Consider the following 93,489-nt stretch of genomic DNA (forward strand, 5'->3'; position numbering starts at 1 on the left):
AGACGTGTGCTCTCCCGGGCGGCCGGCACCCGCCGGATCTCCGGCTGCGGGAACGGCAGGGCGGCGTGCGGGACCTGCAGGATGAGGCCGTCCGAGCCGGCCCCGTGCCGCCCCGTCGCGCTGTCGCGCGGATCGCTCCTCGTCCACACCGGGATCCGAACTCCGGATCCTGCTCATGCTCCGGTGCGCCTCGAAACCGGCGCACCTGACCCGGGACATCTGCACCGAGCGGAGGCCGATCGTCGTCATCTCGGCCCAGATGTCGGCTGCCCGATCGCTGGCGGCGCTGACCGAGACCACCGACCTGGCCACGGCCTGCCACCAGTAGTCGAACCGTTCGCCGACCGGCACGTCGTCGAGTCTCACCATCGAAGTGATCACCGTCGTTCCCCATTCCGAACGGTCGCCGCCGGGTCTGCCGCGCTACCCCTTGGCACGTACGAAACACGGATATCCGGCGATGTCCACCGCCGTGGGTGTCAGGTGAGGGCCGCGCCGTAGCGGTCGACGAGACCGGCCAGCCGGGCGACCTGGCCCGCCTCGGGCGACCAGCAGTAGAGGATGACCTCGTCCGCCCCGAGTTCCTCGAAGCCGCGCAGCGCCGTGCGGATCTGGTCCTCGGTGGTGAGCATGCCCTCGACCATCCAGTGGGAGGCCCCCACGATCGCGTAGCACTCGCTGATCGCCGCCTTGGCCGTGGCCACGGTCTCCGCCGAGCCGAAGGCCACGTTGAGCTGGCCGACGTTGCGCGGGCGCCCGGCCCGGCCGGCCTGGGACCACTCCTTGTCCACGGCGCGGAAGAGGTCGCCGGCCCACGGCGGAGGAGCGGCGCACAGCAGCCCGTGGCCGAACCGGGCCACCCGGGCCAGCGCGGCCGGCGCGAACGCGCCGAACAGGATCTCCGGGCCTCCGGGGGTCAGCGGCGCGGGCCCCACCGGCCCGAGCCCGCCCGCCGTGCGCTCGCCGGCCCACAACTGGCGCATCTCGGACAGTTGGTCGTCGAGCCGTCGTCCTCGCCCCTTGAGCGGCATTCCGGCCGCGGCGAAGTCATCGGTCCGGCTGCCGACCCCCATTCCCAGCGTGAACCTGCCCTGTGCGAGCCGATCGAGGGTGGCCACCTGCTTGGCCAGCAGGGCGGTGTCACGCAGCGGGCCGATCAGCACTTCGGTCTGGACGCGGATCCGGCGGGTGACGGCGGCGATGGCCGCCAGCATCACCAGCGGCTCGGGGTTGCGCCAGATGAAGCGGTCGAGCAGTCCCAGCGTGCTGAACGGTCCCGCGTCCGCCTGCCGGGCCCAGTCGAGCAGGAGGTCCGGTTCGTCACCCGGCAACCCTATTCCGATCTTCATCGGTGTCTCCTTCGCAAGTGCGCCTTCTTATCTGCGGCGATAGACTCGCTCTGGTTCTTCAGTCGCTGATCGAGAGCTGACACACATGACGGACGACCCCCGCGCGATCAGGCTGGACGAGTTCGTGCCCTACCCTCCCGACCGCGTGTGGCGGGCGTTCGTGGAGCCCCGGCTGGTGACGAAATGGCTGGGGCCGGAGGATTTCCAGCCGGTCGTCGGCCACCGGTTCACCATCGTGACGCAGGCCGTGCCGACGACGAAGTTCGACGGCGTGATCCACTGCCAGGTGCTGGCCATCGAGCCCGAGCGGATGCTGCGCATCAGCTGGGACGACCACGGCCCGAGCGGAGCGCGGTGCACGGCGACCTGGCGGCTGGTCGCCGAGGGCCACGGCACCCGCCTGTTCTTCGACCATGAGGGCTTCGACCCGGACGACGAGCTGCAGCAGCGAGCGCGCCGGATCATGGGCGGCGGCTGGCGCTCGTGGTTGTTCAGCCGGTTGGAGACGGTCCTCGCCGGCGACACCGCCGGGCAGGACGCGACCGGCGAAGGGCTCCCCTACCGCCCCCGCTGATCGGCTTCCTCCTCCACCACCGTGTCGCGCAGGAGCCTCAGCCGGTCCTGCCAGTAGACCTCGTACGGGTGGAGCCAGTTGGAGATCTCCTCCAGAGGCGCCCGGCACAGCGAGTAGTGGCGTTCCCTGCCCACTCTCCGCTCGGTCACCAGGCCGGCGTCGCGCAGCACCTTCAGGTGCTCCGACACACTCGGGCGGGCCATGTCGAAGTGCGCCGCCAGGTTGTTGACCGAATGCGGCCCGGCGAGCAGGAGCTGGAGTATGCGGCGCCTGACCGGGTTGGCCAGCGCCGGGAACACGTCGTCGAGCAGGGTGGGGACGCCGTCTGGCGTCGTCGTCTTCCCGCTCCGCGGCATGATGAGCAACCCTTGATCGCACTGTCGCCGGCGGCCCGGTATGCGCCGACCCGCCTACATTATCAGTAGGCGCTATCCTACCTGTCAATGCGGCCGGCGGGAGCGAGGACAGGACGGGCGCGCCGGGCCAGGCGAATCCTCCCGCCGGACCGCTCACCACGTCACCGGGAGCGCCTCGGGCCCTCGCACCAGCCGGTCGGCTTTCCAGACGATCTCCTCGGGCTCGACGGCGAGCCGCAGGCCGGGGACCCTGCGCAGCAGACCGCCGACGGCCGCCTCGATCTCCATCTTCGCCAGCGCCGCGCCCATGCACCGGTGCGGGCCGAACCCGAACGTCAGGTGCGGCTCCCGCTCGGCCTCGGCGTCGATCTCGTCCGGCTCGGTGAAGACCTCCGGGTCGCGGTTGGCCGCCGACAGCTGGGTGTACACGGCCTCGCCCTTGGCGATGAGGGTTCCGCCGACGACGACGTCCTCGGTGGCGACGCGGGCGAATCCGCCGGGGCTCTCCAGCGGGACGAAGCGCAGCAGCTCCTCGACGAGGCGGGGCAGCGGCGGACCATCGCCCCGCGCCAGCTCGGCGTAGAGGCCGTCGCGGAGCATGACGAACATCATGTCGGCGATCTCGTTGACGGTCGTCTCGTGACCGACCACGAGCAGGGTGACGCCGAACGTGATCAGCTCCTCCTCGCTCATCACCGCCTCGACGTCCCGCGCCCGTACCATGGCGCTGAACAGGTCGGCCGCCGGCGCGACGCGGCGCTGCCCGACCAGCCACCGCAGATATTCGGTGAGGCTCAGGAACGCCGCCTGGATCTCGTCCGGGGTGAACGCCGTGACCGACATGACGATGTCCGACCAGTCGCGGAACTTCTCCCGGTCGGCGAACGGAACGCCCAGGATCTCGCAGATCACCGAAACGGGCAGCGGCAGCGCGAGATCCCGTACGAGGTCCGCTGGCGGCCCCTGCCCGGTCATCCGGTCGAGCAGGCCGTCGACCTGCTCGTCGATCCACGGCCGCAGCTTCTCCACCCTGCGGGGCGTGAACGCGCGGGCGGCCACCTGGCGGACCCGCGTGTGGTCGGGCGGGTCCATGCTCATGATCATGCCGGGGTTCTGGACGATGTGCGGCTGCAGCCGGGGCAGATCCATCGTCAGGGTGACCGCACGGCTGAACCTCGGGTCGGAGAGCACGAACTTGGTGTCCTCGTACCCGGTGACCAGCCACGCGTCCCCGCCGAAGGGCATGCGGACGCGGGCGACGCGCTCGGATTCCTGCAGCTTGCGGTACTTCCCGTCGAGTTCCAGCCCGATGGTGGGGCCGAACGGGAATGGGTGCACGGTGCGCTCGTCCATCACGCGCTCCCGGCGGGTGTCGTCCCGGCCGGGGCCAGTTCCAGGATGGCCAGGCCGAAGGAGGTCGGGTGCGAACCGGTGATGGTCAGCCCGGCCCGCGCGGCGAGCTCGTCGTACTGCGGGCGGCTGCGTTCCTTTCCTCCGCAGAACAGCAGCATCATCATGTCCAGCCGGGCCAGGCTCCGCTGGTCGCCCGCGCCGCCGACGACCGTCTCGACGACCAGGAGGCGGCCGGTGGGCCCGAGGGCTTCGGCGCCGCGCCGCAGCAGCCGCACCACCTGGTCGTCGGGCCAGTTGTGCAGCACGTTCATCAGGACGTAGGTGTCGGCGCCGGCGGGCCACCGGCCGAAGAAGTCCCCCTCGGCGAAGGCGATGCGGCCGGCGACCGGCGAACCGGCCAGGTGGGCCCGTGCCGTGGCGACGCCCGCCGGCGTGTCGAACACCGTTCCGCGGGCCTGCGGGGAGATCTTCAGGATGGCCTGCAGCAGCAGCCCGTGGCCGCCGCCCACGTCCACCACGTCTCCGCGGGCCCGCCAGTCGACGGCCGCGATGACGCTGTCCAGGGATATGCGGGTCTTGTGGGCCATCGCCTGCTCGAACGACGCCGCCAGCGGCGGGTGCTGGGCGAGGTCCGCCCAGACGTCCCGGCCGAAGATCCGCTCGTACACCGGCTCGCCGGTCCTGATCGCCTCCATCATGAGGGTGGGCGTCTGGTCGAGCCGGCACATCGCGCTGTCCATGCGCCACCAGTCGCGCATGCTGACGGGGCTGTCCTCCGTCATCAGCTCCGACAGCCGCGTCGGGCGGTACAGCTCGGAAGCCGCGTCGTACTCGAAGACACCCAGGGACGCGAGGTAGCGCAGCAGGCGGCGCACCGCTTCCTGATCCACCCTCTCGCCCGCGGCCTCGAGTCCTTTGAGTATCGCGTCAGCAGGGGCGCCGCCGGGCGCGACCAGGTCGGCCAGGCGCAGCGTCGCCGCCACGCGGACGGCCCAGGGCGCGACCGTGTCGGTCAGGGCCAGCATGGTGCCGAACGCGTCGTCGGCCTGGATGTCGGGCATGGCATCGGACACCTTTACTCCGTTCGGGAGCGCGCGGCGGTCAGTTGAGGAACTCGCGTGCCGGATTGGCACGGGGATAGGTGCGCATGTAGTCCAGGAACATCGCCAGGGTCTTGTCACGGGCGGTGAGCAGGCCCGGCTGGAAGTGGATGGTGTCGAAGATGTCGGAGTCATCGGAGTAGAACTGCATCTGCGCCTTGAACACCCGCTGCAGCGCTTCTTCCGCGGCCTCCTCGGTCTCCGACCCGTCCTTGCGGATCCCGTACACGAAGAACGAGTCCGTCCGGCCGGGAGCGGGCAGGCTGGGCGAGGTCATCCAGAAGTACCAGCGCCCGTTGAGCAGCCCTGTCTGCAGGAACAGGTTGGGGCCGTGGATGTCGATCCGGACGTCGTACGCGGTGCCGTCGGGCAGCGAGCCCACGAGGTCGTAGCCGTGGCTGTGCTCGGTGCGCCGTACGGTGTCGGCGGGCGGCACCTTCAGGTCGAACCCGTGCGGCAGGGACAGGTGCTGCAGGTCGAGGGTGTGGGCCGAGACCATCCAGGGCTCCATGGCCAGGTGCCCGAAGCGTCCGCGCCGGGCCCTGATCTCCTCCTCTGGGCAGGGCAGCCCGGGGATCCGGAAGATCGGTTCGGTGCCGTTGAAGGCCCACACGACGCCGAACCTCTCCTCGGTGGGGAACCTGAACAGCCGCGCGCCCTCGGGCACCGCGTCGCCGCTGCCGGTCCGGCGGCACACCCCCTGCTCGTCGTAGGTCCAGCCGTGGAAGCGGCATCTCAGCAGCCCGCCGGCGGCCGTCCCCACGCTGAGGTCGGCCCCGAGGTGCATGCAGTACGCGGACAGCACCGACGGCCGCCCTGACCGGTCGCGGAACGCCACCACGCGCCCGCCCAGGAACTCCGCGCCGACGACCGCGCCCGGCGTCAGATCCTCGGCCATGCAGATGGGATACCAGCTCTGTGTGTAGAGTCCGTCGTCGCCTTCGTGGGGAAGGTGCGGGCTCGTCGGCCGGGGCACCGGGGCGTCGAGACTGGTCACGGTCACCTCCGCTGGGGGAATAACGCGGTGGCCCAAACGCTAGGTCAGGCCGATCGCCGGTACTTCTTCGAGCCTGCGCAACGGCCGTCAGGTGCCGACCGTCGAGTCCAGCAGGCTTTCCTGCGCCGCCAGCAGCGGGGAGACGAAGACGATGGGGGGATCGCTCGGCCGGCGCGGGCGCAGGTCGATGACGATGCTGCTCTGGGTGACGTGCCCGCCTCTGACCTGTATGTGCCCGTACGAGCCGACCAGGCAGAGGCCGGGCACGTCGCTGGTCATCAGGTCCTCGACGTCGACGTCCGGCGGGAAGCTCATGGCCAGGGCCATGTAGGAGCCGTCGGGTCCGACCGCCAGATCGGCCTCGCTGGTGCCCCGCGCCATGGCGCAGGCCGCCGGCCAGCCCTGGGGGATGCCGGACTCGAAGAGACCGATCAGCGCGAAGTCGCCCGGCCGCAGGTTGTTGAGCCGCACCCGGAGCGTCCGGGCCGGCTCCGGCTCCGGTGGCGGGGGCGCCGCGGCGTCGAGCACCGCTTCCCAGGACTGGTCGGCCATCTCGCTGATCAGCCGCCGGAACTTGCGCGGGGACACCCCGACGTGCCGCGCGAACTGGTGGGAGAACGTGCCGAGGCTCGTGTACCCCACCTGCATGCAGATCGTGGTGATGTCCAGGTTCGTGACGGCGAGCAGCCGTTTCGCCTCGGCGATCCGCAGCGCCGCCAGGAACCGCGCGGGGGTGGTGGCGGTGATGCCGCGGAACACGCGCAGGAAGTGGAACGGGCTGAAGCACGCGGTCTGCGCCAGGTCGTCGAGCGAGTGGGTGCGTGACAGGTCACGCCGGATCTTGCTGAGGACCTGTTCGACGGCCCGGAGCCGATGATCGTCTGACATGCCGGGCTTGTCCGTTGCGCTGCTTCCGCGGATCCGCACGCTTACCTCCAGCTCCCAGTAGCATCCGCTGACGGGGTCGGGGTTGTCCACGCCGCCCGGCCGTCGTTCAGGCCGGCCTGGAGGGCTCCGGCCACATCGACGCCCAGCCGCCCTGGGCGCCGTGCGTCTCCCGCAGCAGATCCGGGATCTTGGCGACGTCGAAGACCCCCCAGTGCTCCACGATCTGCCTGCCGTCGAAGCGGAACGTGTTCGATCCGCCGATCGCGAAGGACCGGCCCGTGGCCGGGATGCCCATGAACTCGCCGGTGTGCGCGAAATGCAGCTCGATGGCCTGGGACAGGAACTCCCCCTCGCACACCGAGACCAGGACCTCCACCTTGGTCGTGGTCAGGGCGTCGGCGGCCTGGCCGAACCGGTGCGCGACGCCGTCGCGGCCGGGCGGATCCCACGGAGGCGCGAAGTGGTCCACGAACTCCGGGGCCAGCACCTCCTCTATCGCCGACAGATCCCTGGAGAAGAGGACGGCCCCGCGGAAACGCCGGACGACCTCTTCCCGTTCGGCCTTGACTGTCGCCAGTTCGTCGTTCACACGCCCTCCCAGGTCATGCGGTCGCCTCCAGCAGCTCGCCGTCGATGAGCCCGAGCTGCTCCAGGAGATGGACGGTGTCGGCGACCCCCCAGTGCTCGACCACCTTGCCGCCGACGATGCGCAGCTGGCCCATCAGGGCGCAGCGGACGGACCGGCCGGTGGGTTCGATGTTCAGATAGGGGCCGGAATGGGTGGCCGAGACCGTGAGCCGGGTGCTGACGAGGTCACGCTCGGCGATCATCTCCTCGACGTGGATGTGGATGTCCGGGAACGCGGCGATGAAGCGCTGCATCTCGCCGCCCACCTCACTGGCGGGCATGGCCCCGTCCCGGCCGTGGTGCACCATGTCGGGCGACCAGTACTGCATCATCTGCGAGACGTCGCGGACGTTCCACGCGTCGACGAGCTTGCCCACGACGGCCTTGTTCGCGGCGAGCTGGTCCGTATCGACGTGCACGGTTCCTCCCAGTCGGATGACACCTCCTTAGGCAAACACATCGACGTATGCCGGGTTTCTTCGAGATTGTCGTTCTGACGGGCTCGATTGACCCCGCCGTCAGGCGGCGGTGAGACTGAACGCGATTCAGCTCCCCCCGCCAGGAAGGTCGGAACCCGTCATGACGATCACGGACGACGTACGACACCGGCCCCGCTCCGAGCCGATCCCCTCCGAGGGCGAGGACGGGTTGTTCACCCAGACCTGGCACCCGGTGTGCCTGAGCGACGCCCTGCCCGAGACCGGCGGCATCGTGGGCGCCGACCTGCTGGGCGGCAGGGTGGTGGCCGTGCGCTGGCCCTCCGGTGAGGTGGCGGTGTTCAGCTCCTACTGCGTCCACCTGGGCGCCGACCTCGCGGTGGGCAGCCTTGAGAGCGACGCCATCCGCTGCGCCTTCCACGGCTGGCGGTACGGGATGGACGGGCGGTGCGTCTCCGCCGGCGGCACCCCGGTCGATCCGCGGGCGCGGCTGTTCCGCTTCCCCACCGTCGAGGCCCACGGCATCGTCTGGGCGTTCAACGGCTCCGCGCCGCTGTTCGAGCTGCCCCGTGCGGACCCGCCCGTGCCCGGGGCGCGCGTCGCGACCCGGGCCATGGCCTTCGACCAGCAGCTCGCGGTGGATCCGTGGGTGGTCGCGGCCCAGACCATGGATCTGCAGCACTTCGCGCTCCCGCACGAGGGGAAGTTCGTCGAGGACCCCAACGAGTCGGTCACCTGGGACGAGTTCTCCGTCGGCTACCGCTACCACGCGCTGATGCCGGGCGGAGAGGAGTACCGGGTGTGGGCGTCGATCCACGGCAGCAACATCTTCTGGCAGCAGGGCACGCTCGACGGCCGCTGGTTCTACTGGATCACCGGCATGGCGGCGCCCCGGGCGCGGACGACCGCCTCGTTCTTCAGCTGGGGCACCCACGTGCTGCCCGGCGAGCCCGCGGAGAAGGCCGAGGAGTTCCTCACCAAGGCGCAGGCCTTCATGTTCAACCTGCTGGCCGAGGACGCGCCGGTGCTGATGACGATTCACTACACGCCCGGGTTGCTGACCCGCGGCGACGCCGCGCTCGCCGACTTCTTCGCGTACCTGCGCCGGTATCCGCGGGCCAACCCGGCGCGGCACTATCTGCGGTGACCCCGCAATCAGGCGTTCTGCTCGTACGCCTGCCGCAGCAGCGCCCTGACCTCGTCGTCGACCTGTTCGACGGCGGTCAGGCCGAGCTTGTGGGTGGACTGGCCCGGCGCCGTGGCCTGCTTGAGCCGCTTGTCCGCCGGCGGATCGGTGAAGCGCAGGCCGAGATCCATCCGGCTGGCGGTGGCCGGCTGGATGGCGGCGAACTGCCGCTTGCGGTTCACCGCGACGAAGTTCGCGCGCACCTCCAGGGTCACGTCGCCGCCCAGCCCGGTGGCCGCTTCCACCAGCGCTTCGTAGATCGGCTTCAGGCCCTGCCTGGACCCGTCGTACTGCGCGGCGAGGTGGTCGTCGGCCGTGGGCTCGGACCAGCCGGCTTCCTTGGCCGCGGCTATGGCGACCGCCTCCTGCTGCGGTTTGGTCAGCCCGTGCTCCGACTTCAGCCACTGCCGCACGGCGCGCTGGTCGAGCGGGTCGAGTCCGGACTCGCCTACCGAGGCCACCCACTCCTCAAGCGACTTGCCGGTCTTGTCGGGTAGAGAGGCCGCCACGCGGACCAGCATCTCCGCTCCTGAGAGCGCCATGGCCAGGTTTCCTTTCGATGGATTGCGGAAGTCAGCCCCAGGCTCCGCCCGGGTCCTGCTCGGGCGCCCGCACGCGGCTCGCGATCACGGCGGCCACCACCATCAGGGCGGCGCCCACGATCAGCGCGGTGTTCAGGCCGCTGGTGAAGCTCTGCCCCACCGCCATCTCGATCCGGGCGCCGACCTCGGGTGTCACCCCGCCGACCTGCGGCAGAACGCCCTGGGCCGCCACCGAGGTCTGCTCCACCGCCTTGCCTGCGGCGTCCTGCGGGACCCCGGCCGCCGTGAGGCGCCCGGGAAGGTCGGCGGCGACGCGCAGGCTGATGACGGTGCCGATGATGGCCGTGCCGAGAACCGCGCCCAGCATGAGCGCGGTCTGCTGCATGCCCGACGCCGTCCCCGCGAGATTGGCGGGGCTGTGGCCGAGGATCACCCCGACGGCCACCGGCACGATCGCGCCGATCCCGACGCCCATGAGCCCCAGCGACGGGCCGAGCAGCGCGTACGAGGAATCGGCCTGCAGCAGCGCGATACCCACCGAGCCGAGGGCGACCAGGACGGCGCCGAGCATCATCGGCACGCGCGGGCCCCGGTCACTGCTCAGTTTGCCGCCGACCGCGGCGCCGACGCCGAACAGGACCGTCTGCGGAAGCAGCAGCAGCCCGGCGGTCAACGGCGCGTGGCCCTGCACCTGTTCCAGGTAGAGGCCGAAGTAGAAGTAGCTGCCGAAGGCGACGAACGCGGCCATCGCGATGACCACGACGGCGGCCGAGAGCGACGTGGAGTGGAACAGGCGCAACGGGAGCACCGCGTTCGCCGAGGTCCGCTGCCGCCACAGGAACAGCCCGCCGAACAGCGCGAAGGCCACGAAGAGCAGCCCGGTGAACAGGTCGAAGCCGTCCACGGGGATGCGGACGATCCCCCACACCAGCGCCAGCAGCGCGCCCGACAGCAGGATCACGCCCGGGATGTCGATCGGTGCGACGAGCCGCCGCTCGCGCCCCTTGTCGATCAGCAGCAGGCCGGCGATCACCACGACCACGCAGATCGGCACGTTGAGGAAGAAGATCCCCCGCCAGCCGAACTGACCGACCACCAGGCCTCCGACGAAGGGGCCCGCCGCCATGGCCAGCGCGCCGAACCCGGCCCAGATCCCGATGGCGGTCTTCATGCGATCGTACGGGAACAGGTTCCGGATGATCGCCAGGGAGTTGGGCGCGAGCACCGCGCCGAACAGGCCCTGCGCGACGCGGGCGGCGATGAGCACTTCCACGGAACCGGCGAGTCCGGCCGCGACGGAGCTGGCGGCGAAGCCGACCATGCCGACGAGGAAGGTGTTGCGGTGGCCGAACCGGTCACCGATCTTCCCGGCCGTGATCAGGAAGACGACCACCGCGAACATGTAGCCGTTGCTGACCCATTGGAGCTGGGTGAGCCGGGTGCCGAGTTCGACGGCGATCATCGGGTTCCCGATCGCCATCACGGTGGAGTCCAGCGCCTCCATCATGGCTCCGAGAGAGACCAGCACCAGGGTGATCCACATCCGGGTCGAGACGGTGCCTGCGGGCGCGTGGTCGTCCGCATCGGATGGTGACCACGTTTCGTCGCGGGGTGGTTGCGTCATGGTTTCTCCCACCTCAGTACGGGGCGCCCTTCGGGCGAGGCGCGTACCGGGCGCTAGACGATGGGCGGGCCACCACGCGGGCCGGGCCGCGCGGTGGTGACGGTCGGGTCAGGCGCCGCCGCCGTCGGTGATGATGAACGTGTTGCCGTCAGGGTCGGTGATCGTCGCCTGCTTGCCCCAGGGCGTCGGGGTCGGGTCGTCGATGGAGAGACCGGCCCCGCGGAGGGCGGCCACGGCCTCGTCGGTGTTCTTGGTCTCGAGCATGGCGTTCTGGACCTGCGGCGTGTTCGGGATCCAGTTGCACAGCACCAGCGTGGTCTGCCCGCCCTTGGGCGCCACCTCGATCCAGCGCAGGTTGTCGCCCATCGGCATGGGCTGCTCGGTGCGGACCTCGAAGCCGAGTTTGTCGACGTAGAAGGCCTTGGCGGCGTCCTGGTCGGTGACGGGAACGGTGAGTTTCTGAAGATGCGTGATTTCCATGCGGCAATCGTAGGTAGGGAAGATCCTACCCGTCAAGGGTCGGCTGCTTCCTACGCGTCGGCGTCGCGCGCCCGGTACGAGGGGCCGCAATGTGGGAGAAAAGTCGCGCCCTCCTGTCGGGCATGCTCGGAGGATGGACGCGACGAGACGAGGCCGGATCCTCGTGGCGGGCGGCGGCATCGCCGGGCTGGCCCTGGGCATCGCGCTGCGCCACCGCGGGCTGGACGCGGTCGTCCTGGAGCGTTCGGCCGAACCCGAGCGGGCCGGCGGCGGGCTGGTGCTGGCCCCCAACGCCGTCAAGGCGCTGGCCGCGATCGCGCCCGATCTCGCCCGTCGCGTCCGGGAGGCGGGCCACCCCGCGGGCGCCCGCGGTTCGGCCCCGCACCGCAGCGCGTTCCTCGACCATCGCGGACGGGTGCTCGGGTGGGTGTCGTTCGACGGGTACGAGGACCGCTGGGGCATGCCCTCGGTCACCGTCCTGCGCGCCGACCTGCACCGGCTGCTCCGGGACGAGGCTCAGGCGGCCGGGGCGGAACTCGTCGAGGGCCGCGCCGCCACCCGTTACCTCCACGGTGACTCGGGCGTCGGACTGGTCACCGGCACCGAGGAGGTCCTGAGCGGGGACGTCCTGGTCGGCGCGGACGGCATCCACTCGGCCGTCCGCGCCCAGTTGCTGGGCGACGGCCCACCGCGCTACCGGGGGTTCACCGCGGTCAGAGGCATCGGCCCGGCGCCCGCCGCGTACCCGGACGGCTTCATCGCCTACGGGCGGGGCCTGGTCCTGTTCACCGCCGCCATCGGCGGCGGCGAGCTCTACTGGGTCGCGTCCATGACCGCCCCGCGCGGCGTCATGCCGTCCCTGCCGGTCGCCGAGGCCCTGTCCCGGGTGCACGAGCGCGTCGGCGGCTGGCACCCGGACCTGCGGAAGGTGACGACCTCGGCGGACCCGGCCGGGTGCGTGGCGCACGACGTCTTCGACCGCCCGCCGCCGCGCACGTGGGCCCGGGGCCGCGTCGTGCTCGCCGGCGACGCCGCGCATCCCATGGTCTACACCCTCGGTCAGGGGGCCGGAATGGCCCTGGAGGACGCCGTCGTGCTGGCCGGCGTGCTGGCCGGCGGCGTCGCGACGACCGCGGCGGTGGAGGCGGCGCTGCGTCGCTACGCGGCGGAACGAGGGCCGCGGGTGCGCAAGGTCGTGCGCCAGTCGCGGATGCTGGGCCGCGTCGCGCACGTGCGCTCGCCGCTGCTGGCCGTCATCCGCGACGCGATGCTGAGGGCGATGACCCGGGGAGGCGATGGCGGCGGGCAGAGCTCCGACCTGTTCGGGTGGGCGCCCCCGTGACCTATCGCCGCCGGTCCGCCAGGTAGGCCGCGCCGCGCGGAGAGATCCGGTAGCCGGTGCCCAGGCTGACGGTGAGCCCCAGGTTCTTGAGCTTCCGCACGTCCAGCTTGAACTGGGCGGCATCGCGGCCCAGCTCTTCGGCCAGGTCGCCGGCCCGTACGGCGGGACGGCGGCTGATGATCTCCAGGGTCGCCGCCGTCCACGGACCGGTCTTGCTCGCCCGGTCCAGCCGGGCCAGCCTGGCCTCGACGTCCTCCAGGTCCGCCGCGGTGAGCTCGCCGGAGGCGGCGAGCTCGTCACGGGGATCCGGCTCGTCCACGAACCGGATGCGGAGCCGGTACACGGGGTCACCGGGGCGGCCGCGAAGGTCGCCGACCACGGCGGCGGCGGACGGGTAGCCGGCCGCCGCCGCGTCGGCGTCCGTGATCTGCTCGGGGGTCACGACGTCGACCGCGTCGACCGCCACCTGTCCCAGCGCCGTGCGGTACACGTTGCCCGCGGTCGCCTGCCGCTGCCGCCAGCGGCGGAACAGGACGGTGATGGCGCCGCGCCGGATGCCGTCGTGCCGTTCCTTCTCGATCAGCATGAGAGGAAGGCTACTTCCCGGCGCCGGTCAGCCCCGGCCGGACGCGGCCGGTTCCAGGAGCCGGTCCGGGTTGGGGCAGACGTGGTCGGGGCCCGGCGTGCTCCCCGTCAGCAGGAAGTCGCAGACCAGCTCGTTCAGGCCGGTGTTGCCGTAGAACGGGAAGACCCGGTGGTGTGCCGTGTCCGCCACGGTCACGAAGGCCGAGCGCTCCCCCAGCACCTCGTGCATCCGCCGGGCGGCCGCCCAGGGAGTGGACATGTCCTCGTCGGCCGCCACCAGCAGGTAGCTGCCGCCGCCGGACTCCGTGCCGAGCCGGGTGGCGGGCTCCGCCGGCGGGACGGGCCAGAACGCCGGCGCCTTGATCCCGTTGAGCGCCGCGCCGGTCCAGGGGAACTCCCCGGCCGCCTTCAGCATGTCCTGCTCGTAGAGCGCCGGGCTGCGGGGCCAGAGCGCGTCGCCGGCCAGGATCGCCAGCTGGGCGACCGTGCCGCTCTCCTCCTTCGGCTCGCCGAACATCCGGGCGAGGAACTCCATGCTGCCCGCGTCCAGGTCCGCCTGGGTGAGCAGGTGGCGGAGGATGTCGGCGAGCACGGGATAGGCCTTCTCGCTGTTGAGTATCCCGACGGGGATCAGCCTGGCCAGGGTGCGGTCGAGGGGGAACCCCATCAGCGTGACGGGCTCCCCCCGGTCCACCGCGGCGAGGACGGCGTCGTAGGCGGCCCGGACCTCGGGGCCGGCGGTGCCGAGCCGGTAGGTGGCGTGCTGGGTGGCGGCCCACCTGCACCACCGGTTCAGCGCGCGTTCGCCGTTCGCCGGGAAGTCGGTGAACAGCCCGCGCCACACCCAGTCGGGGCTGCAGATCGCGTCCAGCACCGCGCGGTTCAGGTGCGCGCCGAACATCTCGCCGTAGACGGCGCCGAGATAGGTCCCGTACGAGTACCCCAGGTAGTCGATCCGGTCCGCGCCCAGCACGCCGCGGATGACGTCCATGTCACGGCAGATGTTGCGGGAGTTGGCGTGGGCGAGCAGGTCGAGCGTCCCGGCCGAGCACTTGGCGGCCACCGTGGCCTGGTAGCGCATCTCGGCGTCGAAGGACTCGGGCTGGTGGAAGACCCAGAAGCGTTCCTCGGGTTCGAGGTCGCAGAAGACGGGGGTGCTGGCGCCCATGAACCGGTGGTCGAACCCCACGACGTCGAACGCCTCGGTCAGCCGTTCGGGAAGGCTGCCGAGCAGCGCCGCCAGGAGGGCCAGGCCGCTGTTGCCCAGGTCGTCGCCCGGGCCGACGAGAAGCACCCCCTGGCGGCGGCCCGTCGCGGTGTGCCTGGCGATGCCGATCTCGATGTCGCGCTCCCCCGGCCGCCGGTAGTCGAGGGGCACCCGCAGCACCGCCCGGCGGGCGCCGCCCAGCGCGGGGTCCGGCTCGCCCCATGCGACCTGCTGCCGGTAATAGGACGCCGGCTGGTTCATCGACGGACCTCCCCATCCTCGTAGGAGTCGTCGCCCACGACGACGTCGGCCTCCGGCAGCCGCCCGGTCATCAGGAACTCCTGCGCCACCGCGTCCACCCGGGGGTCGCCGGCGAAGGGGAAGATCCGGTGTTCGATCACGTCCCGCAGCATGACCAGCCGGGAGCGGTCGCCCAGCAGGCCGCGCAGCCGTCTCGCCCCGGCGTCGGAGGTGAACATGTCGCGCTCCGCCTGGATCAGGAGCACGCCGCCCGTCTCGCGGGGGCCGAACACGGTCGGCGGCTCCAGCGGCTGGACCGGCCAGAAGGCGCCGGCCTTGACGCCGAGCAGGGCCCGGTCCATGAACCCGGACGCGTCCTGAACGGCCGCCTCGTACTCCTCCAGCGCCCGCGGCCAGGCCGCGTCCCCGCACAGGATCGCCAGCTGCGCGGCGGCGGTGCTCGCGTCGCGGGGCACCGCGAACATCGAGCCGATGAGCTGCTGGGTGCCCGGCTGGAGTGGCGCGCCGGACCTCGCCGACCGGATGACGTCCTCCAGGGCCGGATGTGAGCGCCGCGAGCTGAGCAGCATCATGGTCAGCACCCGCAGGAACTGTTCGTTCAGCGGCACCGGCACCCCAGGCAGCGTGACCCCCGCCGCCCCCGCCTTGCGGAGGACCTCGTCGAAGGCGTCGCGCACCTGCTGGGGGGTGTCACCGAGGGGACCCTGCGGGCGCGCGGTCGCCGCGCACCAGTGCCGCAGCGTGGCCTCGCAGTTGCGCGCGAAGTTCGTGAACAGGCCCTGCCACACCCAGTCGGGGCTGAGGACGCTGTCGAGGATCACCCGGTCGGCGCGGTCGCCGAACAGCTCGCAGTAGACGGCGGCGACGTAGGAGCCGTAGTTGTGCCCGAGCAGGCAGACGCGCTCCTCGCCGAGGGCACGCCGGACGACGTCGAGATCCCGGGCGATGGCGCGGGTGGTGATGTGCGGCAGCACGTCGACGGAGTGGCCGGCGGCCTTGGCGGCGAGCTCGGCCTGGAACCGGACCTCTTCGGCGAACGACTCCGACTCGTGGAACACCCAGAAGATCTCGCGCTGGTCCAGCCCCCACCGCAGCGGCGCGCTCTCGCCGCTGAAGCGGTGGTCGAACCCGATCACGTCGAAGACGGCGGCGACGGACGGCGCCAGCGCCGCCCTCACCTGCGTGGCCATCGCGATGCCGGAGCTGCCCGGGTCGTCGGGGGTGACGACCAGGACGCCCCGCCGAGCCCCGGGCCCGGCGGCGGGGTAGCGGACCAGGGCCAGGTCGATCGCCGGCCCATCCGGGTCGCGGTGGTCGACGGGTACGGGCACGCGGGCCCGCTGTGAGCCGTCGCCCGCCTCGGACCAGCGGATCGGCGCGGGCGGTGCGGGGACGTCGCCGGCCGTACGGGCTCCGCTCATGATGCCTTCCTGATCTCGTAGAGGACGTTGAAGGGGGTGGGGGCGGCGATCCGCCGGGGAGCCGTCAGACCGGCGTCGGCGCACAGGCGGGTGAGCACCGGCTGCGGGAGCCCCAGCATGCCCGCCACCACCGGCCCCGTCCGGGAGAGCGGCACGGAGTACAGGGTGCTGGTGCCGTAGAGGAAGGCGGCGACGTCCCCCACGTTCTCGTGCGGGTCGGTCGAGCAGTCCGTCTCCAAGAGCAGGAAGACGCCGGTCTCCGTCAGCGCGCGGGCCACGTCGCGCAGGACGTCGCCGGGGTCGGCCGCGAGGTGCAGCGAGTCGAAGGCCATGATCAGCTCGTACGGTCCGGACAGGCCGTCCGCGAACCCCGTCACCTGGGTGAGCGTCACCCGGTCCGCGACGCCGTACTCGGCGATCTCGCCGCGGGCCCGCTCGACGTTGAGTTCGTGCCGGTCGACCCCCGTGCAGCGCGAGGCCGGGAAGCGCCGGGCGAGCAGGGCGAGCGCGGTGCCCGACCCGCAGGCCAGGTGGGCGACCTCGGCGCCGGCCGCCAGTTTCTCCTCCAGGCCGGGGACGAGCGGCAGCCACTGGTCGAGCAGCATCGCTTCGAGCCACTTGGCGCTCATCCGCCAGGTGGCCTGGTACATCGCCGGCGGATAGTCGCCCGGCGTCAGTCCCTCGCCGCTGCGGAAGCAGCCCGCCACCCGCTCGACCATCGCGGCCAGAGGAGGGACCAGGCGGGCGATCCCGCCGACGTAGAAGGGAGAGCCGGGGTCGGCCAGGAGCGCCGTGTACGCGGGCGGGAGGCGGAACTCCTCGCCGGAGCGGTCCAGCTCCAGATAGCCGGCCGCGGCCAGCGTACGCGCCCATTCGCGCACGTAACGGGCGTCGGCGCCGGCCTGCTTCGCGATGTCGTCCGCGCTGTGGCCTCCGCCGTCGGCCAGCGCCGCGAACAGGCCCAGCTGGTCCCCGACGGCGCACGACAGCACCACCATGGCGCGGCTCAGATCCGTCATGAACCGCGCGCCGGCCGCCATGGCCTCTTCGATGTCGGATGTACGGTCGAAAACGCCGGGATCGCCCATGTGCGCCACCTGTCGTCGTTTCCTGTCCAGTTCCGTCAGCGTAGGCATCGGCTCAGCCGGGCGGCTTCTTCCAGATTGCGGCCGCGTGCCGAGGCGACGAACGGGCGGAAAGGGAAACCGGCACGCCGGGATCGGCGTGCCGGTTCGGGCCCGGACCGTCGGGAGGCTAGGCGGTCTCGCGCCGGGTGAACCAGACTGGCAGCTCGGCGAGGCCGCGGAGCACACCGGTCTCGCGGTACTCCAGCTTCTCGACCGGAACGGCGAGGGTGATGTCGGAGAACTCGTTCAGCAACGACGTGAACGCGATCTCGGTCTCCAGCCGGGACAGCGGCGCCCCGATGCAGTAGTGGATGCCGTAGCCGAACCCCAGGTGGTTGCGGTCGCCGCGGCTCACGTCGAGCCGCTCGCCGTCCTCGAACCTGCTCTCGTCGCGGTTGGCCGCGGCGTTGGCGATCGTCACCAGCCCGCCGGCCGGGATCGTGACGTCGCCGATCGTGACGGGCTCGGTGGCCACGCGCAGCATCGCGCGCTCCACGGGGCCGTCGTAGCGGGCCAGCTCCTCGACCGCCGACGTCATCAGGGACGGGTCCCGGCGCAGTCGCTCGATCTCGCCCGGGTGCTGCAGCAACGCCAGCATGCCGTTGCCGATCAGGTTCACGGTGGTCTTGTAGCCCGCGATCAGGAGCAGGCCCGCCGTGGACACGACCTCCTTCTCGCTGAACGTGTTGCCCGAGTCCGACGCCACGACCAGCGCGCTGAGCAGGTCGGGCTGCTCCTCCTCGCGCCCGGAGCCGGGCTTGAGCTCGGCGCGCTTGCGGGCGACCAGGTCGACGAAGTAGTCGCGCAGCAGCCGGTTGGCCTCGTACGGGCGGATCCGCTCGCCCGTGACGTAGGTGGGGGTGAGGGCCGCGAGCACCCAGTTGGTGAAGCTCACGGCGTCCTGGTACGGCACGCCCAGCAGCGTGCAGATGACCTTGATCGGCATCGGCGCCGCGAACTCGCGCATGAAGTCGACCTGCTTGGAGGTGTCGATCCCGGCGAGCAGCTCATCGGTGATCTGCTGGATGCCCGGGCGGAGCCGCTCCACCCGCTCGGCGGTGAACGCCTTGTTGGCCAGCTGGCGGAGCCGGGTGTGCTCGGGCGGGTCGGCGTTGAGCATGTGCGGCTCGGAGTCCTCTTCGCCCTCGTCGTAGAGTTCCGTCTGCCGCATGACCTCCCACATGTTCCGGGGATCGCGGGAGAGCCGCCGGTCCGCGAGCGCGGAGCGCGCCTCCTCGTACCGGGTGATCACCCAGTGCTCGATGCCGCGCGGCTCCTTGACGAGCTGGACGGGTCCCTCCTCCCGCATGCTCGCGTAGATCGGGAAGGGGTTGTTGCGAAGATGCGGCTGGTACAGCGGGTGAACCTCGTCCTCGGCGTGTCCCATGTCGCCGGTCCTTCCGTTGGGTGTTCGTGCGATGACTTGCGCGGGCTCACGTCATCCGGGGATGCCGTCCGGCATGTCCGGTGGCGCGGACGCGCGCCGGATGAGAGTGCCGAGACGGTCGAAGGCCGAAGCCCAGAACCGCGTGAGCAGGGTGCGGTCGTGCGGGGCGGTCTCCGTCGAGCCGAACATCTCCCAGCCGTAGTGGAAGACCTGCAGCAGGCTGCCGCCCAGGTGCGCCGGCTCGATCCACAGATGGCCGGAGAGGTGATCCGGCCATCCGCCGCGGTCGAGCCTGAAGTTCAGGCTCGGCAGGTAGGACGGGAACCGCTGCCCGGCCTCCAGGTGCTCGGTGACCGTCAGCACGCAGCTTCCGCTGGCGTCGCCGATCACGAACGCCATCGGGTCGTCGACGTTCAGCGAGCCGGAGGTGCGTCCCGTCCAGTACTGCAGCGCCGGGACGGCGGTGAGCGCCGCCCACGCCTCGTAGGCCGGCAGGGGCAGCTCGGTCTGGACGTACGGCCCCATGCGCCGCCAGGTCCAGCGCACGTCCCGTCCGGTCTGCACGTGGTCGGAGAGCTGGTCGAGGATGCCCGGCCAGCCGGTGCCGTTCCAGCTCCGCCAGTCCGACGGCCCGTTCGAGCTGATCTCCGTGACGGTCACGGTGGTGGCCGCGCCCATGGCGGTGAGCTGCCACGTCACGCGGGTGGCCGGGCCCACGCCGACCCAGCGCCAGCGATAGCTCAGCGTGGCCGTGTGACCGTCCGGGCCGGGCGGCCGCACCTCGTCGGTGTGGCACCAGAAGAACTCGCCGTCGCGGAAGTCGAGCATGCTCCGCTCGCCCTCGCGCGCCCAGGACTCACCCGTGCGCGCCAGCCAGAGCCCGATCCGCCCGGGATCGGCCAGCGCCGTCCACACCGCGTCCAGATCTGCCGGTACGGTCACCGTCGTGATCAGCCTTTCCCACCGGTCGTGGGCGACCGGCTGGGCCGTCGCGCGGAAGGGAGGGAAGGGTGACGGCTCGGTCAGCGGAACGGTGAGCTCGTCGGGCAGTGGTGAGACAGTGGTCATGGCGTCCTCGGCTCGTTCAGAGGTGCTGGGAAACCGTTCAGGCGATCTTCTCCGGGGCCAGGTAGCCGCCCATGTTGAAGCGCAGGCTGGTCAGGTAGCCGACCGGCTCGGCGTCGGGGTTCTTGAGGTCGTGCAGCGGCAGCATCCGGTAGATCTGGCCCTTGCCCGGGGCGCCCGCCGGCGGGATCGAGCGGACGTCGTCGATCGTCAGGATGACGGGTTCCTTGTTGAACAGCGTCTTGCCCAGCTTGGGGATGTCGAACAGGCATCCGACGGCCATCCGGCACGCCTTGGCCGAAGGGCCCTCTCCCGCGTAGGGGTCGAAGGGGTTGCGGATCTGGCCGGCGGACAGGCAGGTCGGGTTGAGGGTGACGGTGATGGTCCCCAGTTCCTCCGACGTGCCGGTCATCTTCATCTCGATGAGGTTGGTGTACACCTCGGCGTCGGCCCACTCGTTCTCCGTGGGCTCGGACCGGACCACCCGCACGTAACCGTCGAACTCGACGTCGAACTCGCCGACTCCGGGGATGGCGAAGGTGTCCCAGGAGTGGATGCCGAGGTTGTCGATGCCGGCCTCGGGCGTGGCCCAGCGGACGACCTGCGTGCCCTCGTACAGGTTGGGCACCCCGTCCGTCTGGACCGGCCGGCCGTAGACGGTGGTCTTCTCGGGATTGGTGATCATGGCTCTTCCTTTCAGGGGGTGTGTGATCGGCCTGTGGCCGGGATCAGAGGCCCACGGCGCGGTAGTCGCAGCAGGTGCGCCCGGGCTCGTCGGCGATGCCGTCCTGGTTGCTGTCGATCTCGCCGTCGACGGTGCTGTAGACGTCCCTGGAGTTGAGGTCGATGCGGCCGTCGCCGTCCCAGTCGTTCAGCTTCCCCTTGAAGGTGCCGAGGATGAACACGTTGGTCAGGTCCCTGACCTCGGGGTCGTGCATGGTCGACAGGATGCCGTTGCCCGGCTGCAGGATCTCCTCGAGTGACTTGCCGGCGACGCTCTCGACGTTCGTGTAGCCCCAGCCCTGGAACCGGCCGCGGACGTACCTGATGGCGTCCTCGCCGCGGACCTTCAGCGTGGGGTCGAGGTGCCAGGTGCCGTAGCGGGCGAAGCCGATGCGGGTGTCGTGGGTGCCCTGCGAGGGGTCGTCCGCGCGGCCGGACTTGAAGAACGTCCGCGGGACCTGCGACTCGAAGAAGAAGTTGCCGCGGTCGCGCCTGCTGCGCTCGGTGAAGCCGCGGAACAGGTAGTTGTCCATGTGCGGCGAGCCGTCGACGTGCAGGCCGCTGATCGTCTTGGCCATCAGCAGCTGCTTCTCGCGGGTCGCGACGTTCGGGCACGCGTGCGCCTGGCCGTAGACGCGCGCCAGGCCGAGCGGGCCCAGCGAGACCTTGCCCCAGTGCTGGTTGGTGCCGTCGAGGCGGACGTAGAGGTCGCAGTGGATGAGCAGGTAGATCGTCTCGTCGAAGGTCCTGCCCTCGGTGAAGACGCCGCCGCGGCCGTCGAACGCGGGGTCGCCGGTGGTGAGCTCGCTGGCGAACAGCTTCGACCACTCGGCGATCTCCGGGTCGGAGTCCTTCGCGAAGCGGCGCAGCGCGGCGATGGCGTGCGGGCCGCCGAGCTTCTCCATGGCCCAGAGGGTGTCCCAGCGGACCTCGCGGTTCTTGTCGTGCCGGATGACCTCGGCGAGCAGCTCGAACGCGTCGGGCAGGTCCCGGTCGGCGTACTCGAAGACGGCCTGCTCGCGCATGACCGGGTCGGGGTGGTGCAGCGCGTCGTGCTGGAGCTCCTCGTCGGTCCGGTTGTCGACCCGGACGGCGGCCCTGTTCAGGGCGTAGCCGAAATCGCTGCACCAGGCGGCCGGGTCGCCGGCCACGAAGCGCGGGTCCATGCTGAGCGTCGTGCGGTAGGCGAAGTTGAGCGCGTCCCGCTGCTCGTCGCGGAGCGACTCGAGCGGCGGAGCCTCGACCGGAAGCGATGACTCAGGACCGGGGTTACCCACTGATTCCGGGGACTTATTGCATAGATCGATTGCCATCTGTTGCCTCCGAAGGGCGAAGTTGTGGCTACAGCAGTCACGCTAGGAGGGAGCGGATGACAAAACTTCTCCCACGTTGCCTACCGAGGCCGGGCACGTGTTCGCGCCTGGCAGGAGAAAAAGTGATCGGATACTGTCGGCGTGACCTCAGAAAGCCGATCAGCCGGTCGAGGTGATCCATGGAAGGGTCGCGATGGGCAATCTGATCGCACCGAACACGGATTTGACGTTCGTCCCCGGCCCCTGCCCGCCGCGGCCGTGCGCGCTCCCGGAAAGGCGGCATTCCGGATCACATGTGCACGCGGACGACGACGGGATGCTCGTCGAACTCGGCGCTCGCTGGCGCCCGGGTGACGCCGCTCTGCTCCTCGGCGGGATCAGGCGAGCCGCGGAGCGCGGCCTGCCGCTCACGCTCGCCCACCGCGGCGCCGGCGGCGGCAGCCTGCTCCGGGCGGCGTCGCGCGAGTGGCCGCACCTGCGTCACCGCGAGATCGTGCGCGACGGCCGGGAGTCCTTCCGTACGCGTCCGCCACGGTGGATGCGGTACCGCCTGCCCGCGCCCACCGGTGCCGGCGGCGAGCCCGCGGGGGTGGCGATCAGCGGCGGGCTCGGCGGGATCGGCCTGGCCCTGGCGGCGCGGCTCGCCGCCGCGGGGCACCCGCTGTGGCTGCTCGACAGACGCCCGGCGGGCGGCCTGCCGGCGGCCGACCGGAGGCGGCTCGCCGCCACGATCGCGCGCACCCGCGTGGTCGTCGATCAGGCGGACGTCACCGCGGCCGTTCCCGCGGCCCCCTTCCCGATCACGCACCTGGTGCACGCCGCGGGCGAGCTGGATCTGGCGCCGCTGGCCGACCTGGCCGCCGACGACCTGGAACGGCTGGCGGGCGGCAAGGCCACGGCACTGCGCACCCTGGTGGAGGCCCTGGTGCCCGCCGGGCTGCGGTCGGTGGTGGCGTTCGGCTCGACCGAGTCCCGCCACCCGCACCGGCTGTTCGGCGGGTACGCGCTGGCCAACGAGCTGCTGCGGCGGGAGGCGGCCCGGCTGCGGGAGGAACGCCCGGAGGTGCGCGTCGTCACGGCCGAGTGGTCGCTCTGGTCGGCGGTGGGGATGGGGGCGGCCAGCGCCGGGATGGCGGGCCGGGCGGGATTCGCGGTCGTGCCGCCGGAGTGGGGCGTCCAGGTCACCGAGAGACTGCTGGACCGGCGGCGGCCGATGCCGGAGGAGATCGTGCTCGGCGGGCCCCAGCCCACGCCCGAGCGTCCGGTGGCGGCGATCTCCGGGATCGGCGGCAGCTCCCTCGTGGTGGACGACGCGTCGGTGCGGCGTCTGGTGAGGCTCTGCCTCCCGGGCGGGACCGCGCGGCATCGGGAGGTCGGTCCGCGGGATCGGATCGTCCGCGCCCAGGTCGCGGACGACACCGTCTACACCTGGGGTTCGGGCCACCGTGACTGGAACACCCGCGCGCCGGGGAGGCAGAGGTGAACGGTTCCGTCGTCGAGCACTCCGTCCGGCTGCCGTGCGACGCCGCGGCCGCGTGGCGGATGATCGTGGACGCCCGGCGCGCCCAGGCCTGGTGGGGGCGGCTGGAGGCGGACATCACCCACGTCGCCCAGGAGCTGACCGTCGCGACGGGCACGTCCTCGGTGTACCGCCTCTGGGTCGAGACGATCCTCCCGGAGCGGGTCCTCGCGTTCACCAGCGCGTATCTCGGGGTCAGCCCCGTCACCGCCGTCCGGTTCGACGTCCTCGGGTCCGGGCCGGTGCTGCTGCGCGTCAGTGAGACGCTGGAGTCGGCGGACCCGGCGACCATCCACCAGGCCAGGCGGCTGTGGCAGCACCGGCTCGATCGCCTGGCGGCGTCGCTGCCGGGCGCTCCCCCGGCCCCCGGCGAGACGGACGACGGCCTCGCCGACATCACCGAGCGCCGGACGCTCGACAGGCCGGGCTGGCGCCCGCTGCACCGGGCCGTCCTGAGCGAGTGGCTGCCGCTCTCCGGTCCCGCGTGGCCGCCGCGCTGGTTCTACGTGATCGACTCCGAGGGGCCCAGGCCGTTTCCCGTCGTCCGCTGGCGCACGCACTTCGACGACCTGGTCGCGCTCGGGATCGAAGCCGTGCCCGGGTGCCCGCCCACCGAGGCCGAGGTGGCCGTCACGGCCACCGCGACCGCGCTGGAGCTGCGGGTGCGGCACACGGGATGGGCGGCGCTGGACCTGGACGCCGAGACGCGGGAGGTGCTGCGGGACCGGTTCCTGGCCACCTGGCGGCACACCCTCCAGCGGGCGGTCCACGCCTGAGCCCGCCCCGGACTCACCGGACTCCGGTGGCCGCGGGGATCTGCAGGCCGGGCCACCAGCGCCGGAGCGTCCCCTCCACGATCATCAGGGACATCAGGGGGAACGCGAAGTCGGCCGGCGGGTGGACGCCGTACCTGTTCTGGTGCTCGAAGACGCGGGGCCCGAAGTCGGTCATGTCGAACCGCCCTCCCGGCTCCGTCGTCGCCCGTACGAGCCCGGCGATCTCGCGGGCGAACGCGCGCCTGCGAGCCGGGGTGTGCCCGGCGGGCGGCCCCGAGGGGAACGCCGAGTCGTACATGATCTCCCCGCACCGCTGCCCGTTGCGGAGCGCCAGGTTGATGAAGAAGTCCCGGAGTGCGTCCCGGACCCTCCCGGGCATCTCCACGCAGTAGCCGGCGTCCAGGATCACGACGGTGCCGTCCGGCCGGATGTAGATGTTGCCCGGATGGAGGTCGCAGTGGACGAATCCGTCCTTGAAGATCATCGAGCCGACGGCTTCGAGCACCCGCGACGCGACGCGGTCGCGCCCGGCCAGGTCCGCGGCCGGACCGTCGTCGGCGAGCCCCGGGACGAGGTCGGTCACCAGGGCCACGGGGCAGGTGTAGTCCTCGTGCACCCGCGGCACGATGATCTCCTCGTACCGGGCCAGGTTCGCGGCGAGCCGGCGCAGGTGGCCGGCCTCGCGGAAGAAGTCGATCTGGCCGTAGAGCGCCCGGGACATGTAGCCGACGAGGTCGGCCATGGGCGCGCCGCCCGCCGCCGGCAGCTTCTCGGCCACCCGGGTGAGCGCGGTCAGCAGGGTGAGGTCGGTCGACATCGACTCCGCGACGCCCTCCCGCTGCAGCTTGACGGCCAGCAGGCGGCCGTCCGGGTCGATGGCCTCGTACACGCAGGCGATGCTGCCGCTGCCGACGCAGCGATCCGTCACGTTGAGCCGGCTCAGCCGCGGCTCCTGACGCGTGGCGAGGGCCAGTTGACGGCCGAACTCCGCGGCGCCCATCGGCGTGACGTCGTCGTGCAGGGCTGCCAGCTGCTCGGTGACGTGGGCGGGGAACAGGTCGGCGCGGCTGGCCAGCATCTGCCCGAACTTGACGTAGGTGGGGCCCATGCGTTCGACATGCCGCACGAGCCGCCTGGTGCCGCGCGTCTGCGCCCGTGTCCTGCCGCGGAGCAGCCGGTCGACCAGCCACGCCGACACCACGTGCGGCGCCGCGGCGCCCACCCGGCCGGTCAGCCGCGCCGCGCGGCCGGCCAGGCGGAGCCCGCGCACGCGTGGCAGGTGGTCCGGGCCCGCCGCGCTCTCCCGCGCGGGCTCGCCCGGTCCGGCATCGCCGGGCCCCCGCTCGGCCGTCCTGCCGAACGCGTGCGCCGCCACCATGGGGTGCACGGCGGGCAGCGTCGTGACCGGCGACAGCCCGGCCTCGGCGGCGGCGGCGACCAGGGTCTCGGGCGTCAGCCCCAGGGTGCCCAGCGGCCGGCCGCCCCGCGCGGCGGTGGCCGGGACGCAGTACAGCACGCTGGTCGCCAGCAGCATCGCCGCCGCCGGTCCGGTCAGCGGCGGAGATTCCACGACCAGCAGGGTGCCGCCGGGGCGCAGGGCGGAGGCCGCGGCGCGCAGCATGCCGGACAGGTCGCTCACGTCGTGGAGCACGCTGAGCGCGAGAATCAGGTCGTATCCGCCGCTCAGCGCCGTCGTGGCGTCCAGGTGGCACAGCGAGACACGTCCGGTCAGGCCGCGCGCCGCCAGCCGGGCGTTGCCCGCGCTGGTCAGCCGTTCGTCGAGGTCGAAGCCCTGAGCCGTGATCCGGGGGAAGTCCGTCGCCAGGGTCTCCAGCGTCTCACCGGACGCGCAGCCGATCTCCGCCACCCTGCCGCCGGCCCGCAGGGTGTCGGTGAGCCCGGGGACGGCGGGCAACCAGATGTCCGGAAGGATGACCCCGGTCCACTGGGCGCTCATCCGCTGCATCGCCTCGGCGAGCTCCTGCGGATAGCTCGCGTCGTCGAGGGCTCCCCCGGTGTGATAGGCCTCGGCGATCGCGGGGACGCACCGGGTCAGCGCGCCGAACAACGCCACCCCCGGCTGCACGTCCATCATCCCGCCGATGAACGGCCGGACCTCGGGCGACCACGCGTAGCCCGCCTCGTCGTGGGAGACCAGCCCGGCGGCGGCCAGGCCGCGCAGCCACTCCTCGGCGAGGCGCGCGTCGCCGCCGGTGGCCCGGGCGAGCCCGGCCGCCTGAGCGGGGCCGGCGGCCAGCGCGGCGCTCAGCCCGGTCCGCGAGCCGAATTCCAGCATCGTGGCGACCATCGCGGTGGCCACGACGGCCATCGGCCGCGGCAGCTCCGGCCCGTCGCCGATCTCGTGTCGGGTCGTCCCGGCAATTCTCTCACCCATGGAAAGACACCCTTTTGGCACGACAGCAAATGTACGAATTATAGTCAGGCGTTTCCGGGGCGGCTTCTTCGAAATTGCGGTGTGCTTTCCTGCGGAATTCGGCGACCGGCCCGTTCCGCCGATGATTTGCGCATGCTAACGTGACGCCATGTCCGTGGACAGAGATTCGTCCGCCGTTTCCATCCACCGGCATTTCGACTGCGCTTTCCCCGAGTTATGGCTGTCGGTGACCGCGCCCGAGTCGATCTCCGCCTGGTTCACGCCGTGCGCCCGGGGCTCCGGCGGACGCTACCGGCTGCGGTTCACGGAGGACTCCGGCGAGTCCTATGTCAAACACGCGACGGTGCTCCGCTACCGCCTCCGGGAGGACGCGGGCGACTATCGGTTCCTGCTGGAGGACCCGGGTCATCACGACAGCGTGGTGGAGGTGAGCGTCAGCGGGGCGCCGGGCGGCGCCGTCCTGACGCTGCGGCACCTCGATCCACCCGCGGAGCTGGCCGACGGGTACGCCCGCGGCTGGGCCGACTACCTGGACTCCCTGGAGCGGCACCTGGAGGCCTCCCGCCAGGACGCGATCCGGCGTCCGGAGGGCGGGAGATGAGCTCCGCGGCCCGGTCGGCCGTGCGGATCGCGCAGGTCGCCGTCGTGGTGTGCGCCACGGCGGCTTCGCTGGCCTGGGCCGTGGTGCGGCACGGCCGGCGGGACGGGACGCTCAGGAGGGCGGGCGCCGTGGTGAGCGCGGCCCTGTGGCGGCTGGGCCCGGCGTTCATCAAGGTCGGGCAGATGCTGTCGAGCCGCAGGGACATCCTCCCCGCCGCGTTCTGCGAGGAGCTGGAGGAGGGCCTGGCGCGCGGGCGGGCCGGCGCCGGCGGGGCCGACGTGGAGATCGGATCCGTGGCCACCGTGGAGCGGCGCCAGGTGAACGGCGCCGACGTGGCGGTCAAGACGGTCCACCCCACGGCCGCCGAACAGCTGCGGATCGACCTCGGCCTCATCACGGCCATGGCCCGGGTCGCGGGCGTGCTGCTCCGGCGCTCGGGACCCACGCTGGAACGGGTCGTGCACGAGATGTGCGAGTCGGTCCGCGGGCAGACCGACCTGGTGGCGGAGGCGGCCACCCTCCGCCGGCTCGAAGACCTCGAACTCGTCCTGCCGGTGGTCTTCCCCCGGGTGCTGCCCGCGCAGAGCGGCCCGGACGTGCTGACGATGACGTGGATACCGGGACAGGCCGGCGGCCGGCGGTTCCGCGATCCCCGGCGCACCGCCAAGCGGCTCGTCCTGACGGTGTACGAGATGCTCTTCATCACCGGCGTCGTCCACTGCGATCTGCATCCGGGCAACTGGTGGGAGCTGCCCGACGGCCGGCTGGCGATCGTCGACGCCGGGTTCACCTACGAGCTGGACGAGGAGATGCGGACGCATTTCACCGAGTTCTTCCTCGGGATGTCCAGCGGGAACGCCGAGATCTGCGCCACGCACGCGCTGGCCGCCGCGGCCCGGCCGGTGCCGCCCGAGGCCGAGAAGGCGTTCCGCCGCGACATGGAGAGCCTCATCGGCTCCGTCACGGGGCTGACGGCGGGGGCCTTCTCCCTGGCGGGGTTCGCCGCCCGCTTCTTCGCCGTGCAGCGGCGGCACCAGGCGTTCTCACGGGCCGAGTTCATCTTTCCTCTCATGGCCCTCCTGGCCATAGAAGGGCAGGTCAAGCAGCTGGATCCGGGAATCAACTTCCAATCTCTGGCGGGCCCCGTCGTGTTGCGCTCCATCGTCGCGCGGGCCCGCGCCGAGCGCGTCCGCTGAGCCCTGCCACGCGCTCACCTCGCCGGCGACGGCTTCCCGAGGCATCGCCGGAGCATCGCTATACACTTTCTTAGTATGGTGAACGAGTCGGTGGCCCGCGCCGGCGAACGCAGACGTTACGGGCAATACTGCGGTCTGGCCGCGTGCCTCGACGTGATCGGCGAGCGATGGACCCTGCTGATCATCCGAGAGCTCCTCGTCGGCCCTCAGCGATACAACGAGCTGCTTCACAATCTTCCAGGCATCGGCACCAACCTCCTCGCCGAGCGGCTCCGCTGGCTGACCCGCCAGGGCGTCGTCCGGCAGCACCCGCGGCTGAGCGGCAGGGGGCACACCTACGAGCTGACGGCCTTCGGTGAGGAGCTCCGCGAGCCGGTGCTCGGCCTGGCCCGGTGGGGGCTGAACGTCCCCCACTCCTTCAGCGCGGAAGACGAGGTGCGGCCGCAGTGGGGGGTGCTGGCCGTCGAGGCGCTGATCAGGAAGGACCAGATCCCCGACGTCGACGAGTCCTACGAGTTCCTCGTCGACGACCAGGTGTTCCACATCGCGGTGCGGGGCCGGCAGATCTCGGTCGTCCAGCAGGGCGCCGAGGACGCGGTCCTGCGGGTCTCGACCGACGCCAAGACGTTCGTGGACATCGGCTCGGGCCGGCTCTCGCCCTTCGAGGCCGTGGTGACCAAACGGCTGAGCCTGGAGGGTGACCAGGAAGCCCTCACCCGGTGTTCCCGTCTGCTGGGGCTGCTTCCCGGCCCCCGCCCGACCGCGATCTGAGCGTCTCCAGGTACGCGTCTATGTCCGCGGCCAGCGGGGGAAGGTCGACGGCCGGGTTCGGCGACCGGGCGAGCAGCATGCCGCCTTCGCAGATCAGCGAGAAGACGAGCTGCGCGCGAGCGGCCACCGTCTCCGGCGCTCCCCCGCCGGCCAGGCGCAGACCGGCCAGCAGGACCCGCAGGGTGTGGCCGTGCTCCAGCTCCCGCACGGCCTCCCAGCCCATCAACGACGGGGCGTCGAGCAGCACGATCTGCCGGAAACCCGGATCCAGGCAGTGCTCCAGGAAGGTGCGGACGCCGTTGTGCAGGGCTTCCCACGGGTCGTCCTCCTCGGCGGCGGCGTACTCCAGTCTTGCCGCGATCTTCTGCTGCTCGCGGATGAAGACGGCGCGGAACAGCTCGATCTTGCTACCGAAATGGTGGTAGACGGCGCCCTTGGTGACCCCCGCCGCCGCGGAGATCGTGTCGATCGAGGTCGCGGCATAGCCGTTGCCGCCGAACAGCTCGTGCGCGGCGCCGACCAGCCGGGCCGTCGTCACGTCCGAGCGCTCGGCCTGCGTTCGCCTGGCCATGCTTCTCCTCATCAGCTCCGGTTACCGGCCCGCCCGTCGTCCGGGCGGCCCGTCACCAGGGGATCACCGGGTACCAGGGGATGAGCTCGCGTCTGGCCAGCAGCCGTACGTCCCAGTACAGGAAGGTGAAGACCCCGACGACGATGAAGGCCGCTCCCGTGATGAGGGCGAGCCGGCCGGGCCGGGCGGCGAACCAGCCCTGCACCCGGCCGCCCATGACCACCGCGAGCAGGATGAAGAGCACCGTGAGGATCACGATGTTCCCCACGGACTGCAGCATGAACGCCAGCGCCCCGTAGAGCGGGTTGTGGCTCTCGGCGGCGTCCCGGAACAGCTGCCGGAACAGTCCGTACGGCCGTCCGATGAGGAAGCCGCCGATGAGCGCTCCCATGACCACCATGGGCGCGTTGGGGAAGCGCCGGGTGAGCCGGGCGAGCGGGTCGCGCACGATGCCGAGCGCGGCCAGCCCGAGCCAGACGAACGCCAGCCCGATCACGCCGAACGCCACCATCGACTGGACGCTCCTGGCCGACAGCTCCCCCGGGAGGGTGGGGGCGGTCGAGAACTGCGGCATGGCGGTCCCGACGATCCCGACCACGGCTCCGTACACGCCGGAGACCGTGAGCATGCCCACGGTCAGCCAGGCGAGGGGCTTGAAGACGGCCCCCACGCGGTCCGACAGCGAGCGCGGCTGTCCGACGATCGGGCAGAGCGCGCCGAGGACGGCGATGTTGCAGGCGGTGAAGGTGCCGCCCAGCCCGGTGGCGAAGGCGAAGACGATGCCGGGCAGGATGCCGTCGAGGACCGTGGCCTCCGGCTCCTGGCCGAGCACGGTGCCGGCGACGTTCTCCCCGATGACCGAGTCGACGAACTCCGCTGACCAGACGACGGTGAGCAGGAATCCGATCAGCGAGCTGATCAGGACGGCCCGCCAGGGATGGCGGATCCCGGCCCGCTCGGCGGGGCGCTGTTCGGTGAGTGCCATGTGGGTCTCCTCTTCGTACCGGCGCGACCGGCGCGCCGGTCGGATCATGGACGTTCGAGGTGCTGGACACGGCTGCGCCGCAGGTGCTGCCTGCTGCCGCGCGGCGCGGCGAAACCCCCGGGACCCGCATGGGCAGCGGCCGATCACGGTTCCCGGGAGGTGGAGCGGTGTGCGGCAGAGCTCAGCGGCCGGCCCAGAGGCCCACGTGGTTGCCTTCCGGGTCACGGAAGACGGCGCAGTGGCCGTGGTTCCCGCCGATGTCCATCTTCGGCCGGTCCACCTTGCCGCCGGCCTTCAGCACGGCGTCGAGCGTGCCGTCGATGTCGTCCACGAGCAGGTAGACGACGGTGGACTCACCGGTGGGCGAGGGCCGGCGCGCCGACTGGGCGAGCCCTCCGACGGGCGGCCCGCCCGCGCCGGTGACGATCATGAAGTACGCGCCCAGAGGGAACTCGGGGATCTCCTCGTAGGTCCAGCCGAACACTTCCGTGTAGAACGTACGCATTCGTCCTATGTCGTTGACGTGGATCTCGAACCAGGCGACCGCGTCTGACAGGGACACGTGACTCCTCCTCGGCTGGCTAGGGTGTGGCGGCGAACGTGATCGGCAGGCTGACCACCCCGCGGAACATCGTGCTGCGCCGGTAGACGAGCTCACCGGCGGGAACGGCCGCCCGCAGCTCGGCCAGACCGGCGAGCTGCCCCAGCGCCGCCTTCAGCTCCATGCGGGCGAGCAGGGCGCCGAGGCAGAAGCGCATGCCGGCGCCGAAGGACATGGGCGGTCGCTCCGAGCGGCGGATGTCGAACCTGTCCGGATCCGTGAACTGCGCCGGGTCGCGGTTCGCCGCCCCCGCGAGGGCGACGACGAAGGCGCCCTCGGGCAGCTTCGTGCCGGAGAGGTCGAGGTCCGCCGAGATCTGCCGGCTGTTGGACTGGACCGACGAGTCGTAGCGCAGGCACTCCTCGACGGCGCCCGCCAGCCGGTCCGGTTCGGCGCGCAGCAGCTCCAGCTGCCGAGGATGGCGCAGGAAGGCGAGGACGCCGTTGCCTATCTGGTTGGTCACGGTGTCGTGGCCGGCGAAGACCAGCGCCACGGCCGTGCCGATCAGGGCGTTGGTGGTGATGGGCCGCTGCCCGCCGGTGGCCTCGATCATGGCGCTGATGAGGTCGTCCCCCGGGTTCCTGCGCCGTTCGGCGATCAGCTCGGTGAGGTACTCGGCGAACTGTCCCATGGCGGCCTGGCCCCGGGCGATCTCCTCCGGACTGGCCAGGAGGTCGAGCGTGGGGGCGATGTCGACCGACCAGGCGCGCAGCGCGTCACGGTCGCGGGCCGGCATGCCGAGCAGCGTGGAGATCGTGGCGAGCGCGAGCGGGTAGGCGAAGTCGTCGACCAGGTCCATCTCGCCCCGCCTCCGCAGCGGCCGGAGCAGGTCGCGTGCGGTCTGCTCGATCTCCGCGCCCATCCTCCGGATCAGCCTGGGGGTGAAGGCCGGGCCGATCAGGGAGCGGAGCCGCTCGTGGTCGGGGTCGTCCTGGAAGAAGATCGTGTGGCGCAGCACCTCGCTGAGCGGGCCGGGGCCGACCAGCGAGGCCCAGAAGTCGCGGATGCCGGCCCGGCCGAACCGGGCCTCGCCCAGGACGGTGCGGACGTCGTCGTACCGGGTGACGTACCAGATGCCGTTCGCGCCGCGATGGACCGGATCGTGGCGCAGCAGCCAGGCGTAGTAGGGGTACGGATCGCGCAGGACCGCGGGGTCCACGGGATCGAACCCGGCGCCGATGGGGACCGTCATCCGGACCGCCCTCCCTCCGTAGCTTTAAACAGCTATACCAAATGTCCCGATATAGGTCTAGATCTGACCATTGTTCGAGGTGCATAGCTATGGTTTATTGAAGTGAAGCCGAAAGCGAGGTGGCGAGAATGTCCGTCGACGCCCGGCCGGCCCGGTTCGATCGTGCCGACCCGCTGATCATCCCGGGCAGCACGCATCACGTGGGGCTGGCCATACGAGGCGAGCTGAAGCTCTTCTTCGCCGACGGGGAGACCCTCGACTGCGACGACGTGCAGGGCATGAGCGCGGTCCGAAGCTCGGACACGGTCACCACGACCCCGGACGGGCGGCCGACCGTCGAGGTGACCCGGCTCATGACCCACTTCCACTCCAACGTCACCGGGCTGCTGATCCAGCAGAACCCCAGCCGGCTCAACCTGGGCCGGCTGACCGGGATCGCGCCAGGTGGGCCGGAGCGGCTGCTGCCCGCCGACGTCACCTTCGACCAGTACCTGATCCTCGCGCTGCGCGGCCGACTCCACATCAACATCGACCCGCTGGTGATGGAGGCCAAGGAGATCACCGTGTTCCCGCCGATCGGCACCACGTTCCTGTCGCAGGGGGCCACGCTCTTCTACGACGTGGCGGACCTGCCCGGCGGGATCGCCCAGCGGGAGCCGGGGAACGCGACGCCCAGCCTGGCGCTGGCCTCCCAGAGCGTCTGCGGCAGCCACCTCACCCACTACATCGACATGCCTTCCGCGGATGGATGAGGGCGCCGCCACGTGACCTGCTGCCGCTGGTCGTCCGGGCGGCGCGGATCGGCGGGATCGTGGGGCTGGCCCTCCTGCGGGCGGTCACCGACGTGCGCGGGCTCTTGTCCGGGGTCCCGCCGGCGGCGATCGCCGGGGATCGGCTGGCCTGGGCCTGCGAGCGTCTCGGGCCGGCGTTCGTCAAGATCGGCCAACTGCTGAGCACCAGGGTCGACGTGATCCCTCCGGCGGCGTGCCGGGCGCTGGCCCGGCTACGGGACCGCCTCACCCCGCTCCCGGTCGCGGAGGCGGCTCCGGCCCTGCCCGCCGGTCTCGCCGGGCGCCTCGCGGAGCCGCTCACACCGGTCGCGGCCGGCGCGGTGGCGTGCGTCTACCGCGCCAGGCTGGAGGACGGCCGGCGGATCGCCGTCAAGGTGCGCAGGCCGGGCGTCGACCGGGTGATCGCCCGTGATCTGGCCCTGTTCGGGCTCGGCGCCCGGCTGCTCCAGCGGCTGCCGGGGCTGCGGGGCGCGCCGTTCGCGGCCGTGGTCGACCAGCTGGGCGACGCGCTGACGGGGCAGCTCGACTTCCTCGCCGAGGCGGCGGCGTTGCGCAGGCTCCGGGCCGACCTCCGGCACCATCGGGCCGTCCGGGTGCCGGAGGTGCTCACCGAGTTCTGCCGCCGGGACGTGCTGGTGATGGAGTACATGCCGGGACTCGACCGGTCCGGCCGGGGACCGGGCAGGCGGGTGGCCGTGGTGAACGCGCTGCGGGCGATCTACCACATGCTGTTCATCGACGGGTTCGTCCACTGCGACCTGCATCCGGGCAACCTGCACCCGATGCCGGACGGTTCGGTGGTGATCGTCGACGCGGGGTTCCACCGGCAGCTGGCCGACTCCGACCGGCTCGCGTTCGCGGCGTTCTTCTACCGCATGAGCCGGGGGGAAGGGGCGGAGTGCGCCTCGATCGTGCTGTCCACGGTGCTCGGCGGCGCCGCCGGCCACGACGCCTCGGGATTCCGCGCCGACATGGAGGAGCTGGTGCGCAGCAGCACCGGCGCGCGGATCGCGGAGTTCGATCTGGTGGGTTTCGCCGTACGGCTCTTCGCCATCCAGCGCAGGCACGGCTATTACGCCGATCCCCACTTCGTGTTCCCGCTCCTGTCGCTGATCGTCATGGAGGGGACGTTGCGCGAAGCGTGCCCGGAGGTGGATTTCCAGATGGAGGCGCTGCCCTTCGTGCTGCGCGGGCTCATGCGGCCGGGCGGGGCGTAGGGGGGTCGCTCACCCTTCCGCCGCGGCGACCTCCGCGAGCCGGGGCAGAACCGTGCCCTGCCAGCCCTTGCCCATCCGCTCGAACGCCGCGCGGTCGCGCTTGTCGTCGAGGTCGAAGCCCGAATGTTCGAGAAGCAGGCGGGTGCCCTTGCCCTCGACGACCAGGCGCCAGGTCAGGGTCCAGGTGGTGTTGAAGGTGTAGACGAGCCGCTCGTACGGCTCCGCCTCCAGCACCTCGCACGGCACCGAGCCCCAGCCGGGCATCTGCAGGTGGAACCGGTGGCCGACGACCGCGCTGACGTCGCCGGGCGCCCACCAGCGGGCCAGCAGTTCGGGTTTGGTCAGCGCGTCCCACACCTTGGCAGGCGGCGCGGGGATGAACTGGTCGACCGAGATGGACGCGTGGCGGGTGTCGGGCACGGTGCTCCTTGTGCATCGGAGAGCGACCCACCAGATCCTAGGACATCGAAGACACCCTCACCATCAGTGACACAGCTTGAACAGGATGTGCCTCTGTCTCATCAGTGACAATCGCCGAGCCCTTTCGTCGTGCGGCTCTGAACCTGGAGACAGTTGAGCCACTTCGCCCTACTCGGAAACGTGGGAAATTGACTATGACTCATCGCATTACGGACAGCCGATTATCAAAGTCAACCACGCTCCTATCCGCCGGACCTGGCGCCCGACATGCCAGGTCATCTACCGACATCAGCATTTATAGTTCAAGATTCACATGCCAAGCGTACGTGAATTCATGAATCTTCAATTGTCTGGATTTTGGCGTATCTGCCGACCCTTGACCCTTCGCTTGAAAATTGCTTAGTGTCTCCCCCGGAAGGTCATCCAGATCAGACGGGGGACAGCCATGGCGCTCACCCGGCTATTTCGCCTGCCCGAACGCAGACTGACGGGGTTCGTACCAAACTCCAGCCCGGCGAAAAGGCAACTCCTGGAGATTGTCGCCGCCTTTGGAGAAGGGTATAACCGGGCGCTCGACAAAGTTCCCGATGTCACCGATTTACCGCGTCATCTGCACGGATTCGCGATCGAAGGCGCGGCCATGAGCTGCACCCTGCTGGACACGATCACCTTCAGGGGAAACCGCCTGCGCGCTCTCATGGAGAACACCGGAGGCCGGTACACCCACCTGATCCATGTCGGCGCCGGTTGGGCTCTGGCACGCCTGCGCCGCACCCGGTGGCCGGGCCTGGGCGACGAGATGCTCCGCTGGCTGGCCTGGGACGGCTGGGGGTTTCACCAGGCGTACTTCATGCCCCGCAAGGTCTTCCACAACCACTGGATCGAGGTGGGGGCGCGCGGCGCCACCCGCCCGATCAGAGACCAGGGAACGGGCCGTGCCCTATGGTTCTACACCGGCTCCGACCCCGAGCTGATCGCCCGGCTCATCGGCACGTATCCGCCGCACCGCAGGAGCGATCTGTGGGCGGGCATCGGCCTGGCCGCCGCCTACACCGGCGTGTCCGGCGGGACGGACGACCTGCTCGCCGTCGGCGCGGGCCACCGGGAGCATCTGGCCCAGGGCGCCGCCTTCGCGGCCAAGGCGCACGTGCTCAGCGGGCACGTCCCGCCCGGGTCGGCGAAAGCCGTCGAGACGCTGACCGGGGTCACACCCGACGTGGCCGCCGGGTGGACGGATCAGGCTCTCGCCCGGATACCCCGGCCCGGCTCCCCCGCGGACTACGAACTCTGGCGCGCCGGGATCCGGAAGACCTTCCACCACCACACCGAGGGTGTCCTGTGATGATCAATTGGTCGGCCCACGCGGTCAAGATCGGCGCCTTCCTCACGATGCTCGCCACAGGCTGGGCTGCCGCGCTGCCCGGAGACCTCCCCGCCGAGGTGGAGCGGGCCGCCGCCGCGTTCTCCTTCGCCCGGCAGCCGCTCAACGCCGCCGACGGCGGTCGCGGCGTGCGCGAGGTCGCCCCCGCCTACCAGGACATCCGGCACTGGATCTCCTCGGTCGGGGCCGCGGTCGCGCTCTCCGACCTGGACGGCAACTCCCGCTCCGACGACGTGTGCCTGGTCGATCCGAGAACCGACACCGTCACGCTCCAGCCGGCCCCCCGGACGCAGGACCGGTATCCGCCGATCTCCCTGGTCCCTTCGGGCCTGCCCTACGACCCGACGATGGCGCCGATGGGCTGCGTACCCGCGGACTACGACGACGACGGGGCCACCGACGTCCTGGTCTACTACTGGGGCCGCTCCCCCGTGCTGTTCCTGCGCGGCGACGGGCCGCTCACCGGCCCGGCCGCGTTCACCCCGCGGGAGCTGGTCCAGCCCTTCCAGGTGTGGAACACCAACGCCCTGTCGCTGGCGGACGTGGACGGCGACGGCCGCACGGACCTGATCGTCGGCAACTACTTCCCCGACGGCGCGCGCGTCCTGGACCCGGCCGCCCGCTCCCGGCCCGAGCTGCGGATGCAGGCCTCCATGTCGAACGCCACCAACGGCGGCTCGAACCGTGTCCTGCTGTCGCGCGGCGGCGGGACGTACGCCGAGGCCGCGGGCGCCTTCGACCAGGAGGTGGCGGACGGCTGGACCCTGGCGATCGGCGCCCAGGACCTCGACGGCGACGGGCTGCCGGAGCTCTACATCGCCAACGACTTCGCCCCGGACCACCTGCTGCGCAACCGGTCCCGTCCCGGCGAGGTCTCCTTCGAGGTCACGCGAGGACCCCGTCACGTCACCACCCCGAAGTCCAAGGTGCTGGGCCAGGACTCCTTCAAGGGCATGGGCGTCGCCTTCGCGGACCTGAACGGCGACGAGGTCTCCGACATCCTGGTCAGCAACATCACCCAGGAGTACGGCCTGCTGGAGAGCAACTTCGCGTGGGTCAGCGGCCGGGGACGCGTCTTCGACGACGCAGGCACCGCCTTCTACACCGATGAGAGCGAGGCGCTCGGGCTGTCGCGCAGCGGCTGGGGCTGGGACATCAAGGCCGGCGACTTCGACGGTGACGGCGTCAACGAGATCCTGCAGGCCACCGGATTCCTGCGCGGCACGGTCAACCGCTGGGCGGATCTGCAGGAACTCGCCATGACCAACGACGACCTCCTGGCGAACCCCGCCATGTGGCCCGATTTCCATCCGGACGCCGACATCTCCGGGGACAACGTCAACCCCTTCTTCGTCCGCCTCCCCGGCGGGCGCTACGCCGACGTCAGCCAGGCCGTCGGCGTGGCGGATCCGGGCGCGTCGCGCGGCATCGCCACGGCGGACGTCGACCATGACGGCCGGCTGGACTTCGCCGTCGCCAACCAATGGCGGCAGAGCCACTTCTATCGCAACACCGGACCGGGACGCCCGCCCTTCCTGGGACTTCAGCTGATGCGCCCGGCGGGCGGCTGCTCCAGCAACGCCGAAGCCCTCTCCCCCGCCATCGGCGCGACCGTCCGGCTGGCTTCGGGCGCCCAGGGCACGCGCACCGGCCAGGTCTACCCCGCGAACGGACACGCCGGCGTCGCCGCCGCGGAGCTGATGTTCGCGCTCCGCGCGGGCACCACGTCCGTGCCGGTCGAGGTGAGCTGGCGCGACACCTGCGGCCGGGCCCGTACCGCCGCCGTCGACCTCGCGCCCGGCTGGCATCGCCTCCGCCTCGGCGACGACCGCTCGATCACCCCTGTCACGGAGGGAACACCATGACCTCTGCCCAGCGCGATCCGAGAACGGCGGCGCTTCGCAGATTCGCCCTGTCCATCACCGTGTTCAACCTCCTCGGGCACCTCTGGCTCGGCTTCGAGCAGGCGTACATCACCCCGATCGTGGCCGTGGCGTTCGCCTACGCGCTCGACCTCGCGCTGGAGACCGCGGAGGCGAGCGCCGAGAAGCGGACGCCCAAGTACCGGAAAGAAGGCCTGCTGGACTTCCTCCTGCCCGCCCACATCTCCGGCCTGGCCTGCGCCATGCTGCTGTACGCCAACGACCGGCTCTGGCCGGTGCTGTTCGCCGTGGCCGTCGCCATCGGCGGCAAGTACATCGTCCGGGTGCGCGTCGCCGGGAAGAAGCGGCACATACTCAACCCGTCGAACGCCGGCATCGCGATCACCCTGCTGGTGTTCCCCTGGGTCGGCATCGCGCCGCCGTACCACTTCACCGAGTGGGTCAGCGGTCCGATCGACTGGATCATCCCCGCCTTCATCCTCGTCGCCGGGACCATGCTCAACGCCAAGCTCACGGGGAAGATGCCGCTCATCCTGGGCTGGGCCGGGGCGTTCCTCGCCCAGGCCGTGATCCGCACGTGGGTCGACGGCACCGCGACGACGAGCGCGCTGGTGGTCATGACGGGCGTCGCCTTCATCCTGTTCACCAACTACATGATCACCGATCCCGGCACGACACCGGTCAAGCCGCGCAACCAGGTCGTCTTCGGAGCGTCCACGGCGGTGGTCTACGGCCTGCTCGTGCACTTCCACATCGTGTACGGCCTGTTCTTCGCGCTGGTCATCGTGTGCGTCGCCCGGGGCGTGCTGCTCGCGGCGCTGTCCGCCCGGGAGGCGCGCCTCCAGCAGAGCGCCGTGCCGGTCCCCGCCACCTCGGTGGCCGTCCCCAGTTCCAGGTGACCGCCATGACAGACGTCGCCATCGTCGGCATGGGCTGCCGCTATCCCGACGCGGCCGGCCCGGACCGCCTGTGGGAGCTGGTCATGGCCCGCAGGCGGGCGTTCCGGCCCATCCCCGCGACCCGGCTGAACCTCGCCGACTACGACACCGGCGACCCCGACTCGACCTATGTCCGGTACGCGGCGCTCCTGGAGGGCTGGTCGTTCGACCGGGCCCGGCACCGCGTCCCGGGAACCACCTACCGTGTCACCGATCCGGCGCACTGGCTGGCCCTGGACGTGGCCGCCGACACCCTCGCGGCGGCGGGCTTCGCCGACGCGTCCGGACTCGACCGCGACCGGGTCGGCGTGGTCCTGGGCAACACGCTGACCGGCGAGTTCACCAGGGCCACCGCCATGCGGCTGCGATGGCCGTACGTGCGCCGCGTCCTGCGAGAGGCCATGGCCGGCGAGGACCTCGGCGAGTCCGTCCGCGACCAGCTCGTCAAGCGGGCCGAGGAGTTGTTCAAGGCGCCGTTCCCCGAGCCCACGGACGAGAGCCTCGCCGGGGCGCTGTCCAACACCATCGCCGGGCGCGTCTGCAATCACTTCGACCTGCACGGCGGGGGTTTCACCGTGGACGGCGCGTGCGCCTCGTCGCTGCTCGCGGTGATCCACGCCTGCGTGGCCCTGACCTCCGGGGATCTGGACTTCGCCCTCGCCGGAGGCGTGGACCTGAGCCTCGACCCGTTCGAGCTGGTCGGGTTCGCCAGGACCGGGGCCCTCGCCCGTACGGACATGCGGGTCTACGACGCCTCTCCCACCGGCTTCTGGCCGGGTGAGGGGTGCGGCATGGTCGCGCTGATGCGTGCCGAGGACGCGCTGGCCCTGGGGCGGCGGCCGCTCGCGCTGATCCGCGGATGGGGGGTGTCCTCCGACGGGCGCGGCGGGATCAGCAGGCCCGAGCCCGACGGGCAGCTGCTCGCCCTGCGGCGCGCCTACGAACGCGCCGGGTTCGGCGCGGACACGGTCGGCTACTTCGAGGGGCACGGCACCGGGACGGCGGTCGGCGACCACGCCGAGCTCCAGGCCATGCGGGCCGTGCGCGGGCAGGGCCGCCGCCCGGCCTTCGTCGGGTCGATCAAGGCCAACATCGGGCACACCAAGGCGGCGGCCGGCGTGGCCGGACTGATCAAGGCGACGCTGGCCGTGCACCATCAGATCGTCCCGCCGACCACCGGTTCGCACACGCCGCACGAGCTCCTCGGGGACGGGCTCACCGTCGCGGAGGGGCCCGTCCCCTGGCCCTCGGCCCCCGTACGGGCAGCGGTCAGCGCGATGGGGTTCGGCGGGATCAACACCCATCTGGTGGTGGAGAGGGCGGGATCGGCCCGCCGAACCCGGTTGTCCGCCGTACAGGAGCGGATGGCGCGCACGCCGACGGACACGGAGGTCTTCGCCGTGACGGCGGACAGCTCCGCCGCGCTCACCGGGAAGCTCCGGCACGTCGCCCGGCTGGCGGAGACCCTGTCCTTCTCCGAACTCACCGACCTGGCCGCCCGGCTGGCCGGCGAGCCGCAGGGGAGCCACCGGGTCGCCTTCACGGCCCACCATCCGGGTCAGCTGGCCCGCCGGGCCGAGCGGGCCGCCGCACTGGCGGGCCGCGCCGCCGCCGAGTCCGGCGTTTTCAGCGGGGTGGGCCCGCCCGGGAAGGTCGGCCTGCTGTTCACCGGCCAGGGCGGACCGGCCCGCGGCGACGCCGGCGCCCTGGGCAGGCTGTACGACGGGGCGCGGGCGTACTTCACCGGGGAAGAAGGCATCGACACGGCGATCGTGCAACCGGCCGTCTTCCGGGCCTCCATGGCCGCGCTGCGGTGGCTGGACAGCCTCGGGGTCGCCGCCGTCGCCGCGCTCGGCCACAGCGTCGGCGAGATAGCGGCGCTGACCTGGTCCGGGGCCATCGACGAGGAAGCCGCGCTGGAGCTGGTGACCGAGCGCGGCCGGATCATGGGCGAGGTGGGCGCGCCCGGCACCGGCATGGCCTCCGTGTCCGCCCCCGCGAGCCGGGCCGCCGCCCTGATCGAAGGGCTGGATCTGGTCGTCGCGGCCGACAACGGCGCCTCCACGGTCGTCGCCGGGCCGTGGACCGAGGTCGAGACCCTGGTGCGGCGGGCCGGCGCGGACGGCGTCACGGCGACGCGACTGGAGGTGAGCCACGCCTTCCACTCCCCCGCCGTGCGGCAGGCCGTCGCGCCGTTCACCATCTGCCTGGACAAGGCCCCGTTCACCGAGCCGGTGGGACCGGTCTACTCGACGGTCACCGGCACGGAGCTGAGGGCGGGCACCGATCTGCGCCGGCACCTGGCCGCCCAGATCACCGATCCGGTGCGGTTCCGTGAGGCGCTGGATCTGCTCGCCGCCGAGTGCGACCTGCTGGTCGAAGCCGGTCCTGGACATTCGCTGGCGACCCTGGCCACCGCCCACCTCGGCGGCTCGCCGCCGGCCGTCTCCGTCGACGCCGGCGCGGCCGGCGCGCGGGGCCCGCTGGAGACCGCCGCCGCCCTGTTCGCGGCAGGCGCGACCGACTCGTTGCGCAGCCTGTTCGACCAGCGCTTCCACCGGCCCTTCGCGCTGGACCGGGAGCCCGTGTTCCTGACGAATCCCTGCGAGACGGCCCCGGAGCCCGTCCCGTCCGCCGCGCCGGAACGGCCGCGGCCGGAAGGCGGCGGCGTGGCCGAGATCGTGCGCGAGCTGGTCGGTGCCGCCCTGGAGCTGGAGCCTGACGCGATCGCGGACGACGACCACCTCCTGGCCGACCTGCACATGAACTCGCTGCAGGTCGTCCAGCTCGCCGCCGAGTCGGCGTCGGCGTGCGGGAAGGCGCTGCCGCCGGTCCTGCCCTCGATCGCCGAGGCCACGGTCGGTGACCTGATCGCCGCCGTCGAGGCGTTCCCCCGGGCCGAGGAGCACACGCTGGACCTGCCCGACTGGTTCCGCCTGTTCACCGAGCACCAGGAGCCCGTCCAGCCGCCCGAGCCGGAAGGCGCGCTGCGCGCGCACGTCCCCGCCGCGCCCACGGACGCCGACCTGGCCGCCTTGGTCGCCACGGCGCGCCGGGCGATCGCCGGTGGGCTGCCCCTCGTCGTCACCGACGAGGCCGACTGCGCCTCCGGGTTCGTCGCCGCCCTGCGCCAGGAGCATCCGGACGCCGACGTCCATTGGCTCGGCGTGGATCGCGCGGGCCGGACCTACGAGGTCCGGCACTCGCCCATGGCCCGCCCGCGCAGCGATCCCCCGCTGCGGCGGGACGACGTGGTCGTCATCACCGGCGGAGGCAAGGGGATCGGGCTGGAAGCCGGGCTGACCCTCGCGAAGGCGTACGGGGTCCGGGTGGCGCTGATCGGCCGGTCGGATCCCGGCACCGACCCCGAACTGGCCGGCGGCCTGGAGAGGCTGCGGGCCGCCGGGGTGGTGGCCGCCTACCGCAGGGCGGACGTCACCGACGCCGCCGCTGTCACGCGGGCCATGGCGGAGCTGGCCGAGCTCGGCCCGATCGCCGGGGTCGTGCATGCCAGCGGGATCAACCGGCCCGCCCTCTTCGGCGAGCTCACGGACGAGGACTTCGCCGAGCACGCCCGTACGAAATGTGCCGGTCTGGCCAACGTGCTCGCCGCCGTCGATCTCAGCGGGCTGCGGCTCCTCCTCGCGTACGGGTCCGTGATCGGGCGGTTCGGGCTGGCCGGCGAGACGCACTACGCCCTGGCCAACGGACGGCTCCAGGCCATGGTGCGCGCCCTCGCGCCCCGGCTGCCCGACGGCTGCGTCAGCGCGACGCTGGCCTGGACCGTGTGGTCCGGGGCGGGGATGGCCGAACGGCTCGGCGTGGTCGACCACCTCGCCGGCGCCGGGATCGGCACCCTGCCCGCGGAACGGGGCGCGGAGCTGCTGCTGGACGCCATAGCGGCAGGTCCGGCCGGGGAGACCATCGTCATCAGCGGCCGGCTTCCCCAGCTCGACCGCGCGCAGGTCACCCCGCCGCGGCATCCGCTCCTGCACCGCCTGCTCAGGTTCGTCCCGGGGGTCGAGGTGGCGGCCGAGTGCGAGCTGGACGCGTCGCGCGCGTTCCTGGCCGACCACCAGCTCCACGGGGTGCGGCTGCTGCCCGCCGTCTGCGCTCTGGAGGCCATGGCCCAGGCCGCGGAGATGCTCGGCACTCCCGCTCGCACGATCACGGACGCCCGGTTCGAACGACCGGTCATCGTGCCCGCCGACGGGACGCGGACCATCCGGATCCACGCCCTGCGCCACCCCGACGGCAGCGTGGCGGTCACCGTCCGCAGCGCGGAGACCGACTTCTCCGCCGACCACTTCGCCGGGCGGGTCGTCCCCGGGCCGGCCGATCCGCCGGACGTCGAGGTCCCCGCCGGTGACCCGCCCGGCCACGAACCGGCCGACCTGTACGGATCGCTGTTCTTCCACGGCCCGGCGTTCCGGCGCCTGACCCGTTTCGAGTCCCTCTTCCCCACCGGCTGCCGGGCGGTGCTGTCCGGGGCCGGCGAGGACCTGGGGCTGGGCGAGCCGGTTCTGGGGGACGCCGCCCTGCACGACGCGGCCATCCACGTCCTGCAGGCGTGCGTGCCCCACCGGCGCCTCCTGCCGGTCGCCTGTGATCGCTTCCAGGTGCACGACGGCGCCCGGTCCGCCGACGTGGTCGTCGAGGCGGTCGAACGGGAACACCAGGGCGTCGACTACACCTACGACGTCCTGGCCCGGTCCGTGGACGGGCGTCCCCTGTTCAGCTGGTCGGGGTTGCGGCTGCGCGACACCGGGCCGCTGCGCCTGGACGCCGTCCCGCCGCTGCTGACCGGCCCGTACCTCGAACGCGTGGTGGGGGACCTGTGCCCGGGGGCGGCCGCCGTGAGCCAGGAGTGGGTGGAGCTGGACGGCCCGCCGCTCCCACTCGGTCCCGAGTGGACGGATCAGGCCGAGCAGCTGGCGCGCCTGACCGGCGAGTCCCGCACCTCTCTGAACTCGCGGCTGAGTGCGGTGCTCAAGTGTCTGCCCGAAGCGGGCCAGGCCAGGTCGCTCCAGGTCGAGGCCGCGTACGAGCACGGCTGGATCAAACTCAGCGGCCCGTCCGGGTCTGCCGTCCTGTCCGGCCTGCTCACCCTGAACGATTCCGGCGGCCCGCCACGACCCATGGTCGTCGCCGTGCTCACCCAGGAGAGGCGATGAATCCTTTCTACGAACACCGCCAGGTGGTGACCTTCGCGGACACCAACGTGGTCGGGAACGTGTACTTCACCCATTACTTCGAGTGGCAGGGCCGCTGCCGGGAACGGTTCCTCGCCGACCAGGCGCCGGAGGTCCTCCAGGAGCTCACCCGCGACCTCGCCCTGGTGACGGCCGACTGCGCGTGCGAGTTCTTCGCCGAGCTGTACGCGCTCGACGAGGTGTCGATCCGCATGTCGCTGGGCGGCATCGAGGCCAACCGGGTGACCATGGAGTTCCACTACTACCGGCTGGGCGCCGGTCCGGCTCTGCTCGTCGCCCGGGGACGGCAGACGATCGCGTGCATGCGCCGCGACTCCGGCGGCGCCCTCCACCCGACGGAGATCCCCGGCCCGCTCAGGCGGGCGCTCGACCCTTACCGTCCCGTCCCGGCAGCCTAGGAGGACCGCCCCGTGGATCCGCGGATCGGCATCATCGGGTGCGGGCGGATGGGCACGGCCCTGGCCCGGCTCATCGACCTGCACCGGATACCGCTGCTGCTGGCCAACCGGACGCCCGGACGGGCCGCCGCGCTCGCCGCCGAGCTGTCGTGCGCGCGGGCCGTGCCGCCGGAGGAGGCCGCCGCCGAGTCCGATCTGACCATCCTGGCCACGCCCATCGACGCCACCTGCCGTGACGTGGCGCCCCAGCTGCGGCGGACGCGGTCCGTCATCGTCGACGTGTCCAACCCGTGCTTCGGTGAGCCTGCCGCGCCGCCCTACGCCTCGGCGGCGCAGCGGATCGCCGCGGCGCTGCCCGGTTGCGCCGTGGTGAAGGCGTTCAACTGCCTGTCGGCACGATGGATCAGCGCCTACATCCGCGCGCCCGGCCTGGTCACGATCCCCATCGCGGGCGACGACCCCGATGCCAAGCTGCTCGTCACCCGGTTCTGCAAGCAGCTGGGATTCGACATCGCCGACGCCGGGCCCCTGGCCAACAGCCGGTGCATCGAAAGCCTGACCGAGCTGCTGCTGTGCCTCGACGCCGACTCGATCGGCGTGAAGCTCGTGCCGGCCCTCCCCTGACCGCGGCCGCGCCGTCCCCCACGAAACCGATCCCAGGAGTCGTCATGTCCGCTCCCGCCATCAGCCGTTCGACGCTCAACGAGCGACACCACAAGACGGCTCTCGGTGTCTTCCTCGTGATCGTCCTCGCGCACTGGGCGGAACACGTCGTCCAGGCGATCCAGATCTACGCGCTGGGCTGGCCGGTCCCCGAGGCGCGCGGACTGCTCGGGCTGCCGTTCCCCTGGCTCGTCACCTCGGAATGGATGCACTACGGCTACGCCCTGGTCATGCTCGTGGGGCTGATCCTGCTGCGCCCGGGCTTCACCGGCCGTTCCAGGACCTGGTGGACCGTCGCGCTGGCCATCCAGTTCTGGCATCACATCGAGCACCTGCTCCTGCTGATCCAGGCGCTGTCGGGGACGTACCTGGCCGGGCGGGCCGCGCCCACCAGCGTCATCCAGCTCGTGATCCCCCGCGTCGAGCTGCATCTGTTCTACAACGCCGTGGTCTTCGCGCCGATGGTGGTGGCCATGGTGCTGCACCGGCGTCCGCGCCTGGAAGAACGCGCCGTCATGCGGTGCGACTGCGCGCTCCAGCCCGCATGAGGTTCCGCCCCTCCCCGCCGATGGCCGTCGTCCTGCTGCTGGTCGCCGCGCTCGCGCTGTCCTGGACGCTGCCCGGGATCGGCCCGGCGCTACGGCTCGCCACCGGCCACGGCCTGCGGGGGACCTTCACCGCGCAGCGCCTGGACTGCCTGCGCCACCCCGGGCACGAGAGCTGCGCCTGGACCGGCGCGTTCCGCTCCCGCGACGGCCTCGTCCAGCGCACGGAGGTCACCCTCGCGGGCAGCGACCGGGGCACCCATCGAGCGGGCCAGCGGGTCGAGGCGGTCGACGTGGGGCTGACCAACCGCGTCTACGGCCCGGGCGGCTCCGCCGAATGGGTCTTCACCGTACTGCTGGCCCTGGCCGAGCTGGCGCTCCTGGCCTTCGCCCTCATGGCGATCGCCGGAGCGATCCGGCGCGGTGAAGGGACGCGTTCCGCCGCCGGGGCGTCGCCGTCAGCGCCAGCCGAGTGCGGGGGCGACGTGGGTCAGGACCGATGAGAGCAGGTGGGCGTTGTAGTCCACGCCGAGCTGGCTGGGCACCGTCAGCAGGAGCGTGTCGGCCGCGGCTATCGCCTCGTCGGCGGCCAGCTCCTTGACGAGCACGTCGGGCTCGGCGGCGTACGTGCGCCCGAAGACGGCCCTGGTGGTGGCGTCGATGAAGCCGACCTGGTCGGAGCTGGTGCGCTCGTGGCCGAAGTACGCGCGGTCGGTCTCGTTGACGATCGGCATGATCGAGCGGCTCACCGACACCCGCGGCTCGCCCTCGTGGCCGGCCTCCTTCCACGCCTCCCGGTAGGCCGCGATCTGCTCGGCCTGCTGCACGTGGAACGGCTTGCCGTTCTCGTCGTCCTTGAGCGTGGAGCTCATCAGGTGCATGCCGAGCCCGGCGGCCCACTTCGCGGTGGCGTTCGAGCCGGAACCCCACCAGACGCGCCGGCGCAGCCCTTCCGAGTGCGGTTCGAGACGGAGCAGTCCGGGCGGGTTGGGGAACATCGGCCGCGGGTTCGGCTGGGCGAACCCCTCGCCCTCCAGCACCTTGAGGAAGACCTCCGCGTGCCTGCGCGCCATGTCCCCCTCGGTCTCGCCCTCGGCCGGCTCGTAGCCGAAGTAGCGCCAGCCGTCGATCACCTGCTCGGGTGATCCGCGGCTGATGCCGAGCTGGAGCCGCCCGCCCGCGATGAGGTCGGCCGCGCCGGCGTCCTCGGCCATGTAGAGGGCGTTCTCGTACCGCATGTCGATGACGCCCGTGCCGATCTCGATCCGGCTGGTCCGCGCGCCGACGGCCGCCAGCAGCGGGAACGGGCTCGCGAGCTGCCGGGCGAAGTGGTGGACGCGGAAGTAGGCGCCGTCGGCCCCGAGCTCCTCGGCGGCGACCGCGAGCTCGATCGACTGCAGCAGGGTGTCGGACGCGCTGCGCGCCTTGGAATACGGCGAGGACGACCAGTGCCCGAAGCTCAGAAACCCGATCTTCTTCATACGCACTTCAACATTCCGCACGTCAAGGAGATTCCATCACCGCCCGGCGGTCAGTCGCCGTATTTCTTCACAGCCTCGTAGTAGATGACCGCGAGGTGGCCGCAGAGCGCTTGGTACTGCCGGTCGAGCTGCGAGTCGCAGGCATGGTACAGGTCCTGGAGGAACAGCAGGTCGGTGTGCGTCTTGGCGCCGTAGCCCCAGAAGCCCATCTTCTTGGCGTTGCGATAGCCGAAGTCGTGCCGCAGGCAGGCATCCTTGAAATCGACCCGTTGGAGACCGACGTACGGTTTGTCCGGGGCCATGCTGCAGCCGTCGCTGTCCCAGTCGAAGGTGTAGGACGCGTAGTAGCCCCGGCTGAACGTGGAGTCGTACCACCAGGCCCGCCCGCCGGCGCCGAACGCCATCAGCTGGTTGTACATCTGACGCTTCGGCATGAGCAGCATCGCCGTCCGGACGACGCTGTCGCGCTCTCCTGCCGGGTTGACGGCCGCGACCTTGATCTCGTACCTGATCGGGGCCACCCACTTCAGCGTCATCGAGGTCTTCGTGGTCGGATACTTGCTCCGGGTCCACGAGCCGTAGTACGGGAAGACCGGGCGCCAGTACACCCGGTACATGACCCCCGGTGTGGGGCTGGGGTTCCAGTCGATCTTGATGCTGCCGATGGCCGAGGACACCCTGGGGTTGTCCGGCGGGTACGGGTAGACGTGGGTGGGGCCGCTCCTGACGGTGTTGCCGGGCTCGCTCGCCCCCCAGCGGTTCACGGCGACGACGCGGAAGTCGTAGGAGTAGCCGGTCCACAGGGGGTAGGTCAGGCGGACGCTGGTCCCGATCGTGGGGTAGGCGAAGTAGTACCAGGTGGAGCTGGAGGCCGACTTGAAGTGCACCCAGTAGTACGCGTACGGCGTGTCACTCGGATCCCAGCTCAGGTGCACATAGCCGTACCCGCCACTGGCTCTCAGATTCTTCGGCGCGGTCGGCCGCACCGACTTGGGGCCGGTGGTGACGACGTTCGAGGGGCCGCTCATGCCGTCGGCGTTCTCGGCGACGACGCGGAAGTCGTACAGGAAGTCGTTCCACAGCGGGGTGGTCAGGCGCGCCGAGAGCGCGGTGGTGGGGTAGCCGAAGGTGTACCAGGTGGAGTTGCCCTTGGAGCGGAACTGCACCCAGTAGAAGACCACCTGCGACGCCGCCCCGGGGGACCACGCCAGGTCCACGTACCCGTCGCCGGTGCCGGTGACGCGCAGGCTCTTGGGGGCGGCGGGGGCCGCCAGCACGGTGCGCTCCCCCGCCGGGACGGCGGGCTCGGCGACCGCCGCGGCCTCGGGCCTGGCCTCGGGGTCGTCGGCGTGCGCCGACAGGATTGCGGGTCCGGCCTTCGCCGTCCCGCGCGCCGCCGAGGCCGTTCCCGGAACGGTCACCCGCACCGGGTCGGAGTCGGGGCCGTCGCCGACCGCGTCGGTGGCGGCCACCTTGAAGTCGTACACGTGCCCGGCCGTGAACGGCCCCAGCTCCGCCGAGGCGGTGACTGCCGGGTACCCGAACTTCGTGTACGCGCTCTCCCCGGCCGTGACGTCCCGCCGGTACACCCAGTAGTACACGTCGGGGATGGCGGTCCAGGCGAGCTTGACGGTGCCGCCGGCCTGGGCGGCCGCGGTCAGGCCGGTGACCTTGGGCGGCGGCTGCGGTGCCGGCGTCGCCCTGACGACCGCCCCCGCCGGTCCTTCACCCGCCTGGCTGATGCCGCTCACCTTGAACTCGTAGACGTGCGAGTTGACCAGCGGCTCCACGGTCAGAGCCGGCTCCTGCACCGGATACGGCAGGCGGGCGAAAGCCGCGCCCGCGGTGACGTCCCGCGCGTACACCCAGAACATCTCGGCGCCGGTCGGCGCCGTCCACGTCAGGCGCACGCTCTGGTCGCCCGCCACCGCCTTCAGCCCCGTGGGCGCGGACGGCGGCGTCACCTTCGCCACGGCGCTGACCACCGCGCTGGCAGCGCCCTCGCCGCCGTCGCCCACGGCGACCACCTTGAACTCGTAGGTGTTGCCGTCGATCAGGGAGCCGATCTTCGCGGGCGGGGCCTCGACAGGGGCATCCACGCGGGTGAACGTGGTGTGCCCGGCGCTCACGTCCCGCCGGTCGATCCAGTAGGCGCGGGCGCCCGGCGAAGGCGTCCACGACAGCTCGACCGTGCCGTCGGCCAGCGGGGTGGCCTTCAGCCCGGCCGGCGCGGCGGGCGGCGCCACCCGGGCCGTCACGCTGACCGTGTTCCCGGCCGGTCCCTCCCCTGCCTCGTTGCCCGCGCTGACCTTGAACTCGTAGGTGTTGCCGCTCAGCAACGGCTCCACCTTGGTGGTGGTCTCCTCGACCGGGGCGTCCAGCTTGGTGAAACCGGTCTCGCCCGCGGTCACGTCCCTGCGGTGGATCCAGTAGACGTCGGCCCTGGCGGCGGCCGTCCACGACAGCGTGACCGCGCCGTCGGACTCCGCCTTCGCCGTCAGGCCCGTGGGAGCGGCCGGCGGCGCGAGCGTGAGGGTGACCCGCGCCAGGTTCGTCGGCGGGCTCTCGCCGACCGTGTTGACCGCGGTGACCTTGAACTCGAAGGTGTGCGTACGCGCCAGCCCCGTCAGGGTGGCGCCGGTCGCCGCCGGGTCGTCGACCGGCACCTCGGTGAACAGCGTCTCGCCGGCGGTGACGTCGCGCTGGTAGACGCGGTACCTGACCTCGCTCTCGGCCGCCGTCCATGTCAGGTCGACGTCGCCGGTGTCGGTCGCGGTGGCCCGCAGGCCGGTGGGGGCGGCGGGCGCGGTGCGGCGTCCGCCGATGGAGACGACCGGGGTGGGCGGCCCTTCGACGCCGCCGACGGTCACCGCGCTGACCTGGTACGTGTAGGTGTGGCCGTCCTCCAGGCCGGCGTTCAGGTAGGAGGTGGTGTCCGCCGGGGCCCCGATCCGGGTGAGGTGCGTCTGCCCGGCCGTCACGTCACGGCGGTAGATCCAGTAGTCGAGATCGCTGCCCGGGGGCGCCGTCCAGGTCAGCTGGGCCATGCCGTCGCTGGTGGCGGTCACCCTGAGACCGGTGGGTGCGCCCGGCGTCGCCGCGGGGTCGGGCGTGGGCGGGGGCCAGGTCACCTCCTTGAACCGCGGCCGGTAGATGCGCACGTCCCGGTAGTGGGCGTCGATGTCGAAGGTGTTCACGTCGTAGGAGATCAGCAGTTTGCCGGGGGCCGACAGCTCGGGGTGGACCCGGGCGACGTAGACGAATTGGTTGGGGTCCAGCTTCGGCTCGACCGCTTCGAGCAGGTACGTCGGGCCGGTGAAGGGGCCGGTGGGGGAACCGGCGGCATAGGCCACGATCCGGTTGCTGAAGATCTCGTTGTTCTCCTGGGTGACCAGGACGTACTGGTTGCCCTCCTTGGTGACCGACATGCCCTCGCCGACGCCGCTGAGCAGCCGCGCCGACGCCGACTCCTGCGCCGACCAGGCCGAGCCCGTCCAGTACTCCCAGGCGCCCGACAGGTTCCCGGCGGTCACCCGCGCCACATGGGTGAACTTCAGGCTGCCGGAGGACTCACTGCCGTAGATGTAGGTGTGGACGCCGTCCTCCAGGATCGACGACCCCCAGCCGATCTTCCCCGACACCGGCAGGACCTTGACCGAGGACAGGGTCAGGCCCGGCAGCGCGAAGGTCGCCAGCACGTTGCCGGTCAGGCGGAAGCCGAGCGGCGTGCCGTCGCCGGTGGCGGTGTAGCTGCCGTAGACGACCTTGAGGGTGTTCCCCTCGACCGTGGCGTCACCCAGCCAGTAGAAGTCCGAGCCGGAGGAGGGACGTACTAAAGCGGTCGGCGCGCTCGCCGTCCCGCCGTGCAGGGTCGGGCCGAGGTTCGTGCCGTTCTGCACGACCAGCGTGTTGTTGACCATGGGGGTGTCGCGCGGACGGGAGTGGTCGGGGTTGACGGTGCCGAGGAAGGTGTCGGAGAACAGCCAGGCGATGCGGCCGTCCGGCAGCGGGACCGTGACGGTGGAGTCGCCGCCCGTCCAGTGGCCGCCGGCGTCGCCGTAGCCGGCCCACATGTCGGTGAGCGCGGCCGGGGTCATGGGGGCGGCGGCGCTGGTCCGGGCCGAGGCCGCCGCCGTCTCCGGTGATTGAACGTGGAGGAGGCCGGCCAGAAGAACCAGCGAAAGGACCGAGCCGGCCCACCTACGAAACATGACGACTCCTCGGAGCACGCGACATCGCTCGAAGGCTAGATCGACAAGATCCCGGCGGGAACGGGCGGCATGACTCAATCTGGCGCCGCGACCGGGGTCGGTCATTGAGTACGACGACTCAGCCGGATATCCGCTGACCTCGGGCTTCTTTACAGATCTGGGCTACTAGATCAATGACGTCCCCGTTGGTATGTTGCGCGTGTGCTGCATGGTCGTGCCGTCGAGCTGTCAGCCGTCGACCGTCTGCTGACCGGTGCCAGGGCCGGCGCGAGCGCCGCGCTGGTCGTCCGCGGCGAGGTGGGCATCGGCAAGACCGCTCTGCTCGACCACGCGGCCGCCTCGGCCGCCGTGACGGGGTTGCGGGTGCTGCGCTGCGCGGGCACCGAGTCCGAAGCCGGGCTGCCCTTCGCGGCGCTGCACCTCCTGCTCCGGCCGTGCCTGCCCCTGATCGGCCGCCTGCCGGGACCTCAGGCGGCGGCGCTGGGCGCCGCGTTCGGCCTGACGGCCGGGCCGGCGGGCGGGCCCGGCCAGGGCCGGTTCCTGGCCGGGATGGCGGTGCTCACCATGCTGGCGGAGTCGGCGCGGGAGACGCCGCTGCTGTGCGTGGTGGATGACGTGCAGTGGCTCGACCGGCCGTCGGCCGACGCCCTGCTGTTCGCCGCGCGACGGCTGGGCGCCGAGGGCATCGTCCTGATCTTCGCCTCCGAGGACGATTCCGCTCTGGACATCCTCCCGGAGCTGCGCCTGCGCGGGCTCGACGGGCCCGCCGCCGCCGCTCTCGCGGAGTCCGTGACCGGACGCCGGCCGGTGCCCTCCGTCCTGGACCGCCTGCTCACCGAGTCCGGCGGCAACCCGCTCGCCTTCGTCCAGCTCTCGTCGGCGCTCACGCCCGACCAGCAGGACGGCGCCCTGACCGCCCTCCCCCTGGCGATCAGCGGATCTCCGGAGGCCGGATGGGGACCTGCCGCGCCGCCGGCAGTCAGCAGATCTCCCGAGGCCGGATGGGGACCCGCCGCCCCGCCGGCGGTCAGCGGGGCCCTGGAGGCAGGACTCGTTTCGGGCAGTGGGGCGATGAACGGCGGGAGCCGGGCGGAGCGGGTCTTCCGCGCGCGGATCGGGCGCCTGCCGGTGCCCACGCGGGCGCTGCTCCTGGTGGCCGCCGCGGACGACACGGGCCTGTTGCGGGTGGCCCTGACGGCCGCCGCCGCCGCGTTCGGCTCGGCGTCCGGGGACCTCGGCCCGGCGGTGGAGGCTTCTCTCGTACGGGTGTCGGGCACGTCGATCGTCTTCCGCCATCCCCTCATCCGGATGGCGGCCTATCAGCGGGCTTCGGCGGCGGATCGGATGGCGGCGCACCGGGCCCTCGCGGGAGCCCTGCGAGGCACCGCACACGCCGATCGCCGCGCCTGGCACCGCGCCGCCGCCTCGACCGGGCCGGACGAGAAGACGGCGCGGGCGCTGGAGACAACGGCCCGGCGTGCCGCGGAGCGCCGCGCCCACGCGACAGCCGCGGCGGCCTACGAACGGGCCGCCGAGCTGAGCCCCGCCCGCGAGGCCGCCTCCGCCCGCCTCGCCGCCGCCGCCCGCGCCGCCTTCGACGCCGGCCACCTCACCCAGGCGGCCCGCCTCGCCGACCGCGCCCACTACCTCCGCCCCGACCAGCCCTTCGACTCCCACCACCCCAACCAGCAGCCCACTCCGTACGCACCCGCAGACGACATCCCAGAACGCCCGAGCACCACGGCCACGACCATCGACGCCATCCCAGAACGCCCGAACACCGCAGGCACGACCGTTGACGACATCCCGGAACGTCCGAACACCGTAGACACGGCTGTTGGCGGCATCCCTGGACGCCTGAGCAGCGCGGACGCGAACGTTGACGGAGTCCCCGAAGGCCCGAGCAGCGCAGGCACGAGCGCCGAGCGCATCCCCGAACGCCTGAGCGCTGCGCATGCGTCGCTCGGCGGGGGTGTGGCGTGTCGGGGGCGTACGGGAGGGGGTGAGCGCGACGGGGTGACGGAGAGGGGGGCGGTGGCGCGGTTGCGGGCGGCGGTGGCGTTCGAGCAGGGGTTTCCCGGGCTGGCGAGCCGCATCCTGGTGGCGGGCGCCGCGAGGTGCGCGCCCGCGACGGCCTCGCTGATGCTGGCGGAGGCCGTACGGGCCGCTTGGCACGCGGGTGACACCGACCTGGCCGGCGAGATCGCGCGCAGGCTGGACGGACTCTCTCCCGGCACCACTCCCCTGGCGGGCGCCATGACCGCGCTCACGGATCTCATCCGCGGCGTGTCGGTCACGGGCATGCCCCGGATCACGGAGCTGATCGATCAGGCCCGCCGCGCCCCGCTGCCCGACGACCCTCGCGCTCTCCTGCTCGCCTCCGCCGGCTTGGCCACCGCAGACCATCGCGCGTCCTACGAGCTGGCCGACGCCCTCGTCACGGCCTGCCGTACCACCGGAAGGATCGGCTCGCTGCCGGGCGCGCTCCTCGTACGGGCCAGGGCGCAGACCTTCCTCGGCCACCATCGCCAGGCGGAGGCCACCGCCGTGGAAGCGCTCCGCCTGGCCCACGCCGGCGGCCAGCGCCACACGGCCGCCCACCTCGCCCGCCTGCTCTCCTGGCTGGCCGCCGTCTCCGGCGGTGACGCGGGGCGGCACGGCGCGTACGCGGAGGACCCGGCCGCGCACGACGACGCGGTGAGCGCCGCCGTGGCGAACTGGGCCCGCGGCCTGAACGACCTCACCTCCGGCCGCTACGCCTCGGCCCTGGACCGGCTGACCGGCGGCTGGTCGGGCAGCTCGCTCATCGCCGCCTACCTCTCGGCCCCCGACCAGGTCGAGGCCGCGGTGCGCTGCGCCCAGCCGGAGAGGGCCCGCGCGACGTTCCACCGCTTCGACGCCTGGGCCGCCCAGACCGGCCGGCCCACCCCCGAAGCGCTCGCCCACCGCTGCCGGGCGCTCCTCATGCCTCCGGGCTCCCCGGACGACGACCGCCAGGCCTGCTTCGAAGCCGCCCTGCGCGCTCATCAACGCGACCCGCAACCGTACGAACAGGCCAGGACCGAGCTCGTCTACGGCCAGTGGCTGCGCCGCACCCGCCGCAAGCGCGCGGCGCGCGAGTTGCTGGAAGCCTCCAGCGAACGTTTCGACCAGCTCGGGGCCCGTCCTTGGGCCCGCCGCGCCGCCGCCGAACTGCGCGCCACCGGCGACCCGCGTCACGGCCGCGCGGCCGGGCACGTCCCCCGGAACCTGCTCACCGCCCAGGAGCGCCAGATCGCCAGGCTCGCCTCGCGCGGCGTCCGCAACCGCGACATCGCCGCCCAGCTCTTCCTCAGCCCCCGCACGGTCGGCAACCACCTGTACAACGTCTTCCGCAAGCTCGGCATCACCTCCCGCCGCGACCTCGGCACCGCTCTCGGCCTCGACACGCCCTGACAGGCGTCGAACACGCCGGCGCCCTCGCCGCGCAAGCCGGGTACGCACCGGCGCCCTCGCGGCGCAGGCCGGGTGCGCGCCGAGCGGTCCTCCCGGCCTGATCCGCGTCATCACGGGGCCTAGTTCGGCGTGGAGGGGATGGGATTCCCTTGTCTCGACCGGCCGGGCGTCACCAGGGCGGCGACGACGACGCCGGCGCCCGCCGCGACGGCGGCCACGGTGAACCCGCCGGCGAAGCCGCTCAGCGTGGTTCCCGCCAGGCTCGCGGCGGCGACGCTGGAGACGACCGCGGCGCCGAGTGAGGCGCCGAACTCGTGGAAGGTGCTCACGATGCCGGAGGCGATCCCGGCCTCATGGGGCGCCACCTGGCCGAGCGCGGTCGCCGAGGCGACGACGAACAGCGCGCCGGTGCCCGCGGCGGCGACGGAGACGCCGACCACGACGACGGCGGGATGCATCGACACGGCCGGTGCGGCCAGGCCGAGAGCCGCGACCGCCAGTCCGGCGACGGCCGGCGCGCGTCCGCCCCAGCGGCCGATCACGCGGCCGGTCAGGTTGGCCCCGAGCATCGTGGCCACCGCCACGGGGAGGAACAACAGGCCCGTGTGCAGCGCGCCGTATCCCTGAGCCTGCTGGAAGTAGAAGGTGCCCAGGAAGAACACGGCGATCATCAGGGCCGTCGCCATCAGGATGAGGAACGCGCCCGCCGCCACGGGCCGCCGCGCGAGCAACCGGACGTCCATCAGGGGCGACCGCGCCCGCCGCTGCCACACGACGAACAGGACGTAACCCACCGCGGCGGCCAGGACGAGCCAGCCGGTGAACGACGTGAGCCAGCCCCGCTCGCCGGCGGCGATGAGAGCGTAGATCAGCGACGCGGTGGAGGCCGTCACCAGGATCGCGCCGAGGACGTCCAGCCGTGACCGTTCGGTTCCCCAGGTCGGCAGCCGCGGCACGAGGGCGGCGAGCACCACGGCGATCACCAGCCCGATGGGCACGTTGACGTAGAAGACCCACGACCATCCGGGGCCCGCCGTGAGGAGGCCGCCGACCAGGACGCCGAGTGCGGCTCCGCCTCCGCCGAGCGCGGACCAGACGCCCAGGGCCTTGTTCCGCTCCTCGCCGTCGAACAGGGCCACCACCAGGGACAGCGCCGAGGGTGACAACAGGGCCGCGCCGACCCCCTGGGCGATGCGGCCGCCCACGAGCATGGCCGCGGATTCCGCCAGTCCGGTGACCAGCGACGCCGCGGTGAAGAGAAGGAGCCCGGTGAGCATGACGCGCTTGGCGCCCACCAGGTCCGAGATCCGCCCGCCGAGCAGCATGAGTCCGCCGAAGGTGAGCGTGTAGGCGCTGACGGTCCAGGTCAGCGCCTCGCGGGTGAGCCCGAGGTCGGTCTCGATGTGGGGCAGGGCGATGGCGACGACGGTGACGTCGAGGATCAGCATGAGCTGCGCCACGCCGAGAAGGCCGAGAACGCGCCAGCGCGCCGGGTGTGCGCCCGGCTGGGCGATCTGTTGGTTCATGAGGTCTCCATGGCAAGAAGTCGTACTTCCATGTACGAGCTTTGCCCTGACTATAACTCGTATGTGCGCGTACGCGTTAGAGTGCCGACATGGCTGAGCCGTCCATACGCCCCAAGCGCCGCGCCGATGCCGAGCGCAGCATCGCCCGCATCGTGTCCGCGGCCCGCGCCCTGCTGAGCTCCGACCCCAACGCGAAGACGGACGACATCGCGAAGGCGGCGGGCGTGGGGCGGATGACCCTCTACGGACACTTCGGCACCCGCGCCGAACTCGTCGAAGCGGCGCTCGTGGACGCGCTGAAGGCCGGTGACGAGACCCTGTCGGCCGTCGACCTGACGGGGAACGCCCGCGAGGCCATGACCCGCCTGCTGGCGTCGAGCTGGCAGATCGTGGCCGAGTCCGCGGCCCTGCTCGCCGCGGCCGAGGAGGTCCTCCCCGCGGGACGGATCAGGGAACTGCACGAGAGACCGGTCCGGCGCATGACCGAGCTCGTCAGCCGCGGCCAGGACCAGGGCGTCTTCCGCGCCGACCTGCCCACCACATGGCTGGTCAGCGTCGTCCAGTACATTCTGCACGGGGCGGCGACCGAGATACGGGCGGGACGCCTCGCCCCTCACGACGCCGCGGAAGTGGTGACGAAATCCGTGGAGTCGGTGCTGACCGGCCAGGCCGTCAAGAGATAAATGCGACCAGGAAAATAAAGAAAGAAAACAGCAGGTCGAAGGCCGGATCCCCGTCATTCACGAGAATCTCGTCCGTTCTATTCGTGACCTATATCATTGCATTTATCGCCTCAAATGCTCCTATAATCGGAGACAAAGGCTGGATTCGATGAACAGCGCATGGAGAACGGCATGATGATTTCACCCGGCCCGTACGACGAGTTCGATCTGACGGGACACGCGTGCGTCGTCACCGGGGCCGCGCAGGGCATCGGCGCCGCCGAGGCGCGGCTGCTCGCGCGGCGCGGTGCGGCGGTGCTGTGCGCGGACCTGGCGGACACCGGGCCGCTGGTGGAGGAGATCCGCGACGAGGGCGGCATCGCCCTCTCCTGGCAGGGGGACCTCACCGAGCGGGGAGCGGCCGAGGACGTCCTGGCCGCCGCGGAGGGTTCCGGGCGGCCGGTCTCGGTTCTGGTCAACAACGCCGGCATCGTCCGTGACCGGATGGTCTTCAACCTGGACGACGCCGACTGGGACGCGGTGCTCGCGGTGAACCTGACCGCGCCCTTCCGGCTGTGCCGTGCCCTGGCCCGGCACTGGCGCGGGCAGCCGCGGCGCGCGGGACGGCGGATCATCAACACGAGCAGCGAGTCGGGGCTCTACGGCAACGCCGGGCAGAGCAACTACGCGGCGGCCAAGGCCGGTCTCGCCACGCTGACCTTGACCCTCGCCGCCGAGCTCTCCCGCTACGGGGTCCGCGTCAACGCGATCGCCCCCAGGGCACGCACCCCGATGAGCGAGGCCGCGTTCGGCACGCTGCCCGGCGGCGCCCTGCCGCCCGACCGCGTCGCGGCCCTGGTCGCCTGGCTCGCCGGCCCGTCCGGTGAGGACGTCACCGGGCAGGTCTTCGTCGTCGCCGGGGACACCGTGCGGCGGATGCGCACCTGGTCGCCGGTGCGCGCGGCCCGGCAGCCGGAGGAGTGGTCGCCGGAGACGAGCAAGCGCTTCCTGGCGGAGCTCTTCGACGGGGACGCCACACGTCACGAGCCCGCTCCGATCAGCGCCCTGTTCACCGGCGAAGCCACCGGGTAGCGCACCGGCGGGCCGGCCGCCAGGGTCGGCGGGGGTGCGGCGGAACCGAGCCCGCCGCACCAGGCCCGCCGGCACGGAGGGGCCGGGACGGACGTACGTGCTCAGGCACCGGTCCGCGTCTCCTGGGCCGTGCCGGGGATGAGGGAGCGCCGGACTTCTTCCTCGATGAGGTTCCAGATGTGGTCGACATACGCGGTGAACCTCTCGCCGCGTTTGGTGTGCAGATCGCGGGGGCGGGGGATGTCGATGCGGATCTCCTCACGGATGCGCCCCGGGTGGGCGGCCATCACGATCACCCGGTCGGCGAGCAGTACGGCCTCGTCGAGCTGGTGCGTGATGAACACCACGGTCTTGCGCTGCTTCGTCCAGATGTCGAGCAGCTCGGTCTGCATCACCTCGCGGGTCTGCGCGTCGAGGGCGGCGAAGGGCTCGTCCATCAGCAGCAGGGTCGGGTCCACCGCGAGGGCGCGGGCCAGGTTGACCCGCTGGCGCATGCCGCCGGAGAGCTGGTGCGGGTAGTGGTTCTCGAACCCGCGCAGCCCGACGAGCTCGATGCACTCCCTGCTCCGCGCGTCCGTCTCCGCCGAGCGACGGCCGCGGACGTCCAGGCCGAAGCGGACGTTCGCGAGCACGGTCCGCCACGGGTAGAGGGAGTCCTGCTGGAACACCACCGCCATGTCGCCGTGGCGGGGATGCGCCGTACGCCCGGACACGCGCACCTCACCGGCCGACGGCGCGATCAGCCCGTCGATGGTCTTGAGCAGCGTGGTCTTGCCGCAGCCGCTCGCGCCGACGACGCAGACGAACTCCCCGTCCTCGACGGTGAGGCTGACACCGTCGAGGACCGTGGTGAAGGCGCCGCCGACCTCGTAGCCGACCGACAGCCCGTCGATCTCCAGCAGCGGCGACGTCCCCGGCGGGAGGGGAGCGTCGATGGGGTTCTGGCCGCCGGCGGGGCGGCGGCGGAAGGGCCGGAGCATACGGCTTCCTCTCTCGATCTCGGCTCCCGGAGCGGCCGGGCACGGCCGATGTCAGTCGCGGGCATCCTGGGAGAAAGAGCGGGCGTCGACGGCGGCGAGGGATTCCAGGGCGAGTCCGTGGGCGAGACCGAACTGCAGCTCGCGGCGGATCAGCATGGTGAGGCACGCGCGGGTGTAGCGGAGCATGAGCGTGGTGTTGGCGGCGAGCTCGCGGGCGAGCTCCCAGGCCCGGTCGAGCAGCCGGTCCGGTGGCAGCACCTCCGCCACCAGGCCGAGTTCCAGGGCTTCGCGGGCGCCGATGGTGCGCCCGGTGAGCAGGAAGTGCCGGGCCCTGTTCATGCCCAGGAGCCACGGCCAGACGATGTGGACGCCGTCGCCGGGCACCACCCCGGCGACGACGTGCTGGTGGTCGGCGAAGACGGCGGTCTCCGAGGCGAGGACGATGTCGGAGAGGAGGGCGAGCTCGGCGTGCTCGGTGGCCGGGCCGTTCACCGCGGCGATGATGGGCACCTCGATGTCGAGCAGGTCGAAGAGCATGTGCCGCCCCTCGTGCGCCACCCGGTCCCAGCCCTGCGGGGTGGTGTTGCGCTTCTCGAAGGCCATCTCGGTGAGGAAGTCGGGGCCGCTGCCGGTGAGGATGACGACGCGGTTGTCCGGGTCGGTGGCGATCTGCCGGAACGCCTCGGGCAGTTCGCGGTGCGCCCGCTCCGACCACTTCAGCGATCCGCCGCCGGTGTGCAGGGTCACCTGGAGGATGCCGTCCTCCCGCGCCATCCGCACGTCGCCGAAGCGGTCCCGGTACTCCTCGAACCTGCTCACCGCCCCTCCTCCCCGGGCCGCCGGCCGTCGGGCGCCCACGGCTGGTAGCCGGGTTCCAGCGGCACCTGGAAGGTGTCCATCAGCATGGTCAGCGCCCGCCAGATCGCGATGACGTAGCAGATCTCGACCACCTCGCCGTCGTTCGCGAGCACCTCCTTCAGGTCGCCCAGGGTCTTCTCGGAGACCCGGTCGTCGCGGGCCATCTCGTCGACCGCGCGCATCACGGCGCGTTCTGCGGGCCCGAATCCTTCGTACGCCGCGCCCTCGCGCACGCCGAGCACGTCGGCGGGCCGCTTGCCCGGCAGGTCGACGTCGACGGTCGGCGCGTAGTGGTGCGCCCACAGGTACGTGGAGCCGGTCACCCAGGCCACGCGCATGATCGCGAGCTCGCGCAGCCGGGTCGCCTCGGGCCTGCGGGTCAGTCTCCCTTCCCAGAGGATGCGGTCGTTGATCTCGTTCTCGACGCGGGCGGACTGCGGCGAGTTCAGCAGCAGCCGGTAGAAGAAGATGCGCGACATCTCCTCGCGCATGCCCGCCTCGACGGCGATCCGCGCCGCCTCCTCGACGGGGAGCATCGGGATCAGGCCCTGGGGTTCGTCGGTCGGCATAGCCGTGGTCTCCCTGTCGTGGGTGCGGGTCATCCCTGGCCTGACTGCCAGGGGGCGACCCGCCGTTCCAACCATTCGAAGATCTTGACGAGCAGCACGCCGGTGACGGAGAAGATGAGCACCCCGGCGAGCAGCACGTCGGTCTGGAAGTACTGAGAGGACACGAGGATCCGGTAGCCGAGGCCGCTCTGGGAGCCGAAGAGCTCGCCGACGACGACGCCGATGAGCCCGCGCCCGATGCCCATGCGGATGCCGGCGACCAGGAACGAGACGGAGGTCGGGAACCGGACCATGGTGAACAGCTGCAGGCGGCTCGCGCCGAACGACCGGGCCGCCTCCAGGTGCTGCGGGTCCGTCGCCCGGATGCCGGCGTCGGTGTTGATCGCGATGGGCAGGACGACGAGCATGAACACCAGGAGCACGGTCTTGGTCTCGCCGATGCCGAACCAGAGGATGAACAGCGGCGCGAGCGCGACGAGCGGAGTCGCGTACAGCCCGTTGATGAGCGGGTCTATGTAGTCCTTGGCGCGGCGGCTGGTGCCGAGGAGCAGCCCGAGCAGCACCCCGGCCACGAGCCCGGCGCCGAACCCCTTGAGGAACTCGTCCGCGCTGACGAGCAGGTCCTGCTGGAGCGTCCCGTCCGCCCACATCGTGCCGACCGCCTGGACGGTGCTGATCGGCCCGGCCAGGAAGAGCGGGTTGGCGACGAGATACTCGGCCGCGACATGCCAGACCACGAGGAAGCCGGCGAAGCTGACGACGGCCCGGTAGCCGCGCCATCGGCGGCCGGAGCCCCTCCGCCGGCGCGGCCCCGGCGCGGGGGGCATAGTGGTGTGCCGCGCCCGCCGCTCGCGGGAGGTCACGCCGCTCATGCCGCCGTCTGGCCCTCGGGAAGCAGGCCCTTGGGGCCCGGACCGTTCTTGACCGAGTCGGGCAGTTCGTCGAAGGCGGCCTTGACGTGGGAGTTCTCGATCAGTCCCGCGATGTCGGACGGCACGGAGGCGTCCAGGGAGCCGCCGGACTTCATCAAGGAGATCGTCCGGGGGATCACCTCGTCGGCGATGACGCCGTCGCGCGGGTACGCCCCGGAGGTCACCCAGGTGTAGGAGGCTTCGGCGACGTCCGGCTCGACCTGCGCGTTCTTGGCCAGCAGGGCGATCACCCGGTCCTTGTTCGCCGGGTCGTAGAGGAAGGCGATGGAGGCGAGGTAGCCCTTGAGGAAGGCGCGCGTGGCGTTGGGGTGCTCGGCGACCCAGTTCTTCAGGGCGATGATGCCGAAGAAGGACAGGTCCTGGTATTCGGGCACCTGCTGCAGGTCGTACAGGATCTTGTAGCCCTGCCGTTCCAGCAGCGTGGACGTGGGCGGCAGCACCGCGATGCACTTGATCTGGCCGGACTGCAGGGCGGCGAGGGCGGGGCCGGCGTTGAGGTTGACGTTCGTGAGCTTGAAGTCGGCGCCGGCCTTCAGCTTGCCGCCGTGCTCCATCATCTTCGACAGGTAGAGGGCGTCGCCGATCCCCTCCGGGTTCTGCGCGCCGCACGTCGCGCCCCTGAGGTCCTCGAAGGACCGGACCTCCTTGGGCACGACCAGATACTCGGGGTACGACCGGTAGCCCTCGGCGACGGCGATGACGCGCGGGTCCTTCTGGTGGGCGAGGACGACGGCGTCGTACACGGTGGAGGTGAACTGCACCGAGCCGCCGATCATGGCGGCGAGCGCGTTCGGGCTGGACTGCGAGTAGATCATCGACACGTCCAGGCCGTGCTCCCTGAAGATGCCGAACTCGACGCCGACCTGGATGGCCCAGTTGCCGGCGTTGGCGGTGACGCCGCTGAAGGTCACCTTGTCCACCTCGGGCCCGGCGGCGCCCGCCGTGCTCGGCTCGGGCGTGGCGGCGGGGGGTTCGCCGGCGCCGCACGCTCCGGCTGTCACCAACAGGGCTGTCGCGGCGAGGATCCGAAGGGCACGGGCGGCACGGGCGGCACGGGTGGCACGGGTGGCACGGGTGGGGGGCATCGAAACTCCTAGGCGGGATTCGCGTGCGTTGCTCGACCTCACCCGAACGCCGTTATCGGCATCGTTACCGGCGCGCGGGCGGAGGCGGACGATCGGGGCGGCCACGGCGGGGTGGCCTGCGGCGACTCCGTTACCGGGCCGCCGCGACAGGTCACGGGGCGGGTTCCTCGGCGGGTTCCTCGGCCGGCTCCTCGGCCGGGTCCTCGGCGGGGACGAGAGGGAGGACGAGCGCCGACGGGTGGCGGTCGTCGTGGACGACGGTCTGCCGCGCGGGGCGCAGGTCCTCGGGCGCGGTGGCGGTGCCGTCCTCGGTGCCGGCGTGGCGGTCGTACTTGGGGAACGAGCTGCTGGAGACCTCCAGCCGGATGCGGTGGCCCGGCAGGAAGACGTTGCCGGTGGCGATCAGGTCGACTTCGACGCGGACCGGCCCGGACCCGGCGGCGGCGACCTCCGCCGCGGTCACCCGCCGGATGCCGTCGCAGAGCAGGAACGCCCGGCCGTCGGGGTGGACGTCGACGAGCTTCGCCGTCACGTCCGTGGCGGGAGCGTCGGTGACCAGGTGCAGCACGGCGTGGACGGGGCCGATCACCTCGACCGGGCCGGTCAGCGGGTCGCTGCTGTAGACGAGGACGTCGTCGCGGTCCTCGATCGCGCTCTGGTCCATCGGGCCGGAGTTCGCCGCCGGGTTGGGCAGGTAGGTCGCGCCGCCGCGGGTGGGCACGGGGTCGCGCGGGTCGTACCGGAACGTGTCGGGCGGCTGCGGCCCCTCGGGAGGTGTGCGGGACAGGCGGCCGTCGCCGTGGCGGGAGTTGGCGGCTCCCCCGCTGTGCAGGTACCAGGGGGTGGCGCGGGCGCGGGCGAGCGGCCACTCCTGCTCGTCACGCCACTCGTCCACGCCCATCACGAACACGCGCACCGGCGGCAGCTCGGGACCGCCGGCGCCGGACAGATGCTGGGCGAACCAGGCGAGCTGCAGTCCTTCCATGTCGATCGCGGCGGGGAAGCGCCGCTCGGGGCCGCAGGCGTCGCCGAACAGGGCGGGCGACCACTGCGTCCACGGGCCGATGATCAGGCGCTGCCGCTCGGCCGCCGGGCCGCCCGCGGCCTTGATCGTCTCGTACGCGGCCAGGTTGCCGTCGAGGTGGACGTTGTACCAGCCGGCGACGTGCAGCACGGGCAGGTCGGTCGCGGCGAGCGCGTCACGGGCGCTGAGCGCGTGCCAGTACGGGTCGCCGGGCGGGTGGGCGAGCCATTCGCGGTAGTGCGGGGCGATGCCGTCCAGGGCGGGCGCGTCCGTCAGCGGCAGCCTCCCGAAGGCGGCGTCCGGGTCGCGCAGGGCGCCGGCGAGCGCCCGCGCCGTGTCCTGGTGCGCGGCGGCGCCGTCGCGGGCTGTCGCGCGGCGGAGCTGGTCGGGGGCGAGGTTCGCCAGGCTCCACCACAGGTTGAAGCCGAGCTGGAACGCGCCGCCGCGCCAGACCCAGCCGCTGTCGTACTCGGACGCGGTGAAGTGCGGCACGATCGTGCGCAGCGCGGGCGGCCGGCGGCGCAGCGCCTGCCACTGCGGGACGCCGTTGTTCGACGCCCCGTACATGCCGACCTGGCCGCTCGACCACGGTTGCGCGGCGGCCCAGCCGACGCACGCGGCGGCGTCCTCGCCGGAGCCGGCGAACGGGCGGAACGGCTCGTCGCCGCCGGAGCGGAACCGGCCGCGGGCGTCCACCACGACGACCACGAAGCCGTGGTCGACCGCCCGCTCGGGGTTGATCACGCCGTAGACGGAGGCCCAGTTCGCCTTGTCGTAGGCGGTGTACTGGAGGAGCACCGGCCGCGGTCCCGCCGCCGGGTCGCGGTACACGTCGGCCCGGAGCACGACGCCGTCGGGGAGCGGGATCGGCACGTCCCGCTCGCGCAGGATGGCCGGGCGCATCAGGATTCCCCCGCGCGCTCCACGCGGGTCTCCAGCGCGCCGAGCCCGTCGATCTCCAGCCGGATGACGTCGCCCGGCTTGATCCAGCGGTCGATCTCGATCCCGGCGCCGGTGCCGACCGTCCCGGAGCCGAGCATGTCGCCGGGCAGCAGCGTCTCCCCCGCCGAGGCGTGCGCCACGATCTGCTCGATGGACCAGTGGATCGACCCGGCGGAGCCCTCCGACCACAGCTCGCCGTTGACGAAGGCCCGCATGCCGGCCGCGAAGGGGCGGGGGATCTCGTCGGCGGTGACGAGGTACGGCCCGGTGGCGCAGCCGCGGTCGAAGCCCTTGGTCTTGGCCGGGCCGACCGCGGTGCCCATCTCGCGGCGCTGGACGTCGCGGCAGGACAGATCGTTGAAGATGGTGAGCCCGGCGATGTGGTCCCAGGCCCGCTCGGGCGGGATGTCCCGGCCGCTCCTGCCGATGACGATCGCGAACTCCAGCTCGTAGTCGAGCTTCTCGGTGTACGCCGGCCACTGTCCGACCTCGTCAGGGCCGAACACCGACGCGCTGCGGGTCACGTAGTGGGAGGGCGCCTCGTACCACGCCGGCGGGACCTCCCTGCCCAGGTTGCGCAGGGCGTTGACCATGTGGTCCTCGAAGGCGAAGAAGTCGCGCAGCGCCGGCGGGCGGTCGACGGGGGCGAGCAGGCGCACCGCCTCGCGCGCGTGGGCGTGCGGGCCGAGCGGGCCGGTCTCCCGCCGCGCCGCCTCTGGGTCGCCGAGCGCGCCGAGGAGCCGCTCCGCCTCCCGCTGGGCGCGTCCGCCGGAGCCGAGCAGGGCGACCGTGCTCCCCGGGAAGGTGGCGCGGGCGAGTTCCGCGGCGCGGCCGGGCTCGCCGCCGTCGGCGACGATCTCCGAGGCCAGCAGCGCGGCGAGGTCGACGATGACCGGCGCGTCGAGCGCTCCCACCGCGGCCCCCGCGCGCACCTCCGCGTCCGGCCAGCCGTGCGGCGTGAAGCGGCAAATCCTCATCTAGAACCCTCCGTAGATCGTGGCCGGCTGCCGGGTTTGTCGTGCGGCAGGTTCTATTTCCGAGGCCGTTACTCCCTCATTAACGGCGGCGCGGAACGGCCCGGTAACTGCGCGCCCGTTGGATGACGGCGAAGGATTCTGTCAGCCAGCTGCTGAGGAGCGAGATTTTGAGTGTCAAGGCGATCGTGCAGCTCTATCCGGTCATTCCGGCCGAAGGCGGTGCCGCGGGGCGTGCCGCCCGGCGCCCGCTCGGGCGGGATCGGGACGAGTTCCAGAAGGTGATGCGGGACTGGGCGAGGATCGCCAAGGCCGCCGAGGACCTGGGTTACTGGGGCATCGCCGGGATCGAGCATCATTTCCACTCCGAGGGCTACGAGGTGGCCCCGTCGCCCGGCGTGGTGAACGCGTGGCTCGCGGCGCACACGAGCCGGATCAACGTCGGCACCAACGGCTACGTGCTCGGCACCCATGACGCGATCCGCGTCGCCGAGGAGTGCGCGATGCTCGACCACATGCTCGAAGGCCGTTTCTGGGCCGGGGTCAGCCGCGGCTACCAGTCCCGCTGGACCGACGTGCTGGGCCAGCACCTGGGCACCCCGGCGACGCTCTCCGACGGCGGCTCCGCCGACAAGGAGAACCGCGTCATCTTCGAGGAGCAGGTCGAGCTGATGCTCAAGGCCTGGACCGAGGACTCCTTCGACTTCAACGGCGCCAAGTACCAGGTCCCGTTCCCGTACGAGACCGGCATCACCACCTATCCGGCCACCGACACCGCGTCGCTGATGGGCGCGGTGGACGAGGTCGACGAGAACGGCGTCATCCGGAAGATCTCGGTCACGCCGCCGCCGTACCAGCGGCCGCACCCGCCGGTGTTCGTGGCGTCGTCGAGCTCGGAGGAGTCGATCCGGTACTGCGCGCGCAACGGCTTCGTCGTCACCAGCTTCTCCCCCGCGTCGAAGACCGAGGAGTTCGCGAAGATCTACGTCGACGAGGCCGCCAAGGCTGGCCACCCGGTGCCGCTCGGCGCGAACCAGGCGCCCGTGCGCTGGCCGCACGTCACCGACTCCGCGGCGGCGTACGACCAGGCCCTGCGCGACTACGACGCGGACATGTTCGAGAACTTCTACGCGAAGTTCTTCAAGAAGAAGATGCCGGTGAACGGCGACGTCGTGCAGGCCATCAAGGACTCCGGCCTGTTCCTCGGCGGCACCGTCGACCAGGCGAAGGCGCAGTTCGCCGCCGAGTGGGAGCAGGTCCCCTACGAGTACTCCGTGCTGATCTGGCACTGGGCGCAGCAGCCGACCGACGACCTGATCCGCGAGATGGAGCTGATGGCCACCAAGGTCTACCCGGAGATCGGCGGCCTGTCCGGCCCGCAGGAGCGTCCCCGGGCGCAGTGGGCCACCACCTGACCCGCCCGGCGCGTCCCGCCGCGCGGCAGCGGCGGGCGCGCCGGGTAACGCCATCCGTAATGCAACCGCTTGTACTGTACTGACCAGAGAGAACCGCACGGCCCCGGCCGCGCGTTGTCACACCGTTCCATGAGGAGTCGCCGTGTTCGAGTTCTTCCCGGGCGACCACGTCCGGTCGTCGAGCGTGAACCTGGCCCTGATGGCCGGCGGCTCGCTCGCCGACATCGGGCGCTGGCTCGGCCCGCTCCGGGACACGCCGGAGGCGGGCCTGGACGCCTGGGCGGCCGCCTGGGCGGGCATGGCGCACCAGCAGGAGGCGCTCGCCGCGGGCGACGTCCGCGCCGGATACCTGGCGGCGGCCGGCCGGCGGTATCTGCGCGCGTCGGTGTACCACGCGACCGCCCAGCGGCAGATCCCGCCGGGGCCGACGAAGTCGGAGAGCTACGCCGCGTCCCTGCAGGCCTTCGGGAACGCCATGGACTGCGGGGCCCTGCCGCTGGTGCGCGTCCACGTCGACTCCCCCGACGGCACGCTGCCCGGCTACCTGATCGCGCCGGACGCCGCCGACCCGCGGCCGGTGGTCATCGTGTACGGCGGGCTCGACCTGACCAAGGAGATGCTCTACGCCACCGTGGGCGCCGCGTTCGCCCGCCGCGGCATCACCTGCCTGGTCATCGACACCCCCGGCACCGGGGAGCTGATCCGGCTGCGCGGCGTGCCGTCCCGCCCCGACTACGAGGTCCCGACGGCGGCCATCATCGACCACCTCCAGGCCCGCCACGACGTGGACGCGCGGCACGTCGCCGTGCTCGGCGTCAGCTTCGGCGGCTACTACGCGGCCCGCTCGGCGGCGTTCGAGCCGCGGGTCTCGGCCTGCGTCTCGTGGGCGGGCAGCTGGGACTGCGGCGCGCTCTGGCGGCGGCGCTGGGACGAGGCCGAGGCCGAGCCGACGTCGTGGTTCCTGCCCTGGGTGACGGGCACCGGCACGATCGAGGAGGCCCTGGAGCGGCTGGAACTGTGGACGCTGGCCGACGTCTGGCCTCGGGTGACCCAGCCGCTGCTGATCGTGCACGGCGAGAACGACAGGGAGATCCCGGTCGCGGACGCGCGCCGCGCCTTCGAGGCCGCGGGCTCCGCCGACAAGCGGCTGCACGTCTTCGCCGCCGCCGGCGGGGGCGCCGAGCACATCCAGTCGGACGACCCCGCCCCCGCCCTCGACCTGATCGCCGAGTGGCTCTCCCTGCGCATGCCGGTGCTGCCGGAGCCGCCGGTGCCCGCGCTCGCCTGAGCGCCCCGGACACGCGGAAGCCGGGAGGGGAATCCCCTCCCGGCTTCCGCGTTGCCGGGGAGCGGCTCAGGTGGCCGCCGGTCGCCAGAACGGCAGCGACGCCTCCTCGTTCAGCGGGACGAACTCGACCTCGACCCGCATGCCGATGCGCACCTCGTCGACCTCGCAGCCGATCACGTTGCCCATGATGCGGGGGCCCTCGTCGAGCTCGACGACGGCGACCGCGTACGGGGTCCACTGGTTGAACGGGTACGCCCCCTGCTGGCGCACCACCGAGAAGGTGTGCACGGTGCCCCGGCCCTCCGTGGTGAGCCAGCCGGGCGTGTCACCGCACTCGACGCAGATCTGGCGAGGGTAGAACTGGCGGTGGCCGCAGCCCGGGCATTCCTGGACGAGCAGCTCGCCGCGGAGGGTGGCCTCCCAGTACGGGCGGCCGGCCGCGTCGAGCAGCGGGACCGGCCGGCCCTCCGTCGGCGGGGTGGTCACGTTCGTCATGCCTTGTCCTTTCCGAGAATCACGGTGCCCATCGCCGACAGCCAGCCGCCCGAGCCGCACGCGAGGGCCACCTCGGCGCCCGCCACCTGGGCGTCGCCGGCCTGGCCGCGCAGCTGCCTGGTGGCCTCGATGAGCAGGAAGATGCCGCGCATGCCGGGGTGGCAGGAGCTGAGCGCGCCGCCGTCGGTGTTCATCGGGAGGCTGCCGCCGAGCTGGAGCGCCCCGGAGGCGGCGAACGGGCCGCCCTCGCCCTTCTTGCAGAAGCCCAGGTCCTCCAGCATGAGCAGCGCGGTGATGGTGAAGCTGTCGTAGAGCTGTACGGTGTCGACGTCGTCAGGGGTGAGACCGGCCTGCGCGAACGCCTCCTTGCCGCTGCGCTCGGCCGCGGTGCGGGTGTAGTCGGGCATCTGGCTGATGTTCCAGTGGGTCTGGGCCGACGCCGCGCCGAGGATGTGGACCGGGGGCTGGCGCAGGTCGCGGGCGCGCTCGGCGGTGGTGACGATCACCGCGCCGCCGCCGTCGGAGACGACGCAGCAGTCGAACAGGTGCAGCGGGTCGGCGATCATGCGGGAGTTGACGACGTCCTCGACCGTCAACGGCTTGCGGTACTGGGCGTTGGGGTTGAGCCCGGCGTGCGTGCGGCAGGCCACGGCGATCGCGGCCAGCTGCTCGGAGGTGGTCCCGTACTCGTGCATGTGCCGCTGGGCGGCCATCGCGTACGCGCCGATCAGGGTGTTGCCCCAGGGCGCCTCGTACTGCAGCACGCCCGCGACCTGCTCGCCCGGCTTCTTGGCGCCGAAGCCGGGGTTGGTGCCCGACTTGGTGTACAGGTCGGAGCCGTAGACGATGAGCACGGTCTCGCACAGGCCGGCCTCGATCGCCGCCTTGGCGTGCTGGACGTGCAGCTCGAAACTGGAGCCGCCGACGGCGGTGCCGTCGAAGTACCGGGGGTTGATGCCCAGGATCTCCGCCATGGTGCCGGCGTTGTCCGGCTGGGCGAAGTCGCCCTGGGCGCACATGAACCCGTCGATGTCGCTCTTGCGCAGGCCGCTGTCGGCGAGCGCCCGCTGGGTGGCGAGCACGTGGTGCCCGACCGCGTCGAGGTGCGGTGCCTTGGGGTAATCGCTCAGGCCGATGCCGGCGATCACTGGCGTACGGTCAGCCATGGATGTGTTGTCTCCTCGGATGCGCGAAGGGATGACGCGCCGCCTGCGGGCGGCGCGCCCGCGGTGTCAGGTCGAAGGGCGGGGTTCGCGGGGCAGGCCCAGGATGCGCTCGGCCATGATGTTGCGCATGATCTCGTCGGTGCCGCCGGCGATGCGCCGGGACGGCGCGCTGAGCGCGAGCTCGGCCCAGACGTAGGTGCCCCACTCGCCGGTGTCGGCCGTCATGCGCGGGCCGAGCACGCGGCCGGCGAGCTCGCCGATGGCGCGGACGTTCTCCGAGTCCATCAGCTTGATGATCGAGGCCTCGGCCCCCGGCTCGCCGCGGCCGGCGGCGCGGGCGGCGGTCCACCGGATCACGTCCCGCCGGATCGCGATCCGCGCGAACTCCTGGCGGATGTGCGGGTCGCCGTCGAGGCCGAAGTGCTGGATGAGGCCGAGCAGCCGCTCGACCGGGTCGGTGGCGGGCGAGGCGGCGCGGTAGCCCATGGACGCCCGCTCGTTGCCGAGCGTGGTCATCGCCACCTTCCAGCCGTCGCCCGGCTTGCCGAGCACGTGGCTGTCGGGCACGAAGACGTCGTCGACGAACACCTCGTTGAACGCCTCGCCGCCGGTGAGCTGGCGCAGCGGGCGGACCTCGACCCCCGGGTCGTGCATGTCGACCATCAGCATGGTGAGCCCGGCGTGCTTGGGCGCGTCGGGGTCGGTGCGGACGAGCATCTCGCCGATGTCGCTGTAGTGGCCGCCGGAGGTCCACACCTTCTGCCCGGAGACCCGCCAGCCGTCGCCGTCGCGGACTCCCCTGCTCTTCACGCCGGCGAGGTCGGAGCCGGCCTCGGGCTCGGAGAAGAGCTGGCAGGCGAGGAGGTCCGCCCGGTACAGCGCCCGCAGGTACCTCTCCTTCACCTCGGGCGTGCCCCAGGCGAGCAGCGTCGGCGCGACGATGTGGTGGCCGACGATGAAGCAGGCCTCGGACGGCAGCTCGTAGTCGGCCGCGACCTCGTCGAACAGCTCCTGGTAGCGCTGCTCCCGGCCGGCCCCGCCGTACGCCACGGGGCCGGTGAGCCAGCCGAAGCCGGCGTCGAACAGCTCGCGGCGGAAGGCCACCGCGGCCGCGACCATGCTCAGCTCCTCCTCGCGGGTCGGTTCCGCGCCCGCGCTGAGCTCGTCGGGACCGTTGCCCCAGCCCTCCTCCCATTCCGGCAAGGGCTTGGCGTGGGTGTCGAGGAAGGCCCGGACGGCGTCCTGGAACGCGGTCTCGTCCGGGTTCCGGCGCTGGTCGTTCACGATTGCTCCCGAAGCAGGCGGTGGAGCACCTTGCCGCTGGCGTTCTTGGGCAGGGTCTCGGTGTGGACGCGGATGTGGTCGGGCACCTTGTACTTGGCCAGGCGCTCGCGGCAGAACCGCTGGAGCTCCTCCGGCGTGGCCTCGGTCCCCTCGGCGAGCACGACGTGGGCCCGCACGGTCTCGCCCCAGTGCGGGTCGGGGACGCCGACCACGGCGCACTCCACCACACCGGGGTAGGCGAACAGGGTGGTCTCGATCTCCAGCGGGTAGACGTTCTCGCCACCCCGGATGATCATGTCGTCCTTGCGGCCGGCGAGGTAGAGATAGCCGTCCTCGTCGAGGTAGCCGAGGTCGCCGCCCTTGAACCAGCCGCCGGAGACGACCTGGGCGGTCTTCTCCGGCTGCCCGTGGTAGCCGCTCATCACCATGTCGCTGCGGGTGACGATCTCGCCGACCTCGCCCACCGGCACCTCGTTGCCGGCGGCGTCCCAGATCTGCAGGTCGATGTTGAAGCCGGGGCGGCCGACCGACCCGAGCAGGTGCGGGTGGCCGTCGAGAGCGCGCACGTGGTCCTCGGGGGTGAGCACGGTCTGCATGCCCGCCTCGGTGCCGGCGCCGAAGCCGTTGTAGAAGTCGCACCTCATGACCGACATGGCCTGGGTGAGCAGGCCGGGCGACATCGGCGCGGCGCCGTAGAAGACGGAACGCAGCGTGGCGAAGTCGTCCGGTCTCACACCCGGCTGCCGGAGCAGGGCGCTGATCATGGTGGGGACGAGGAACACGTCGGTGAGCCCTTCGCGGCACCACCGCAGCAGCTCCGCCGGATCCCACTGGGGGACGATCAGGGACGCCGAGCTGCGGCAGATCGCGTTGAGCACGAGGCTGAGCCCGGCGACGTGGTAGAGCGGGGACGCCGAGTAGCGGAACTCGTCCCGCAGGAAGCGGTACTCCAGGACCGCGTTGGAGACCATCGTCTTCCACATGCGGTGCGACTGCATGACGCCCTTGGGCAGGCCGGTCGTGCCGCTGGTGTAGGCGAGCGCGACGATGTCCTCGTCGTCGACGACCGCCTCCCGCGGCGAGCCTCCGGCCCCGCGCCGGAGCACCTCCTCGAAGGGCGTCGTGCCCTCGCTCCCGCCGAAGCCCACGACGTGGTCGAGATGCTCCAGGTCGTCCCTGGCCGCCAGCACGTCCGGCGCGTACCGGTCGCCGACGAAGATCCAGGACGCCTCGGAGCTGCGCAGCAGCGTCGTGATCTCCGCGGGTGACAGCCGGAAGTTGAGCGGGACCGCGACCGCCCCGAGCTTGAACAGGGCGAGGAAGGTCTCCACGTACTCCGGCGAGTCGGTGTCGAGCACGGCGACCCGGTCCCCCTGCGCCAGGCCCATCGCCTGCAGACCGGAGGCGAGCCGGTGCACCCGGTCGCGCACCTCGGCGAACGTGCGCGTGCCTGACGGGGTGACGAAGCAGTCCCGGTGCGGCGAGCGCTTGGCCGCCATGTCGATCCACTCGCCGATCTGCGTCCTCGACAGGCGCCGGCCGGTCAGGGAGGCCGGGCGGAGGCGCTGCGCGGTCATCTCACTTCCCCAGCATCTCGGCGAGCAGGGTCATCTCGGCCATGCTGTTCTCCGGCACCACGTAGCCGGCGTCGTCGAAGATCTCGGTCAGGTGGTCGCGGACGTCCTCGGCGGTCAGGTCGCCGTTCAGGTATCCGCGGGTGACGCCGACGAAGACGCGCGCCACGCGCCCGCCTCCCGCGCTGAGGATCTCGCCGGACGGCTCGCAGGAGTCGTGGCTCAGGTAGGCGACCACCGCCGAGACCAGCGCGGGGTCCAGGTGGTCCGCGAGCGGGTTGTCGAAGCCCTCGGTCATGCGGGTCTGCGCCACCGGGCCGATCGCGTTCGCCTTGATGTCGTACTTGCGGCCCTCGATCGCGAGCACCTTGATCAGGCCGACCAGGGCGAGCTTCGCCGCGGCGTACGACGACTGGCCGAAGTTGCCGAAGAACCCGGCCGACGACGAGGTCACCACGACCCGCCCGAACCCCTGCTCCCTGAAGTGCGCCCAGGCCGGGCGGGTGACGTTGAACGCGCCCTTCAGGTGCACGTCGAGCACCGGGTCCACGTCGTCAGGGCTGGTGTTGTGGAAGGTCTTGTCGCGCAGGATGCCCGCGTTGTTCACGATGACGTCGACCCGGCCGAACGCGGACAGCGCCGTGTCGATCACGGCCTGGCCGCCGGCCACGGTGGCGACCGAGTTCGTGTCGGCCACCGCGATGCCGCCGAGCTCCTCGATCTCCTTGACCACGATCGCCGCGCGGTCCTGCTCCACCCCGTCCCCGGACAGGGACGTGCCCATGTCGTTGACGACCACCTTCGCACCGCGGCGCCCGAGTTCGAGAGCGTGGGCCCGGCCGAGCCCTCCACCTGCTCCCGTGATTACGGCGACACGACCGTCGAAGCTGAGATCCACGGCAATTTCCTCCTTCTCGGGGCGGGGCACGCACCGGCGTCGGCACCAGCCGCACTCTTGCGCGCGAGGAGTTACTGCGGGCGTTACGGCTTCCGCCGCTCATGCCCGGTGCACGCCCGCGGCCTACCGTCCCCTGACATGAGCGGACTTCAACAGCTAGCCGACGCGACCGCGTCGTTCACCGGCCTCGCCGAGGAGCACGAGGACTTCCGGGAGAGCGTGCGGTCGTTCGTTGAGCGCGTCTCACCGGAGACACAGGTACGCCGCCTCATGGAGGACGAGCGGGGTTACGACCCGCTGGTGTGGCGGCAGATGGCCGAGCAGCTCGGCCTGCAGGGGCTAGCCCTGCCCGAGCGCTTCGGCGGCTCGGGGGCGACCTTCCTCGAACTCGGCGTGGTGCTGGAGGAGATGGGCCGGGCGGTGATGTGCGCCCCGTTCTTCTCCACCGTGGTGCTCGCCGCCAACGCGCTGCTGCACTCCGGTGACGAGCAGGCGAAGGACGATTTCCTGCCGGGCATCGCGGCCGGTGAGACGATCGCCACGGTGGCGCTCGCCGAGCGCTCGGGGTCGTGGTGGGGCGAGGACGTCGAGGCGCGCGCGGCCGTGGAGGACGGCATCTGGCGGCTGACGGGCGTCAAGTCGTTCGTCCTGGACGGGCACGTGGCCGACCTGCTGCTGGTCTTCGCCAGGACCGACGCCGGTCTGTCGCTGTTCGCGGTCTTCGGGGAGGCCGCCGGGGTGACCCGGAAGCCGCTGCCCACCATGGACCAGACCCGCAGGCAGGCGGTGCTGGAGTTCGACCGCAGCCCGGCCAGGCTGATCGGGCCCGAGGGCGGCGCGGGGCCGGTGCTGGAGCGGGTGCTCGACCTGGCCGCGGCCGGTCTCGCCGCCGAGCAGGTCGGCGGGACGCAGCGGTGCCTGGAGATGGCGGTCGAGTACGCGAAGGTGCGCAGCCAGTTCGGCCGGCTGATCGGGTCGTTCCAGGCGATCAAGCACAAGTGCGCCGACATGCTCATGGCGGTCGAAACAGCTCGGTCCGCGGCGCACTACGCGATGTACGCCGCCGGCGAGGACCTGCCGGAGCTGCCCGTGATCGCCAGCCTGGCCAAGGCGTACTGCTCAGAGGCCTACACGATGGTCGCCGGGGAGAACGTGCACGTCCACGGCGGCATCGGATTCACCTGGGAGCACCCGGCGCACCTGTACGTCAAGCGGGCGATGTCGTCGGCGCTGCTGTTCGGCGACCCCGACCGGCACCGGGCCCGGTACGCGGACGGGGTGGGACTGTGAGCACGCTCCCGGGCATCGCCCGCGACGACCTGCGTGGCGTGATGGCCTGCTTCGCGACCGGCGTCGCCGTGATCACCGCCGCCCAGCCCGGCCGGCCGCCGGTGGGCATGGCGGTCAACTCGTTCGTGTCGGTGTCGCTGGACCCGCCGCTGGTGCTGTTCTGCGCCGCGCACACCTCGTCCACGTGGCCGGCGATCCGCGCCGCCGGGCACTTCTGCGCGAACGTGCTCGCGGCCGGCCAGGAGGAGCTGGCCCGGGCGTTCGCCCGCAAGGGCGACCGGTTCGCGGGCGTGACGCACACCCCCGGCATCACCAGCGCGCCCGTGCTGCGCGACGTGCACGCGCACATCGAATGCAAGATCGTCGAGACGTACGAGGCCGGCGACCACACGGTGGTGCTCGGCCGCGTGCTCGATCTCAACGCCGACACCGAGGCCGCGCCGCTGCTGTTCTACCGCAGCGCCTACCGGCTGTTCTGACGACCCGCAACCTTTGACCCGGAATGTAGAGGAGGACACGTGGTAGCCGCGATCCGCCAGGCTGAATGGCACGCACAGTTTCCCGAGGACTACCGATGGTCGTACAACGTCATGCTCGTGCTCGCCGTGATCCCGAGCGGCGGCGCCGAGGTCGGCGAGGTCGACAGGGTGTGCCGCCGGCTCGCCGGGCACGTGGGGGACGACGAGCGCTGGTTCCGCGAGTGGCGCGCCATGGGCGACCAGGTCCGGGCGCTCGCCGAGGAGGCGCGGGAGCTCGGCGACCGGCGCGCCGCGATGGGGCACTACCGGCGGGCGACGAGCTACTACTTCGCCGCCGAGCGGTTCCGCTTCCCCAAGGACGACGAGGCGCTCGACGCCTACCGCGCGATGGTCGACTGCTTCCGGCTGTCCGCCGAGCTCGACGACCGGTACCGGGTCGAGTACGTGGACGTCCCGTACGAGGACACCGCGCTGCCCGGCATCTTCGTCTCCGCCGCGCGCTCGCCCGGCGAGCGCACGCCCGCCGTGCTGTTCATGAGCGGCTTCGACGGCAACAAGGAGCACAACTGGTTCCTCGGCGTCGAGGACCTGCTCGCCCGCGGCGTCTCGGTGCTGTCGCTGGACAGCCCCGGCGTCGGTGAGGCCGTGCGCTTCCGCGGCGTCTCCCTGCGGCACGACTACGAGGTCGCCGGCAGCGCGGCCGCCGACTGGCTGCAGGGCCGCGACGACGTGGACCCGGAGCGGATCGGCGTGCTCGCGCTGAGCCTCGGCGGCTACTACTCCTCGCGCAGCGCGAGCATGGACCCCCGGTTCAAGGCGTGCGCCGCCTGGGGCGCGATCTGGGACTACCACCGGGTCTGGAGCGAGCGCATCGAGGCCGCGTTCGCCAAGCAGCTCCCGGTGCCCGGCGAGCACCTGGTGTGGTCCACCGGGACCGGCTCCACGCAGGAGGCGCTGCAGGTCCTGGAGGGCTTCCGGCTGGCCGACGTGGTGCCCCGGATGAAGGGCGCGTTCCTGCTCGTGCACGGCGAGGACGACCAGCAGGTGCCGGTGTCCGACGCCCACCTGCTCTTCGAGGCGTGCGGCTCGCCGGACAAGACGCTGCGGATCTTCACCGCCGAGGAGGGCGGCGCGCAGCACTGCCAGATGGACAACCTGTCGATCGCCGTACCCGAGATCAACCGGTGGCTGGCCGACCGGCTCGGCGCGTCCGCCACCTCGTCCGCCACCTCCCGATAACGACCGGCTTAACGGTGCGCCGCCTAGCGTGCCCCGCACCAGCCGGAACAGATCCGACGACCGCCCACCACCTGGAGAGAGCTCACGATGTCTACCGGTAACCCCCGTCCGCTGATCTCGGTCGACTCCCATGTCGTGGAGCCGAAGGACCTCTGGCTCAAGAGGCTGCCGCAACGCTTCCAGCACCAGGCCCCGCAGGTGCAGTCCACCGAGCAGGGCGACTACTTCATCGTGCCGAACACGGGGATGTCGCCGAAGCCGGTCGGCACCGAGGGCGCGATGATCAACACCAAGATCAACGGTGTGATCACCAAGCCCACCGGCTACCGTTTCGAGGACCAGCGGGCGGGCGCGTACGACCCCGTCGCGCGCCTGGAGGACCAGGACAGCCAGGGCGTCCGGGCCGAGGTCGTCTATCCGGGCTGGCTGATCGTGCACAGCATCCCGGACTTCGACCTCAAGGTCGCCTGCGTCCGCGCCTACAACGACTGGCTGCTCGAGGAGTTCTGCTCGCACGCCCCCGACCGGCTGATCGGCGCCGTCGCGCTGCCCGTGGGCAACGGCCCGGTCGAGCCCGCGATCGAGGAGGCGAAGCGCTGGGCCGCGCGCGGCGCCAAGACCTTCCTCCTCCCCCAGGCGGTCCCCGGCATGGCCTGGGGCGACGCCCACTGGGAGCCGCTGTGGGCGGTGCTGGAGGAGATCGGGGTGCCCGTCGGGTTCCACCAGGCCGCCGGTCAGGTCGCCATCTTCAACGACAAGACCACGCCCGGCGTGTTCTGGACCACCGCCATCGGCAACAAGATCAGCCTGGGCTGGGTGTTCATGCAGCTCGTCTACGGGGCCGTGCCGGAGCGGCATCCGAACCTGCGGTTCATCCTCGTGGAGGGCGGCATCGGCTGGATCGCCTTCCAGCTCAACACGATGGACCACATGTTCACCGACCACCACCGCTGGACCGTGCCCGAGCTGTCGATGAAGCCCAGCGAGTACTTCAACCGCAACTTCTGGGCCACCTTCGAGGACGACCGCCCCGGCATCCTCACCCTGCCCATGCTCGACGAGAAGCGCCTGATGTGGGCCGGCGACTACCCGCACACCGAGGGCAACTTCCCCTTCGCCCAGGAGCAGGTCGCCCACGACTTCCAGGACGTGGACGACGCCGTCGTGTCCGCGATCACCCACGACAACGCGATCGACCTGTTCGGCCTCGACATCCCCCGCCTCGTCAGCTCCTGACGGCGAACGGTGCGGCGGCGGCCCCCTCCGGCCGCCGCCGCACCGTTGTCGCGCGGGTCGTGCCCGCGGTCAGGTCGCCCGAAGCTCGTGGACGAGCTGCCGGGTCGCCGGGGTCGGCTCGACCCCGAGTTCGGCCAGAGCCGTGGTGAGCCGCTGGAACTCGGCCAGGACCGCGTGCGGTGAGCCCAGGGCCCCCTCCACCCGCATGCGCACGCAGTAGGCGGACTCGCAGAACGGGTCGCGGTTGATCGCGAAGGTGGCGGCCTGCCTGGCACGCTCCAAATAGCCCAGGGACACCGCCACCTGGGCCGCGTCCACCGCCGCGTTCACGATCATCACCTCCAGCTCGTGACGGCGCTCCTCGGCCCACTCCAGCTCGCTCTCGGGCAGGTACGGTCCCTCGACCATCTCCAGCGTGGACTCGATGCAGTCCAGCCGCTCCTCGCCCCGCAGCCGGTACGCCTCGCCGATCATCCGCTCGAAGCGCAGGTCGGTGCTGTCCACGTACAGGCCGTCCGCCCAGCGGACGTGCCCGTGCGCGGTCCTGGACAGGTTCACCCCCGTCGCCTGGCGCAGCTTGTGCACCACCTGGCGGAAGTAGTTGCCGCCGCGGCGCGGGTCCGCGTCGGGGAACAGGCGCTCCTGCAGCCGGTGCCGCTCCACGCCTTCCGGGTGCAGCGCGAGATAGGCGGCGAGTTCCAGCACCTTGGTGCGGCGCGAGCAGCGGGGCACGCCGTCCACGATCAGGTCGACCACGGGGCCGTGCGTGTGCACGTCCACGACGATCACCCGCTCGGAGGGGACGGCCGGCTGCCGCTTGCGCACCTCCGGCGGCTGCTGCCCGACGAGCTGACGCCAGCGGGTGCCGCCGGCGTCGTTCTCGATCTGGCGGCGCAGCACGCCCGGCACGTCGTTCAGCGCGTTCTTGAGCACGAACAGGCAGCCGATCGAACTCGCGGTCGCGTAGGCGAGCTCGACCGCGGCCGACGCCGCCTCGGCACGCCCCAGCCGGGCCTCGGCCTCGGCGAGGTACGCCGCGGCGAACGGCAGCATGAGCGTGCGCCCGGCCGCCCGCATCGCCTCTGTGGCGGTGCGCAGCACCCGGGCGGCGTCCTCCGGCCGGTCGATGCGCAGGTAGGCGAGCCCCTGGAAGGTCTGGCCCCACTCGGCGTAGCAGCGGTTGCCGCTCGCCGCCGAACGACTGATCGCGTCGGCGAGCGTCATGCGGGCGTCGTCCACCCGGCCCAGCGCGAGCTGCAGGACGCCGACCACGACCTCGAAACAGGGCTCCCAGCCGAACAGGGTCCTGCGGCTGTGGTCGACCGCGGCCTCGGCGGCCGCCAGCGCCTCCTCGACGTGCCCCTCGGCCCACAGCAGCCATGCCTCGTGGAAGAACCACAGGTCGGTGTGGGCGCCGAACTTGATCGCCTCGGGCACCTCGTCGAGCAGCTCGCGGGCGAGTGCCAGTTCGCCCCGCCACACCAGGGCGAGCAGCGGGTGGGGGGTGCGGAAGAAGGAGCGCGGCGGCCAGTCCCCCTCGTCGGGGAGCATGCGCAGGAGCTGGTCGAGCCGCCCCTGCACGAGCAGTCCCCAGGAGTAGACGCGCTCGCTGTCCACCCAGTCGCGGCCGGGCGGCGGCGCCACCGGCTCGCGGCCCGCCACCGCCTCCAGCTCGTAGCGGACCGCCTCGGCCCGGAAGTCGCCCTCGTAGCCGCGGACCAGCTCCAGGGCATCGGCCGGGCGCCACTGCATGGCGTAACCGACGAACGCCACCGCTCCGGGGTCGGCCTTGGCGACGTCGCTGAGCACGCCCTCCTGGTGCAGCCGGAGGATGAGCGCCTGGGCCTCGGGGATGCGCCGCACCCCGTACAGCGCCCGCAGCGCGGCGCCGAGCAGGACCGGGCGGGACTCGACCGCCGCCGGGCCGAACGCCTCCAGCCAGCGCAGCAGCACCTGCCAGTCCGCGCGCGCGGCCAGCGCGGCCACGGCGCGCTCGGCCGCGTCCGCGCCCTTCTCCAGCTCTCCCACCTCCAGGTAGGTCTCGACGGCGTCCTCGTGCATCCCGCTCTGTTCCAGCAGGCGGGCGTAGCGGCTCTGCAGCTCGGGCAGCTCCTCGGGCAGGCGGGCCTGCAACTGCTCGCGCAGATGCTGCCGGAACCGGGGGTGGTAGACGAGCGCCCGGTCGACCTTGGTCGCCGGCAGGTGCCGCGAGCCCAGCGACTGCCACAGCCGGTAGCCCTTCTCGCCGCAGAGGGCGACGGCGGCCCTGGCGGTGACGCCGGCCGGGATGGACGTGCGCAGCAGGAAGTCCTGCTCCTCCTCCGGGAGGCGGGCGAGGATCTCCCGGGAGACGAAGCCGGCCAGCACGTCCGGACCGTTCCCCGGCTGCAGCCCGGGGACGATGTCGAAGGCCACCGCGGCGATCCAGCCCTTCGTGGCCTCCATCAGCGGCGCCGGGTCCCGGTCGCCCTGGCCGTGCGCGGCGAGCAGGGTGCGCGCCTCGTCCATGCTCAGCGCCAGGTCCTCGCCGCTCACCCGGGCGATCCGGCCCTGCAGCATCATGCGGCCGATCGGGCCGCCCAGGTCCTCGCGGCTGAGGATGATCGTCCGGACGTTCGGCGGCAGGTAGTCGAGGAAGACGCCGAGCGCGTCGACCGCTTCGTCCGCCTCCACCAGCCATTCGCAGTCGTCCAGGACGAGCAGCAGGGACGTGTCGTGGATGCCCTCGGCGAGCATCGCCGCGACCTCGGCCGCGGGGAAGCCCTCCTCCAGCGCGGTCTCCACCGTGCGGGGCGCCTCGGGGTTCACCTCGGCGAGAGCCTTGGCCAGGTAGGTCATCAGCCGGGACGGGCTGCGGTCGCCGGCGTCGAGCGTCAGCCAGGCGAGCGGCCAGCCGAACCGCGCGGCGAACATCCGGGTCTGGACGGTCTTGCCGGACCCTGCCGCGGCGAAGATCACGATGGTCTCGTAGACCTCGAGGAGGGCGGCGAACTGCTCGTCAAGGCGGTCTCGGGAGATGGTGCCACGTGGTAGTCCCGGGGGGAGGACCTTGTGACTCAAGATCATGCCGACCTCAGTTCGCGGAAGTGTAACGTCACGCAAGGCCGCCGAAATCCCCGCGTTACGGCGGTGTGGTCTCTCCATAAAGTGGTACGGGACGACCAAAGTCAAGCCTTCTTGGCTATTTAATGTCATTTGGGCGATATATCCCCATAGAGACCACTTAGGGCAGTAGATCGCCAGGCACCGATCGTGCCATCCCGGGCATGCTCCGGGCGTCACCCGGGCCGCCTCCCCGGATCCCGGCAGGGCCATAACGACGGTGGTAACGCGGGCCGGATGAGGTGGCTCGTGGAGCCCTCTGCCCCCACCGCACGTGAACGGAGCCCGCACGGTGTTCTATTACTTCCCGGACAACTACATGTGGTCATCGGCCTTCAACCTCGCCCTCATGGCGGGCGGCTCGCTCGGTGAGATGCACCGCTGGCTCGCGCCGCTGCGCGACGGCGAGCCCGAGCCCGAGGCCTGGGGCAAGGCGTGGGCGGGCATGGCCGGCCAGCAGGAGGAGCAGGCCGAGAAGGACCTCCAGGCGGGGCTGCGCCGCAGCGCGGGCCTGCGCTATCTGCGCGCCTCGGTCTACCACGCCAGCGGCGAGCGGCAGATCGCCCCCGGCCCCGAGAAAACGGCCAGCTACCGCGCCGCGCTCGACGCGTTCGAGAAGGCCGTCGAGCTGGCGCCGCTGAACGTGGAGCGCATCGAGGTCCCCTCCCCCGACGGCGTCCTGCCCGGCTACCTCATCCCGGCCCGCACCGCCGAGCCCGCCCCCGTCGTGATCTTCTACGGCGGCTTCGACGTCACCAAGGAGATCCTGTACGGCTTCGTCGAGGAGGAGTTCGTCCGCCGCGGCATCACCTGCCTGGTGATGGACAGCCCCGGCGTGGGCGAGCCGCTCCGGCTGCGGAACGTGCCCTCCCGGCCCGACTACGAGGTCCCCACCGGGGCCGTCATCGACTACCTGGAGACCCGCGCGGACGTGGACGCCGACCGCATCGGCGTCATGGGCATCAGCCTCGGCGGCTACTACGCGCCGCGGTCGGCCGCGTTCGAGCCGCGGATCAAGGCGTGCGCGGCCTGGGGCGGCATCTGGGACTGGGGCGCCACCTGGGAGAAGCGCTGGGCCACCCGGTCCAGGACGGTCTCGGTGCCGTGGTTCCAGCTCCCCTGGGTGATGGGCACCGACACGATGGAGGCCGGCCTGGAGCGGGTGCGGCAGTGGACGCTCGTGGACGTGCTGCCCGAGCTCACCCAGCCGCTGCTGATCGTGCACGGCGAGAACGACCGGCAGGTCGCCGTCGAGGACGCGCACAAGGCGTACGAGGCGGCCGGCTCGGCCGACAAGACCCTGCGGATCTTCACCGTCGCGGAAGGCGGCGCCGAGCACTGCCAGACCGACGAGCCCGACCCCGCCCGGCAGCTCATCGCCGACTGGTTCGCCCAGCGCTTCGGCACGCTGCCCGCGCAGTCCTGAGTCCCGTTCCGCGACGATGGGGAGACATTGACGTGAGCACCGACACTGACGTGAGCACCGGCGCCGCCGGGGACGGCCGCGGAAAGGTGACGCTGGACGACGTCCACGCCCTGTGCGAGCGATACCGCAACTGGGGCAAGTGGGGCCCCGACGACCAGATCGGCACGCTCAACTACATCGAGCCGGAGATGGTCGTCGCCGCCTCCGCGCTCGTCCGCCAGGGCAAGGTGATCTCCTGCGCGCTGCCGTACGACGGCGACGGCCCGCAGAACGGCTGGGGCGGCCGGGTGAACCCGATCCACCTCATGCTGCAGGACGGCGGCGACGCCGCCATCGGCGCCCAGGACCACATGGCCAGGCTCCGCTACGCCGACGACGCCGTCTACATGCCGTTGCAGTCAGGCACCCAGTGGGACGCCCTGTCGCACGTGTTCTACGAGGGCAAGATGTACAACGGCTTCGGCCAGGAGCACGTCTCCAGCACCGGAGCGGGCAAGTGCGGCATCGAGCTGACCACCGAGAAGGTCGTCGGCCGGGGGGTGCTGCTCGACATCCCCCGTCACCGCGGCGTGCCGTGGCTGGAGCCCGGTCAGGGCATCGACAGCGCCGAACTCGCCGCCTGCGCCGAGGCGCAGGGCGTCACCGTCGGCCGCGGCGACTTCGTCCTGGTCCGCACCGGGCACATCGCCATGTGCCGGGCGCGAGGCTCGTGGGGCGACTACGCGGCCGGCGACGCCCCCGGCCTCTCGCTCGACTCCGCGCACTGGATCTGCGGCAACGAGATCGCCGGCGTCGCCACCGACACCTGGGGCATGGAGGTCCGGCCCAACGAGACCGACGAGATCTTCCAGCCGGTGCACATCGTGCTGCTCGTCAACGCCGGCCTGCTGATCGGCGAGATCTTCGACCTGGAGAAGCTCGCCGACGACTGCGCCGCCGACGGCGTCTACGAGTTCATGTTCGCCGCCGGGCCGCTGCCGTTCACCAAGGCGGTCGGGTCCCCGCTGAACCCGCTGGCGATCAAATGACCCCGCCCGCCTTCCGGAGATTCCCGTGAACGTCGACGAGCTGAACCGGCTCCCCATCGCGTGGGAGCCCGACCCCGCCGCCTTCCCCGGCACCCCGCTCGGCCGGATGGCCGCCCGGCACGGCCTCACCTCGGTCGACGAGGTCGCCGACCGCGCCGCGGCCGACCCAGGATGGTTCTGGGCCGCCGCCGCGGACGACGTCGGGCTGCGCTGGCGGCGCCCGTACGAGAAGGTCCTCGACCTGTCCGACGGCCCCGAGTTCCCGCACTGGTTCAAGGGCGGCGGACTCAACTGGGCGGACTACGCCGTCGACCGCTGGGTCGACGAGGGCCGCGCCGGCGCCGAGGCGATCGTCTGGGAGGGCGACGACGGCGCGGTGCGCACCCTCACCTACGGCGAGCTGAAGGAGCAGATCGACCGCGCCGCCGGCGCGTTCGCCGCGCGCGGGGTCGGCGTCGGCGACGTGGTCGCGCTGTTCCTGCCGATGGTGCCGGAGGCCGCCGTCGTCATGCTCGCCGCCGCGAAGATCGGCGCCGTCGTGGCCCCGTTCTTCAGCGGTTTCGGCCCCGGACCCGTCCGCGAGCGGCTGCTCGACTCGGGGGCGAAGCTCATGGTCACGGCCGACGGGTTCGAGCGGCGCGGCAAGCTCGTGCCGCTCAAGGAGACCGCCGACGAGGCCGCCGCCGACGCCCCCGGCCTGCGCACCGTGCTCGTGGTCCGCCGTCTCGGCCGCGACATCCCGCTCGTGCCCGGCCGCGACGAGTGGTGGGACGAGGCGACGGCCGCCGCCGAGCCGATGACCGAGACCCCGGTCTTCGACGCCGAGACCCCCTGCGTCCTGCTGTACTCGTCCGGCAGCACCGGCCGGCCCAAGGGCTGCCTGCACACCCACGCCGGGCTGCCGTTCAAGTTCGCGCAGGAGGCCAGGCACGGCTTCGGCATGGACGTCGGCGAGCGCCTCATGTGGGTCACCGACATGGGCTGGGTCATGGGCGCCTACGTGGTGACGGCCGCGTTCACCAACGGCGGCACCGCCGTCCTGTACGAGGGCACGCCCGACCATCCCACCCCCGACCGCCTCTGGTCGGTCGTCGAGCGTCACCGCGTCACCGCGCTCGGCGTCTCCCCCACCCTCATCCGAGTCCTCGCCGGTCTCGGTGACCGATGGCCGGACGCCCACGCGCTCCCCGACCTGCGGGTCATCTGCAGCACCGGGGAGCCGTGGAACCTGGAGCCCTGGTGGTGGTGCTTCCGCCACGTCGGCAAGGGCCGCACTCCCATCGTCAACATGAGCGGCGGCACCGAATGCGGCGCCTCCATCGTGAGCGGCTCCGTGCACCGCCCGATCAAGCCGGCGGGCTTCTCCGCCCCCTCGCTCGGCATGGCCGCCGACGTCTTCGACCCCGACGGCCGGCCCGTCCGCGGCCAGGTCGGCGAACTCGTCGTCCGCGCCCCCTGGCCCGGCATGACCAAGGGCCTGTGGGACGGCCCGGAACGCTACCTGTCCACCTACTGGAGCCGCTTCCCCGGCAACTGGCAGCAGGGCGACTTCGCCTACGTCGACCCCGACGGCCACTGGTTCCTGCTCGGCCGCTCCGACGACACCATCATGCTCGCCGGCAAGCGCGTGGGCCCCGCCGAGATCGAGTCCCTCCTCGTCGACGACCCCGCCGTGGTGGAGGCCGCCGCGGTGGGCGTCCCCGACGATCTCAAGGGCGAGGCCCTCGTCTGCTTCGTCGTCCTCACCGGGGACGCCGACCCGGCCGAGGTCCTCCCGCGCCTGGAGGAGTCGATCGTGGCCCGCGAGGGCAAGGCCACCCGTCCCAAGGCCGTCCACGCGGTCGCGGCCCTGCCGAAGACCCGCAACGGCAAGGTGATGCGCCGCGTCGCCCGCGCCGTCTACATCGGCGCCGATCCCGGCGACGTCACCGCCCTGGAGAGCCGGGAACCGCTGACCGGCTTCCCGCGCCGGGACAGCGTCTGAACAGGGCCTGATCCTCAACAACGAACCCCGCGCCGCCGTTCGGGCGACGCGGGGTTCGTCTCGTGGTCAGGCGGTCTCGGAGCGCTTCTCCTTGACGATGTCGGCGAGCGCGTCCTCCAGGGACCAGCGGGTCGTGTAGCCGTACTCCCGGCGGAAGAGGGAGTCGTCGAAGTTCATGGGCCAGCGGTGGTCGGCGTCGCCGGGTTCGATGGTGGCACCGGGGATGAGCTTGCGTGCGACCTCCACCATGTCGCCGATGCTGCGGTAGTCGCCGCGTACGTGGTAGACGTGGCTCGACGGGACCGGGCCCTCGCTCGCGCGGACGAACGCGTCGGCGGTGTCGTGGATGTAGACCATGTTCATCATCGAGCCGCCGTGGTAGGCGGGCCTGCCCGGCTCGCCGGCGAGCGGCTTGGTGACCAGTTCGTCGATGAGCCGGCGGGCGGTGCCGATGAGGCAGGCGGCGCCGTACGCGAGGCCGATGCGGATGGAGGTGTTGGTGACGCCGAGGGTGCGCAGGTAGTACTCGCCCATGGTCTCGCCGAAGATCTTGCTGCCTTCGTACACGTCGCCCCCGTGGATGCGGGCGTCCTCGGCGATGGGGCGGGCGGGGTCGTGGTGCGCCGGGCTGAAGAGGGCCGCGCTGCTCGCCAGTACGGTGCGTGACACGCCGAGCAGGCGGGCGGCTTCCAGGACGTTGTAGGTGCCGACGACGTTGGACTGGATGCACTGGCCGCGCTGGCTGGCGGAGCGGTCGTGGAGTTCGGCGGCCAGGTGGATGATCCGGTCCACGCGGTGGGTGCTCACCAGGTCGGCGACGAGGGAGAAGTCGGTGACGTCGCCTTCGACGAAGGTGAGAGCGGACGGGTCGGGGGCGGCCGGCTCGCGGGCCCAGTCGGGGCGGCGGTCGAGCGCGATCACCGGATGGCCGTCGCGCAGCAGCCGGTCGACGACGTACGAGCCGATGAATCCGGTGGCGCCGGTGACCAGGTAGGTCATTGCGGGTCTCCTGATGGGTGAGGCGGGGGGACGCGGGGATGCTGGGGTGGCCGGGCGTCAGCCGCCGGGCCGGAAGCCGCCGTCGATCTGCAGGGCGGCGCCGGTGACCGACCGCGCCGCGTCGGAGGCGAGGTAGGCGAAGGCGGACGCGGTCTCTTCCGGCTCGATCATGCGGCCGAGCGACATCGTCGCGGTGTACCGCTGTTCCAGGTCCGCCAGGTCCGCCATGTCGAGGTCGCCGGTCGCGGCGGCGAAGATGCCGGTGCGGGTGGGGCCGGGCAGGACGGCGTTGACGCGGATGCCGTCGCGGCCGTACGCGGCGGCGAGTGAGCGGGTCAGGTGGACGACCGCGGCCTTGGCCAGGCCGTACGCGGGGAAGGCCGGGGTGGGCCAGAGCGCGGCCGTCGACGCGGTGTTGAGGATGACGCCGCCGCCGTTGGGGCGCATGCGGGCCACGGCGGACCGGCAGCCGTGCCAGACTCCGGCGACGCAGACGCGCCAGACCTGGTCGAACTCGTCGTCGGCGTCGTCCTCGTGGAGGGATCCGCCGGCGATCACACCGGCGTTGTTCACCGCGATGTCGCAGCGGCCGAAGCGGTCCATCGCGACCTGGAACGCGCGGTCCACCTGGTCGGCGTGGCGGACGTCGGTGCGCTGGAAGACCACCCGCGCGCCGGAGGGGTCGATCTCGGCGGCCGCTCCGGCCGCGGAGTCCGCGTAATCGGCGAGCACGACGCGCGCGCCGTCGGCCGCGAAGCGTTCGACGGTGGCGCGGCCGATGCCGGAGCCGCCGCCGGTGACCACGGCCACCCGGCCGTCGAGGGGGCCGGTCATGACGCGGCCCCGGGCGGCAGGTGCTCGGCGAGGAACGCGCCGGCCAGGTCGGCGGTGGTGTCGACCAGTTCGCCCATGGGTCCGCCGTGGCCGCCGTGCGGCAGCAGGTGCAGCGCCTTGGGCTCGCCGGCGCGGGCGTGCAGGGCGAGGGAGTGCTCGGCCGGGATGACCGTGTCGTCGCCGGGGGTGATCAGGCACAGGGCGCGGGGGGCGATCGCGGAGACCAGCTGCTCGGGAGAGAAGCCGAGGGCGAGCCGGGCGTTCTCCAGCGGGTAGCCCTCGGGATAGGCGGTGGCGATGAGCGCGGCCTCGGCGTCGGCGGCCGGGCTCGGCGGCAGCGGCATGAGCGTGCCGAGCGGCACCCGCTCACCGAGACCGGTGCGCACCCGTTCCGCCTCGTCCCTGGCCACCCGGTCCAGGAAGGCGGGCCAGGATTCGGAGCCGTGCAGGTCACGCAGCCAGCGCCGGCCGTCGGCGAGCGGGACGAGGGCGACGCAGGCGCGGAGGCGTTCGTCGGCGGCCGCGGCGGCGACCGCGATGGCCCCGCCGAAGCTGGCGCCGATCACGCCCAGCGCCGAGCCGTCGATCTCCGGCCGGCCCGCCAGGTAGGTGGCGGCGTTGGAGACGTCGCGTACCTGCTCGCACGGGTCGCAGCGCAGGCGGGCGCCCTCGCTGCGGCCGAAGCCGCGATGGTCGAGGGCGAGCACGGCGTAGCCGCGCCGCGCGAGGCGGCCGGCGAGCGGCAGGACGCGGAAGTTCACCGCGCCGCTCCAGCCGTGGCTGGCGATGAGGGCGGGCATGGCCCCCGCCCGGTCCCGCGGCGTGACCAGGACGCCGGTCAGCCTTAGGCCGTCGCTGTAGAAGTGCACGATCTCGGTGTCGACCCGCGGACCGTCCGGGAGGTCGAGCCGGATCTCGTTGTCGGCCGGCACGATCATCGTGGCTGGGCTCCCGTCCGAATCAGGGCGGGGCTCGTCGACATGGGGCTCATGGATTCGGTGCTCGTGGAATGAGGGCTCACCGCTGACACGTAACGCGGTCCCCCATTACCTCCCGCGTTACGCCGTGCGCCGCCGCCCCGGGGTATGCCCTGGCGGCTGTAGTGGGCGCGGGAGAAAGGAGCCCGCCATGGGTGACAGGCCGCTGCCGATCGAGCCGGGTGAACGGCTGGACTACCTGCTGTCGCGTAAGAGTCTGCAGCTCGCGACGCTGGATCCGGACGGGGCGCCGCATCTGGCCACGATGTGGTTCGGGGTGCTCGACGGCGAGATCGTGATGTGGACGCAGCGTACGTCGGTGAAGGCGCGCAACCTGCGCAACGACCCGCGCGTGGCGTGCCTGGTGGATTCGGGAGAGGATTACGGCAGCCTGAAGGGCCTGTCGGTGACGGGCCGCGCGGAGCTCGTCGAGCACGACGAGGGGATGCTGCGCATCGGTGAGGCGATCGTCTCGCGCAACTTCCCGGAGCCGGGCCGGCCGGACTACCGGGAGATGGCGCTGTCGGGCGCGCGGGTCGGCATCGTCGTGCATGCCGACCGCTGGGCGAGCTGGGACTTCGCCCGTTCGGCGGCGCGCCGAACAGCCGGTTAGCCGGTCGAGGCCGTCGTGATCGCGGGCAGGAGCTCGCCGAGCACGGCGGCCTGGTGCCGCGGTGACTCGTCCAGCGGGTGCAGGATCAGGTCGGTGACGCCGAGGCCGGCCAGCTCGGCGAGTTGTTCCGCGCAGGTCGCCACGTCGCCGTGGACGGTGGCCTCGCGGCCGTGGTCGGGGGTGCCGTAGAAGTCGCCGAACCAGGCGTCGATCGTCCGGTGGGCGCGGGCGCGGTCGGGCTCGACCAGCAGGTACACGCGCTTGGCGACGCTGAAGGAGTCGCGGGCGCGGCCTTCCTGCTCGGCGACCTCGTCCAGGCGGACGGCCAGCTCCGCGAAGCGGGCGGTGGGCTGCCGACCGGCCGCCACCCAGCCGGATCCGAGGCGCAGCGCCCGGCGCAGCGCCGGGACCGAACCGCCGCCGACCCACAGCGGGGGCGGCGCGACCGGGCGCGGGGTCACCGTGACGTCGGCGAAGGGCCAGATGGGGCCGTCGTGGGTGACGCCGGTCCCGGTCCACAGGCGGTGCACCGCCGTCAGGAACTCGTCCAGGACCGCGCCCGGCCGGTCCTCCCAGTCGCCCAGCCGGAGCGCGGGGAACAGGCGGCGGTCACCGCTGCCGACGCCGACCACGAGCCGGCCGCCGGTGAGGTGGCCGAGCGAGGCGAGTTGCTTGGCCGCCGCGATCGGGCCCCGGCCGGGGGCGACGAGGACGGCGATGCCGAGCCGGACGCGGGTCGTGTGCGCGGCGGCGAAGCCCAGCAGCGCGATCGGCTCAGGAGTGGGCATGCGCCCGGCGAGCTGGTCGAGGGTCCACAGCGCGTCGACGGACGTGGACTCGACGTCGCCGAACCAGGCGGCGATGGCGGCGGGGGCGGCGCCGGCGAAGCTCAGCGGCAGGTTGAGCCCGATGCGCGGGCGTGGGGCGGCGGGCACGTGGACCTCCTCGGCGAGGGCGTCGCCGTCGCGGACAGAGGGCCGCCAGCGTGCCGGGCGCGCCGTTACCTGCGACGTTACGAACCGGGTCCGTAACCCCGGGGCGAACGGCGAGGCGGGAGAGTCACGGCCGACAAACCAGGAGGCACGAGCATGGCAGTCGAGCGGTTCCCGGTCGAGGGGGGCCACATCATGATGTTCGCGCGGGCCGTCGGGGATCCCCACCCGGCCTACCACGGCGCGATCACCGGCACTCCGGCGATCGCCCCGCCCACGTTCGTCTGGGCGGCCGACCACTACGACCCGGACAGCGCCGTCCGGCCGAAGCCTGACGAGCCCTGGCCGGGCTCGGGCGCGACGCACTCCGGCGCGCCCCCCGCCGACGGCGCGGGTCTCGGCCTCCACGCCGAGCAGCGGTACGAGTACCACCGGCCGGTGCGCGAGGGCGACGTGCTCAGCGCGGTGGACCGTCCGGGCAGGACCTGGCGGAAGGAGGGACGGCGGGGCGGCGCGCTCACCTTCACCGAGAAGATCACGGAGTACCGCGACCAGGAGGGCGAGCCCGTCGTCACCGCGACGATGGTGACGGTGACCACCTCCACCACGGTGGGGGCGGGCGGATGACGGCCGTGACGGCGGGCGACACCAGGGAGCTGGTGCTCGTCCGCGATCTGACGAGGACGCGGATAGTCCAGTACGCGGGAGCTTCGGGCGACTTCAACCCGGTGCACACCGACGAGCGGTTCGCGGTGGAGGCCGCCGGTTACCCGTCGGTGTTCGCGCACGGGATGCTCACGATGGGCATGGCGGGCCGGGTGCTGACCGACTGGTTCGGGCCCGAGTCGCTGCTGCGGTACGAGGCGCGGTTCCGCGCCCAGGTGTTCCCGGGGGCGACGCTCACCGCCCGCGCCCGGGTGGAGTCGGTGCACGGCGACGGGACGGCCGCGGTCGCGCTGACCGTGACCGACGGGCAGGACGCGGTGGTGATGACGGGGAACGCCGTCGTGCGCGCGTCCGCAGAAGCGAAATGACCTCCGCGGATCGAGGAGACGTTGTCATGCCGGATGGAAACCCGCTGATCGGCCGTGTCGGATTCGGCAGCGGCACCATGATCGCGCAAGGGTACGGACAGGTGGACGAGGAGGCGGCCCGGGGCGCGGTCGAGGCCGCGTACCAGGCGGGGGTGCGCTTCTACGACACGGCGCACTTCTACGGCTCGGGACGGTCGGAGGCGATCGTCGGCGAGATCCTCCAGGGCCGGCGCGACGAGGTGCGGCTGTGCACCAAGGGCGGCGTGCGCTACACCGACCCGACGAACCTGCTGACCCTGGTCTGCGACTCCTCCTATGACGCGCTGCGCCGGTTCATGGAGGAGTCGCTGACCCGGCTGCGCACCGACCACGTCGACGTCTACCTGCTGCACCAGTTCGATCCGGCCCTCACCCCCGAGCAGCAGATGGAGAACCTGCTGCGCCTCAAGGAGGAGGGGCTCGCCCGCGACGTCGGCTTCTGCAACTTCGGCGCCGAGGCGGCCAGGCGGGCGCTGGCCACCGGCATCCCGACCGCCGTCGAGTACAGCTTCAGCCTGCTCGACCACCGCTACCTGAACGAGCTCGCCGCCTCGGGCGCGCGCGGCGGCCTGCGCATCACCTATGGCTCGTACGTACACGGCCTGCTGTCGGAGGACTTCACCGACGACCACGAGTTCGAGCCCGACGACTGGCGGGGCCGCAGCCGCCGCGAGGGGCGTTCCGGCACGTCGGGCAACGTGTTCTTCGCCGGTGACGCGTTCGCCGCCAATCTGGCGATCGCCCGGCGGCTGCGCGCGCTCGCCGACCCGCTGGGGCTCTCGCTCGCCGCGTTCGTCCTGGCCCTGACGGTGCGCCAGCCGTACTCCGATGTCGCGCTGTTCGGCTGCCGCGACGCGGCGGAGGTGGCGGACGGCCTCAGCGGGCTGTCCGCCGACCTGGACGACGAGACCCTCGCCCGCGCCGCGGAGATCCTGGCGACCGCGAACCGGCCGGCCGAGAACCTGCTCGGCCTGTGAACCCGCCCTGCGGCGACCGAGCGTAACGGACCCGTTAACGAGGTCTCCGCAGGATCAGGTCCCCCTGACGCATCGCCGTCACATGCTGGTGACTCCGCCGGAGTCGTCGACCCCCCCCGGAAGGTTGATATGCGAAAGAGCAAACTCGGGATAATCCTCTGTGCGGCACTGCTGGCGGCGGCCTGCGGCTCCGGCGGCGACGAGGGCGGCGACACCGCGCAGGCGGCCGGACTGCCCTCCACCATCAAGATCGGCGTCCCGCTCGACCTGAGCGGTGCGGCCGGCATCGCGGGCGTGGGGACCAGCGAGCGCGACGGCGTGCGGCTCGCCGCCAAGGAGATCAACGACACCGGCTTCCTCGGCGGCTCGAAGGTCGAGCTCGTGGAGATCGACACCAAGGCGGACAAGCAGGAGGCCGTGCAGGCGGTGCTCAAGCTCGCGGCGGACAAGGTCGACGCGGTCGTGGGCTTCACCCTCACCCCGTCGTTCCTGGCCGCGGGGCCGCAGCTCCAGCAGAACGGCATCCCGACGATGGCGGTCGGGCTCTCCTCGGCCGGCGTCACCGAGGTCGGCGACTACATGTTCCGTCTCTATCCGGACATGGCGAACGTGATGCCGCCCGCCGACAAGGAGTTCGCCGAGACGTTCACCGGGCTCAAGACCGCGGCGTACCTGTACCAGAGCGACTCCGAGGCGGCCAAGATCGTCATCGGCAAGCGCAAGGAGACGCTGGAGGCCGCGGGCATCACCACCGTCGGCGAGGAGACCTTCGTCGGCACCGACACCGACGTGCGGGCCCAGCTCACCAAGCTCAAGCAGGCGAACCCTGACGTGCTGGTGACCATGCCCCTGCCCGGCATGATGAGCACGATCTACCTGCAGCTCGACGAGATCGGCTACGACGGCCCGGTGTTCATGGCGCCGGACGTGAGCGACGCCACCATGGAGCAGGCGGGCCAGGCCATGCAGTGCTTCGTGTACGTGACCGCCTGGAACGGCCAGAGCACCGAGGGGAACAACGCGCACTTCCTCGACTACTGGAAGCAGCACGGCGAGAAGCGCTCCGCCACCGTGTTCGAGGCGGCCGGCTACGCGTCGCTCTGGTCGATGGCGCACGCGTTCAAGGAGGCGGGCACCACGGACAAGAAGACCGTCCGGGACACGCTCGCCGGGCTGAGCGACATCGACACGCCGTTCGGCAAGATCGGCTTCACCGACAACCGCACCGCCAGCGTCAAGGGCACCAAGCTGCAGATCGTGGACAGCAAGATCACGCTTTTCGACCCGCAGACGGCCGCCGCCTGCAAATAACCCGTCCCTTCAGAGAAGCCGGGAAACTGAGAAAGATCACGAAGCCGGCGCAGAGCAGGAGCTGGGCGACCAGCATCGACTGGGAGCGCTCGCCGGCC

Annotated in this window: 81 protein-coding genes; 36 read left to right on the top strand and 45 right to left on the bottom strand. The window is 72.0% G+C overall.

Going from position 1 to position 93,489, the window contains the following annotated elements; genetic code table 11:
- Nucleotides 1-175 precede the first annotated feature (175 nt).
- Complete coding sequence (locus tag KME79_RS30730; RefSeq protein WP_219548051.1) at nt 176-328, top strand: hypothetical protein; 153 nt, start codon at nt 176-178, stop codon at nt 326-328.
- Nucleotides 329-479: 151 nt separating this feature from the next.
- On the opposite strand, the gene KME79_RS30735 is transcribed toward KME79_RS30730, so the two are convergent.
- Nucleotides 480-1,349 carry an LLM class flavin-dependent oxidoreductase gene (locus tag KME79_RS30735; RefSeq protein WP_219548053.1) on the bottom strand — a complete coding sequence of 290 codons (870 nt, stop codon included), beginning with the start codon at nt 1,347-1,349 and terminating at the stop codon, nt 480-482.
- Between the two features lie 85 nt (nt 1,350-1,434).
- Here KME79_RS30735 and KME79_RS30740 point away from each other — a divergent pair, with 85 nt between their 5' ends.
- Nucleotides 1,435-1,923, top strand: coding sequence for an SRPBCC family protein (locus KME79_RS30740; protein WP_219548055.1), 489 nt, complete (start codon nt 1,435-1,437; stop codon nt 1,921-1,923).
- Here KME79_RS30740 and KME79_RS30745 read toward each other — a convergent pair.
- The 7 genes from KME79_RS30745 to KME79_RS30775 form a co-directional block, all read right to left on the bottom strand.
- Nucleotides 1,908-2,279, bottom strand: coding sequence for an ArsR/SmtB family transcription factor (locus KME79_RS30745; protein ID WP_148031019.1), 372 nt, complete (start codon nt 2,277-2,279; stop codon nt 1,908-1,910). The genes KME79_RS30740 and KME79_RS30745 overlap by 16 nt on opposite strands.
- 153 nt (nt 2,280-2,432) lie before the next feature.
- The gene (locus KME79_RS30750) at nt 2,433-3,632 is read right to left on the bottom strand and encodes a cytochrome P450 (protein WP_219548057.1); all 1,200 of its coding nucleotides are present in this window, start codon (nt 3,630-3,632) and stop codon (nt 2,433-2,435) included.
- On the bottom strand, nt 3,632-4,693 hold the full coding sequence (locus tag KME79_RS30755) for a methyltransferase (RefSeq protein WP_219548059.1): 1,062 nt from the start codon (nt 4,691-4,693) through the stop codon (nt 3,632-3,634). The genes KME79_RS30750 and KME79_RS30755 overlap by 1 nt, the downstream gene beginning before the upstream one ends.
- Nucleotides 4,694-4,733: 40 nt before the next feature.
- On the bottom strand, nt 4,734-5,729 hold the full coding sequence (locus KME79_RS30760) for an aromatic ring-hydroxylating oxygenase subunit alpha (RefSeq protein ID WP_219548061.1): 996 nt from the start codon (nt 5,727-5,729) through the stop codon (nt 4,734-4,736).
- Between the two features lie 87 nt (nt 5,730-5,816).
- On the bottom strand, nt 5,817-6,617 hold the full coding sequence (locus KME79_RS30765; protein WP_148031015.1) for a helix-turn-helix domain-containing protein: 801 nt from the start codon (nt 6,615-6,617) through the stop codon (nt 5,817-5,819).
- Nucleotides 6,618-6,723: 106 nt separating this feature from the next.
- Nucleotides 6,724-7,206: an ester cyclase gene (locus KME79_RS30770; protein WP_187281108.1), complete on the bottom strand. Its 483-nt coding sequence runs from the start codon at nt 7,204-7,206 to the stop codon at nt 6,724-6,726.
- Nucleotides 7,207-7,219: 13 nt separating this feature from the next.
- Nucleotides 7,220-7,663, bottom strand: coding sequence for an ester cyclase (locus tag KME79_RS30775; RefSeq protein WP_219548063.1), 444 nt, complete (start codon nt 7,661-7,663; stop codon nt 7,220-7,222).
- 160 nt (nt 7,664-7,823) lie between these two features.
- Between KME79_RS30775 and KME79_RS30780 the strand changes: the two genes are divergently transcribed.
- Nucleotides 7,824-8,828: an aromatic ring-hydroxylating oxygenase subunit alpha gene (locus KME79_RS30780; RefSeq protein WP_148031012.1), complete on the top strand. Its 1,005-nt coding sequence runs from the start codon at nt 7,824-7,826 to the stop codon at nt 8,826-8,828.
- 8 nt (nt 8,829-8,836) lie between these two features.
- Here KME79_RS30780 and KME79_RS30785 read toward each other — a convergent pair whose 3' ends face one another.
- The 3 genes from KME79_RS30785 to KME79_RS30795 all read right to left on the bottom strand — a co-directional run bounded on the left by KME79_RS30785 (nt 8,837) and on the right by KME79_RS30795 (nt 11,513).
- Nucleotides 8,837-9,409, bottom strand: coding sequence for a DUF5655 domain-containing protein (locus tag KME79_RS30785; protein ID WP_219548065.1), 573 nt, complete (start codon nt 9,407-9,409; stop codon nt 8,837-8,839).
- A 31-nt stretch (nt 9,410-9,440) separates the two neighbouring features.
- A complete protein-coding gene (locus KME79_RS30790; RefSeq protein ID WP_219548067.1) occupies nt 9,441-11,033 on the bottom strand; it encodes an MFS transporter in 1,593 nt (530 codons plus the stop codon).
- Between the two features lie 108 nt (nt 11,034-11,141).
- Entirely contained in the window at nt 11,142-11,513 is a 372-nt protein-coding gene (locus tag KME79_RS30795) for a VOC family protein (RefSeq protein WP_187281106.1), read from the bottom strand.
- A gap of 133 nt (nt 11,514-11,646) precedes the next feature.
- On the opposite strand from KME79_RS30795, the gene KME79_RS30800 reads away from it, so the two are divergent.
- The gene (locus KME79_RS30800) at nt 11,647-12,855 is read left to right on the top strand and encodes an FAD-dependent monooxygenase (RefSeq protein WP_219548069.1); all 1,209 of its coding nucleotides are present in this window, start codon (nt 11,647-11,649) and stop codon (nt 12,853-12,855) included.
- A gap of 1 nt (nt 12,856) precedes the next feature.
- On the opposite strand, the gene KME79_RS30805 is transcribed toward KME79_RS30800, so the two are convergent.
- The 8 genes from KME79_RS30805 to KME79_RS30840 form a co-directional block, all read right to left on the bottom strand.
- Nucleotides 12,857-13,441 carry a hypothetical protein gene (locus tag KME79_RS30805; RefSeq protein WP_219548071.1) on the bottom strand — a complete coding sequence of 195 codons (585 nt, stop codon included), beginning with the start codon at nt 13,439-13,441 and terminating at the stop codon, nt 12,857-12,859.
- A gap of 27 nt (nt 13,442-13,468) precedes the next feature.
- A complete protein-coding gene (locus tag KME79_RS30810; protein ID WP_219548073.1) occupies nt 13,469-14,908 on the bottom strand; it encodes an alpha/beta fold hydrolase in 1,440 nt (479 codons plus the stop codon).
- Nucleotides 14,905-16,329: an alpha/beta fold hydrolase gene (locus tag KME79_RS30815; protein ID WP_219548075.1), complete on the bottom strand. Its 1,425-nt coding sequence runs from the start codon at nt 16,327-16,329 to the stop codon at nt 14,905-14,907. Before KME79_RS30815 ends, KME79_RS30810 begins: the two co-directional genes overlap by 4 nt.
- Nucleotides 16,326-17,417, bottom strand: coding sequence for a class I SAM-dependent methyltransferase (locus KME79_RS30820; RefSeq protein ID WP_219548077.1), 1,092 nt, complete (start codon nt 17,415-17,417; stop codon nt 16,326-16,328). The genes KME79_RS30815 and KME79_RS30820 overlap by 4 nt, the downstream gene beginning before the upstream one ends.
- 166 nt (nt 17,418-17,583) lie before the next feature.
- Complete coding sequence (locus tag KME79_RS30825; RefSeq protein WP_219548079.1) at nt 17,584-18,843, bottom strand: cytochrome P450 family protein; 1,260 nt, start codon at nt 18,841-18,843, stop codon at nt 17,584-17,586.
- 51 nt (nt 18,844-18,894) lie between these two features.
- Nucleotides 18,895-19,911, bottom strand: coding sequence for an SRPBCC family protein (locus tag KME79_RS30830; RefSeq protein ID WP_219548081.1), 1,017 nt, complete (start codon nt 19,909-19,911; stop codon nt 18,895-18,897).
- A 37-nt stretch (nt 19,912-19,948) separates the two neighbouring features.
- Complete coding sequence (locus KME79_RS30835) at nt 19,949-20,593, bottom strand: DUF6073 family protein (RefSeq protein WP_148031002.1); 645 nt, start codon at nt 20,591-20,593, stop codon at nt 19,949-19,951.
- 43 nt (nt 20,594-20,636) lie between these two features.
- Nucleotides 20,637-21,908: a HEAT repeat domain-containing protein gene (locus tag KME79_RS30840; protein WP_219548083.1), complete on the bottom strand. Its 1,272-nt coding sequence runs from the start codon at nt 21,906-21,908 to the stop codon at nt 20,637-20,639.
- Nucleotides 21,909-22,239: 331 nt separating this feature from the next.
- On the opposite strand from KME79_RS30840, the gene KME79_RS30845 reads away from it, so the two are divergent.
- Both KME79_RS30845 and KME79_RS30850 read left to right on the top strand, forming a co-directional pair.
- Complete coding sequence (locus tag KME79_RS30845) at nt 22,240-23,427, top strand: KR domain-containing protein (protein WP_219548085.1); 1,188 nt, start codon at nt 22,240-22,242, stop codon at nt 23,425-23,427.
- Nucleotides 23,424-24,239 carry a hypothetical protein gene (locus tag KME79_RS30850; RefSeq protein WP_219548087.1) on the top strand — a complete coding sequence of 272 codons (816 nt, stop codon included), beginning with the start codon at nt 23,424-23,426 and terminating at the stop codon, nt 24,237-24,239. Before KME79_RS30845 ends, KME79_RS30850 begins: the two co-directional genes overlap by 4 nt.
- 13 nt (nt 24,240-24,252) lie before the next feature.
- Here KME79_RS30850 and KME79_RS30855 read toward each other — a convergent pair whose 3' ends face one another.
- Nucleotides 24,253-26,634 (bottom strand): AarF/UbiB family protein, encoded by a 2,382-nt coding sequence (locus KME79_RS30855; protein WP_219548089.1) that lies wholly within the window; start codon nt 26,632-26,634, stop codon nt 24,253-24,255.
- Nucleotides 26,635-26,782: 148 nt separating this feature from the next.
- Here KME79_RS30855 and KME79_RS30860 point away from each other — a divergent pair, with 148 nt between their 5' ends.
- The 3 genes from KME79_RS30860 to KME79_RS30870 all read left to right on the top strand — a co-directional run bounded on the left by KME79_RS30860 (nt 26,783) and on the right by KME79_RS30870 (nt 29,202).
- On the top strand, nt 26,783-27,235 hold the full coding sequence (locus KME79_RS30860) for an SRPBCC family protein (RefSeq protein ID WP_219548090.1): 453 nt from the start codon (nt 26,783-26,785) through the stop codon (nt 27,233-27,235).
- Entirely contained in the window at nt 27,232-28,431 is a 1,200-nt protein-coding gene (locus KME79_RS30865; RefSeq protein WP_219548091.1) for an AarF/UbiB family protein, read from the top strand. The genes KME79_RS30860 and KME79_RS30865 overlap by 4 nt, the downstream gene beginning before the upstream one ends.
- Nucleotides 28,432-28,506: 75 nt before the next feature.
- Entirely contained in the window at nt 28,507-29,202 is a 696-nt protein-coding gene (locus tag KME79_RS30870; protein ID WP_219548093.1) for a winged helix-turn-helix transcriptional regulator, read from the top strand.
- On the opposite strand, the gene KME79_RS30875 is transcribed toward KME79_RS30870, so the two are convergent.
- The 4 genes from KME79_RS30875 to KME79_RS30890 all read right to left on the bottom strand — a co-directional run bounded on the left by KME79_RS30875 (nt 29,144) and on the right by KME79_RS30890 (nt 32,551).
- A complete protein-coding gene (locus tag KME79_RS30875) occupies nt 29,144-29,773 on the bottom strand; it encodes a TetR/AcrR family transcriptional regulator (RefSeq protein WP_219548095.1) in 630 nt (209 codons plus the stop codon). The genes KME79_RS30870 and KME79_RS30875 overlap by 59 nt on opposite strands.
- 52 nt (nt 29,774-29,825) lie before the next feature.
- Nucleotides 29,826-30,758, bottom strand: coding sequence for a hypothetical protein (locus tag KME79_RS30880; RefSeq protein ID WP_219548097.1), 933 nt, complete (start codon nt 30,756-30,758; stop codon nt 29,826-29,828).
- A 181-nt stretch (nt 30,759-30,939) separates the two neighbouring features.
- Nucleotides 30,940-31,320 (bottom strand): VOC family protein, encoded by a 381-nt coding sequence (locus tag KME79_RS30885; protein WP_219548099.1) that lies wholly within the window; start codon nt 31,318-31,320, stop codon nt 30,940-30,942.
- Between the two features lie 19 nt (nt 31,321-31,339).
- Nucleotides 31,340-32,551, bottom strand: coding sequence for a cytochrome P450 (locus tag KME79_RS30890; protein WP_219548101.1), 1,212 nt, complete (start codon nt 32,549-32,551; stop codon nt 31,340-31,342).
- 128 nt (nt 32,552-32,679) lie between these two features.
- Between KME79_RS30890 and KME79_RS30895 the strand changes: the two genes are divergently transcribed.
- Nucleotides 32,680-33,303 (top strand): hypothetical protein, encoded by a 624-nt coding sequence (locus KME79_RS30895; RefSeq protein WP_148030990.1) that lies wholly within the window; start codon nt 32,680-32,682, stop codon nt 33,301-33,303.
- Nucleotides 33,300-34,559, top strand: a complete 1,260-nt coding sequence (locus KME79_RS30900; RefSeq protein WP_219548103.1) for an ABC1 kinase family protein — start codon at nt 33,300-33,302, stop codon at nt 34,557-34,559. Before KME79_RS30895 ends, KME79_RS30900 begins: the two co-directional genes overlap by 4 nt.
- A 9-nt stretch (nt 34,560-34,568) precedes the next feature.
- On the opposite strand, the gene KME79_RS30905 is transcribed toward KME79_RS30900, so the two are convergent.
- Complete coding sequence (locus KME79_RS30905) at nt 34,569-34,979, bottom strand: SRPBCC family protein (RefSeq protein ID WP_148030988.1); 411 nt, start codon at nt 34,977-34,979, stop codon at nt 34,569-34,571.
- Between the two features lie 445 nt (nt 34,980-35,424).
- Here KME79_RS30905 and KME79_RS30910 point away from each other — a divergent pair, with 445 nt between their 5' ends.
- Genes KME79_RS30910 through KME79_RS30945 form a run of 8 tightly spaced genes read left to right on the top strand, consistent with a single transcriptional unit; the run spans nt 35,425 to nt 46,503 of the window.
- Nucleotides 35,425-36,321: a DUF1702 family protein gene (locus KME79_RS30910; protein WP_148030987.1), complete on the top strand. Its 897-nt coding sequence runs from the start codon at nt 35,425-35,427 to the stop codon at nt 36,319-36,321.
- Complete coding sequence (locus tag KME79_RS30915; RefSeq protein ID WP_219548105.1) at nt 36,321-38,225, top strand: FG-GAP repeat domain-containing protein; 1,905 nt, start codon at nt 36,321-36,323, stop codon at nt 38,223-38,225. Before KME79_RS30910 ends, KME79_RS30915 begins: the two co-directional genes overlap by 1 nt.
- On the top strand, nt 38,222-39,142 hold the full coding sequence (locus tag KME79_RS30920) for an RnfABCDGE type electron transport complex subunit D (RefSeq protein WP_148030985.1): 921 nt from the start codon (nt 38,222-38,224) through the stop codon (nt 39,140-39,142). Before KME79_RS30915 ends, KME79_RS30920 begins: the two co-directional genes overlap by 4 nt.
- A gap of 5 nt (nt 39,143-39,147) precedes the next feature.
- Nucleotides 39,148-44,355, top strand: coding sequence for a type I polyketide synthase (locus KME79_RS30925; protein WP_219548107.1), 5,208 nt, complete (start codon nt 39,148-39,150; stop codon nt 44,353-44,355).
- The gene (locus KME79_RS30930) at nt 44,352-44,792 is read left to right on the top strand and encodes an acyl-CoA thioesterase (protein WP_219548109.1); all 441 of its coding nucleotides are present in this window, start codon (nt 44,352-44,354) and stop codon (nt 44,790-44,792) included. Before KME79_RS30925 ends, KME79_RS30930 begins: the two co-directional genes overlap by 4 nt.
- A 12-nt stretch (nt 44,793-44,804) precedes the next feature.
- A complete protein-coding gene (locus KME79_RS30935; RefSeq protein WP_148030982.1) occupies nt 44,805-45,416 on the top strand; it encodes an NADPH-dependent F420 reductase in 612 nt (203 codons plus the stop codon).
- 44 nt (nt 45,417-45,460) lie between these two features.
- Entirely contained in the window at nt 45,461-46,003 is a 543-nt protein-coding gene (locus KME79_RS30940; protein ID WP_148030981.1) for a hypothetical protein, read from the top strand.
- Nucleotides 46,000-46,503 (top strand): hypothetical protein, encoded by a 504-nt coding sequence (locus KME79_RS30945; protein ID WP_219548111.1) that lies wholly within the window; start codon nt 46,000-46,002, stop codon nt 46,501-46,503. Before KME79_RS30940 ends, KME79_RS30945 begins: the two co-directional genes overlap by 4 nt.
- Here the strand turns inward: KME79_RS30945 and KME79_RS30950 are convergent.
- Nucleotides 46,459-47,481, bottom strand: coding sequence for an LLM class flavin-dependent oxidoreductase (locus KME79_RS30950; protein WP_219548112.1), 1,023 nt, complete (start codon nt 47,479-47,481; stop codon nt 46,459-46,461). The genes KME79_RS30945 and KME79_RS30950 overlap by 45 nt on opposite strands.
- Before the next feature lie 50 nt (nt 47,482-47,531).
- Nucleotides 47,532-51,692, bottom strand: a complete 4,161-nt coding sequence (locus KME79_RS30955; RefSeq protein ID WP_219548113.1) for a phospholipase A2 — start codon at nt 51,690-51,692, stop codon at nt 47,532-47,534.
- A 201-nt stretch (nt 51,693-51,893) separates the two neighbouring features.
- Between KME79_RS30955 and KME79_RS30960 the strand changes: the two genes are divergently transcribed.
- Nucleotides 51,894-55,127 (top strand): helix-turn-helix transcriptional regulator, encoded by a 3,234-nt coding sequence (locus KME79_RS30960; protein ID WP_219548114.1) that lies wholly within the window; start codon nt 51,894-51,896, stop codon nt 55,125-55,127.
- Between the two features lie 119 nt (nt 55,128-55,246).
- On the opposite strand, the gene KME79_RS30965 is transcribed toward KME79_RS30960, so the two are convergent.
- Entirely contained in the window at nt 55,247-56,653 is a 1,407-nt protein-coding gene (locus KME79_RS30965; RefSeq protein WP_219548115.1) for an MFS transporter, read from the bottom strand.
- Nucleotides 56,654-56,742: 89 nt separating this feature from the next.
- Between KME79_RS30965 and KME79_RS30970 the strand changes: the two genes are divergently transcribed.
- Both KME79_RS30970 and KME79_RS30975 read left to right on the top strand, forming a co-directional pair.
- On the top strand, nt 56,743-57,336 hold the full coding sequence (locus tag KME79_RS30970; protein WP_219548116.1) for a TetR/AcrR family transcriptional regulator: 594 nt from the start codon (nt 56,743-56,745) through the stop codon (nt 57,334-57,336).
- A gap of 171 nt (nt 57,337-57,507) precedes the next feature.
- On the top strand, nt 57,508-58,407 hold the full coding sequence (locus KME79_RS30975; protein ID WP_219548117.1) for an SDR family NAD(P)-dependent oxidoreductase: 900 nt from the start codon (nt 57,508-57,510) through the stop codon (nt 58,405-58,407).
- Nucleotides 58,408-58,508: 101 nt separating this feature from the next.
- On the opposite strand, the gene KME79_RS30980 is transcribed toward KME79_RS30975, so the two are convergent.
- The 7 genes from KME79_RS30980 to KME79_RS31010 form a co-directional block, all read right to left on the bottom strand.
- The gene (locus KME79_RS30980; protein ID WP_219548118.1) at nt 58,509-59,387 is read right to left on the bottom strand and encodes an ABC transporter ATP-binding protein; all 879 of its coding nucleotides are present in this window, start codon (nt 59,385-59,387) and stop codon (nt 58,509-58,511) included.
- A 51-nt stretch (nt 59,388-59,438) separates the two neighbouring features.
- Nucleotides 59,439-60,206: an enoyl-CoA hydratase/isomerase family protein gene (locus KME79_RS30985; protein ID WP_219548120.1), complete on the bottom strand. Its 768-nt coding sequence runs from the start codon at nt 60,204-60,206 to the stop codon at nt 59,439-59,441.
- Nucleotides 60,203-60,814: a carboxymuconolactone decarboxylase family protein gene (locus KME79_RS30990; RefSeq protein WP_219548122.1), complete on the bottom strand. Its 612-nt coding sequence runs from the start codon at nt 60,812-60,814 to the stop codon at nt 60,203-60,205. The genes KME79_RS30985 and KME79_RS30990 overlap by 4 nt, the downstream gene beginning before the upstream one ends.
- Before the next feature lie 29 nt (nt 60,815-60,843).
- Nucleotides 60,844-61,686, bottom strand: coding sequence for an ABC transporter permease (locus KME79_RS30995; RefSeq protein WP_219548124.1), 843 nt, complete (start codon nt 61,684-61,686; stop codon nt 60,844-60,846).
- Nucleotides 61,683-62,831, bottom strand: coding sequence for an ABC transporter substrate-binding protein (locus tag KME79_RS31000; protein ID WP_219548126.1), 1,149 nt, complete (start codon nt 62,829-62,831; stop codon nt 61,683-61,685). The genes KME79_RS30995 and KME79_RS31000 overlap by 4 nt, the downstream gene beginning before the upstream one ends.
- A gap of 151 nt (nt 62,832-62,982) precedes the next feature.
- Nucleotides 62,983-64,758, bottom strand: a complete 1,776-nt coding sequence (locus tag KME79_RS31005) for a CocE/NonD family hydrolase (RefSeq protein WP_219548128.1) — start codon at nt 64,756-64,758, stop codon at nt 62,983-62,985.
- The gene (locus KME79_RS31010) at nt 64,758-65,774 is read right to left on the bottom strand and encodes a fumarylacetoacetate hydrolase family protein (protein ID WP_219548130.1); all 1,017 of its coding nucleotides are present in this window, start codon (nt 65,772-65,774) and stop codon (nt 64,758-64,760) included. The genes KME79_RS31005 and KME79_RS31010 overlap by 1 nt, the downstream gene beginning before the upstream one ends.
- 167 nt (nt 65,775-65,941) lie before the next feature.
- On the opposite strand from KME79_RS31010, the gene KME79_RS31015 reads away from it, so the two are divergent.
- The gene (locus KME79_RS31015; protein WP_219548132.1) at nt 65,942-67,186 is read left to right on the top strand and encodes an LLM class flavin-dependent oxidoreductase; all 1,245 of its coding nucleotides are present in this window, start codon (nt 65,942-65,944) and stop codon (nt 67,184-67,186) included.
- Nucleotides 67,187-67,328: 142 nt separating this feature from the next.
- Nucleotides 67,329-68,474, top strand: coding sequence for an alpha/beta hydrolase family protein (locus KME79_RS31020; protein WP_219548134.1), 1,146 nt, complete (start codon nt 67,329-67,331; stop codon nt 68,472-68,474).
- 66 nt (nt 68,475-68,540) lie between these two features.
- On the opposite strand, the gene KME79_RS31025 is transcribed toward KME79_RS31020, so the two are convergent.
- The 5 genes from KME79_RS31025 to KME79_RS31045 form a co-directional block, all read right to left on the bottom strand.
- Nucleotides 68,541-68,969: a Zn-ribbon domain-containing OB-fold protein gene (locus KME79_RS31025; RefSeq protein ID WP_148030966.1), complete on the bottom strand. Its 429-nt coding sequence runs from the start codon at nt 68,967-68,969 to the stop codon at nt 68,541-68,543.
- Complete coding sequence (locus KME79_RS31030) at nt 68,966-70,135, bottom strand: acetyl-CoA acetyltransferase (protein WP_148030965.1); 1,170 nt, start codon at nt 70,133-70,135, stop codon at nt 68,966-68,968. Before KME79_RS31030 ends, KME79_RS31025 begins: the two co-directional genes overlap by 4 nt.
- A gap of 66 nt (nt 70,136-70,201) precedes the next feature.
- Nucleotides 70,202-71,419 (bottom strand): acyl-CoA dehydrogenase family protein, encoded by a 1,218-nt coding sequence (locus KME79_RS31035; RefSeq protein WP_219548136.1) that lies wholly within the window; start codon nt 71,417-71,419, stop codon nt 70,202-70,204.
- Nucleotides 71,416-72,996, bottom strand: coding sequence for a class I adenylate-forming enzyme family protein (locus tag KME79_RS31040; protein WP_219548138.1), 1,581 nt, complete (start codon nt 72,994-72,996; stop codon nt 71,416-71,418). The genes KME79_RS31035 and KME79_RS31040 overlap by 4 nt, the downstream gene beginning before the upstream one ends.
- 1 nt (nt 72,997) lies before the next feature.
- Nucleotides 72,998-73,891, bottom strand: a complete 894-nt coding sequence (locus KME79_RS31045) for an SDR family NAD(P)-dependent oxidoreductase (protein WP_219548140.1) — start codon at nt 73,889-73,891, stop codon at nt 72,998-73,000.
- Nucleotides 73,892-74,029: 138 nt separating this feature from the next.
- On the opposite strand from KME79_RS31045, the gene KME79_RS31050 reads away from it, so the two are divergent.
- The 4 genes from KME79_RS31050 to KME79_RS31065 all read left to right on the top strand — a co-directional run bounded on the left by KME79_RS31050 (nt 74,030) and on the right by KME79_RS31065 (nt 78,135).
- Nucleotides 74,030-75,181, top strand: coding sequence for an acyl-CoA dehydrogenase family protein (locus tag KME79_RS31050; RefSeq protein ID WP_219548142.1), 1,152 nt, complete (start codon nt 74,030-74,032; stop codon nt 75,179-75,181).
- Nucleotides 75,178-75,660 carry a flavin reductase family protein gene (locus KME79_RS31055; RefSeq protein WP_219548144.1) on the top strand — a complete coding sequence of 161 codons (483 nt, stop codon included), beginning with the start codon at nt 75,178-75,180 and terminating at the stop codon, nt 75,658-75,660. The genes KME79_RS31050 and KME79_RS31055 overlap by 4 nt, the downstream gene beginning before the upstream one ends.
- Before the next feature lie 39 nt (nt 75,661-75,699).
- Nucleotides 75,700-76,899: an alpha/beta hydrolase family protein gene (locus tag KME79_RS31060; protein WP_219548146.1), complete on the top strand. Its 1,200-nt coding sequence runs from the start codon at nt 75,700-75,702 to the stop codon at nt 76,897-76,899.
- Nucleotides 76,900-76,986: 87 nt separating this feature from the next.
- The gene (locus KME79_RS31065) at nt 76,987-78,135 is read left to right on the top strand and encodes an amidohydrolase family protein (protein WP_219548148.1); all 1,149 of its coding nucleotides are present in this window, start codon (nt 76,987-76,989) and stop codon (nt 78,133-78,135) included.
- 69 nt (nt 78,136-78,204) lie between these two features.
- Here the strand turns inward: KME79_RS31065 and KME79_RS31070 are convergent, their stop codons facing one another.
- Complete coding sequence (locus KME79_RS31070) at nt 78,205-81,201, bottom strand: AfsR/SARP family transcriptional regulator (protein WP_219548150.1); 2,997 nt, start codon at nt 81,199-81,201, stop codon at nt 78,205-78,207.
- A gap of 328 nt (nt 81,202-81,529) precedes the next feature.
- Between KME79_RS31070 and KME79_RS31075 the strand changes: the two genes are divergently transcribed.
- Genes KME79_RS31075 through KME79_RS31085 form a run of 3 tightly spaced genes read left to right on the top strand, consistent with a single transcriptional unit; the run spans nt 81,530 to nt 85,675 of the window.
- The gene (locus KME79_RS31075) at nt 81,530-82,663 is read left to right on the top strand and encodes an alpha/beta hydrolase family protein (RefSeq protein ID WP_219548152.1); all 1,134 of its coding nucleotides are present in this window, start codon (nt 81,530-81,532) and stop codon (nt 82,661-82,663) included.
- 32 nt (nt 82,664-82,695) lie between these two features.
- Nucleotides 82,696-83,691 carry a cyclase family protein gene (locus KME79_RS47160; RefSeq protein WP_219548154.1) on the top strand — a complete coding sequence of 332 codons (996 nt, stop codon included), beginning with the start codon at nt 82,696-82,698 and terminating at the stop codon, nt 83,689-83,691.
- A 25-nt stretch (nt 83,692-83,716) separates the two neighbouring features.
- A complete protein-coding gene (locus KME79_RS31085; protein WP_219548156.1) occupies nt 83,717-85,675 on the top strand; it encodes an AMP-binding protein in 1,959 nt (652 codons plus the stop codon).
- Nucleotides 85,676-85,741: 66 nt separating this feature from the next.
- Here KME79_RS31085 and KME79_RS31090 read toward each other — a convergent pair whose 3' ends face one another.
- The 3 genes from KME79_RS31090 to KME79_RS31100 are packed head-to-tail and all read right to left on the bottom strand — an operon-like array spanning nt 85,742 to nt 88,446.
- Nucleotides 85,742-86,674, bottom strand: a complete 933-nt coding sequence (locus tag KME79_RS31090; RefSeq protein WP_219548158.1) for an NAD-dependent epimerase/dehydratase family protein — start codon at nt 86,672-86,674, stop codon at nt 85,742-85,744.
- A gap of 57 nt (nt 86,675-86,731) precedes the next feature.
- Complete coding sequence (locus KME79_RS31095; RefSeq protein ID WP_219548160.1) at nt 86,732-87,508, bottom strand: SDR family NAD(P)-dependent oxidoreductase; 777 nt, start codon at nt 87,506-87,508, stop codon at nt 86,732-86,734.
- Nucleotides 87,505-88,446, bottom strand: coding sequence for an alpha/beta hydrolase (locus KME79_RS31100; protein ID WP_219548162.1), 942 nt, complete (start codon nt 88,444-88,446; stop codon nt 87,505-87,507). The genes KME79_RS31095 and KME79_RS31100 overlap by 4 nt, the downstream gene beginning before the upstream one ends.
- 190 nt (nt 88,447-88,636) lie before the next feature.
- Between KME79_RS31100 and KME79_RS31105 the strand changes: the two genes are divergently transcribed.
- Nucleotides 88,637-89,098: a pyridoxamine 5'-phosphate oxidase family protein gene (locus KME79_RS31105; protein WP_219548164.1), complete on the top strand. Its 462-nt coding sequence runs from the start codon at nt 88,637-88,639 to the stop codon at nt 89,096-89,098.
- Here the strand turns inward: KME79_RS31105 and KME79_RS31110 are convergent.
- Nucleotides 89,095-90,033 carry an LLM class flavin-dependent oxidoreductase gene (locus tag KME79_RS31110; RefSeq protein ID WP_219548166.1) on the bottom strand — a complete coding sequence of 313 codons (939 nt, stop codon included), beginning with the start codon at nt 90,031-90,033 and terminating at the stop codon, nt 89,095-89,097. The two genes, KME79_RS31105 and KME79_RS31110, sit on opposite strands and share 4 nt — an antisense overlap.
- Nucleotides 90,034-90,186: 153 nt before the next feature.
- Here KME79_RS31110 and KME79_RS31115 point away from each other — a divergent pair, with 153 nt between their 5' ends.
- From KME79_RS31115 to KME79_RS31130, 4 genes are all read left to right on the top strand, one after another.
- Nucleotides 90,187-90,657, top strand: coding sequence for an FAS1-like dehydratase domain-containing protein (locus KME79_RS31115; RefSeq protein WP_219548168.1), 471 nt, complete (start codon nt 90,187-90,189; stop codon nt 90,655-90,657).
- Nucleotides 90,654-91,064: a MaoC/PaaZ C-terminal domain-containing protein gene (locus tag KME79_RS31120; RefSeq protein WP_219548170.1), complete on the top strand. Its 411-nt coding sequence runs from the start codon at nt 90,654-90,656 to the stop codon at nt 91,062-91,064. Before KME79_RS31115 ends, KME79_RS31120 begins: the two co-directional genes overlap by 4 nt.
- A 26-nt stretch (nt 91,065-91,090) precedes the next feature.
- Nucleotides 91,091-92,080 carry an aldo/keto reductase gene (locus KME79_RS31125; protein WP_219548172.1) on the top strand — a complete coding sequence of 330 codons (990 nt, stop codon included), beginning with the start codon at nt 91,091-91,093 and terminating at the stop codon, nt 92,078-92,080.
- Between the two features lie 129 nt (nt 92,081-92,209).
- A complete protein-coding gene (locus KME79_RS31130; RefSeq protein ID WP_219548174.1) occupies nt 92,210-93,391 on the top strand; it encodes an ABC transporter substrate-binding protein in 1,182 nt (393 codons plus the stop codon).
- Nucleotides 93,392-93,489: the final 98 nt, after the last annotated feature.

It is taken from the genome of Nonomuraea harbinensis (assembly GCF_019396385.1).
GTDB lineage: Bacteria > Actinomycetota > Actinomycetes > Streptosporangiales > Streptosporangiaceae > Nonomuraea > Nonomuraea ferruginea.

Excerpts from the sequence above, each read along its gene's own strand:
- KME79_RS31090 (WP_219548158.1), bottom strand. The coding sequence starts at position 86,674 with ATGACCTACCTGGTCACCGGCGCCACCGGATTCATCGGCTCGTACGTC.
- KME79_RS30830 (WP_219548081.1), bottom strand. The coding sequence starts at position 19,911 with ATGACCACTGTCTCACCACTGCCCGACGAGCTCACCGTTCCGCTGACC.
- KME79_RS30895 (WP_148030990.1), top strand. The coding sequence starts at position 32,680 with ATGTCCGTCGACGCCCGGCCGGCCCGGTTCGATCGTGCCGACCCGCTG.
- KME79_RS30880 (WP_219548097.1), bottom strand. The coding sequence starts at position 30,758 with ATGGCACTCACCGAACAGCGCCCCGCCGAGCGGGCCGGGATCCGCCAT.
- KME79_RS31050 (WP_219548142.1), top strand. The coding sequence starts at position 74,030 with ATGAGCGGACTTCAACAGCTAGCCGACGCGACCGCGTCGTTCACCGGC.
- KME79_RS30785 (WP_219548065.1), bottom strand. The coding sequence starts at position 9,409 with ATGGCGCTCTCAGGAGCGGAGATGCTGGTCCGCGTGGCGGCCTCTCTA.
- KME79_RS30745 (WP_148031019.1), bottom strand. The coding sequence starts at position 2,279 with ATGCCGCGGAGCGGGAAGACGACGACGCCAGACGGCGTCCCCACCCTG.
- KME79_RS30980 (WP_219548118.1), bottom strand. The coding sequence starts at position 59,387 with ATGCTCCGGCCCTTCCGCCGCCGCCCCGCCGGCGGCCAGAACCCCATC.
- KME79_RS30965 (WP_219548115.1), bottom strand. The coding sequence starts at position 56,653 with ATGAACCAACAGATCGCCCAGCCGGGCGCACACCCGGCGCGCTGGCGC.
- KME79_RS30795 (WP_187281106.1), bottom strand. The coding sequence starts at position 11,513 with ATGGAAATCACGCATCTTCAGAAACTCACCGTTCCCGTCACCGACCAG.
- KME79_RS30810 (WP_219548073.1), bottom strand. The coding sequence starts at position 14,908 with ATGAACCAGCCGGCGTCCTATTACCGGCAGCAGGTCGCATGGGGCGAG.
- KME79_RS30805 (WP_219548071.1), bottom strand. The coding sequence starts at position 13,441 with ATGCTGATCGAGAAGGAACGGCACGACGGCATCCGGCGCGGCGCCATC.
- KME79_RS30815 (WP_219548075.1), bottom strand. The coding sequence starts at position 16,329 with ATGAGCGGAGCCCGTACGGCCGGCGACGTCCCCGCACCGCCCGCGCCG.
- KME79_RS30800 (WP_219548069.1), top strand. The coding sequence starts at position 11,647 with ATGGACGCGACGAGACGAGGCCGGATCCTCGTGGCGGGCGGCGGCATC.
- KME79_RS30740 (WP_219548055.1), top strand. The coding sequence starts at position 1,435 with ATGACGGACGACCCCCGCGCGATCAGGCTGGACGAGTTCGTGCCCTAC.
- KME79_RS31070 (WP_219548150.1), bottom strand. The coding sequence starts at position 81,201 with ATGATCTTGAGTCACAAGGTCCTCCCCCCGGGACTACCACGTGGCACC.
- KME79_RS31115 (WP_219548168.1), top strand. The coding sequence starts at position 90,187 with ATGGCAGTCGAGCGGTTCCCGGTCGAGGGGGGCCACATCATGATGTTC.
- KME79_RS30950 (WP_219548112.1), bottom strand. The coding sequence starts at position 47,481 with ATGAAGAAGATCGGGTTTCTGAGCTTCGGGCACTGGTCGTCCTCGCCG.
- KME79_RS31125 (WP_219548172.1), top strand. The coding sequence starts at position 91,091 with ATGCCGGATGGAAACCCGCTGATCGGCCGTGTCGGATTCGGCAGCGGC.
- KME79_RS31100 (WP_219548162.1), bottom strand. The coding sequence starts at position 88,446 with ATGATCGTGCCGGCCGACAACGAGATCCGGCTCGACCTCCCGGACGGT.
- KME79_RS31025 (WP_148030966.1), bottom strand. The coding sequence starts at position 68,969 with ATGACGAACGTGACCACCCCGCCGACGGAGGGCCGGCCGGTCCCGCTG.
- KME79_RS30875 (WP_219548095.1), bottom strand. The coding sequence starts at position 29,773 with ATGGCCAGGCGAACGCAGGCCGAGCGCTCGGACGTGACGACGGCCCGG.
- KME79_RS30735 (WP_219548053.1), bottom strand. The coding sequence starts at position 1,349 with ATGAAGATCGGAATAGGGTTGCCGGGTGACGAACCGGACCTCCTGCTC.
- KME79_RS30765 (WP_148031015.1), bottom strand. The coding sequence starts at position 6,617 with ATGTCAGACGATCATCGGCTCCGGGCCGTCGAACAGGTCCTCAGCAAG.
- KME79_RS31030 (WP_148030965.1), bottom strand. The coding sequence starts at position 70,135 with ATGGCTGACCGTACGCCAGTGATCGCCGGCATCGGCCTGAGCGATTAC.
- KME79_RS31010 (WP_219548130.1), bottom strand. The coding sequence starts at position 65,774 with ATGAGGATTTGCCGCTTCACGCCGCACGGCTGGCCGGACGCGGAGGTG.
- KME79_RS30835 (WP_148031002.1), bottom strand. The coding sequence starts at position 20,593 with ATGATCACCAATCCCGAGAAGACCACCGTCTACGGCCGGCCGGTCCAG.
- KME79_RS30780 (WP_148031012.1), top strand. The coding sequence starts at position 7,824 with ATGACGATCACGGACGACGTACGACACCGGCCCCGCTCCGAGCCGATC.
- KME79_RS31130 (WP_219548174.1), top strand. The coding sequence starts at position 92,210 with ATGCGAAAGAGCAAACTCGGGATAATCCTCTGTGCGGCACTGCTGGCG.
- KME79_RS30915 (WP_219548105.1), top strand. The coding sequence starts at position 36,321 with ATGATCAATTGGTCGGCCCACGCGGTCAAGATCGGCGCCTTCCTCACG.
- KME79_RS30790 (WP_219548067.1), bottom strand. The coding sequence starts at position 11,033 with ATGACGCAACCACCCCGCGACGAAACGTGGTCACCATCCGATGCGGAC.
- KME79_RS31105 (WP_219548164.1), top strand. The coding sequence starts at position 88,637 with ATGGGTGACAGGCCGCTGCCGATCGAGCCGGGTGAACGGCTGGACTAC.
- KME79_RS31000 (WP_219548126.1), bottom strand. The coding sequence starts at position 62,831 with ATGCCCCCCACCCGTGCCACCCGTGCCACCCGTGCCGCCCGTGCCGCC.
- KME79_RS30970 (WP_219548116.1), top strand. The coding sequence starts at position 56,743 with ATGGCTGAGCCGTCCATACGCCCCAAGCGCCGCGCCGATGCCGAGCGC.
- KME79_RS31065 (WP_219548148.1), top strand. The coding sequence starts at position 76,987 with ATGTCTACCGGTAACCCCCGTCCGCTGATCTCGGTCGACTCCCATGTC.
- KME79_RS30870 (WP_219548093.1), top strand. The coding sequence starts at position 28,507 with ATGGTGAACGAGTCGGTGGCCCGCGCCGGCGAACGCAGACGTTACGGG.
- KME79_RS30750 (WP_219548057.1), bottom strand. The coding sequence starts at position 3,632 with ATGGACGAGCGCACCGTGCACCCATTCCCGTTCGGCCCCACCATCGGG.
- KME79_RS30990 (WP_219548122.1), bottom strand. The coding sequence starts at position 60,814 with ATGCCGACCGACGAACCCCAGGGCCTGATCCCGATGCTCCCCGTCGAG.
- KME79_RS31040 (WP_219548138.1), bottom strand. The coding sequence starts at position 72,996 with ATGACCGCGCAGCGCCTCCGCCCGGCCTCCCTGACCGGCCGGCGCCTG.
- KME79_RS30820 (WP_219548077.1), bottom strand. The coding sequence starts at position 17,417 with ATGGGCGATCCCGGCGTTTTCGACCGTACATCCGACATCGAAGAGGCC.
- KME79_RS30945 (WP_219548111.1), top strand. The coding sequence starts at position 46,000 with ATGAGGTTCCGCCCCTCCCCGCCGATGGCCGTCGTCCTGCTGCTGGTC.
- KME79_RS30920 (WP_148030985.1), top strand. The coding sequence starts at position 38,222 with ATGACCTCTGCCCAGCGCGATCCGAGAACGGCGGCGCTTCGCAGATTC.
- KME79_RS30940 (WP_148030981.1), top strand. The coding sequence starts at position 45,461 with ATGTCCGCTCCCGCCATCAGCCGTTCGACGCTCAACGAGCGACACCAC.
- KME79_RS30995 (WP_219548124.1), bottom strand. The coding sequence starts at position 61,686 with ATGAGCGGCGTGACCTCCCGCGAGCGGCGGGCGCGGCACACCACTATG.
- KME79_RS30855 (WP_219548089.1), bottom strand. The coding sequence starts at position 26,634 with ATGGGTGAGAGAATTGCCGGGACGACCCGACACGAGATCGGCGACGGG.
- KME79_RS30930 (WP_219548109.1), top strand. The coding sequence starts at position 44,352 with ATGAATCCTTTCTACGAACACCGCCAGGTGGTGACCTTCGCGGACACC.
- KME79_RS31120 (WP_219548170.1), top strand. The coding sequence starts at position 90,654 with ATGACGGCCGTGACGGCGGGCGACACCAGGGAGCTGGTGCTCGTCCGC.
- KME79_RS30910 (WP_148030987.1), top strand. The coding sequence starts at position 35,425 with ATGGCGCTCACCCGGCTATTTCGCCTGCCCGAACGCAGACTGACGGGG.
- KME79_RS30825 (WP_219548079.1), bottom strand. The coding sequence starts at position 18,843 with ATGGGACACGCCGAGGACGAGGTTCACCCGCTGTACCAGCCGCATCTT.
- KME79_RS30730 (WP_219548051.1), top strand. The coding sequence starts at position 176 with ATGCTCCGGTGCGCCTCGAAACCGGCGCACCTGACCCGGGACATCTGC.
- KME79_RS30955 (WP_219548113.1), bottom strand. The coding sequence starts at position 51,692 with ATGTTTCGTAGGTGGGCCGGCTCGGTCCTTTCGCTGGTTCTTCTGGCC.
- KME79_RS30865 (WP_219548091.1), top strand. The coding sequence starts at position 27,232 with ATGAGCTCCGCGGCCCGGTCGGCCGTGCGGATCGCGCAGGTCGCCGTC.
- KME79_RS30890 (WP_219548101.1), bottom strand. The coding sequence starts at position 32,551 with ATGACGGTCCCCATCGGCGCCGGGTTCGATCCCGTGGACCCCGCGGTC.
- KME79_RS30925 (WP_219548107.1), top strand. The coding sequence starts at position 39,148 with ATGACAGACGTCGCCATCGTCGGCATGGGCTGCCGCTATCCCGACGCG.
- KME79_RS30860 (WP_219548090.1), top strand. The coding sequence starts at position 26,783 with ATGTCCGTGGACAGAGATTCGTCCGCCGTTTCCATCCACCGGCATTTC.
- KME79_RS31095 (WP_219548160.1), bottom strand. The coding sequence starts at position 87,508 with ATGACCGGCCCCCTCGACGGCCGGGTGGCCGTGGTCACCGGCGGCGGC.
- KME79_RS30755 (WP_219548059.1), bottom strand. The coding sequence starts at position 4,693 with ATGCCCGACATCCAGGCCGACGACGCGTTCGGCACCATGCTGGCCCTG.
- KME79_RS31005 (WP_219548128.1), bottom strand. The coding sequence starts at position 64,758 with ATGCGCCCGGCCATCCTGCGCGAGCGGGACGTGCCGATCCCGCTCCCC.
- KME79_RS30900 (WP_219548103.1), top strand. The coding sequence starts at position 33,300 with ATGAGGGCGCCGCCACGTGACCTGCTGCCGCTGGTCGTCCGGGCGGCG.
- KME79_RS30975 (WP_219548117.1), top strand. The coding sequence starts at position 57,508 with ATGATGATTTCACCCGGCCCGTACGACGAGTTCGATCTGACGGGACAC.